Origin of the sequence: Streptomyces sp. NBC_01450 (assembly GCF_036227505.1) — a bacterium.
Taxonomy (GTDB): Bacteria; Actinomycetota; Actinomycetes; order Streptomycetales; family Streptomycetaceae; genus Streptomyces.
Window position 1 is genome coordinate 2,000,378 of the sequence record NZ_CP109480.1, and the last position, 113,871, is coordinate 2,114,248.

Sequence of the window (113,871 nt, forward strand, 5' to 3'; positions counted from 1 at the left end):
CGAGCCACCCTCCCGACCCGCTCACCTTCGAAACCGGTGACATCCTGCTGCTCTACACCGACGGCGTCATCGAAGCCCGCTCACCGTCGGGCGCCTTCTACCCGCTCCTCGATCGGGTCGCCTCCTTCCCGGCCTCCAGCCCCGACGCCCTGCTGCGCCACATCCACGCCGACCTCCTCGCACACGTCGGCGGCCACCCCGGCGACGACGCCGCCCTCCTGATCATCGAACGCACCGCCTCCCCCCACCCGCATCGACCGCACATCACCACCCGCCCCGTCGACGGCCACCACCGGCTCCACCCCCGTGGAACGCCCCCGTCGACGGACCGCTGACCTCACTCCCGGGCCATGGCGACCAGGGTCGGTCCGAGGCCGGAGCCGGGCCGTCCGCCCGGCGTGCGCCCTGGTGGAACGTGGCGGTTGCGCGGGGTGCGACCCGGCGGTTGCATACGACTGTGTCGTCGATGCCCGACGCCGCGCACAGCGACGGCCCGTCGAATCAGGCCCCCTCCCCGGACGGTGCCGCCGTTCGCGGGCCCTCGTCACCGTGTGGCCGCCGCCACCAGGGCCGGACTTCTATGACGTCCGTGGAGGAGCGATGGGTGTGGACGCGAGCGGACAGGTCGGCCACGGGAAACGGTGGGCGGCCAGGGCCGCGCTGCTCGCGGCGGCGCTGGCGGTGCTGCTGCCGCTCGGTTACGGAGGCGTGGACGGCGTACTGCTGCTCTTTGCCGCGCTCCTCGGCGTGGCGGTCACGGCGGCGGCGCTGTGGTGGGCGCTGACCCGGCGCGGCCCGCTCCGCTGGGTGGCGGCCGTGCTGGCGGCGGTCGCGCCCTGCGCCGTGCTCACCCTGTTCGCCGTGGCCGGGCTGCTCTGGGCCGTTCCCGTGTCCCTGGCGCTGTGGGCCATGGCCGTCTGGAGCGGCCGGTACGCCCTGCGGAGCGACCGGACACGCGCCCCGCGCCCGAAGGAACGCAGGGCACCGCCACCGCGGCGCCCCTTCCTCCTCATGAACCCGCACTCCGGCGGCGGCAAGGTGGCGAAGTTCGGACTGCGGGAGAAGGCGGAGCGGCTCGGCGCGCGGGTCGTGCTCCTCGACCCCGAGAAGCACCAGGACGTCACCGCGCTGGCCCGGGCCGCCGTCGCGGACGGCGCGGACCTGCTGGGCGTCGCCGGGGGTGACGGGACCCAGGCGCTGGTCGCGGCCGTCGCCGCCGAGCACGGTCTGCCGTTCCTGGTGGTCTCCGCCGGCACCCGTAATCACTTCGCGATGGATCTCGGCCTCGACCGCGACGACCCGGCGACCTGCCTGGACGCTCTCACCGACGGCGTGGAACTCCGCGTGGACCTGGGGTTCGCCGGCGGGCATCCGTTCGTCAACAACGCCTCCTTCGGCGCGTACGCGGCGGTCGTCCAGAGCCCCGCGTACCGCGACGACAAGATCGGCACCATCCTGGACCTCCTGCCCGACCTGCTCACCCGTCAGCGCGGGCCGCGACTGACCGCCCGCGCCGCCGACACGACGCTCGAGGCCCCGCAGGCCGTACTGGTGAGCAACAACCCGTACCGCACCAACGATCCGGCGGGCCTCGGCCGCCGCGAACGGCTCGACTCCGGGCTCCTGGGCGTCCTCGGCGTCACGGTGGACAGCGCGGCCGAGGCCGCCGCGCTCGTACTGGACCCCGCGCCGGACGGGCTCGCGGTCCTGACCACCCGTGAGGTGGTCATCGACGCCGACCGCGCGGAGATCGAGGCCGGCATCGACGGTGAGGCCCTGGTTCTGCCGGTACCGGTTCACTGCCGTGTCGAACCCGGCGCCCTGCGCGTCCGCGTCCCCAAGGAGCGGCCTGGTGTGCCCGAGGCCCAACCCCCCTTGGACTGGCGCCGGTTGGGCACGCTCGCGGCGACCATGGGGCGAACGGCGGTGGTACGACATCCTGGTCGCGCCGGGGACACGTAGACGAAGGTCACAATTACATATCGGACAGTTCGAGCTGCAATCTTCACACCAGGCACACAAATTGGCTAAGTTGGCGGCAGGACGCACGACTCCCTCCGGCGAACCTCGCCGGGTCGCGCGACCTCCGCCGAATCCGGTGCCCCCGTGGCAACCGGAACCGGGGACCCAACCGACCTTGGGGTGAATCGGCCCAACCGCCCGACCGGGCAAGGGCCGTAGGGCTGGCCTTCCGGAATCTTGCGCCCGAACCCGACAGCCGACTCGGTAGGCGGAGTACGGAAGGAGTACGGCTCCCATGGCGCCGGAACGAACGCCGCGCCCTGGAGGCACCAGCCTCCCTGGCATGCCCGACTCCGCACGCGCGGCGGCCCTCGACGGCGCGGACGGTCCGAGTCGCGAAGAGGTGCAGCAGCGCATCAGCTCCCTCTACGACCAGGCCGAGAACGCCGTCGGGTTCGTCAACGGGACCCGCGCGATGACCACGGGGAGCCGAGGCCGCGGCAACCCGGCGCCGGAAACCGCGCGTAGGCGCAGCGACCCCGCCCTCGACGACATCACCAAGACCTGGTTCGACGCGGCGCGCACACGGCTGGGTCCGTCCGCGCCGGCCAGGCTGCCGGCCGACCGGATGCCGGCCCCCCCGGCCGCGCGGCCCGCGAGCCCGGCGAGGCGTCCGGAGGACGGGGTCACCAACGGTGGGCGGGAGTTGACCGCCCGCCCCGTCCTGGAGCTGACCGCCGGACCTGCCGCCGAGGCGGCCGCCGGTCCCGTGGCCGAGTTGACGGCCAGAGCCGTCGCCGCGCTGCCGCCCGCGCCACAGCCTGTGCAGCAGGCCGCCGCGGCCCTGCTGCCCGCGTTGCCCGCCGGGCCCGGGCAGTCCTCGTTGAAGACGTCCAAGGAGAAGATCCAGCGGAAACTGGCGCTGGCCCGTGAGGTGGTGTCCAAGCACGCCGCACAGTGGAACCCGGGGCCCGCGGCGATCGAGTCGCGTCCGGCCGAGGTGGCCTGGCCCGCCCCGCAGGACCAGGCCGCCGAGGAGTGGCGGCATCAGCAGCCGGCCTCACTCGGCCCGGACATGTCCATCGGCGCGGGCACACCCCTGGCCACCGACATGTCCATGGGGGCGGGCATGCCTCCCGTCCGGACGATGTCCCCCGGCGCGAACACGCCCCTGACCGCGGGCATGCCTCCCCGCCCGGACACGTCCATCGGCGCAGGCATGCCCCTCGCCGCAGGGATGCCCATGGGGGCGGAGATGCCTCCCGTCCGAGAGATGTCCCCCGGCGCAGGCGTACCCCTGACCGCGGGTATACCCATGGCCGCAAGCATGCCTCCCGGCACGGACATGCCCTTCGCCGCAGGCATGCCTCCCGGCGCAGACATGTCCATCGCCGCAGGCATGCCCCCCGGCACAGGGATGCCCCTCGGCACGGGGATGCCCTTGGCCGCGGACATGTCCCTCGGCACAGGCGTACCCCTGGGCGCGGGCATGGCCGTAAGCACCGGTGCTTCCATCGGCGCGGTCGACATGGCCGGCCCCGTCGGCATGGTCGGCGCCTCGGAGTCGGGGTATGGCGGAAAGGCCGCCAAGGCCCTCGCCTTCGCTCGCGCGCAGATCGGCAAGCCGTGTGTCTGGGGCGCGACCGGACCGGACTCGTACGACTCCTCCAGCCTCACCCAGGCCGCCTGGAGGGCCGCCGGGGTCTCGCTCCCGCGCACCGTGCACGGGCAGGCGACCGCCGGCACGGCGATTCCCCTGACCGACATCCAGTTCGGCGACCTGATCTTCTTCCACGACAACGTCAGCCACGTCGGCTTCTACACCGGCAACGGCATGATGATCCACGCCCCCAGCCCGGGTGCCTCGATACGCGAAGAGTCGATCTTCTTCGCCGGACAGAAAGCGATCCACAGCGCGCTGCGCCCGGCGTGACGCGGTGCGGGCTCCGCCACCCGCATCGCCGAAGGCCGCGACACCCCGGAGTAGCCTCGCCGTACGCCGGTCACGAGAAGGCGTACACGGTCGGGAGAAGGGGACAGCACGATGTCGGTCCGGATCGAACGTCAGGGTTACGTCACCACGGTCGTCCTCTCCCGTCCCGCCGCCCGCAACGCCGTGGACGGGCCGACCGCCACCGAACTCGCCGACGCCTTCCGGGAGTTCGAGGCGGACGAGACGGCCCGGGTGGCGGTGCTCTGGGGCGAGGGCGGCACGTTCTGCGCCGGCGCGGACCTCAAGGCGATCGGCACCGAGTACGGCAACCGGGTCGAGCGGGACGGTGACGGGCCGATGGGTCCCACCCGGCTGCGGCTGTCCAAGCCCGTCATCGCGGCGGTCGCGGGGCACGCCGTCGCGGGCGGCCTGGAACTGGCGCTCTGGTGCGATCTGCGGGTCGCCGAGGAGGACGCCGTCTTCGGCGTCTTCTGCCGCCGCTGGGGCGTCCCGCTCATCGACGGCGGCACCGTTCGGCTCCCCCGCCTCATCGGCACCGGTCGCGCGATGGACCTGATCCTCACCGGCCGCGCGGTGCCGGCGACCGAGGCGTACGAGATGGGCCTCGCCAACCGGCTGGTCCCGACCGGCCGCGCCCGTGCCGAGGCCGAGGAACTCGCCGCGGCGATCGCCGATTTCCCCCAGTCCTGCCTGCGCAGCGACCGCGCGTCGGTCCTCGACCAGGAGGGGCTGGTCGAAGAGGCGGCGATGCGCGTCGAACTCCGTTACGGCATGGACGTGTTGGCCGAGGGCATGGAGGGCGCCGCTCGCTTCGCCTCGGGAGCCGGGCGGCACGGCTCGTTCACGGCGCAGTAGGGAGCGACGGCCTGTGCGGTGTCGCGGCTCCTCGGCGCGACCGGATCGGCCTCGGCCGAGACCCTGGTGACGGGTCGACAGGTGTGCCTGAATCGTGCGGGCCCGGTAACGGACGTACCTGTGAGTACGGCAGGATGAGGCCTCACCCCGGACGACGAACACACGTCCGGGCGTGATCGTGCATTCCCGGATTCGAGCAGGTGGCAAGTGACGACACAGCACATCCGGCCCGCGGGCCTTCCCCTCCGCCGCACGGGAGGCGGCCGGTGAAACACTCCCTCACACTGGACGACCTGATGATGGCCGGGATTCCCGTGGTGGCGGGTCTGCTGGCGGCGTTCCTGCTGCGCATCCTGCTGCGCTGGCTCGGCAAGCACGCCTCGCGCACCCGGTGGAGCGGTGACGACTTCATCGTCGACGCGCTGCGCACACTCGTCCCCTGGGGCGCGATCGCCGCCGGTGTCTCGGCGGCGGGCGCGGTGCTTCCGCTGACGGCTCCGGTCGGACGCAACGTCAACAAGGTCCTGACCGTCGTCCTCATCTTCGTCGCGACGCTGACCGCGGCCCGGGTCATCACCGGCCTCGTCCGCTCGCTGGCCCAGTCCCGGTCCGGGGTGGCGGGTTCGGCCACCATCTTCGTCAACATCACCCGGGTCGTGGTGCTGGCGATGGGCTTCCTCGTCATGCTGCAGACGCTGGGCATCTCCATAGCCCCGCTGCTCACGGCCCTGGGTGTGGGCGGTCTGGCGGTGGCGCTCGCCCTGCAGGACACCCTCGCCAACCTCTTCGCGGGCGTCCACATCCTCGCCTCGAAGACGGTCCAGCCCGGCGACTACATCCGCCTCAGCAGCGGTGAGGAGGGCTACGTCGTGGACATCAACTGGCGCAACACGACGGTCCGTCAGCTCTCCAACAACCTGGTCATCATCCCCAACGCCCAGCTCGCGGGCACCAACATGACCAACTTCAACCGCCCCGAGCAGCAGATGACCCTCATCGTCCAGGTCGGTGTCGGCTACGACAGCGACCTGGACCATGTCGAGCGTGTGACCACCGAGGTCGTCACCGAGACGATGACCGGGATCACCGGCGCCGTCCCGGACCACGAGCCCGCCGTACGCTTCCACACCTTCGGCGACTCCCGCATCAGCTTCAGCGTCATCCTCGGCGTGGGCGAGTTCAGCGACCAGTACCGGATCAAGCACGAGTTCATCAAACGCCTGCACAAGCGGTACCGGGACGAGGGCATCCGGATTCCGGCGCCCACCCGGACGGTGGCGCTGCAGCCGGGCGGGGCGGAGCTGCTGGAGGCGGGCATCCCGCACCAGCGCGAGGCCACGTCGGGGAGGTAGAACCGGGCGAAGCGAGTCCGCCCGGCTCCCCTGCCGTACGTCAGAGGGTGGCGGTCGAGTCGGGGTAGTGGCCGGGCTCGCGGTTACGGGGCGTGAGAAGGCCCGGGGGCACCGGGACGACCGTCCAGTCGGGGTGGCCCGGCATACGAGGCGTCTTCGTGCCGTACAGCCAGTCCCGCAGGAAGCCGGACAGGTCCTGCCCCGAGACCTCGGAGGCGATGGCGATGTAGTCCTCGGTGCTCGCGGAGGAGCCCCGGTGGCACTCCAGGAAGGTGCGCTCGATGCGACGGAACACGTCCTCGCCGACCAGCTCGCGCAGCGCGTACAGCACCAGGACGCCACCCAGGTAGCGCTGGTTGTCGAAGAGGTTCACGGCGTTCGGCGCCGCGACCGGCCCCGAGGTCCGCCGCCACAGGTCGCCCCTGGCGTACGTGTCCTTCATCCGGGCTTCCATGCTGGTCAGGCCGAGCGAGTCGGGCCAGCCGCGCTCGAAGCGGTACAGCAACCCGTAGAAGTCGGCGTGCCCCTCGTTCAGCCACAGGTCCGCCCAGCCGGCGGGACTGACGCTGTTGCCGAACCAGGAGTGGACCAGTTCGTGCATCAGGTGCGCGCCGATCTTCTGCTCCTCCTGGAGCAGGAAGGCCGGCTTGTAGAGCGTGAGGGTCTGGGTCTCCAGGCCCGTGAAGTCGAAGGCCTTCGGATCGTCGGAGTTGCACGGCAGCAGACCGTACGTCTCGAAGGGGAACACCCCGAGCCGCCGCTCCACCCACTCGACCAGGCCGGGAGTGAGGCTGAGCGCGGGTTCGAGGGCGGCGGCCCGCGCGGTCGGGACGACGTCCCGAAGGGGCAGCCCGTGCGGCCCCCGCCGGTCCTTCACCGTGTAGTCACCGACCGTGATCTGCACCAGCTCCGTGGCCATGGGGTGCCGCGAACGGTAGGTGTACGCGGTCCGGTCGCCATCCAGGTTCTCGGCGCGGACCAGGGTGCCGTTCGCGACGCCGCGCAGACCGCGCGGGACGGTGACGCGGAAGCTGAAGGCCGCCTTGTCCGTGGGGTGGTCGTTGCAGGGGAAGACGGTGTGCGCCGAGTTCGGCTGGGCGCAGACCGCGAATCCGTCGGGGGTGACGACCCAGCCGGTGTGCGCGAGCGTGCGGCTCGGGTCGGCGGAGTACTCGATGCGGACGGTCACCCGGGCGCGCTCCGGCAGGGGGCACGCCGGGGTGACCCGCAATTTTTCGCCTATCTGTTCGAATGTGGCCGTGCGGCCGCCGACCCGCACGGAACGGATGTCCAGACCGAGCGCGTCGAGCGAGAAGCGGGAGAGGTCCTGGGTCGCGCACAGAGTCAGGGTCGCGATGGCGTCGACCAGGCGGTTCGTCGCGTCGTACGAGAAGTCGAGGTGGTACGCGGTGACGCGGTAGCCGTCGTTGCCGAGGGCCGGGAACACGGCGTCGGGCTCGGGCAGGGTCTCCGCGCCGGGGGTGCCCCCACCCCGTAAGGCCGGGGTCTGGGCGGAGGCCGCCGAGGTCCCCGCGGTGAGCACCGCGGCCGTTCCGGTCAGGGCGGCCGCGGGGGCCGTCACTCTCGTGCGATATCTCATGGTTCGCTTTCGTTCGCGAGGACGAGCTGGTCCAGGTGGGCGTTCGTCCAGCAGGAGTGCGAGAGCCCGGAAGGCGGTTGCCTGCGGCGCGCCACTTCTTGTTCACGGCGATGGCGGACAGACCCCTGTCGAGTCGGGGTCGCTCACGAGATATCTTGATGTCGAGCAATGTTGCAGACGTGGAGCGGAGCACCCGGTGACTGACTCGACCATCATTTACACGCACACTGACGAGGCCCCGGCCCTGGCGACGTATTCGTTCCTGCCGGTGGTCCAGGCATACGCCTCGCAGGCGGGTGTCACTGTGGAGACCCGTGACATCTCGCTGGCCGGGCGCATCCTCGCGCTCTTCCCCGAGTTCCTCGAGGAGGGCCAGCGCGTTCCCGACGCCCTCGCCGAGCTCGGTGACCTGGCCAAGACGCCCGAGGCCAACATCATCAAGCTGCCGAACGTCTCGGCCTCGATCCCGCAGCTGAAGGCCGCGGTCGCCGAGCTCCAGGAGCAGGGCTACGCGCTTCCGGCCTACCCGGACGACCCGAAGTCGGACGAGGAGCGCGACATCCGCGCCCGTTACGACAAGGTCAAGGGCTCCGCCGTGAACCCGGTCCTGCGCGAGGGCAACTCCGACCGCCGCGCCCCCGCGTCGGTCAAGAACTACGCCAAGACCCACCCGCACCGCATGGGCGCCTGGACCCCCGAGTCCAAGACCAACGTCGCCACCATGGGCGCCGACGACTTCCGCTCCACCGAGAAGTCCGCGGTGATCTCCGAGGCGGGCTCGCTCCGCATCGAGCTGACGGGCGACGACGGCTCCACCACCGTGCTGCGCGAGTCCGTACCCGTCCTCGCGGGCGAGGTCGTCGACGCGTCCGTCATGCACGTCGCGCCGCTGCGCGAGTTCCTCACGGCGCAGATCGCCCGGGCCAAGGCCGAGGACGTGCTGTTCTCCGTGCACCTCAAGGCCACGATGATGAAGGTCTCCGACCCGATCGTCTTCGGCCACGTCGTACGCGCCTTCTTCCCCAAGACGTTCGCGAAGTACGGCGAGACGTTCGCCACCGCCGGGCTGACCCCGAACGACGGTCTGGGCGGCATCTTCAAGGGCCTCGAGGCGCTGCCCGAGGGCGCCGAGATCAAGGCGTCCTTCGACGCCGAGCTCGCCGAGGGCCCGGCCCTCGCGATGGTCGACTCGGACAAGGGCATCACCAACCTGCACGTCCCCTCCGACGTGATCGTCGACGCCTCCATGCCGGCGATGATCCGCACCTCCGGCCACATGTGGGGCCCGGACGGCCAGGAGGCCGACACCCTCGCCGTCCTCCCGGACAGCAGCTACTCCGGCGTCTACCAGGTCGTCATCGACGACTGCCGCGCCCACGGCGCCTTCGACCCGTCCACCATGGGCTCGGTGCCGAACGTCGGTCTGATGGCGCAGAAGGCCGAGGAGTACGGCAGCCACGACAAGACCTTCGAGATCCCCACCACCGGCACGGTCCGCCTCGTCGACCAGGCCGGCAACGTGGTCCTGGAGCAGGCCGTCGGCGCGGGCGACATCTTCCGCGCCTGCCAGACCAAGGACGACCCGATCAAGGACTGGGTGAAGCTGGCCGTCACCCGCGCCCGCGCCACCGGCGACCCGGCGGTGTTCTGGCTGGACGAGACCCGCGCCCACGACGCGCAGCTGATCGAGAAGATCAACGCGTACCTGCCGGAGCACGACACCGAGGGCCTGGACATCAAGATCCTCTCCCCGGTCGAGGCGACGAAGTTCTCCCTGGAGCGCATCCGCAAGGGCCTGAACACGATCTCGGTCACCGGCAACGTCCTGCGTGACTACCTGACCGACCTGTTCCCGATCCTGGAGCTGGGCACCAGCGCCAAGATGCTCTCCGTCGTTCCGCTGATGGCGGGCGGCGGCCTCTTCGAGACGGGTGCCGGCGGCTCCGCCCCGAAGCACGTCCAGCAGCTGGTCAAGGAGAACTACCTGCGCTGGGACAGCCTCGGCGAGTTCTTCGCCCTCGCGGCGAGCTTCGAGCACCTCGCGCAGACCACGGGCAACGCGCGCGCCCAGGTGCTCGCCGACACCCTCGACCGCGCGACGGCGACCTTCCTCAACGAGGACAAGTCGCCGACCCGTCGTGTCGGCGGCATCGACAACCGCGGCAGCCACTTCTACCTGGGCCTGTACTGGGCGCAGGAGTTGGCCAAGCAGACCGACGACGCGGACCTCGCCAAGGCGTTCGCCCCGCTCGCCGAGACGCTGACCGCGCAGGAGCGGACGATCGTCGACGAGCTGCTCGCGGTCCAGGGCAAGCCCGCCGACATCGGCGGCTACTACCAGCCCGACCCGGCCAAGGCCGCGACCGTCATGCGCCCCTCGGCCACCTGGAACGAGACGCTCGCGACCCTCGCCTGACACACCGTCGGCGCCCACGCGTCGCCACCGCACCGCCCCGGCCGGGCTCTCCGGCCGGGGCGGTCGCATGTCCGCCGCCGCCTCCGACGCCTTCGACGGCTCACCCGTTCGCGCGCAGGCAGGTGACACCGGCGGTCCACCTGGGTGATCAGCGGTGGCGGGCCGGAACACCCGCTCTTAGCTTCGGCCTATGACGAAACGACAGATGGCCTACCTCGCCTGCACCGCAGCCGTCACGGCGTCGGTGCTGGGTGCCGCCCCGTCGGCCGAGCACCGGACGGTGCACTGGGTCAAACCCGGCGGGTCGATCCAGCAGGCCGTGAATTCCGCACACTCGGGGGACACCGTCCTCCTCTCCCCCGGCACGTACCACGAGAGCGTCCGCGTCACGGTGTCGAACCTGACGCTGCGCGGCTACGGTGCCCGCTCCACCGTCATCGTGCCGGGCAAGGCCTCCGGCAGCTGCGCCAAGGCAGGCAACGGGATCTGCGTCACCGGAACGGACAAGAAGCGCGTCAAGGGCGTCACCGTCAGCTCACTGACCCTCAGAGGCTTCGCCAAGCACGGCCTGTGGGCGTCGGGCACCGACCGGCTGACGGTCCAGGGAGTGGTCGCCGAGAAGAACGGCCAGTGGGGCATCGCCCAGGAGCGCTCCGTACGCGGGGTGTTCCGCTACAACCTCGCCCAGAAGAACGGCGACGCCGGACTGTTCCTGTCCAACACGGTCAGCACCGAGGAGGGCGCCCGGGACTCCCTGGGGACGGTCGTCAGTCACAACCTTCTGGCCGGTAACCGGATCGGCGTCACGGTCCGACGGCTGCGGAACCTGACCGTCGATCACAACGAGGCGACCGGCAACTGCGCCGCGGTGTTCGTCGTGGGCGACGAGAACAAGCCGCATGTCGGGGCGCTGAGCGTGGTCCGCAACTACATCCACGCCAACAACAAGTTCTGTCCCAAGACCCCCCGGCTGCCCTTCCTGCAGGGCTCCGGAATCGTCCTCACCGGCGCCGAGAAGACGCTGGTGGCGGAGAACAGGGTCGAGGACAACGTGGGCAAATCCCCGCTGTCCGGCGGCATCGTTCTGTACAAGAGCTTCGTGGGCGCCGTCAACGAGCACAACGAGATCCGCAACAACGTGGCGCAGCGCAACGGCAAGGCCGACCTCGCCAACCGCGACCGCGCCAAGGGCAAGCGCAACACCTTCCACGACAACACCTGCGCGCACTCCGAGCCCGCCGGACTGTGCTGACCCCTCCTCCCCCCACCAGCACGACCCCAGAAGCGAGGCACGACAATGACCACTGTTGATCCGGCCCCCCCGGCCACGGTCGATCCGGCTCCCCCACCGCCCATGCGGCTGCGGGAGCTCGTCTTCGGAGCGGCCTGCGCCGCCGCCGTACGCGCGGCCGCCCGCCTCGGCGTGGCGGACGCCCTGGGCGACACGCCCACGAGCGTGGAGGACCTGGCGGCGGCGGTGAAGACCCAGCCGAAGACCCTGCGCCGGCTGCTGCGCGCGCTGTCCTGCCAGGGGGTCTTCACCGAACTCCCGGACGGTACCTTCACGCACACGGAGATGTCCCGGCTGCTGCGCGAGGACGACCCGCACAGCCTCCGCTACATCGCCCTGTGGTGCACCGAGCCGTGGACGTGGAACGTCTGGCCGAAGCTCGACGAGGCGGTGCGCTCCGGCCGGAACGTCTTCGAGGACGTGTACGAGCGGGAGTTCTTCGACTACCTCAACGAAGAGGCCCCGGAGTCGGCGTACGTGTTCAACCGGGCCATGACGACGTCCAGCGAGCAGTCGGCGCGGGACGTGGCGAACCTTCTCGATCTGCGCGGTGTGTCCTCGGTCGCGGACATCGGCGGCGGTCAGGGCCAGGTCCTGGTCAGCCTGCTGGAGAAGCACCCCGCGATGCACGGCACGCTGCTCGACCTGCCGGGAGTGGTGAGGAACGCCGATCCCCGGCTGCGCGAAGGCGGTTCACTGGCCGAACGGGTGCGCGTGGTGCCCGGGGACTGCCGTGAGGACATCCCGGTCCAGGCGGACGTGTACATCATCAAGAACATCCTGGAGTGGGACGACGACAGCACCCGCAGGGCGCTGGCGAACGTCCGCAAGGCGGCGCGGCCCGGTGCCCGCGTCGTCGTCATCGAGAACCTCGTGGACGACACCCCGTCGATGCGGTTCACCACGGCCATGGACCTGCTGCTGCTCCTCAATGTCGGCGGTGCGAAGCACACCCGGCAGAGCATGGTCGACCGGCTGACCGCCGCGGGGCTCGTCATCGACGAGTTCCGTCCGGTCAACCCGTATCTGCACGCCTTCGAGTGCACGATCCCGGGCTGATCCGGCCCCTCCCGGTCCACCGGGAAAAACCCGAGGCCGCCGGCTCCGCGTCTGTCGCGGGGTCGGCGGCCTCGGGTTGTGTCCGGGCGCTCGCCTCAGGAGCCGGCGTCCCGCTCCCAGCGGTAGAAGCACTGGGCCATGGCGTCCTTGGGGCTGCGCCACGTCTTCGGGTCGTAGGCGCTGACGTACGCCGACAGCTGCTCGCTGACGCTGCGGAACTCGGGGTGCCCGACCACCTTCGCGATGGCGGGTGACGGGTCCTGGTCGGCTTCGATGAGGTGCATGTACACATCACCGAACTGGAAGAGGCTGCGGCGCTTGACGCCGATCAGGTGCGGGAGTTCACCGCGGTCGGAGGCGGCGAACACATCGGCGATCGCCGGGGCCGAGTCGGGCGCCATGCGCGCGACGATCAGGGCGTGGTGCATCGGTTGTCCTTCCTGTGCTCCGGCGGTCAGCCGGGCATCGGCGCGTTCTGACGGTCGCGGGCGACCTTCTCGATCCGGTCCCGGATGAGCTCCATCTGGACGCGGGAGTTGCGGTTGATGTTGTCCGTCATCCAGGCGTCGTCGACCGGAGCCTCGGGCTTCATCGCGAAGTCCTGCACCCAGTGCATGTGGGTGCCCTGAGGGGTCTCCTTGTACTCCCACCGGATGTTCATGTGGTCGAAGGGGCCCGTCTCGACGCGGCGGGCGCGGACGGTCCGCTTGGCACGGTCCACGGTCCGCTCCGAGACCCAGCTCCAGACCTTGCCGTTCTCGTCCGGGTGCATGGTCAGGCGGAACTTCGTCGTGTCGCCGTCCCGGGAGAGCACCTCCAGGGACGCGTACTCGCTGAAGAGCTGCGGCCAGTTCTCGATGTCGTTGGTCATGTCCCAGACGAGGTCGAGAGGGGCGTCGATGGTGATGCTGTTCTCGGTGTGTCCTGCCACTTTCAGGCTCCAGACTTGAGGGTGTTGTTGACGAGGTCGAGGAACTCACGGGGGGTTTTGCAGCGCTCGGCGTCGGGGGGCAGCGGCTGGCTGTAACGGTTCTCCAGCTCACCGACGATGCCCAGCAGGCCGAGGGAGTCGAGGCCGAGGACGCCGAACGGGGCGTCCGACGACTTCTCGAGGTCCTCGGGTTCGACGGTGATTCCGGCCGCCTTCTTCATCAGGGAGGCCAGTTCGATGAGGGTCACTTCGGTGGTGATCATGGGTCTGTTCTCCTTCCCGCCCGGTCCTATCGGGCGGAGTCGCCGCCGCGGCGCACTACCAGCGCCGCGTTGGAGCCCATCAGTCCCCTGCTGAGGACCAGGGCCGTGTGCAGCTCGGCGGGGCGAGCGCTCGACATCACCAGGTCGAGGTCGTGGCAGATGTCGAACACGTTGGGGGTGGGGGGTACCTGGCCGCTCTCCATGGCGAGCACCGCGGCCGCGGTGTCCAGCACGGGTGCCCCGCAGTAGGCCCGCCCGATGCCCGTCTTGGGTGCCGTGACGGGGACGCGGGTGCCGTGCGCCCCCAGGGCGTCGGCGATGGCCAGGGCTTCGGCGCGGTCCGCCTCCGGAACACCCAGGGCGTCGGCGAACACGACGTCGATCTCCTCCGGAGCGCAGCCGGCCTCGTCGAGGGCGCCACGGATCGCGTGGGCGAGCCCCTCTCTGGACCGCTCCCAGCGGGAGGCGCCGGTGAACGTGGCCCCGTGACCGGCCACGGTGGCCCGGACGGCCGCCCCACGCTCGCGGGCGCGGGCCTCGTCCTCGACGACGAGCATGGCGCCCCCCTCCGCGGGAGCGAAGCCGCACGCTCCCGCGGTGAAGGGCCGATAGGCGCGACCGGGTTCCTCGGCTGTGCTGATCTCGGGGTATCCGAGCTGGCACACCATCGAGTACGGGGCGAGGGGCGCCTCCGCGGATCCGACGATCACCGCGCCGGTGCCGCGTCGTACACCCCGGGCGGCGAGCGCGATGGCGTCCAGGCCACCCGCCTCGTCGCTCGCGACCACTCCACAGGGCCCCTTGAAGCCGCCGCGGATGGAGATCTGGCCGGTGCTGGCGGCGTAGAACCAGGCGATGGACTGGTACGGGCCCACGTACCGGGATCCCTGGCCCCACAGCTTCTGGAGCTCCCGCTGCCCGAACTCGCCGCCGCCGGATCCGGCGGCGGTGATCACGCCGATGTCGTACGGGTCCGCGGGGTCACCTTGGCCGAGGCCGGCGTCGTCGAGGGCGAGTACGGTCGCGGCCATCGCGAAGTGGCTGAAGCGGTCCGTCTGGACGAGGAATCGCTCCTCGATGAGGGCCGCGGCGTCGAAGGACCGGACCTCGCCCGCGATACGGAGCGGCAGGTGCTCGCATCCCTCGCGGGTGATCCGGTCCAGGACGACGAGGCCTTCCCTGACGGACTTCCAGTACGCGTCGGCGCGCAGTCCGTTGGGCGCGATCACACCGATGCCGGTGATGGCCGCACGCCGGGGACGCTGAGTGCGCTGAGTGGTCATCGGTTCCTCCCACCCGGCCCGGTCAGGAGCACCGCGGACTGGAATCCGCCGAATCCGCTGCCCACGGAGAGCACGTTGTTCAGCTTCCGCGGGCGTGCGGTGCACGGCACGTAGTCCAGGTCGCACTCGGGGTCGGGAGTTTCGTAGTTCGCCGTGGGCGGCACGACTTGGTGCTTCAGGGCGAGGACGCAGGCGACGACCTCTATCGCACCGATCGCGCCCAGGGAGTGCCCCACCATGGATTTGATGGAGCTCATGGGCGTCTTGTAGGCGTGCTCGCCCAGGGACCGCTTGACCGCGGCGGTCTCGTGCCGGTCGTTCTGCCGGGTGCCCGAGCCGTGCGCGTTGACGTAGTCGATCAGGGTGGGGTCGAGGCGGGCCTGGCCGAGCGCGGTGTCGATCGCCCGGGCCATCTCCAGCCCCTCACTGGTCAGACCGGTCATGTGGTAGGCGTTGCCGTAGGTGGCGTAGCCGCTGATCTCGCAGTAGATGTGCGCGCCGCGGGCTCGGGCGTGCTCGTACTCCTCCAGGACCAATACCGCGGCGCCCTCGCCCATGACGAATCCGTTGCGGTTGGCGTCGAAGGGCCGGGAGGCGTGCTCGGGGTCGTCGTTGTTGGGTGAGGTGGCCTTGATGGCGTCGAAGCAGGCCATGGTGATCGGGGATATCGGCGAGTCCGACGCCCCGGCTATGCAGACGTCCGCCCGGCCCTCCTCGATGGTGTGGAAGGCGTAGCCCACCGCGTCGAGTCCGGAGGTGCAGCCGGTGGAGACGGTCTGCACCGGTCCCTGGGCACCGAACTGCTCTGCGACGACCGAGGCCAGCGTGCTGGGCGCGAACGCCAGGTGCAGCTGCGGGTCGGCCGCGCGGTGGTCCACGTCCCACCGCCGGCCTCCTTCGCTGACCTGGACGTAGTCGTGTTCCAGGCGGGTGGTGCCGCCGACGGCGCTGCCCAGGGAGACCGCGACCCGCCAGGGGTCCTCCCTGCCGGTGTCGAGTCCGGAGTCGCGTACGGCTTCTCCGGCCGCGACCACGGCGAACTGGATGTACCGGTCGGCGTGTTCGCTCAGCTCCGGGTCGAGGCCGTGTGTGAGCGGGTCGAAGTCACATTCGGCGGCTATCCGGGAGCGCAGACCCGCCGGGTCGAACAGCGAGATGCCGCGGGTCGCGGTGCGGCCATTGGACAGGAGGTCCCAGAACGCCGTCGCCCCGGTGCCGCCCGGAGCGACCACACCGATACCGGTGACGGCCACCCGCCGGGTCACTTTATGGCCCCACTTCGCTCGGACGGCCGTCCGTGGTCCGGCGCGGACAAGTCCGCTCCGGCAGTGGCGAACTCGGGGCCGGGCGCGGTGTCGTCGGTCACCTCCGTGTCGACGTGGCCGAGGCTCGGACGCGGGGCGAGCGGGCCCAGGTGGAAGACCATGCGGGCTTCCGTGTCGCCGACGTTGCGGAAGCGGTGCCGCATGTTGATCGGGATCAGCAGACCCTGATCGGGCTGCAGGGCGTGCGATTCGCCGTCCAGGTCCACCTCGAGTGCGCCGTTGACGACGAACACGAACTCCTCGGAGTACGGGTGGTAGTGCTCGCCGATGCGCTCGCCGGGCTGGATGATGGCCAGGCCCATGAAGCCGCTGGTGGATCCCGCCGTGGCGGGCGTGAGCATGGCCCGGATGTCGCCTCCGCGCCTGCGGTTGGGTTCCGTCTCGCTCAGGTCCACGATGCGTGGATGCTTCTTGAACATGCTTGATACCTCCGGGTGGGGCAGTGACGTCCGGGGAGGGAGGGCCGCGGACGGAGCCGCGGCCCTCCGTCAGGAATCCGCCGAGCGGTCGGTGACGGGCATCATGTCGACGTGCGAAAGGAGGCGGTTGATGTTGCGTTCCGTCTCCAGGGAGCCCTCGACGCCGATCGCGGCACCGTCGATGAGGCGCTCCAGCTCCGCGGCCTTCTTCGCGCCCTTGACACCGAGCGCGGCGACGGGGTCCGCGTCCAGCTCGCCCGTCACGTCGATGAGACGCACCACGATGTCGTCACGCTGGAAGACCGTGCTCCGGTACACCGGGCTCTTCGGGTCCTCCGCCGCGGCCTCGTCCTGGTGGGCGAGCAACCTGGCCAGCTCCATCCCGCAGCCTGGCTTGGCCGGGTAGTAGAGCGCGTGGCGGCGCAGGTCCTCGGGTGCCTTGCTGCCGGACGCCACGTGATGCACGGACGGCAGCGCGGCCCGGGTGAAGAAGACCCGCGCCGAGTCGGGGTCCCTCAGGTCCCGGTCCTGCTCCAGGTACGGGTTGATGGCCTCCTCGACCGCCCGTACCTCGGGCTGGCGGGCGACGTGACGCAGTGCCGCCATGAGGTCGCCCTCCACCTCCACCGCACGCACGACACGGTTGCCGTGCATGAAGAGTGAGGTACGCCGCAGCCGCGTGGTGTCGTCGACCTGGGGCTGGGGGGACTCGTACCCGGCGAGGATCTCCGCGACCTTCGACTCGGAACCCGGCTTCACGGTGAAGGTAAGGGCATGGCGTGCCACACCTTCGCCCACTCGGGCCTCGACCTGCAGATCCGTCGTCGACGCCTCGTTGCCGAGCGGCTGATCCGGGGTTGTCTCCCGAAGGATGCTGTAGCGCATCGAACGGGTGTCCCGGACGCAGTTGTGCATCGGCCGGACCGTCTGGACGTGCTCCTCGCTGTTCACCCAGGCGAGGAAGGGCGGGGCGCTCTCCCATTCGCTGGTGATGAGCCACTGCGAGGGGTTCTCGATCGACTGGCAGAGTTGGTCACTGAGATGTCCGGGGACGGACGCGACCTGATTGCGCATGTGCTCGTACGCGTCGAGGAACTGCTCCTGTGCTCCCTCGAACAGGTCGAGCAGCAGGATCACCCGAAGCCTGGAGCCGTCGAACGCCGATTGCGATATACGTCCCGAAGTTGTCATCCGGCACACCTCTTCTCTTCTTCACGGAAGGTCAGGAACGACCGCCGTGTCCCAAAGGCCGGGGTCGCCATGAGCCGATCGTTGACTCGCCCCCCGAGGCGCGCGAGCCCGCCGGTGCGGACGAGTGAACTGTGTGCCATCCGGGTGTCCGGAGCGCGCGATCCTCTCCGCACAGGGCATGGAAACTGATGGCCGTTCAAGGCGGTCGGCATCCCATCCCTGACTCACCTCGCAGGTGACGCTGGAGGCAATCAATGAACCGATCGGAAGAGGCCGGCGAGGTCGGTCAGCACACACCGGTGCTCATCGTCGGCGGCTCCCTGGTGGGCCTGTCCACCTCGCTGTTCCTGGGCCGGCTCGGAGTGCCGCACCTGCTCGTCGAACGCCACTCGGGCACCTCGATCCATCCGCGTGGGCGTGGCAACAACGTGCGCACGATGGAGCTGTTCCGAGTCGCCGAAGTGCAGCGACGCATCGAGGAGGCCGCTTCGGTCCTGGCGGACAACCACGGCATCATGCAGACCCCGACACTGGTGGGCGACGCCGGTGAATGGCTGTTCAAGGAGATCGACCCGGGCGGCGGACTGGCCCGCTTCAGCCCCAGTGCGTGGTGCCTGTGCAGCCAGAACGACCTGGAGCCGGTGCTGCTGAAGAGCGCCCGGGAACTCGGCGGAGACCTGCGTTTCTCCACCGAGCTGATGTCGTTCGAGCAGGATGCCCAGGGGATCACGGCGCGGCTCAAGAGCCGGGAGACGGGAGAACACAGCACCGTCCGCGCGGACTACCTGGTCGCGGCGGACGGTCCGCGCAGCCCGATCCGCGAGCGGCTCGCCATCGGGCAGAGCGGGCCGGGCGACCTGTTCCACAACGTGAGCGTCACGTTCACCTCCCGGGCTCTCGCGGACATCGTCGGTGACCGGCGCTTCATCGTCTGCTACCTGACCAACCCGGAGGCCGACGGGGCGCTCCTGCCGGTCGACAACGAGGAGCACTGGGTCTTCCACGCGCCCTGGCACCCCGAACACGGCGAAACCCTGGAGGAGTTCACCGACGAACGGTGCGCGGACCACATCCGACGCGCCGTGGGCGTACCCGATCTCGATGTGCGGATCACCGGCAGGGCCGCCTGGCACGCCGCCGAGCGGGTCGCCGAGCGCTACTCGGACGGCAGGGTGTTCCTGGCCGGCGACTCGGCCCACGAGATGTCCCCCACCGGCGCGTTCGGCTCCAACACCGGTATCCAGGACGCGCACAACCTCGCCTGGAAACTGGCCGCGGTGCTGGGCGGCTGGGCCGGGCCGGGACTGCTGAAGTCCTACGACGCCGAGCGCCGCCCGGTCGCGGAGGCGACCAGCGCCCGTGCCTCGTCGCGTTCGGTCGAGCACAGCCACCCCGGGTACATCCCCGCCCCGGGCGCCGCCGGCCCCGGCGGCAAGAAGGGCGGCATCCTCAACGTGGCGCTGGCCTATCGCTATCCGCGCGGCGCGGTCCTGGGCGCCGACCAGTCGGCGCCGATCGTCCCCGACGGCCTGCGCCTGACGGGCGAGCCCGGCAGCCGGGCGCCGCACATGTGGCTGACCCGCTCCGGCACCCGGGTCTCCACCCTCGACCTGTACGAGCGGTCCATGGTGCTCCTGACCTCGGCGGACAAGTGGCACAGCGCGGCCAAGGCCGTCGCCAAGCTTCTGTCCGTCCCGCTCGACGCGTACCGGATCGGCAGCGGCCCCGACGCGGAACTCTCTCCCGCCAGCGACACGGACTGGGCGGAGGTGCACGGCGTCACCGACGACGGAGCGGTGCTGGTCCGCCCCGACGGTTTCGTCGCCTGGCGCTCCGAAGGTCCGTCCGCGAGCCCCGAAACGGCACTGAGGGAGGCCCTCACGGCGATCCTGGACCGGAGCTGACGACTCCGTTCACACCGTGACCCCGACGTCCGCGTCGGCGAGCCGGTGCCCGTTCCGGGTGAGCCGAGGGTCTCACTCGGAACGGGTACCCGACGGCCGGACCTTCTGACCGCCGTCCAGCCATGCCCGCAGACCACGGTGTCCCCGGTACGTCAGCCTCGTGCCACCCAGTCCAGGACGACCTTCGAGAACTCCAGGGGCAGTTGCTCGGGGACAGGGACGTGACCGCCGGACAGGACGCGCGTCTCACAACCGAGCGCCGCGGCGATTTCCTCCAGGGCGGGCATGGCGTAGTGGTCCCCGGCCGCGCAGACCGCGAGCGTGCGCGCCGTGACGAGGGGCAGTCGCTGGTCCATCAGGGAGCGCCGCACCGCCTCGTGCCCCTCCTCCACCCGGTCCAGCACGGTCAGCGCGTCGACCATGAACCGGTTGAGAGCCGCCTCCTCGCCCTTCTCGTAGAAGCCGCGGCGCCGGTTCCACAGGTGAAGCAGGTGCGAGCCGTCGGGCTGGGGAACGACGTGGTCGACGGGCTCGCGCTCGCCCGCCGTACGCCGCTTCTCGTCGTCGATGAAGGGCGTGGCGGAGAGCAGGAGGCTCGCCACGCGGTCCTGATAGCGGGCCGCGAGCTCCACCGCGATCACGCCGCCCGTGTGGTGCCCGACGAGGTGGAAGCGCTCGAGTTCCAGCTCCTCGATCAGCGCGCCGGCGGCGTCGGCGAAGCGCTCGATGGAATGGGGCCCCGCGGGCTTCGCGGAGGCGCCGAAACCCAGGGTGTCCATGGCGATCGCCCGGTGCTCCGCACCGACCAGCGGCAGCACGTCGAGGTACTCGGTCCAGGAACGTGGGGTCTGGTGGAGCATCAGTACGGGCTCGCCCGTGCCGCATTCGACGTAGTGCAACTGCCCGAAGGGGCTGGACACATAGCCCTTGCGCAGAGGGTCCGTCATCAGTGGCCTGCCTTCGCTTCGGTGGGGAGGGAGAGGGCCGGGAGCACGGAGGAACCGATGGCCTCGATCAGTTGGGTGGGCGGGTCGTAGGAGCCGACATGCTGCAGGAACACCCCGGTGACCCCCAAGGCGTGGAGCGCGCTCAGCCGTTCGGCGATCCGCTCCGCGGTGCCGAACAGGCAGAACTCCTCGGCGAACCGCAGGGCCGCCTCGTCACTGATCCAGGCCGAGCAGATCTCGACCGCCGCGTCCCAGTCCTCCGCGTGCACGAGGTCGGGGTAGACGCCCGGGACCGCGGCGGGAACCTGGACGTCGATGCCCGCGAGGGCGAGGAAGGACGCGCCGCCGTTCTGCGCGATCGACGCGCAGATGGGCTTGATCCGCCGGGCCTCGGCCTCGACGTCGTCGGTCACCGCGCAGAACGCGGAGACGGTCAGCGGTATGCGGTCGGCGTCCCGGCCCGCCGCTTCGGCGCCTTCGCGTACGCGAGCGGTCGCACCCTGAAGGGTCCTCGGCGAGACCCCGCTGAGGAGGATCACACCGTCGGCGATCTCCCCGGCGAGCCGGAGGTTCTTCGGCCCGCTCGCGGCCAGATGCAGGGGCACTTCCGGCCGGGGGTCACGCAGTCGGGAGCGGACCTTGCCCTCGTGGCCGTCGAAGTCCCATTCCTCGCCGTCGAGCAGGGCCCGCAGCATGCCGAGGCCCTCGCGCATCGCCGCCGAGGTGGTCTGGCGCAGCCCGATGGGGCCGACGGAGCTGTTGCCCACGCCGAGTCCGAGGGTGAAACGGCCAGGTGCGAGTTCGGCGACGCTGCGCGCGGCGGAGGCGACCACGGCCGGGTGCCGGGTCGCCAGGTTGGTGACCGCCGTGCCGAGGCCGATCCGCTCGGTGCCCAGGGCGGCGGCCGTCAGCGTGGTGAACACGTCCCGCCACAGCAACTGGGAGTCGGGGAACCAGACGTCGTCGAAGCCGAGGCGCTCCGCTCGCCGTACGGTCTCGACGAGGTGGTCCGCCCGGTCACAGGGCGGAACGCGGACGCCGACCCGCAGCGGGGTCCGTCGCGCGCTCACGCCCGTGTCTCCCCTGCCAGGTCCAGGGCGACGTCCGTGATGAGATCCTCCTGGCCGCCGACCATGCCGCGCCGGCCGACCTCGACGAGGATGGTGCGCGTGTCGAGGCCGTGGCGGGCCGCCGCGGCCTCGGCGTGGCGCAGGAAGCTGGAGTACACGCCCGCGTAGCCGAGCGTCAGGGTCTCGCGGTCGACCCGCACCGGCCGGTCCTGGAGCGGTCGGACCAGGTCGTCGGCGGCGTCCATGAGTGGGAACAGGTCGCAGCCGTGTTCCCAGCCCATCAGGTCGGCGACGGCGACGAAGGCTTCGAGGGGGCAGTTGCCGGCGCCCGCGCCTTGTCCGGCCAGCGACGCGTCGACGCGGGTGACGCCGTTCTCGACGGCGACCACGCTGTTGGCGATGCCGAGGCCGAGGTTGTGGTGGGCGTGGATGCCCAGTTCGGTGGCCGGGTCGAGGATGTCGCGGTAGGCGCGGACGCGGTCGCGTACGCCGTCCATGGTGAGGCGGCCGCCGGAGTCGGTGACGTAGACGCAGTGGGCGCCGTAGGACTCCATGAGCTTGGCCTGGCGGGCGAGTTCGGCGGGTTCCGCCATGTGGGACATCATCAGGAATCCGGCGACGTCCATGCCCAGTTCGCGGGCGGCGGCGATGTGCTGGCCGGAGATGTCGGCCTCGGTGCAGTGGGTGGCGATGCGCACGGAGCGGATGCCCAGCGCGTGGGCCTGCTCGAGGTCGTGCAGCGTGCCGATGCCGGGGAGCAGCAGGGTGGTGGGGATGGCCTGGTGTACGGCGTCGGTGACCGCCTCGATCCACTCCCAGTCGGTGTGGGCGCCGACGCCGTAGGTGATGCTGGAGCCGGACAGGCCGTCGCCGTGCGCGACCTCGATGGCCCGCACGCCGGCCGTGTCGAGGGCGCCGGCGATGGTGCGGGCCTGTTCGACGGTGTAGCGGTGCCGGACGGCGTGCATGCCGTCCCGCAGGGTGACGTCCTGGACGTACAAGGGGGTCACTTGGCTGCCTCCGTGATGTGGTGGGCGGCCAGGCGTTCCGCGGTGCGCAGCGCGGCCGAGGTCATGATGTCGAGGTTGCCCGCGTAGGCCGGGAGGTAGTGGGCGGCGCCCTCGACCTCCAGGAACACCGACACCTTCACGGGTGCGGAGCCGGCAGGCACCAGTGCGCGCAGGGGATCGTCGGCGGCGATCCGGTCGAACTGCACCTTCTGCTTGAGGCGATAGCCCGGCACATACGCCTGAACGCGGCCCACCATGGCCTCGATGGACGCGGTGACGGCTTCCTCGTCGCACTCCGACACCAGGCAGTGCACGGTGTCCCGCATGATCAGCGGCGGTTCGGCGGGGTTGAGGACGATGATCGCCTTGCCCCGCCTCGCGCCGCCGACCTTCTCGATGGCCGACGCGGTGGTCTCGGTGAACTCGTCGATGTTGGCCCGGGTGCCGGGTCCGGCCGAGCGGGAGGCGATGGAGGCGACGATCTCCCCGTAGTGCACGGGGGTCACGGCCGATACGGCGGAGACGATCGGGATCGTGGCCTGTCCGCCGCAGGTCACCATGTTGAGGTTCGGGCTGTCGAGGTGGGCGTCGAGGTTGACCGGCGGGACGACATAGGGGCCGATGGCCGCCGGGGTGAGGTCGACCACGGTGCGTCCGAGGGCGCGCAGCACCTCGTCGTGGCGGCGGTGGGCCCCCGCGGACGTGGCGTCGAAGACGATCCGTACGTCGGCGAACTCGTCCAGTGCGACCAGGCCGTCGACGCCTTCGTGGGTGGTGGCGATCTTCATGCGGCGGGCGCGTGCCAGGCCGTCGGAGTCCGGATCGATACCGGCCATCGCGGCCATCTCCAGGCTTTCGGACAACCGCAGCACCTTGATCATGAGATCGGTGCCGATGTTGCCGGAGCCGATGACGGCGACCTTGGTTCGGGTGGTGTCGTTCACGGCCTGTCTCCCTTCGTCTGCTTCGCGAACTCGACCGTGACGCGGCCCAGTTGGCTGATGCGTGCCTCGAACCTGTCCCCGGGGGCAGCCACCGCCATCGGTCCCAGCGCCCCGGTCAGTACGACGTCCCCGGCCCGCAGCGGATCGCCCATCGCGGCGAGCGTCGAGGCGAGCCAGGCCGCGGCGTTGAGCGGGCCGCCCAGGCAGTCGGCGCCGGTTCCCTCGGAAACCGGCTCGCCGTCCCGGGTCATCGTCATCCGAACGCCGCGCAGGTCCAGGCCCATCAGCGGTACGGGGGTGGAGCCGAGGACGAACAGGCCGCTGGAGGCGTTGTCGGCGACGGTGTCGACGATGGTGATGTCCCAGTCGGCGATACGGCTGTCCACGATCTCCAGCGCGGGCAGCGCGAAGTCGGTGGCCCGCAGCACGTCCACCACCGTGCAGTCGCGGTGCGGCAGTTCGGCTCCGAGGACGAGGGCGACCTCGGCCTCCACCTTGGGCTGCAGCAGTCGCCCGGCCGCCACCCGGCCGCCGTCGGGGACCGTCATGTCCGCGAACAGCGTGCCGAAGTCCGGCTGGTCGACGCCGAGCTGGGTCTGCACGGCGGGCGAGGTCAGGCCGATCTTGCGGCCGACGATCCGCTGCCCGGCGGCCACGCCGCGCTCGACGTTCGTCCGCTGCACCGCGTACGCCGACCGTATGTCGCCTTCGGCGAGGAGAGAACGCACCGGCGGGCACGGGGAGTTCGTCCGTACGGCCGCATGGAGCACCTCGGCCGCCTTGAGCACCTCGGGAGCGGTCATCGGGCGCTCACCAGTGGGGCGTCGACGCCCACCGGCCCGAGGCCGGTCGCTCCGCCCGGGGTGCCCAGCGGCTCCGTACGGCCGGGCAGGGTCTCCTCGAAGAACCGCTTGTTGTCGGTGCGGAACTCGGGGGCGGCGAGCCGGTCCACGGTGATCGCCTGCTCGGGGCAGGCCGTCTCGCAGGCGCCGCAGTCGATGCATTCGGCCGGGTTGATGTAGAGCTTGCGCTCGCCCTCGTAGATGCAGTCGACCGGGCATTCCTCGACGCAGGAACGGTCCATGATGTCGACACAAGTCGCACCGATGACGTAGGCCATGTCAGTTCTCCTTCTCTGTGGAATGCCCGGGGAACAGCGCGGCGTCCGGGTCGATGACAGTGGCCGCGTTGTTCACGGCGGTGGCGGCCTCTCCGAAGCCGACGGAGATCAGGCGCACCTTGCCCGGGTAGTCGGTGATGTCCCCGGCGGCGAAGACGCGGGGCAGGTTGGTGGCCATGTGGGTGTCCACGGCGATCCGTCGTGCCGTGAGTGCCAGGCCCCAGTTCTGGAGCGGGCCGAGGTCGGCCATGAAGCCGAGAGCGGCGACCACCGTTTGTGCCGGGAGCAGTCGGGTGGCCTTCGTGGTGCGGTGGAGGACCTCCACCTGTTCGAGGTGCGCGGCGCCGTGCAGCGCGCTCACCTCGGCGCCGGTGATGATCTCGATGCCGAGGGCGCGGACCTTCTCCACGCTCGCTTGGTGGGCCCGGAACCGGTCGGTGCGGTGGACGAGCTTGACGGACCGGGCGACCGGGGCGAGGGTGGCGGCCCAGTCGAAGGCGCTGTCGCCGCCGCCGACGACCATGACGTCGTGGTCGGTGTGGTCGGCGGGGTCGGGGACGAAGTACACCTGGCCGCGGCCGAGGTACTCCTCACCCGCCGGGAGCGGCCGGGGCGTGAACGTCCCCACCCCGCCGGTGATCACCACCGCTCCGGCCCGGACCGTGACCCCCTGGTCGCTGCGGACCACCGGCCGGCCGTCGGGTCCGTGGGACAGTTCGACCGCCCGGTGGCCGAGGAGGTAGCGGGGGCCGTACGGCTCCGCCTGGGCGACCAGGCCGGCGACCAGGTCGCGGCCGCGTACCGCCGGGAACCCGGCGATGTCGAAGATGGGCTTCTCGGGGTACATCGCACTGATCTGGCCGCCGCACTGCGGCAGGACGTCCATGACCGCGACGCTCAGCCCGCGGAATCCGGCGTAGTAGGTGCCGTAGAGGCCGGCGGGACCGGCGCCGATGATCAGGATGTCCGTCTCGATCGCACCCGACTCGTCCGTGCTCGTCGGCACGTCGGAAAGAACACTCATGGTCGGCGAGCGTAGGAGCGGCCCGCGGTTCCACCACATGGTTTCGTTCCGGTGAGCAGGACACCTCGCTCACTCGTCCGGGTGCCGGGAACGTCGGCGTCCCGGGCGGTGCCGGCCGGTACGCGACACACCAGTTCCCGCGGCACAGCGGTACCGATGTCCACGAAATCGGCGACACGGATGTCACCGTGTCGCCGTGTCGCCGTGTCGCCGAGGGTCGTCGACTTCCAGCTCTTCTACCTCGACCAGAAACCGATCAAGAAGTCGCCGGACCCGGGGACCACTCTGCTGAAGGGCTGGTACCAGGAGCACACCAGGTGAGCTCGACCTGCCCTGTCACGCAGGGGGAGCCGTTGTCCTTGAGCACCGCGACGTCGAGCGCCACCCGCACACCCGCGTCGCAGGGCTCGGTCGTGCGCACGGTAGCGGTCCAGGTGAGCTTCTCCCCGGCCACGGCGGTCGCCCGGTTGCGCCAGCTCACCGACTCGAGGACCGCCCCGGGCCCCGCCCACCGAAGCGCGTACCGGCTGAGCGTCTCGCCGTGCAGGGTGGAATGCACGACCACGTCCGGGAAGCCCTCCGACGCGGCGAACTGGGCGTCGTAGTGGATGCGGTGGGAGTTCCACGACACGGCGCTGAACCGGAAGAGCTGCACCCTGCTGTGTGCGTACGCGTGCGGGGGGCAGACCTGCCCGGCGACGGGGACCACCGTCATGCGACGGCCCCCCTCTGCTCGTCCCGCTCGTCCCGCTTGTCGCCGTGTTCGTCCGCGACGCCGTCGAGTACGTCCAGGACGTCGAGGACGACGATCGTCTCGTCCACCGCCATCAGTTCGGCTCCGTCCTGGGAGGTGAAGCGGGTGGTGACGCCGAGCAGCACGAACTCGCCCGACCTGCCGCCGCGGTGGTCGGCCGAGGTCACCGTACGGGTGGCGGTGACCCGGGTGCCGGCGACCGGGGCCCTGCCCAGCCTGACCGACTGGCCGCCGTGCACCTGGCGCACCGCCAGGCCCTGGGTGCACGGCGACTCGCGGGTGGCCAGCCCGTCCGGGCGCAGTCCGTCCTCCGCCGGGCCGTCCTCCCAGCTGAGCGTTCCGGCGAGGAACAGGGCGGGGGCGACCACGGCCTCCCCCGCCGCCTCCTGGGCGCGGGCGGTGCGGATGAAGTCGACGTCGTTGAGGGCGGCGGCGTACCGGCAGAAGTCCTTCACGCCGAGTACTCCGCAGTCCTCGCTCTCCGACCGCCCGATCAGCTCCCGCGCCCGGGAGAGCACCTCCTGAAGGACCACGCTCACCGCAGTGACCTGCCGATTCCGAGGGCCGCGGCGCGCAGGGCGACGCCGTGTTTGGAGGGATTCATCCGATACGTGGGCGCGGTGATGGAGAGCGCGCCCACGAGGCTGCCCTGGGCGCCGAGGACCGGCACGGCCGTACTCGCGTACCCGAGGCGGATCTCCTCGACCTCGACCGCGACCCCCTCTTCCCGGATTCTCTCCAACTGGGCCCGCAGCCGCCCCGGTGAGGTGACCGTGTGCCGGGTGAAGGGCTTCAGTCCGTTCCTGACCACCTCGGTGAAGAGGGTGTCCGGGGAGAAGGCCAGGATCGCCTTGCCGGTGGCCGTGCAGTACAGCGGCCGCCGCCCCGCCACCCTGGTCTCCTCGTTGAGGCCGCGGTGCGGGAGGATCTTCTCCAGGTACACGACGTCGAGACTGTCGTGGATGGCGAAGTGGATGGTTTCCTGCGTGGCCAGCAGCAGGTCCTCCATGTACGGCTGGGCCACCTCGCGCAGGATCCGCTGCCGGTGCACGCGCTGGCCGATCTCGAACATGCGCAGTCCAAGACGGTAGTCGCAACCCGCTCGTTCCAGGAGCCCCCAGACGACGAGCTCCTGGGCGAGCCGGTGCACCGTGGCCTTGGCCACCCCCGTCCGGCGCACGAGTTCGGCCAGGGAGAGCGTGGCGTCCTCCGCACCGAACGCCTCCAGGATGGGCCTGACCTTGCCCAGCACCGAGTTCATCGGGTCGGGAACGGCGGCCGCGTTCCGGGGCGCGGACGCGATGTGCGTGGACGCGATGTGCGTGGACGCGATGTGCGTGGACGCGACGGGCGCGACGGCCTCGGTGCCGACACGGCCGACCGTGGTGACGGTCATGAGAAGAACCTCCCGGTCAATCCGTTGCCTTCAACAGAACTCGGTTCTTGGCTGATTTTGGTCCCCCAAAGGAACCATGAGTGCCTCGATCAGGCCATAGATGGAGGTGTAAATTCCGGATGACCGCCACCCGGGACCGCGGCGGGTTCAGGAAGCCTCGGCCAGGAACGCCAGGCTCAGCGGGTTGTACAGGTCTGCCTTCTCGTGCTGCGGCCAGTGCCCGCACTCGTTGAAGACCTCCAGGCGCGCTCCGGGGATCGCGGCGGCGATGGCCTCGGCCTCCGGAACGTCCCCGAGCGGGTTCTTGTTGCCCCAGACCACCAGGGTCGGGGCCTTGATCCTGGCCATACGGTCCGGCCGCAGCAGGTTCCGTTCGCGGGCCTCGACCTCCTGCAGGGCCAGCAGGTTGCGCAGGTTCCGCTGGAAATCGGGGCGGTGGTAGATCTCGTAGCGGACCTGCGTCAGCTCCTCGCCGAGCTCCTCGTCCCACTCGGCCCACAGCAGGCGCAGCCGCTCCCGGGTGTAGGAGATGTCGTCCTTGAGGGCGGCGTCACGGGTGGAGGTCTTCAGCCGCTCCATCACCTTGGGGTTGACCTTCGTACCGCCCATGCACAGCAGTTGGAGCGAGGCGACCCGGTCCGGGTACTGGCTTGCCGCCCAGGACGACACCCAGCCGCCCAGCGACTCACCGACCAGGTGCGCCCGCTCGGCGCCCACCGCGTCGAGGTACGCCATCAGGTGCTCGACGTAGGCGGGAATCTCGCCGGGGCGGTCGGGCTTGCCCGTGTAACCGTGACCGAGCATGTCGATGGCGTGGCAACGGTAGCGCTCGGCGTGCGCCGGGATGTTCCGGACGAACGCCTCCAGGTGGCCGGTCGTACCGTGCAGGAACACCACGTGCTCGCCGTCCTCGGGGCCGGCTTGCAGGGCGCGGGTGGTGAAGTCCCCGGTTTCGACGTAGGCGTGCCGGTAGTCGATGCCCGACAGTTCGGTCCAGATGCTCATGGCTGCCTCTCCTGAGGGTGTGCGGGGTCGAGTACGGCGACGGCCATGCCGGTGAGCCACTCGGGCATGGACTCGTACGCCAGTCGGCGTGCGGGTGTGTGGTCGAGCAGGGCCGCCATGAGCAGCCAGGTGCGCAGTTCCTGTGCTCCGTTGCCCGCCGTCTTCTCCAGTTCTTCGGTGGTGAACTCGGTGATGCGGTGCGCCTGTCCGCGTTCCAGCAGGGACAGGAACTCATGGTCGAACTCGGGGTTGATCGCGGCCTCGGCGGCACGGATGATCTCGCGGCGGCGGGCGTCGTAGTCCTGCCAGTTCTCCCGGCCGTTGAGCCAGGCGTCGACGATGAACTCCTCGTCGTCGCCGTGCGGATCACGCCAGTCCGGCCAGGGCAGGCGGTGGGAAAGCCCGCCGGAGCCGATGACGGCGACGCGGCGGTCTCCGGGAAACGCCAGCACCGTCTCGCGAATGGCGCGGCCCAGGTCCAGGCAGCGCTCCAGGTTCGGCAGGGGCGGCGCGAAGACGTTCACGACGAGCGGCACGATCTCCACGTCCAGCCCGTCCAGCAGGTACTGGATCGCGTGCGACTGGCCGTGGTCGATCTGCAGTCGGGCCGAGAACGCCGCATCGAAACATCCGCTCTCCACCAGGGAGTTCGCGATGTGTCGGGCGAGTGGCACGTCGACCGGCTGCGGCCCCTCGGGGGTCCCGGACTCGCCGCTGGCGACGCACTCGCCCACACCGATCGTGAAGCTGGGGATCAGATCCAGCCAGAAGCCTCTGAAGTGGTTGGAGCCGACGAGGATCACCGTGTCGGGGCGGGCGGCGGCGAGTTCGTCGCGTGCGGAGCGCAGCGCGTCGCGGAACCGTTCGGCACGGTCCTTGTGGAAGGTCTCCTGCCAGTGGGTGTTCATCAGCGTGCTGTGCGACGCGCCCACGCCCAGGACGATCTCGGTCATACGGGCTCCCCTTCCGGCGCCGCCGACTCCGCGGGCTCCGCGTGTGCGCGGGTGACGGTGTCGACGGCCGTACGAATCAGATGGCGCGTCAGCTTCTCCATGGCCCGTACGGAGACGGTGTTCATCCCCCGGGCGAAGTCGATCTCGAAGGGCGCCTCGGCCTCGCCGACCTTCGGCATGCCGACCCGCACGGTGGGGATGCCACGCCCGCGCAGGATGTTCGCGTCCGTTGCGCCGCTGTTGCCCCGGACGGCCTCGTGCTCGCGGCCCTCGAAGGCCTCCCAGCCGGCCGCCGCGCTGCGGAAGATCCAGCTGTCCGGGTCGGTCCGCGTCCCCGGGATGGCCAGGATCATCTCGACGTCGACGTCGAGGCCGGGGAGTTTGTCCCGCAGGCCCTCCAGGGCCGCGGTGAACTCACGCTTGGCCTGCATCGGCGTCGTGTCGGGGCTGATGCGCAGGTCCACCCTGAGGGTGCAGGCGGCCGGGGTGACGGCCGCCATGCGCGGCCAGCCGCCGCGTACGGAGGACACGATGCCCTGCGGTGCCACGGTCCCCCTGGTGTGGCGCTCGGCGTACTCGACGAACCACTCCTCCAGGTGCCGGGCGAGCTCACCGGCGCGGGCGATGGCGTTGTCGTACGGCAGCCGGTGACGGGAGCCGACGTAGGTGTGCCTGCCGTGGACGGTGACCTCGAACCAGACAAGGCCGACCTCGTCCCAGGAGACCGTCCAGCCGGGCTTGGCGATGACCGCGTAGTCCGTCCACACGCCCTGTTCGAGGAGGAACGAGCACCCGACGCCCTGACCGGTGTTGCGGCGCACGCCGCCCGGCCGGGCGTTGGTGGGCATGCCGCCCGCGCCGAACGCCGCGACCAGGTCGCCGGCGAGCGGGATGCCGGCCTGGGCGATGGCCTCCACGGCCATCATCACGCATGCGGCGTGGCCCTTCGGGTTCGACGCCCCGAGGCCTACGACCAGATCGTCGTAGACGGTGGCCCGCGGACGCATGTCGTCCCTCAACTCGGCGCCGATCCAAGGAAGATCCTCGCTCTCCTCGCCCACGGTCAGGGTGTCGATCGGCGCGTAGAGCATGAGGTCGGGGCCGCTGCCGTCGCCGTCGAGCCGGGCCCAGGCGTTGGCCTGCCGGTCGTCGAGCGGCTGGACGGCGGCGCGGCATCCCGAGGCCCGCAGGGTGTCCGCGATGTGGGTGGCGAGCGGTGCCTCGTCACCGGTCGGGCTCGGGATGTCCACGAGACCGATGATCAGCTCCCGCAGGCGGTCAGCGGTGACGTGCCGCCAGGCTTCGGCAACCCAGGCGCTCCGCCGTTCGTCCAGGCCGTCCAGGCCGGTCGGGTGGCCTGATCCCTGTGCGCTGCGAGAACCAAGCACGTACAACCTCCTTGACTTCATGTCAACCGGGCTGGTTTCAACCCGGCTGGTGTTGATCGCGGAAGACCTGACCGGGCGCTGCCTGTTCGGGCGGCGTGAACCAGGAATCCCGCTCCTTCCAGGAGGGGGAGGATTCAATGGTTGATCCTGTGGACCTGCGTCATAGTGGTGCGCTCGAAGCGCTTCTTGGCCAGGGGCAGCCCCACGGCGAGGGCTGCCCCTGCCAACATGGCGAGCAGCGTGCGGCGCATGGTCATACCTCCTTCTTGCTGGTGGATTCGACGCCGACCGCGGCCAGCTTCTTGGCGTACTCCTCCTCGCTGAGGTTCCGCCAGGCGGTCAGCGAGACGTCGGGGCGGTAGAGCTTCTCCGGGGGCGCGTCGGTGACATCGACCATCCAGGCGTCCTGGCCGGAGAACTGCCCGTGGAACAACCAGCGGATGGCGCCCAGGTACTTGGCGTAGAAACCGAGCGTTTTCCAACCCTCGGTGAAGTTGACCATGACGCCGACATAACGGTGACTGTCATCGTCGACCGGAACGTAGAACTCGTAGTGGATGAAGTTGGGGTAGGCGATGCGCAGCACGCCCGGCATGGACAAGGACGCGAAGCCGGGGAACTCCTGGGCCTCGATCGTCGGGTTGATCTTGTCGGCCTTGCCGGTGTTGCCGATGTTGAAGGTCTCCTTCGGCGGCTGCATCTTCCACCAGCGCTTGTTCGACCAGTGGCCGACGCCGGGGAAGTCGGCCTCCCAGTGCACCTCGTCCTGCACCCGGAAGATCCAGCGGCCCTTGGGCACGATCCGGGTGATGTTCCAGGTCGGCATCGGCTTGAACAGCCGCCACAGCGCCGTGCGGTGCAGGTACTTGGCGTGGCCCTCGTCGAAGCCGTTCTCGCAGGCGAAGCGCCAGTTGCCGCCGCGCGGCTCGATCCGGCCGCCCATCACGAAGGCGTTGTCGACGAGTTCCTCGGGAAGCTGCGAGTCGATGGGGTGGGGTTCCTCGTCGGCGAGGGGGATGTACACCCACACCATGCCGAGGCGCTCCTCGACCGCGTACGTCCGCACCTGGACCTTGCCGGTCAGCCGGCAACCGGGCCCGTCGGTGATGACCGCGGACAGATTGCCGGTGGGCAGGTCGAACGTCCAGCCGTGGTACGGGCAGCTGACCGTGCCGGGGAACTGCTGGTTGCCCTCGGACAACGGCACCCCGCGGTGCGGGCAGCGGTTGTGCAGGGCGTACACCTTGCCGCTGTCGCGGATCAACGTGATCTTCTCGCCACAGATCGTGAACGGGAGCGGTGCGCCGGTGATCTGGCTGGACCAGGTGACCGGGTACCAGTACCCGCGGAATCCGGCGCCCGCCGCGTCGTAGTGGGGCCACGACGCCCAGTCCTGCCGACCGGGCTGCCCCGCCTGACCGCGCTCGGACCGCTTCCCCCTCGTGGTGGCGAGCGAATCTTCACCCGTCGTCATCGTGCCTGACCTCCTGCTGCCGTCGGTGCATGGCCTTGAGCATCGGGTCGCGTGCCGCGTCGGCCTACGGAACCGTTCCGCTGAACAGACCGGTCGCCCGGCACCGGTGCGAGAGCAGGCGCACAGCCGGGTTCGTGAGAAAGGAGCGGGGCGAGGGGCCGTCGGTGGGGTGTCCCGCTGAGCGGATCGCCGCCCGTGCGCGTCCGTTCCGCCGTGTTCTAGGGTGCGCACCTTCCCGCCACCGCTTCACGCCGTTCCAGGGGTCCGCGCCATGCCGATGACCTGCGCGGAGCGGCGGTCACGGGCGAGCCGGGAATCCAGCCGTGAGCAACGGGCGATGAGCAGTGGGAATGGAGTGGAATCGTGAGTGGTGAGACATCACGTGCGCTGGTGCTGGAGAGTTTCGGCACGCTGCCCCGGCTGGTGACACGGCCCTTGCCGGAGCCTCGCCCCGGCCACACCCTCGTACGGATGCTGGCGGCGCAGGTGGGTCACCTCGATCTCAACGTCGTCGACGGCGCGTTCGGGATCCTCCCGGACCTCCCGGCGGTGCCCGGCACCACGGGCTGCGGAATCGTGCTGGCCTCGGACAGCCATCCGGAGGGCCGCCTGGTCAGGATCAACGGCAAGGGGCTGGGACTGCGCCGGGACGGCTGCTGGGCCGACCACGCGGTGGTGCCCGACGCCGCCGTGATCGCCGTTGCGGACGGTACGGATCCCGCCCTGGCGTGCAGCTTCTTCTCACCGGCCGGCACGGCCTGGGCGGCGGTCCACTCGGTCGCGGCCGTGCGACCGGGCGAGCGGGTCCTGGTCACCGGCGCGGCGGGCGCGGTCGGGTCCCTGACGGTGCAGGTCGCCGCGCGGGCCGGAGCCGAGGTGATCGGCGTCGTCGGCCGCCAGGCCAAGCTGGACCACGTTCCCGCTGTCGCGAAAGCGGTCCTGGCGACCGAGTTGTCCGCCGAGGCCGTGGGAGGGCCGGTCGACGCGGTCGTCGACACCGTGGGCGGCCCGGTACTGCGGGACGCCCTCGGTCTGGTACGCCCGCGGGGGCGTGTCGCCCTGGTCGGCTACACCGCGGGACGTGAGTTCAGCGTGGATCTGGCGGACTTCCTGCTGGCCGACGTGGCGTTGCTGCCCGTGAACCTGATGACGCGGGGCAAGGAGGTCGCCGCGGACGCTGAGCGGCTGCTGGCGGAGCTGGCGGCGGGCGAGCTGAACCTGCCGATCGAAGGCTACGGGCCCGACCGGCTGCCCGAGGCGACGGAGCGGCTGCGGACCGGGGAAGCGGTCGGGAGGGTGGTGCTCGACTTCTCCTGAGCGGGATCGGCCGAGGACGACCACGGCCTCGCCACTGACCCGGTACGGCCCGCTGAGCGGACCGCACCGCTTGGACCGGCGGCCGGCGGCCGGACACCATCCGCCCATGGATCTCATGGACATTCAGACGCCCCCGCAAGGCGCCTACGCGCAGGCGGACGGCGTCGAGTACCACTTCGTCGAGATGGGCGAGGGCAGCCCCACGATCTTCCTGCACGGGGGCGGCCCCGGATGCACCGGCTGGTCGGACTTCGGGCAGGTGGCTCCGCTGTTCGCCGCGGACCGCCGCTGCTTCCTGGTCGACATCCTGCAGTACGGCAGGTCGGCGAAGCCCGTGATCAAGGGCCCGATGTGGGACTACCACGCGGCCAAGACCGTGGCGCTGATGGACTCCCTCGGCATCGAGCGCGCCGACTTCGTCTGCAACTCGTGGGGCGGGACGATCGCGCTCAACCTGGCCGCCAAGTACCCCGAGCGCGTACGGTCGTTGATCATCACGGGCAGCATGCCGGTCTTCCACGGCCCGCTCGCCCCGCTGCCGGAGGGCGGCCGTCGTGGACGCAACGCCCGCGACGTGTACTACGGCGGTGACGGCCCGTCCTGGCAGAAGATGCGGGATCTGATGGCACGCCTGGAGTGGTACGACCCGGAGGCCGTGCCCGAGGGCACCGTGACGCTGCGCTACGAGCAGAGTCTCGACCCGGAGGAGACCGCGCTCGCCGGCGCGTCGGACAACCCGCGCGGGGACTGGCAGGACCTCTCCGCCGACCTCGGCCGGATCGAAGCCCCCACGCTCTTCCTGTGGGGGATGTACGACGCCTTCCTGACCCCGGACTATCCCCTGATGCTCGCCCGCATGATCCCCAACGGCAGTCTGCACGTGATGAGTCAGGTCTCCCATCACCCCCAGGAAGAACGGCCGCACGACTACTACACCATCGCCACGGGCTTCCTGAACCAGCTCCACGGCTGACGGACAACGGAGGACACGTGACCGCATCGATCCCGCGCGTCGTCGAGCTGACCAGCCCCTTCACCCGATTCGCCGGCCGCTTGCTGGTCGGGCTCGGCCACGAGGTGGTGCTGGTGGAACCCCCGGAAGGCGATGAGACCCGACGCGAGCTCGAGGGCGACGCCTTCGCCCACTGGCACGCGGGGAAGCGCTCGGTGACCCTCGATCCGGCGGCGTCGCCCGCCGGGCTGCGCCGCCTGCTGTCGGGCGCCGACGTCCTTCTCGACGGCACCCCTGACGGCATGGAGGCGGTCGCCGGGGGCCTCGACCACCTCGTCCACGTACGTGTCACCCCCTTCGGGCTGGTCGGTCCTCGAAGCGGCTGGCAGGGCACCGATCTGGTGGTCGCCGCGCTGGGCGGGATGCTCGCGCAGGTGGGCGACCCCGACGGCCCACCGCTGCACCTGCCACAGGACCAGGCGGAGCATCTCGCGGGCGTCAACGCGGCGATCGCCGTCCTGCTCGGTCTCAGGGCGCGGCGCCGGGGGCCGGGGCAGCTCATCGACGTCTCCGCCCAGGCCTGCGTCGCGGCGGCCCTGGAGGCGGGCGCCCTCGCCCACCTGCACGAGGACCGGGTACCGCCGCGGCCGGGGCGGGTGCACCCGCTGGTCCCGCACGGGCTGTTCCGCGCCGCCGACGGATACGTGGGCGGCGGGCTCGGAGGCAGCCCCCGTATGTGGGACGCGTTGCTGGCCTGGCTGTGCGAGGAGGGAGCGCAGGCGGACCTGGCGGAGCCCAGGTGGCAGGACCCGGTCGAGCGCAAGAAGCACCAGGACCATGTGTTCAAGGTCGTCCAGGACTTCGTGGGCACCTGGCCCAAGGCCGAGTTCGCCGAGCGGGCCCAGGCGAGGAAACTGCCCTGGGCGGCCGTCGACCTGCCGCCCGAGCTGCCGGACAATCCGCAGCTCGCCGCGCGGAAGTTCTTCACGAAGGCCGGGGACCGGACCGACCTCGGCTTCCCCTTCGCGTTCCCCGAGGGCCGCAGGGTCGCCTCGCTCACCGTGCCCGGGCGCGGTGCCGACCAGGCCCTGCTCGACGAGCGGCGCCCGGCGCCCCCTGTGGGTGACGGCGGCTCACCCGGTCTGCCCGCCCTGGACGGCGTACGCGTGCTGGACCTGACGTGGGTGCTGGCGGGCCCCTACTGCACGAAGGTCCTGGCCGACCACGGCGCGGACGTCATCAAGGTCGAGTCCGTCCGGCGCCCCGATCCCACCCGGTTCGCGCCCTTCATGCACCTCTCCCGGGGCGACCACACCGACCCGAACACCAACGGCTACTTCAACGAGGTCAACCGCAACAAGCGCGGCATCGCCCTCGACACACGGACCGAGGAGGGCGTCGCGGTGCTCCGCGAGCTGATCGCCTCCTGCGACGTCCTCGTGGAGAACTTCAGCGCCACGGTCATGACCAAGCTCGGCCTCGGCTACGACGAGCTGCGCGAGATCAACCCGGGCCTCGTCTACGTGAGCATGTCGGGCATGGGCCACACCGGCCCGCGGGCCGGCTGGGTGTCGTACGCGGACACTGTCTCGGCCAGTTCGGGACTGACCGGGCTGACCGGCTGGGGACCGGACGACGTGGTGGGCGTGATCTACGGTCACGGGGACATCGTCGCGGGACTTCAGGCGGCGCTGGCCACGGTCGCCGCACTCGAACACCGCACGGAGACCGGCCGCGGACAGCACATCGACCTGTCCCAACTCGAGGCGATCACGGCCCACATGGGGACGAGTCTGCTGACGTCGTCACGGTCGCCGATCGGCAACACGCACCCCCGATGGAGTCCGCAGGGGGTGTACCGGTGCCTCGGCGCGGACCGCTGGCTGGCCGTCAGCGTCCGCTCGGACGAGGAGTGGACCGCCTTGTGCGACGTGATCGGGCGTCCCGAACTGGGCGTGGACAACCGGCTGCGCACGGCGGACGGCCGCAGGCGGCAGAGAACCCTGGTCGACGGTGTGCTCGGCGAGTGGGCACGGAGCCTCCCCGCCGACATGGCCGCCGAGCTGCTTCAGGCACGGGGGATTCCGGCGGGGGCGGTACAGGACGGTCGCGATCTGGTCGAACACGAACCGCAGTTGAGGGCACGGGGATTCTACGTCCGCCGGGAGCACCCGGTCGCGGGTGCCTTCCTGCACGAGGGCGTGCCCATCCGGCTCACCGGCACACCAGGTTCCGTCCGCGGGCCCGCGCCCGTGCTCGGTGCCGACACCGACGAGGTGCTGCGTGAGGTGGCGGGCTTCACCCCTGACCGGCTGCGGCGCCTGCACGAGGGCGGAGTGCTGCGTTGAACGGCTTGACCGTGCCGGCACTGGTCGAGGCCGCGGGTGAGAAGTTCGGTGACCGGATCTTCCTGCGCGCAGGAGACACCACGCGGACCTACGCGCAGACCCGCGAGGCCGCGGCCACCATGGCCGGAGCGCTGGCCGCACTCGGCTGCCGGCCGGGCGACCGGATCGCGGCGCTGATGTCCAACCGGATCGAACTCGTCGACCTGATCCTCGGCTGCGCCTGGCTCGGTGCGGTGGTCGTGCCGTTGAACACCGCGCTGCGCGGCCGGTCGCTGCGGCACGTGCTGCAGACGGCCGGGCCCAAGTTCCTGTACGCCGAGCCGGAGTTGGCGAAGCACGCCGTCGCGGCCGGACATCGTGGGGTGGTCTGGGAGGTGGGCGGGCAGCACGCTCCGCTGCCGGGCAGGGCCGAGGCGATCGGCCCCGCCCCGGTCCGACCGCAGGACACGGCCGCCGTCCTCTTCACCTCGGGCACCACGGGGGCGGCGCGCGGTGTGCGCTGCCCTCAGGCCCAGTTCGTCCGGTGGGGCCGCAACGTGTCGGACGCTCTGCGCCTCACCCCCGACGACGTGCTGTTCACCTGCCTCCCACTGTTCCACACCAACGCTCTCAACACGCTCGCGCATGCCATGACGGTGGGCGCGAGCTGTGTCGTGGGCGGGCGGTTCTCCGCCTCGCACTACTGGTCGCAGGTCGCCGATGCCCGTGCCACGGCCGTCTATCTGCTGGGCGCGATGATCCCCATGCTGCTCGCGCAGCCGCCCGGCCCGCAGGACCGGGCACACCGGGCATGGCGCGGCCTGTCTCCGGCGACCCCGGAGCCGATGTGGAAGCCTTTCCGGGAGCGCTTCGGGGTCACCCTCGTCGACGGGTTCGGCTCCACGGAGACCAACCTCGTCATCGGCGCGACACCCGAGGAGTACCGGCCCGGCTACATCGGCACCGTACGCGCGGGCTTCTGCGCGCGGGTGGTCGACGAAGCCCTCGATCCCGTCGCCGACGGAACGCCCGGCGAACTCGTCGTACGCAGCCACCAGGAGTACGCCTTCTGCACCGGCTACCTGGGAGATCCCGAATCCGCGCCCGACTCCTGGCGCCGGACCGGCGACCGCGTGGTCCGCGAACCCGACGGCTGGTTCCGCTTCGTCGACCGCATCAAGGACGTCATCCGTCGTCGCGGCGAGAACATCTCCTCGTACGAGGTGGAGTCGGCCGTTCGCTCCCACCCGGCGGTCTTTCAGGCCGCCGCGTTCCCGGTGGCCTCGGAGTTGGCCGAGGACGAGGTCATGGTCGCGGTCGTCGTCCGGCCCGGCAGAGCGCTGGACGCGGCCGACCTCGCCCGGCACTGCGCGCGTGAGCTCCCGCCCTTCGCCGTGCCCCGGTACATCGAGACCGTCCTCGCCCTGCCGCTCACCGAGACGGGCAAGGTACGCAAGGCGGAGCTGCGGGAACGGGGCGTCACCCCGGGCACGTGGGACCGCAGCGCCGAGCGGCTGTGACGCTCCATTCCGGCCATCAACTACCGGAAGATTCAAGGATGTTGACGACACCAGGCCTGACTGGGATGGTCTAGACCTAGCACTGTGGGGAGTGTTCGGCGCTTCTCCGGCCGACAGAGCGACACAGCCGGGCCGGACAGCGATGGCAACCGCCGCTGCCGTGAGGGCCTGTACCGAGTCCGCCGCTTCGCTCCGAGGCACGGCGGCTCCGACCGCGGGCGACGACGAACCTTCCCCGCGTTCACGCCGGATCAAAGGAGTGACGTCCACGATGTCCATCCCCCACCTCAGACCGTTCTCCCCCAGACACCTCGTCCGCGCCCGCCTCACGGTCGGCACCGTCCTGGCCGCTGTCGTCGCCACGCTGTTCACCGTCGCACCCGCCCAGGCAGCGGACGGCCAGATCACCGGTTTGGCCGGAAAGTGCGTCGACGTGGCGGGGGCGAGCAGCGCCAACGGCACCGCCGTTCAGCTCTACGACTGCAACGGCACCAACGCCCAGACATGGTCCAACCCTGGTGACGGAACCCTGCGCGCGCTCGGCAAGTGCCTCGACATCGTCGACCGCGGCACCGCCGACGGCGCGGCGGTCCAGCTGTGGGACTGCGCCGGCAGCGCCAACCAGCAGTGGGTGGTCACCGCGGCCCACGACATCGTCAACCCGGCCGCGAACAAGTGCCTGGACGTGCGTGACAACAACAGCGCCAACGGCACGCGCCTGCAGATATGGACCTGCGCCGGCACCGCGAACCAGAAATGGAACGCTCCCGCCGGCGGCGGTGGCAGTTCCCCGTCGGGCTTCGTGGTGACCGAGGCGCAGTTCAACCAGATGTTCCCGAACCGGAATTCCTTCTACACCTACAGCGGGCTCACCGCGGCCCTCAGCGCCTACCCCGGTTTCGCGAACACCGGCAGCGACACCGTGAAGAAGCAGGAGGCCGCCGCCTTCCTCGCCAACGTCAGCCACGAGACCGGTGGACTGGTGTACGTCGTCGAGCAGAACACCGCCAACTACCCGACCTACTGCGACTGGAGCCGGCCCTACGGCTGCCCGGCGGGCCAGTCCGCCTACTACGGTCGCGGGCCCATCCAGCTCAGCTGGAACTTCAACTACAAGGCCGCCGGCGACGCGCTCGGCATCGACCTGCTCGACAACCCGTGGCTGGTGCAGAACGACGCGTCCGTGGCCTGGAAGACAGGCCTGTGGTACTGGAACACCCAGACCGGCCCCGGAACCATGACCCCCCACAACGCCATGGTCAACAGCGCCGGCTTCGGGCAGACCATCCGCTCCATCAACGGCTCCCTGGAATGCGACGGAAGGAACCCGGCCCAGGTGCAGAGCCGCGTCGACGCCTACCAGCGTTTCACCGCCCTTCTCGGCGTCAGCCCCGGCGCCAACCTGTACTGCTGACGCGAGCCCCCGCAGGACAGTCGCGGTGTGCGCGGACACGGGCGATACGGTCCGCGCACACCGCTTCCATGACGTGCGTCTCTCTACCGGACGGCCCCCGACAGCGTGTGCTTGGCCAGGCGGCCTTCCTGCATCACCAGCACCACGTTCGCCGGGTCGCCGAGAACATCGATGTCGGCGAGCGGATCACCGTCGCACACGATGAGGTCGGCGGTCTTTCCGGGCTCAACGGTACCGAGGGTCTCGTCGAGCCCCAGCAGCTGAGCGGCGTTCAGCGTCCCGGCGCGTATGACGTCCAGCGGTGACAGGCCCAGTTTCACCATGTGGCCGAGTTCTTGGAGGTTCTGGGCGTGCGGGACGGCCCCCGCGTCGGTACCGAGGGCCACTTTCACTCCGCGCCGGACCGCCTCGCTCAGCCGCTCCATGGCGGCATCGGCCATCCGCATCTTCTTCTCGTAGGCCGCGGCGGTGTAGCGATCCCGCCCCATATGGAAGGTCGACAGAGTCGGCACCACGAACGCGCCCTTCTCCAGCATGAGATCGATGCCCTCGTCGTCGACGAGATAGCCGTGTTCGATGCTGGACACGCCGCCGCGCAGCGCGTTCTTGATGCCCTGCGCGCCCTGTGCGTGCGCGGCGACCGGCCGACCGCGATGGCGACGTGTCTCGTCCACGACCGCCGCGATCTCCTCGACGGTCAGGCCCTCGTCCTCGGGCTGGTCGCTCGGGCTGTTCACGCCCCCGGTCGCGCAGATCTTGATGACGTCGGCACCGTCGTGGAGCAACCGCCTCGTCGCCAGCCGAACCTGGACGGGGTCGTCCGCCAGTTCGCCGAAGGGTTCAGGAAGGGCGGCCGAGGGGTCGAACCCGCTCGGCAGGCTGAAGTCGGCGTGTCCGCCGGTGTGACTCATCAGCCTCACCGCGACGTGCAGTCGGGGCCCCTCGATCAGGCCCTGCGCCACCGCGTCCCGGTAGCCGGCATCGATGCCGCCGAGGTCCCGCGCCGTCGTGATCCCGGCATGCAACGTCTCGCGCATGCGCCGCGCCCGTTCGAAGACGGTGACCGTCGGCCGGTTGGTCAGCAGTCTCCCCCTGAAATCGGCGTTGCTGTCCATGAGGAAATGCACGTGGCAGTCGAAGAAACCCGGCAGCAGCGTGCGTCCACCGAGATCGATGACCGTCGCGGCGTCGACCTCCGGCTTGGAGCACTCCGGACCGACATAGGTGAACGTGCCGTCCTCCACCACCACGGCCACCGACTCGACGGGGGCGGCACCGGTTCCGTCGATCAGGCGAGCGTTGGTGAACACGGTGGGGCCCGGCGGTCGATGTGCGAGATTCTCGGTCATTTCCCACTCCTGTCCCGCGAGAGGCGCGGCATCAGAATTTCCTGTCCGACGAGTCGGATCACGCGTTCAGGCCGCCCTGGGCGAACAGCCGGTCTCTCGAAGGACTTCTTCGAGGGATGCCTCATCGGCCGCCGTCCTCCGCCTCGCCCGCGAAGACCGGAGGCCGAAGCGCGGCCCAGGGGCGCTCTGCCTCCAGTTGTGCCGCCACGGAGACCAGCAGGTCCTCCCGCCCGTAGGCCGCCGCCAGCTGGATCCCGATGGGCTCGCCGGACTCGGTCAGGGTGGCGGGAACCGCGATGGCGGGCTGACCGGTCGTGTTGAACGGCGCGGTGAAGGTGAGAACGTCCACCGACCTCTGCGGGCCGTCGGCTTCCTGCCACGGCCAGCCCACCGGTTTCGGCGGGGTGGCGAACACCGGGCTCAGCAGCAGGTCGAATTCCCGCCACCAGTCGGCCATGCCGGCGCGTAGCCTCTCCTGCCAGGCAAAGGCGTCGGCGAGCTCCAGCCCGGTGATCTCCCGCCCGCGCCGCAGCCAGAACCGGGTGACGACGTCGAGGTCGTCAGGACCCGGCCGCTCACCCAGTTCCGCGCTCAACGCCTCGACGGTCTGCACCACCGTGACACTGAGTGCGTCGAAGAACGCCTTCAGGCACATGGGGTCCAGCATCGGCTCGGGATGGGCATGCTCGACCTCGTGTCCGAGCCGCTCGAGTATCCGGGCGGTGTCCAGCACGGCCTCCCGTACGCAGGGCGTGACCTGCGGCGCATGGGCGGGGGCATGGGCGAGGACACCGATCCGGAGCCGTCCCGGATCACGACCGACCAGAGCGGCCAGGCCACCCGCCGGAAGGGGGGCGGGCCCGCCCCGGTCTCCCGGCGCGCCACCGCTCACCGCGTCGAGCACCGCGGCGGTGTCGCGTACCGTCCGGGTGACCACCGCGGGGACACTGTGTCCCCATCTGCTGGGCCTGCCCGGGCCCGCGCTGATCCGCCCCAGGCTCGGTTTCAGGCCGACCAGGTGACAGAACGCGGCCGGCATCCGGATCGAACCGCCACCGTCGCCCCCCTGCGCCACGGGCACCATGCCCGCGGCGACCGAAGCCGACGCGCCGCCCGACGAACCACCGGACGTCACATCCGTGCGCCAGGGATTGCGAGTGACCCCGTGGACGCTGCTCTCACTGACCGAGAGCAGGCCGAACTCCGGAGTCGAGGTCTGGCCGACGACAACGAAGCCGGCCTGCCTGAGCCGTCGGATGACGACGGCATCCTCCCTGGCGACGCGGCCGTGCCTGGCCACCCACGCGGACCCGAGGTTCGACGGGTCGCCCTTGCTGTCGTTGAGCGCTTTCACCAGCGTGGGCACTCCCGCGAAGGGGGCGTCCCCGCGGATCCGCCCCGCCTCGTCGAGCGCCTGTTCGTACCGCCGGTGGGTGATGGCGTGGATCCGCGGATCGGTCGCTTCGATGCGCTCGATGGCGGCCTCGACCAGCTCTCGCGGTGACGCCTCACCCCGCCGGACCAGTTCCGCCTGGGCCACCGCGTCCATGGTGACCGGCACCCTCATACGCGCGTCTCCTCGTCTGCGGGGAAGTGACAGGCCACGGCATGTCCCGCCCGCACGGTGGACAGTCCCGGAGTCTCCACCCGGCAACGGGTTTCGGCCTTGGGACACCGTGCCGCGAACGCGCACCCCTGGCCTTGTGCCTGCTGGTCGCGCGATGCCTCGTCCGCCTGGCGCACCGCGCCCGCTTCGGGCCGGTCACGTGGATCGGGCGACGGAACGGCTTCGAGCAGCGCCCTGGTGTACCAGTGCGCCGGCGAGGCGAACAGTGCTTCCGCCTCCGCGATCTCCACGACACGGCCCGCGTACATCACCACGACCCGATCAGAGATGGCCTGGACCACCGCGAGGTCATGGGAGATGAAGACGTAGGTCAACTCCTCCGCCCGCTGGATCCCGAGCAGCAGATCCAGTACCTGTGCCTGCACGGAGACGTCCAGCGCCGAGGTGGGCTCGTCCAGGACCACGACCTCGGGCCGCGCCGCGATCGCGCGTGCGATGGCGATGCGCTGCTTCTGGCCGCCGGAGAATTCGTGCGGCAGCCGACCCGCGGCTTCCGGCGGCAGGCCGACCTCCGCCAGTACCTCGTCGATCCGCTGACGCGCCTCGTCACCGGTCACGCCGCTCGTGGCCAGTGGCTCGCGCACCGAAGTCGCCACCCGCAGCTTCGGGTTGAGCGAACCCGCCGGGTGCTGGAACACCATCTGTATGGCCCGCCGGAAGGACTTCAACCGCTTGCCCCGGAGCTTGCCGTAGTCGGCTCCGTCCATCTCCAGCCGGCCCGAGGTGGGCCGGTCCAGCCGGACCAGCATCTTGGCGAGGGTGCTCTTGCCCGAACCGGACTCGCCGACGACACCCAGCACCTCTCCCCTGTTGACGCGCAAGGAGACGTCCCGGACCGCGTGCACGGCATGGCCCCGTGAGCGGAAACTGCGGCTCAACCCGTCCACCGCGAAAAGCGCGGAGCCGTCCGGACCGGCGTTCCCATCGGCACCGGCTCTCCTGCCCGGACCGGCTTTCCCGTCCGGACCGGCTTTCCCGTCCGGACCGGCTTTCCCGTCCGGACCGGCTTCCCCCTCCGGCGCGTCCGCCGGTCGGTGCCGGATGCGACTGCCCACCTTGGGCACCGCGCCGAGCAGCATCTTCGTGTACTGCGAGGCCGGACGCAGAAGCACCTCCTCCGCGGCGCCGGTCTCGACGATCTCGCCGTCCCGCATGACCGCGACCCGGTCCGCGGTCTGTGCGATCACCCCGATGTCGTGCGAGATCAGCAGGATCGCGACACCGAACTCGTCGCGGATCGTCCTGAGCAGCCGCAGGATCTCCGCCTGCACCGTGACGTCCAGCGCCGTCGTCGGTTCGTCGGCCAGGAGCAGCCGTGGTTCGCCCGCCAGCGCGAGCGCCATCGCCACACGCTGCCGCAGTCCACCGGAGAGCTGGTGCGGGTACTGGCGTACCCTGCGTTCCGGATCCGGCACGCGCACCCGGCTCAGCAGATCGAGCACCGCCCGCTGCCGCGCCTCACCCTTCAGACCACGGTGCCGTGTCACCACCTCACCGATCTGCCGGCCGATCCGCATGCTCGGGTCCAGCGCTCCCATCGCGTCCTGGAAGACCATCGCGACGTCGCCACCGCGCAAGCGCGTGAGCGCCTTGTCGTCCGCGGCCGCCAGGTCGGTGCCGCACACCTCGAACAGATCGGCGGACACCCGCGCCTGTTTCGGCAACAGTCCGAGGCAGGCCATCGCCACGGAGGTCTTCCCGCTCCCGCTCTCTCCGATCAGACCGACGATCTCCCCGGCCCGGACCGTCAGGTCGATCCCACGGACGCTGGGCGGCGCCATGCCGAACCGGACGCTGAAATCACGAAATCGCAGTACGGCTTCCGCGCGCCGCTCGTCGTCCTTCTGTGTTTTCCCCGTGCCATCCACGGCAGCGACGTTCATCACCGCTCCGTCGCGATCCAGGCGTTCTTGAGGAACATCCGGGTACCGGACGCTTCGGTCCTGAACCCCGCGACCTTGCTGGACCACACGTCGTACTCGGTGGGTGCGGCATAGGGGACGAGGATGTACGCCCGCTGTGCCACGTACTTGTTCAGTTCCTGGTACATCCGGCTGCGGTCCTGGTCGCTGCCCGCCTTCTCGATGGCGTCCGACATCCGCTGCCACAGCTCCGGGTCGTCGACCTTCGTCGACTTCGCCTTCTTCTCGAACCACAGGCTCAGGTACTGACTGGCGTCGGCGTTGAGGGAGGACGTCAGCTGGATCATGTCGGCGTTCCAGTCGCCGGACAGCAGGTTGCTGATCAGTTGCTCGAAGGGGACCTGGGCGATGTCCACCGTCACGCCGATCTTCGACAGCTGCTCCTTGATGAGCTGTGCGGTGGCGAGCTTGTCCGGCCGGTTGGACCGTATCGCCAGCTTGAGTTTCACGGCTTTCGCCCCCGACTGGGCAAGGAGCTGCTTCGCCTTGGCCGGGTCGTACTCGGTGTTGGGCAGGTCACCCTTCTGGCCGGACAGCACCGGGTCCCCTGGCGGGATGATCCCGGAGGCGACACCGGCCCCCTGTGACCCGATGCTGATCAGCTGCTTCCTGTCGATGCCGAGACTGATCGCCTGCCGCACCTTCTCGTTCGCCAGCGGCCCGTCCAGGGTGTTCAGGCCCAGCCAGTAGGCGCCGACGTCGTATTCGTCGCCCACGGTGAACTTGCGCTGTTTGAGCGAGGCCGCGTTCTTGGGCAGGCCGACCTGGATGGTGTCGACGGTCCCCGACTGCAGGGCCTGCACCCTGGTGGACTCATCGGGTATGACCCGGTAGTCGATCTCATTGATGTACGGCTTCGACTTGTCCCAGTAACCGCCGAACCGAACGGTCTTGATGAGGGAGCCTTCCCGGAACTGTGACAGCTTGTACGGCCCCGTCCCGTTCTCCTTCGTCTTGAGGTCGTTGGCCGGGTGGGACCGCACCCACTGCTCGCTGACGATGCCGGCGCTCCAGGGTTGGGCGAGCAGGTGCAGCAGGGACGACTGCGGCTGGGCCAGCTTCACCACGACCTTGTCGTCGCTCGGAGCGGTCACGTCCTTGAACTTGTAGAGCGACGCGTACGGCGAGTGCACCGCGGGATCGACGATCCGTTTGAGGCTGAACGCCACGTCACTGGCCTTCAGCACCCGCCCGTCGTGGAACGTGACATTGTGGCGCAGCGTGAACTCGTAGCTCGTCGGCGCCGTCTGCTTCCACGAGGTCGCCAGTGCCGGCCGCAGGGAACTGCCGTCGCTTCCGAGGGAGAGGAGGCCCTCGTAGAACTGTGCGGCCATGCGCTTCGCGTCGAGCGCCTGGGCCAGGGCGGGGTCGAGCCCGCTCAGTGGCTGACTCTCGTCACCGACGACGAGGGTGCCGCCGCGGTGCGGCGCGCCGCCTCCCGTACCGGACTGCGCTTGGCCGCCGCCTCCGCAACCCGTGAGCGCCATCGACGCGGCGGTGATCGCCGCCACAGTGAACGCCAGTCTCCCGACCGGCTTGAGTGATGTCATGGTGAGGCCTCTTTCTTTCCGTGCCCTGGAGAAGGAACAGTTGATCGCTGCCGCTGTTTACGGCACGGGTCAGACGACGGAACGGCGTGAAACCGCGAAGCCCTCGCCTATGAGTCCCCATCCGACGGAGGACAACAGCAGGGCCCCGCCGGCGCCGAGGACGAGCCACGGGGAGTCCGTCAGGTAGTTCTGCGCCTCGGCGACCATCCGGCCCCAACTGGGGGTCGGCGGCTGAACTCCCAGGCCGAGGTAACTGAGCGCCGACTCCAGCAGGATGACGATGGCCGCCGAGTTGGCGAGCTGAACCATCATCAGAGGGAGGACGTTGGGGAGCAGATGCTTCAGGACGATCACGGAGGACCGGACTCCGGAGATCCGCGCGGAGAGCACGAATTCCAGCTCCCGGACCTCGAGGCACCGCGCCCGGACTATGCGTGCGAAGTGCGGTAGCGACACCAACGAGAGCACCGCGATCAGGGTCGTCATCGAGGGCGAGAAGACGGTCACCGCCGCGAGTCCGAGCAGCAGCGACGGAAACGACAGCAGCAGGTCGACCCCGCCCATCAGCAGGGTGTCCAGCCATCGACCGCCCACACCGGCCGCGAACCCGACGGCCGAACCGGCCACCAGTGCCAGCAGCGAACCCGCCAGCGCGATCGACAGCGAGGTGCGCCCGGCGACGCACAGCCGGACGAAATAGTCCCGCCCCAGATCGTCCGTGCCGAGCCAGTGGGTCCCGTCAGGAGGGGAGAAGGGCGCTCCGGCCACCTCGTTCGCGGAGAACGGCCGGATCAGGGGCGCCACGTACGCCATGGCGAACAGCGCGACCAGGATGCCGAGACCGAAAGCGACCCCGACGCCCGGCCAGTAGCGCCGCAGCCTGGAGCGAGGTGCGGATCCGTCGGCCGTGGATTCCTTTGGGCTCGGGTCGGCAGGCGCGTCCGAGAGAACCGGTGACTGACTCATCGCGCGTCACCCACCTTGGGATCGATCATCCGGTGGAGCAGGTCCACCACGAGGTTCATCACGATGTAGGTCAGTCCGAGCAGCAGGATGCACGCCTGTGTCACCGCGTAGTCCTTCTGCAGCAGCGAGTTCACGGTGAGCTGGCCGATGCCCGGGATCGCGAAGACGTTCTCGATCAGGAGGGAGTTGCCGACCAGGCCCGCCAGTTGGAGCCCGGCCACCGTGACCACCGGACCCGACGCGTTCCGCAGTCCGTGCCGGAGCGTCGACTCCCATCGCGTCGCCCCGGTCGCCAGAGCGGTACGCATGTAGTCCTGTTCGTAGACCTCGATCATCGAGGTGCGCATGAACCGGCACAGGGTCGATCCGAGCGGCAGTCCCAGAGCGAGCGCGGGCAGCACCACACTTTGCAGGTTCCGCACCGGATCGTCGGAGATGGTCACGAACCCGACGGCCGGCCACCTCGGGGCGACGAACGACGCCAGCAGTACCAGGCAGAGACCGAAGACGAACACGGGAGTCGCCAGTCCGAGAAAGGCCGACCCACGGGCCAGCCGATCGAAGAGCCGGCCCTGTCGAAGGGCCGCGAACGCGCCGGCCGGCACGCCCCACAGGACCGACACCACCGTGGCGGCCAGAGCGAGCTCCAGGGTGTTCGGCAGTCGTTCCTTGATGAGCTCGATGACCGGCAGACCGTTGTAGACCGACAGTCCGAAGTCACCGTGGAGCAGCCTGCCGAGCCACAGCAGGTACTGCTCGGTCACCGGATGGTTCAGTCCGAGATCCTCCGCCAGCCGTGCCCGGGTCGCCGCGTCGGAGTACGGCCCGGCCAAGACCTCCGCCGGATTGCCCGGAAGCAGCCGGACGAGTCCGAAGGCGACGACCGACAACACGAACAGGACGGCCAGCCCACGAAGGACCCGTCGAGCGAGGAAGGGTATCAGCGGCGGCAGGCTCGTCGCCCACCTCACCAGGCCCGCGGCCACCAGGGGCCGACTGGGCGGGCCCAGCCCGGAAACATGCTGCATCCCAGGGCCTCCCGTCGGGATGGGTACTGAGTGCGGTCCCGCTCGGGACACGTACTGAGTACGGCGGATAGTGAGCGGTACCTTGCCCATTCGGAAACGGAGGGCGAAGCCACTCGTCCCGCTCAGCGGACCCCGGTGCGCCAGGACAGCGCGACACTCCGGCTCTTCGCCGAACAGCGGGAGGCGTTCGGCCGTACACGGACCGCGTAGGCCGGATCGTGGCGGCTGAGCAGGTAGTCGAATCCGTGCTGCAAGAACACGGATTCGCAGTAGCCTCCGTCGTACGCCATCGCGCACACCGTGTGGTCCCCAACTGGTCCCCGCCAAAGGAGTGCTGTTCTGCCATCAGGGAGCCGTACTCGTAAGAAGACAGCGAGGGCGACGGCCGCCGCAAGCAAGGCGAACAGGTGGGGGCACCGGCTGATCCGCGAGAGCGCGTCAGCAGCCGTGTCTGACAATCGGTTGGGACGGCCGCTAAGTGGTCGGCTCCGGAAATCCTTCGGGGGTTGACTTCGAGGCCCGATTCTGTGTCGGTTCGTTAGAGGTCTGGGGCGGCGAGGTCGGGCTGGCAGGCACCGTCGAGGCGTCCTCGGGGTACCGGTGAACGTTCCTCGGCACCAGCCATCCCCGGGTCACCGTCATGTCAGCGTGGAGGTGGTCGGCGACCGTTGGCCTCCTGTCGAGATTCCGGGGCCTGGCTTGATCGCGTCAAGGTGGCGGAATACCAGCGGTACGCTGCTTGGCTGTCCGCCGTTGTCGATCAACAAGGAGGCCCTATGCCTACCATCCGTCGTCCCCGTGTGCTGCGTTCCGGCGATCTCGTGGTCGTCACCGCGCCCTCGGGCCGGCTTGAGCCCGGTGAGGAGCCGCTGCTCGCTCGCGGTGTGGCGATATTGGAGCGGATGGGTTTCCGCGTGCGGGTCAGCCCGATGGTCGACCCCGCGCGGAGCCGCTGGTGGGCGGCGGGCGCTCCGGCGGAGCAGGCTGCCGAGCTCAATGCGCTGCTCCGGGATCCGGAGGTGCGGGCCATCGTCGCGCACACCGGTGGCCAGGCGACCATTGGTTATCTCGATTTGATCGATCTGGATGCGGTCCGGGCCGACCCGAAGCCGATCCTCGGCTACAGCGACATCTCGCTGCTGCACATGGCGTTGTACGCCAAGACCGGCCTCGTCGGCTTCCACGCCGACATCGCCACCCACGGTTTCGGCAGCGATTGGTACACATTGGGCGACGAGGCCCGTCGGTCCGAACTCGTCGACCTCTACGCCCGTGTGCTTACCAAGGCCGAGGCGCCGGGCGTGCTGCCGGCAAGGGGGACTTGGGAAACCTGGCAGCCGGGCCGCGCGCAGGGACCACTGGTCGGCGGCTTGCTGAACCGCCTGGTCCAGTTGCAGGCGACACCATTCGCACTGGCCGCCGAACGGTTCGACGGCGCCGTCTTGTTCTGGGAAGAGGTACGGCGGCCGGTCACGCGGATCTGGTGCGACCTGCATACCTTGCGGTTGTCCGGTGTGCTGGACCGGATCGCGGGCATGGTGGTCGGCATCCCGAGTGAGGTCACGCCCTACGAGGGCGGCGGAGACCAGGTCGGTCTGCGCGACGTTGTGCTCGACGTCCTGGCGCAGCGTGACATCCCCGTCCTCGCCCAGGTCGACTTCGGCCACACCTCGCCGAACCTGCCGCTGCCCCTCGGCGTCCGCGCGGACGTGGACGCGGACAACCGGATCCTGTCCCTGCTCGAGTCGGCGGTCGCGGAACGCTGAGTTCTGTTGGATCCTGGCACGGATTTCGGCGGGCTGCGGCCCGTCGTGATCCGCTTCTCCCGATCGGCCCGTCTGCCATGCCCGTTGCCCCGGCCTGCCCGATAGTCCTGACCGCCACCGAACGTGAGCGGTTGAAGAGGATGGCTTACGGGCACAAGATTGAGCACCGGCTGCGGAAACGCGCACAGGTCATCCTGCCTGCGGCACAGGGACGATCCAACGCGCGCATCGCCCACGAGACGGGCCTGCACTTGGACACGGTCCGCGTCTGGCGCGGCCGCTTCGCCCGCGGCGGGCTGCGGGCCCTGGCCGACCGCAAACGCTCCGGACGTCCCGCCCTGTTCACTCCCGTGCAGGTCGCCGAGGCCAAGGCGCTGGCCTGCCATCTTCCCGCCGAGACCGGCATACCGCTGTCGCGCTGGTCGTGTCCGGCACTAGTGTGATGCGCCAGAAATGCTGAGGGTTAGTTCTCCTTTGTTTCCTGGTTGTTGGTTCCGACCTTGGTGAGGTAGCCGGCGAGGGAGTTGAGGATTTCGTCGGCGGTCTTGGTCCAGGTGAAGGGCCGCGGGTTCTCGTTCCAGGTGTCGATCCATGCGGCGATGTCGTCCTCCAGGGCCTTCACGGAGGTGTGGACGCCCCGGCGGATGAGCTTGTCGGTCAACAGGCCGAACCACCGCTCGACCTGGTTCATCCAGGAGGAGCCGGTCGGGGTGAAGTGGACATGGAAGCGGGGGTGCTTGCCCAGCCACGTCTTGATCTCGGCGGTGTTGTGGGTGGCGTAGTTGTCACAGACCAGATGGACATCGAGTCCAGGGGGCACGGCCTTGTCGATCGTGACCAGGAACTTCTTGAACTCGATGGCCCGGTGGCGGCGGTGCAGCTCCGATATGACGGTGCCGTCGGCGATGTTGAAAGCCGCGAACAGGCTGGTAATGCCATGCCGGTAGTAGTCATGAGTACGCCGCTCGGGCATGCCCGGCATCATCGGCAGCACGGGCTGGGACCGGTCCAGGGCCTGGGTGAGTAGCCGGGGAGGATTTCACTCCCCGGCTCTCTCAGAACCGTGCGTAAACCTCTCGGCTTACACGGCTCCCATCATCCAGTCGTACACGGTCACGGCTTGACGAGTTTCCAGTGAACGAAGAGCCCGGGGAACCGCCTGGCATGACGGCTCAGGGCCTCTCGCGCTCTCGCTCGCTTCCGCTTGAACCGCTTGTACTTGCGGACGAGCCACCGCACCAGATAGTCGTTGATGCGGTTGAGGGTGGAGAGCAACGCAGACGGGTGAAATCGCCCAAAGTAGTTGATCCAGCCCCGCACGACCGGGTTGATCTCCCGGGCGAGCTCCTCCAGGGTCGTGTCACTACGCAGGTGCAGCCGCCAATGGCGAATCTGCATCCGGATTTGCTTGGCGGCCTCGTCGCTGACGGCCGGATTGAAGCCGAAGAAGTAATCTCCGCGCTTCGTCCGGAGCCGTCGCACGCGAAACCCGTACCCCAGGAACGTGAACGAGGTGTGCTCGGCCGAGCCACGCCTGTTCCTGTCCTTGCAGTACACGATGCGGGTCTTGTCCGGATGCAACTCCAGACCACCGCACTCGGCCAGCCGCCCGCCGATGGCCTGACGCACCTGGTGCGCCTGGGCCTCGTTGCGGCAGTGGACCACCACGTCGTCGCAGTACCGCTCGAACCGGACGCCGGGGTACTCCCGGGCCATCCACGTATCGAACGCGTAGTGCATGAAGAGGTTGGACAACACGGGTGAAACCGCCGAGCCCTGTGGGCTGCCGCGGTCCCGGGCTTGCAGGCTGCCGTCCGGCCTCTGCAGCGGGGCTTTGAGCCATCGCTCCACATACAGCAGGACCCACCGCAAGTCGGTGTGGTGCGCGACCGCCTTGAGGACGAGATCATGATCGAGGTTGTCGAAGAAGCCCCGGATGTCCAGATCGATCACCCAGTCCGTCCTCCAACACCGTTCCCGGCATGCCGCGACCGCATCCAGCGCACTGCGGCGGGGCCGGTAGCCGTAGGAGTCCGGGTGGAACCCAGGTTCCACCAGTGGCTCCAGCACCATGGCCACCACCGTCTGCGCGATTCTGTCCGCGACCGTGGGCACGCCGAGGACCCTGACTCCGCGTCCTCCTGGCTTGTCGATCTCCACCATCTTGACCGGCGGCGGGAAGTAGCAGCCCGACGACATGCGATTCCACAGCTTGTAGAGGTTGCCCTTCAGGTCTGCCTCGAACTGCTCGATCGACTCGCCGTCGACGCCCGCCGCACCCTTGTTGGCCTTGACCCTCAAGTACGCCTCGAACACCAGGTGTTTCGAGATCTCAAACGACTTCGATCCGCTCGTCTGGCTCATCCCGGGCACTCCGGTTGGCCACCAAGCAGACCCGGACGATCCGTCCCCTTCGCTCCATCCGCATTACCGGACTTCGCCGCTACTACGAGACGGTCCGCCCCCGTGCCCCGCATCGGTACTCGGCCCCTCGCGGTTTTGTCCGCTTGGAGTTCTCCCTCTCGCCGCCGGCCCACCGGGCCGACTGCAATATCGGGGCGACAGGTTCCCACGTTCCGCGCAAGAGCCCGGGCCAGGCTCGCGCCGCCTCCATGCCGGACGCCGTCCGGGCAGTCAACAGGCTTCCCCCAGACTTGTCCCGGAGCCCAGATCATGCCCCGGTTTCGACGCCAATGAGAAAGATTACGACACGTCATCAGCGGTTCGCTCACGCTCGCCTTCCTGACCCATACCTGACGCGATCACTGCCGCGCCTTTTCCGCAGCGCTCACCACGACCGGCACTTAACCGACGCAGCCTGCGGTGGTTTGGAACCTCCCCCTGTAGGGCGACTCCGGAGGACCTACCTCCATCTCCTGCACAGCACCGCTTCCAGAAGCTGTTACATCAACGCCTCCTTCAGCGTTCGTGGCACACGATCTGCGACTTCTCATCCACGCACAGCACCACCGCCTTCTCGGGCGGGTGGTGGTACAGGCCGACGACGTCGACGACCTTCGCGACGAACTGCGGGTCGGTGGAAAGCTTGAAGGAGTCCTGGAGGTGCGGCTTGAGGTCGAACCGCTTCCAGATCCGTCCGATGGTGGATTTCGACAGGCCCGTGCGCTGGGCCATCGAGGCCCGTGACCAGTGCGTGTCCTTGCCCGGAGTGGACTCCAAGGTCGCCACGATGACGTCCTCGACCTGATCGAGCAGGATTGAGGGCGGCCGGCCCACCCGGGGCTCGTCGGACAGGCCGTCGAGGCGTTTGGCGATAAACCGGGCCCGCCAGCGTTCCACCGTCGACTCGTCAACACCGAGGTCGATCGCGGCCTGCCGGTTCGTTCCGCCCTCCGCGCAGCGCAGCACGATCCTTGCGCGCAACGCCAGATACTGGGCGGTCTTCGCCCGCCTCACCCACCGGGTGAGCTGATCCCGCTCAGCCTCACTCAGGACCAGGTCAGCCTTCGGCCGACCGATACGAGCCGCATCCTCAAGCCCGGCCAGCCGCTCAGCAGCGAACTTCCCGCGCCACTTCCTCACCGTCGACACCGTCACGCCGACCTCTGCCGCCACACGCGCATTCGGCGCACCACCCGCGCACGCCAGAACGATGCGCGCCCGCTCCACAAAACGCGGCGCCACCACCCCACTTACCCAACGGGACAACTCCGCGCGCTCCTCAGCGGACAGAGTGACTTCAACAGCACGAGGACCCGGTGACATGAAAACAGGCTAACGACTTAGCCCCGAAATTTCTGGCGCATCACACAAGTGCCGCGGCAGGCAACGTTCGCCCGTCAAGGAGCGGCGTCCGGTGCGTGCTCTCGGCGTGCCGGCCGGAAGTCCTCGTACTGGACGTACTTGGGCTTTCGGCCGGTGCGGCGAGAGGGCGTGCCGGGCGTCGCGACGGGGCGAACGTTGCCTGTCGCGGCACTAGCCGCCGAGCTGACCGCGCGCGGGATCACCGACAGCATCTCCGCTTCCACGGTGCGCCGCTGGCTGCGCGAGGACGCGATCAAGCCCTGGCAGTACCGGTCCTGGATCTTCATCCGAGACCCGGACTTCCGCGCCAAGACACAACGCGTCCTGGACCTGTACGCCCGCACCTTCGAGGGCGTCGCGCTGGGTGAGGACGAGTACGTCGTCTCCAGCGATGAGAAGACCTCTGTCCAGGCCCGCTGCCGTTGCCATCCCACCCTGCCCCCGGGCCGGGCCCGGGCGATGCGCGTCAACCACGAGTACGGCCGCGGCGGAGCCCTGGCCTACCTGGCCGCCTATGACGTCCACCGAGCGAAGATCATCGGCCGCTGCGAGCCCAAGACCGGCATCGTGCCCTCCATGACCCTGGTCGAGCGGGTCATGACCCAAGAGCCCTACGCCAGCGCAAGACGCGTCTTCTGGGTCGTCGACAACGGTTCCTCGCACCGCGGCAAGAAGGCCTCCGACCGGCTCGCCGCCCGATTTCCCAACGCCGTCATGGTCCACACCCCCGTCCACGTCTCCTGGACGAACCAGATAGAGATCTTCTTCTCCGTCGTACAACGCAAGGTCGTCACACCGAACGACTTCACTGACCTTGATCAGGTCAGGAACCGGCTCCGAGCGTTCGAAGACCGCTACAACGCCACGGCACAGCCGTTCCAGTGGAAGTTCACCACCACCGACCTGGACGGTCTGCTGGCCAGACTAGATCGGCACACACTCGCCGACCAACAAGAATCCTCCGTCGCCCCGGCCGCATGATCAACCCCCGAAGGATTTCCGGAGCCGACCACTAAGTTCCGCCGCGTTCGACGGACGATGGCGAGAGATGCTCGGACTCTCTGTCTGGATACCAAGCCCTGCAGGCGGGCAGGCACGCCCCGATCGGGCCCCAGGAGATTGACTTGATCACGAAGGGTGGTGACCCGGCCGTCACGACACCCGCGACGCTTGCGGTCTGTCCCACCGTGTGAAGGGAGACCAGCGTGGACAGTGAGGCGCTCACTTCGGCGGTGCGGAGGCTGCTGGACGAACCGCCTGCGGATCCAGAGTTGGAGGTCTCAGGCGTCGAGCAGGCCGCAGACGCGGTCCGTCTCCTCGACCGAGGACTGCGTGGCGGGTTGGGCGCCTACCGCAGCATGGCGGCGGGCGCGCAGCAGGGCGCCGAGTCGCTATCGTCCGACCCCCTGCAGGTGCTCTCCGAGTTCGTGCAGAACGCCAACGACGCACGGACCCGGCAACTGCGCGTGAAGACAGAGTTGGACACCCTCGCGACCGCACTCCATGTGAAGACCGACGATCTGCTGAAGGCGTCTCCACATCTCGCGCCATGGCGGCCTGCCGTGGGGATCGCCCCGCAGCTCACCGACGCCGAACTGGTCACACTGGCGATGTTGCAGGCCATGCTCGGCTTCACACCTCTGAGGCCAGGTGGCTCCGCCACGCCCATTCCCACCTGCTGTCGTGTGAGGGCTCAGGACATAGTTGACGTGATGTTCTCGGGACACCCTTAGCGGATTCTGATGGGGTTTCAGATGCTTCGCGTGTGACTCTGGAGGCGGAGAGCCAGCAGCAGGGCGACTGGTTGGAAAGCCAAGATCCACGCGCCAAAACTCTGAGCGTGCCAAGACGGCGTGTTCTACGTTGACCGACATGAGCGCCTTGGGCCGGGCCTATCGCTATGTCGGGCCACACCATGTGATCGCTGCCGTCCAGTCAGCGGACAGTGGTACCACGATCCGCACAGCCGCGGACTTCGCGGACTGGGTGGCAGCCCGGACCGCCGAGGAACTGGACGAGCCCTTCACCTTCGTCGTCGGCACGGACGGCCCTCTGCGGCTAGCCCCACGCCGCAGCGAACACGTCGCCTGCGCGAGCGGCGATCGGGTGCTAAGCGCTGGCGAAATCAGCTTCTACACCGAGGCCGGACGCTGGACGGTGAACGAGATCAGCAACCAGTCGACCGGCTACTGCCCGGATGTTGCCTCATGGTCGGCTGTCGCACAGGCACTGGATCAAGCCGGCCTCGACCACCCGGACTGCTTCACACACTCAGTGGTCTTCCGCCGGTGTCCCACCTGCCAGGAGCACAACATCGTGCGAGAAGGCCACTTCGTCTGCGTCTTCTGCGACGCAGACCTACCCCGGCGATGGAACGTCGATTCGAACGCGGACGACCCAGACGGACCCTGATCTCGTCCACCACAGCGCAGGCTGCCACCAGCTCGGCCGACCGACTTCGGACCTCGACTGCCCGGCCATGTCCAGTAAGTCTTGAGCCTGTCAAGGATCTGATGAGTCAGAAACGTCAACTGAGTCTTGAGACCTCACACCACACGCGATCACCTCATGGCGGGAGGTGACCTGGCAGGAGGTAGAACCAGCAGGGCGGCGACCGGCGCGCTCATCTGCTCCGCGCCCGCGGTCACTGGCGTTCCGGTACGTCCTCGCGATGGCCGGAGTGCTCGGCATCGGCGCCGACATCCGGCACTGGACCCCGGAGCAACGTACGGAGGCGGCCAGTCGGCCGCACTCAGGTGAGGTGTCACCTGGGTGCGGCCGAGCCGAATCAGCAGGTGGCGTTCAGACCGGCCCAGTTGGCGCGGTCGTTGTAGCCGCCGTCGCCGGCGTCGCCGACCACCAGGTCGAGCACCCGGACGCCCGTCAGATCGATGTCGACCTGACGGATGTCGTCGCGGGTCAGCACACCGCTGTCGAACAGCACCCGGCCGTCACCGATCACCTGGAAGGCCGACGTGCCGCCCTCCGGGCCGACGTTGCGCACCGCATCGTCGATGCCGACGGTCGCGGTCAGCCGGCTGCACTGGTCGCCGAGGTAGTAGCGGATCGTGGAGGGCGAGGCGACCCCGATACCGGTCGGGTAGACCTGGCCGAGCATGCTGATCGGCGACCAGCCACCGACGCTCTGGTCGACCGTCGGGCTCATCCACCCGCTGGTGGCGCTGATCCACTTGTGGTGCGACAGTACGACGTCGCCGTCCGGCGCCGCCGGTGCGACAACTACCGCCGTGGTCGTCTCCTGCCGCAGCCGTCTCTTGCCGATCACCTCGTACGACGTGCTGGCGGTCAGCGCGGCGCTTCCCGGCGCGGCAGTGGCCGGCAGGGCCACCGTGAAGGCCAAGGTCACCGAGCGGTTGGAGCCCAGCAGCTTCGGCGCCTTGCCGAGCGGACGGGCCGTCCAGCCGTCGGGCACCGTCAACTCGACCCGCGGCGCGAAGACCGGCTGCGCACCGTCGTTACGGACGGTGACCTCGACCCGGGCCTGGTCGCCGCCGGCGACGAGCGGGGCGGTGCCGGCCGGCACCGCGTCGCCGCCGACCTGCGTCACCTGCGGCAGGCCGGCGACGACGTGCGGAACACCGGGCTTGCCCGTTGCCGGTCGGACCCGGAACAGGGCCGCGCCGTGGGCGGGGACGGCGGCACTGATGGTGCCGGCGCTCTCGGTGACCTGGTCGGTCCAGGCGTTCTTCAGGGTGAACCGGTGGCCTGACAGCCCGACCGACGACGCCTTCGTGGTGAGGGTCGCCGGGCTGTCGCCCCGGTTCAGCAGCACCACGGCACGGTCACCGTTGGCAAGACGCTTCACCCAGGTCTCCGTCGTACCGGCGGGCCCGACGCGGACGGCCTGGACACCGGCGGAGTCCTGGTTGATCGCGACGACGTCGCGGTCCTCGAGAATGTCGAGCGAGGTCTTGCTGAGCTTGCGGATGTCGCTGCCGATCATCAGCGGCGCGGCCGCCACCGACCAGAGCGTCATCTGGGTACGGAACTCCTCGTCGGTCATCCCCAGCTCAGGTCCGAGGTAGTCCGGGTCGTTGAAGTGCCCCGGTCCGGCGGCCTCGGGGTGCCGCGCGTTCGCGTCGTAGTTCCGCAGCACGTCCTTGTACTTGATCTCGCCGACGAAACCCACATCCGTGTACGTCCGCCATGACTGCGCGATCGCCGGTGCATAGGTCCAGGAGTGCGTCGACTGCTGCTCCTCGGGGTAGTTGCCCCAGTCCGGGGAGGTCACCGGGTTGCAGAGGTTGAAGATCATGGGGCGCTTGCTGGCGTTGTTCCGCAACGCCTGCGCGAACTCGGTGTAGACGGTCTTCGGGTCGAGGTTCGCGGCGATCCCGCAGAGGTAGTCCGCCTTGACCGCGTCGAACTTCCAGGCGGCGAACTGGTCCGCGTCGCGCTGGTAGTAGCCGTGGCTGCCGAGGCCGCACTTGCCCGGGATGTACGGGCCGGCGTCGGTGTAGATGCCGGCCTTCAGGCCCTTGGAGTGGATGTAGTCGACCAGCGGCTTCAGCCCGTTCGGAAACTGGTCGGGGTTGGGCACCAGGTCGCCGGCCGAGCTGCGCGGGGTCGGCGCCGCCCAGTTGCCGTCGATCCAGACGTACTGGTAGCCGGCGTCGCGCAGGCCGCTGCTGACCAGGTAGTCGGCTACTGACTTGACCTCGGCCTCGGTCGGATCGCCACCCAGCGCGTAGTAGGTGTTCCAGCCCATGTACGGCGTCGGGCTCAGCGCCTGCTGAGGTGCCGGCGCCGTGACGGCGCCAGTGCCGGCCGCCGGGCCGGCGTGGGCTTGTGCCGGCACGACCAGCAAGCCGGTCAGGAGGGCGAGGAGGACGGTGAGATGTCGTTTCACATCGGGACCTTCGCTGTCCGATCGATCAGGCGTGCCGACCCGTCCTGGTCGTGAGTCCGAGGCGCCGCTCCCTCGCGGAGGGTGCGGCGGTCGGTCTTCGGACCAGGCAATGCCTGTGCGCCTGCTGTTTGTTTCCAGGATCTTGCAGCGGTTACCGACGGGCGTCAATAATAATTCCTAAATTAGGAGTTACCAGCAGGGCCTCGCCGGGTACCCCAACTTCCCCCTGTCGGGCAGCGTGTGATCCTGTATCAGGTGTGACATCTGAGGAGATGCGCGAGGTCCGTCCCCGCTTGTCCGATTTCGGCGTCTTATGGTCTGGATGTGCGTCGGGACCGGGACCTCGAGTACCTCAACGCCGCCGATCTGCGTGAACGGACCGCCCGGGGCGCCAAGGCTGTCGCGCAGCTGGTGTTCACCGAAACCCTGATGAGCACCTCGCTCGGCGTGGGCTACGTGTGCCTGGTACGGCTGGACGAGTACTACCGCTTCATCACCTCCGGCAACCAGGCGCTGCGACTCGAGCTGTTCGAGTCGAACGTGCGCGACCACGCGGGGTCGACCGCGGTGAACAACGCCATCGGCCAGACCCTCAAGTCCGGTACCGGGGAGGACTTCTGGTGATTCAACAACGGCGTCACCGTCGTCGCCGATGCCGCCCAGATCGCCAGCAAGAAGATCGTCATCAAGGAACCGCAGATCGTCAACGGACTGCAGACCAGCCACGAGATCTACAGCTACATCCAAAACGGCGGCCGGCACCGCGACCGCTCGCTCCTGGTCAAGATCGTGGTCGCGCCTGAATCCGGGACTGCCCGCGATCGCATCATCCGGGCCACCAACAGCCAGACCCAGCTGCCGGCCGGTGCGCTACGGGCCACCGAATCCATCCAGAAGGACATCGAGGAGAGCCTCACCCACGCCGGCGGCTACTACGAACGCCGCGCTGGTTACTACCGCAACCTCGGCTTCCCGCTCGACCGGGTCGTCAGCATGGCCCGCATGGCAAAAGAGTTCACCGCCTTCGCCCTGCGAGAACCACACACCGCGCTACGCCACTCCGACGCCCTGCTCCTGGACGACCAGCACTACGCCCAGATCTTCTCCATCCGCCAGGACCTGGACATCTACCGCCTCTGCCTCGACGTCCACACACGACTGCGCGGCTTCCTCACCCCATGCGCCGATGACCGACCGCTCCTGGGCGAAACCCTCGAGAACTGGCACCTCGCCCGCACCAAGGCCCTGGCCGAGCAGACCGTCGCCGGCTGAGAGCCGGAGCCGGGTGCCTGCGCGGTACTTGCGACCGCCCAGGCACATCTCATGCGCCGGTTACTCCGTCGATCTGCTCGCGAATGAGATCAGCATGACCGTTGTGACGTGCGTATTCCTCGATCATGTGCACCATGATCCAGCGCAGGGAGACCCCCTGATCGCCGACGAGACCCGCTTCCTGTTCGGACAGGCGACCGGAACCGTCCAGCGATGCGTCGGCGATCAGCTCACGGCCTCGGGCGACCTCTGCTTGCCAGGCAGCCCTCGCCTCGTCGAGCCCTCGGTCCGGCCGGAGCGCATAGCCGTCGACGTTGTTCTCCCCGAAGACTGGCGGCACATCCTGACCTGCGAATACACGCTGGAACCAGTTGCGTTCCACCTCAGCCACGTGCTGAACGAGACCGAGCAGCGTCATCGACGAGGGTGACACTGCGGCAAGCCGTAATTGATCATCCCTGAGGCCCGAACACTTCAAGGCAAGAGTTGCACGGTGAAAGTCCAGCCATGCCTCCAGCATGGCGCGCTCGTCAGCATGCGCGGGTGGGATAGTCCGTCCATCCGGTGTCGTATTCATCGGCACACCATGGCAGCAACAGCCCTGTCCTACGACCACCTTCGCTGGCGACGAACACGCGACTAGGGCGTGTTTCGAAAGTAGCGTCGTCCGCCCGGAGGGCGGGGCCCGCGGCGTCTGGTGCGGTGCATCGCAAGGCGGAGGGTCGTCCGCGTACTGGGCGTACGCGGGCGATCCCGACAACGCGGCGAGGCGCCGTGCCAGGCGTCGCGGGCCAGACGGGACTTTCGAAACACGCCCTAGCGACAGCCGCCACCGAGCGGTGTCCCCCTGGGATCATGTCGACGAGGTTCGCAACGCCCAAGGTGGCCTACCCAATCAATTCGCAGCCATCAACAGGAAGCTGGTCCATCCTGGGACGAGTGGCGTCACGCGAGACCTTCTCGGTCGCCGACCTGGGGCGGGCCAGAAGAATGCTGGACTTCTCCGAGCAGTTCGTCCCCAGAATCAAGTGAGTGGACCATTGTAGTGGCGCATGATGCATACGTGCGGCAGCTGATCGCACGGGCGAAGGACGGCACCATCCCGCCGCAGGAGGTGAAGCAGATCGCCCAAGCCGTCACCGAGTGCCAGGCCGGCCGGGAGCTCTACCAGCGGCTGTACGCGGTGGCCCGTGCGGGCGGCCCGGCCTACGAGCCGCTGATCGCCACGTATCTGATCTACCCCCAGGATCCCGAGGTCTCGGCGCTCGCCGTGCAGGTGCTCACAGCGCACTGGAGAGTGGGAGCGAAGTACAGGAAGCAGATCCTCGAGTTGCTGGGATCCCCCGAGTGGGACCTGGATGACGACGTGTTCATGGCCGCGGTCTCGGGGGCTGGGTGGATCCTGCACGACGGGTTCGACGCCGAACTTCTCCGCGCCCTGCTGAAGCTCGCTGCGGAAGGCCGCGGTGAGTACAACGACGATCTTATGCAGGGTCTCGCGGTGGAGGCGATCGCCCGCGCGCTGGGCGCCAGCCACGCCGAGTTGACCAGACTGCCCGAGGGAGTCACCCGTGCGGAGTGGTCGCAGGGCTTGCTGAGAGCCGCACGTGACCGACTGCACGAGGCGGCGCGTCAGCCCTGAATCCGCTGACACCTCAGCACGCAATGCGTATACATGATCTTTACGACGATCTGGATGCGCAGGAGCGAGGCCGGATGTGGACACAGAAGGAGTTCATGCTCGGTTTCGTAGGTGATGTCGGAGATCTGGCCAAGTTGGGACCCTTTCGCACGACGAGCAGGGCAACACCACCAAGCGCTACGACCCCACCGGCACCGCGCAGAGCCTCAGCTGGGACATCGAAGGAGAACTCACCCGCCTCACCGAAGACACCAAGACCACCGACTACCTCTACGACGCAGGCGGCGACCTCCTGATCCGCCGCGGCCCCGACCAGACCGTCCTCTACCTGGCCGGCCAGGAACTCCGCTACGACACCACCGCCAAGAAGTTCACCGCCGAGCGCTACTACTCGGCCGGTGACGTCACGGCGGTGCGCACCGAGTCCGGCCTGAGCTGGATGGTCGACGACCACCACGGAACAGCTTCGATGGCCGTCGACGCCACCACCCAGGCCATCACCCGTCGCTACACGAAGCCCTTCGGCGAAACCGCGGCGCGACGCCTCCGGCCTGGCCCGACGACAAGGGCTTCCTCGGCAAACCCACCGACGCCGACACCGGCCTCACCCACATCGGCGCCCGCGAGTACGACCCGGCCACCGGACGCTTTCTCTCCGTCGGCCCCGTCCTCGCCCCCGACGACCACGAGTCCCTCAACACGGCTACGCCTACGCCAACAACACCCCCGTCCCCCTGGCCGACCCCACCGGACTCCGCCCCGACGGCATGTGTGGCGGTGCCTCGAGTTCCTGCAACGGTGGTACCGAGACCTGGACCAAGAGCAGGAACGGCTGGGACTGGTCGTACACGAAGACCTACACGGTGCCCGTGTACCTCGGCGGCTTCCGCCCCGTCAGCGGGGTCTTCACCATCACCGTCAAGAACGATGGCGGGAAGATCTCTCACATGGTCACCTACAAGAAGGGCCCCGAGCCCAAGCCCGACCTGAAGAAGGGGAAGGACCTGTTCTCCGAGATGGAGAGCTTCATGTACGACGAACTGACACACAACGCACGGTCCGACGAGGTGAAGACGATCCAAGGGCTGCTGCGACCGGGGGCGCGACATGTTCGAAGCCCTGTCCCTGTGGGGCTCCAAGGTCTGTCCCAAGGTCTGCGAGCGGGACCACAAGCCCAAGCTGGACAATGAGTTCAACCTCTCCAAGGAGAGCTACTTCATCGACGATCCGGGCACTGACTACAAGGTCTTCTACGACATGTGGTCGAACGTCCACTACGGCTACGTCGGCCGGGTCGCCGGCTTCGACGCCAGGACGCTCATCAAAGGGGCCTCCGTCTTCGACCCCATCCTCGTCGGACAGGACGACGCTGGGGACGACATGACGATGCGGGCCGGAATCGACCTCTTCGAGCAGCACGGCCTCGACCTGACCAGGGAACAGTTCCACGCCGCGGTGATCAACACGATCGAGCAGATGTACGCGAAGGGATCAAACCAGGTGAAGAAGTCACCAGGGGATCGGCCCGGCCCGTCCGTCTAGGGCCGGGCCGATCCCTGCTGGTCAGGACTTGCTGAGTAGGTGGATACAGTGACGAACCGTGCGGCCGAGGTGTGTGACCGAGCCGACGACGGTTGAAGGGACGTATGGGGAACCGACGGCTGCATGGATGTCTCGGCATCCTGATGGGGCTGGCTCTCGCGGCGCTCACGGCCACGCTTCTGGGCAGGGCGTTGAGCGCCTGCGACGCGGGAGTGAGCAACGCGGCCAACAGCACCTTCCTGCTCTTCCTCTTCACCCCATGCCTATGGGCCGTCCTGCTCATGGGCTGGGTGGTGGTGGGGGCCCTCCTCGGGAACCGCCCTCTTCTCCACGCCCTCGCCCTCGCGGTGACGCTCCTCGCCGTTTCCTGGTGCGCCCTCTCGCTCTTCTGGAGCGGCACCACCTACGACTGCCCCAGCGGCGTACCCCCATGGTGGCCGAGCTTCCTCCCGGCCCCGGGGCTCTGAGGCGCACGACAGCCTGCGGATGCGCGCGGGCGGCGGAGATATCGTCCTCGACAGCCGGGCCGTACCGTGACCGCGCCCTACCCCGCGCGGCTGCCCATGTCCCTACGACAGGACCCCAGTGGCCGGTAACCGGCGGACACCGGGGCGCGCGATCACTGCGGGGACCCAGCGGTCCCGCGGCGGGCGGCCAGAAATCCACGGCGGTACTGAAGTGCCCTGACCCGGCATGCGCACGAACTCCAGGACGCGGCGGTCCTCCGCGCGCACCTGGTCGTCGAGGAACCGTCGCAGCTGATCCGAGAGCTGCCGCACCACGGCCTGCGCGGGCTCGGCGGCCTCCAGCCAGTCCCGGGGCATGCGCCGCATCCTGGGGTCGGGCTCACCAATGGACTCCATCGCCTCGACCTCAACCAGCAGCGTCTTGAGTTCGTCCTGACGAATCGGTGCGCCGGTCCCCAACTGTTCCCAAGAACGGTCAAGGGCCGGTTTCGGATACCTCCGAAACCGGCCCTGACCTGCGACTGTCTCCAGTCGGGACGACAGGATTTGAACCTGCGACCCCTTGACCCCCAGTCAAGTGCGCTACCAAGCTGCGCCACGTCCCGATGCGTTCACCCGCGGTGTTCCGCGTGATCGTGCAGGTAAACCCTACCGCACGTGAGGGGGCGGGCCCGCACACGCGCTGGGGGCGGCCCCTCACGGTGACGCCGATGGGACCGGCCGCTCGGAGAGCGGCCGGTCGGCTACATCTTGCCGTCGGCGAGCTTCCACTCCCGGTGCAGTGTGCCCAGGGGGATGGGGTGCTGGATGACGGGGGTGCCGAAGACGGCCAGCTGGATCTGCAGGGTGCCACTCAGGTCGAGGCCGCCGTAGAGGGCCCAGGAACCACTCGCCGCGACGTCGGACCTCGCGTCGGAGGCGACCGGGGTGGTCGCGGTGACCGTGCCCGCGGCCTCACCGCGCAGGTACGGGGCCAGGTCGGCGGTGACGCCCACCGTGCCGTACAGACCGACGGTGGCCTGTGCGCCGAGGGCCGCCTTCACGCTTCCGCCGGTCGTGACGGACGTACGGACCGGAGAGCTTTCCATGTGGGATTCGTTGACCGGCGTCCAGCCGGCCGCCGTACCGAAGGTGCCGCCCACCTTGAAGTCACCCTTGAGGTCCTGCTCGACGTCGACGGTGACGCTGCCGTCGCCGCTGATCTCGAAGTAGCAGGTCAGGTCGAGGTTCACGACGACGGGGATGGGGCCGACCTGGAGGACGGGGTCGGCGTGCAGCTTCGCGAACGGCAGCCGGACCGGCTTGGCGGAGGCCGCGGCGCGCCCCTTGAGCGCCCACTGCGAGGTCCAGTCGCCGGAGACGCCGAGGTGGGCCATCCCCGGACCGGAAGCGGTGGAAGCGGTGGAAGCCGTGGAACCGGCTGGGGCGCCGCCCCCGTAGGAGAAGTCCACCTCGGGCTTGACCTGGACGAAGCCGGACACGGACGCCGCCGCCGAGGCCGGTGCGCCCTCCGCAGTGGCGACCTTCGTCGCGACATCGACCCGCAGGCTGCCGAGCGGGACCTTCGTCCCCTCGGGACCGGAGTGGATGTCTCCCGCCTTCGCCCAGGAGACCTTCACGTCGGGCAGCAGTCGCTCGACGTCGAAGGAGGCGGGGTCGACCGGGACGGTGCCCTTCGCGTCGTCGTCGCCCAGCAGCGTGTCCAGGGTCGTCGGCGCGGTCTGGACCTCGGTGCCGTCGGCCGTCTCACCGATCACCTTGGTGACCTTGGCGAGGAGTCCGTCCGGGGCGCCGGGCGCGGGGGCACTGGCGATGACGTCCCCGACGGCGGTGCGGCCCGGCGTCGCGCTGCCTCCGGGGGTCGGGGTGCCGTCCGGGGACGGCGACGAAGTCTCTTTGCTGACACTTGATATGACGGCCCGTCGGGTGTGTCTGTCGTACGACTTCACCTTGAGCGAGGTCTTGTGGGCCTTACCGCCGGCCGTACCGGGCCGGGCGACGGCGGTCGAGGTGGCCGCCGCGGCGGGGGCTGCGGCGACGGCGAGCGGTTGGCCGCTGTTCGCGGCAGCCGTCGCGGACGCGCCGGCGTCCGGGGTCCGTTCGGCGGCGGAGCTCTGGCCGGGGTCTGCGGAGCAGCCGGCGGCCAGGAAGAGGGCGGAGGCGGCGAGCGCGGGCACGAGGGCACGCGAGGGCCGCTTGCGGATGCGCAAGATCAGTCCTGAGGGGGGTGGGGGTGGCATGGGATTACCAGCGAGTAACTAGATGCGAGCATGCCATGAAGACGTGAAGCCCGCTTCACCTCTCCACCCCCTCCAGGGTGATGTGTGCCACGATCACGCGTCGAGAGCGGCCAATAACCCCACCAACTCACCCGCGTGGCACTCCACTTGACGCATCATCACGCGTTGGGGTCGAACGGGATGCCGGCCGGCTTCGCCTTCTCCAGGTGGTAGTTGAAGTTGCCGTCCTTGAGGCCGAAGACGGCGCTGCCGAAGTCGTAGGCGCTCAGCTTGTCGCGCAGACCGGCGGGGTAGCCCTCCCAGCCGACCAGGTCGGGGAACTGCCACCCGTGGTAGTGGTTCTCCGGCGGCTCGTCGTTGCTGTTCGCGGGACGGAGGCAGTGCGTGCTCAGACCGTCCTTGTGGTAAACGACCTTGGGGTGCGTGCCGTCCCAACGGATCTGGTCACGGCCGTAGATGTTGAAGTTGCCGTGGGCGGAGGTGGAGACGTACTGGGCCTGGTTGTTCTGCACCCACACGACGACATGCTCCCAGTCGTTGCGGTGCCCGCCGAGACCGCTGCCGAGCACGGCCTGGTCCTTCTCGAAGTAGAGGCCGTACATGATGGCGCACCAGCCGTTGTTGCACTTCTCGCGCGAATAGCCGTTGGTGTTGTCGAGATCCGAGGCGTCGTGGCACTGGCCGTTGAGTGCGCCGGACGGGTTGAGGCCGGGGTTGATCGTCCCGTCGGGACCGATGGCGGGGGTGGGGTAGCAGCCGTCCGTGTCGTAGTCGAAGGCCGGCTGGAACGTCTGCTCCAGTCCGTCCGCGTTGGCGGGCAGGGCCTGGGGCGGGGCGGCGAGGGCGCTGCCGGGGAAGGCTACGACCAGGGCGACCGCGCTGCCGAGGATGAGCGAGATCCTGCGGATGCGCGAGCTTCTCTTCACTGCGTCCTCCTGATCGACCGTGATGTGGGGGCAGGTCGGGCACACCCCGGTCGAATTGGCATGCCCAGATCACCATTCCCCCTCTCGACGACAACGCAAGCGTCAGGTGGTGTCGGAATGATGAAGGGCCAACCAACTGATATGGAGGCGGAGTTGGGCGCGACTCCCCGCCCCGCCGCCGGTGCGCGGAGGTGCGGGGGCGCGGAGGAGCGGAGGCGCGGAGGCGCGGAGGAGCGGAGGCACGGGGCGCGGAAGTGCGGAAGTGCAGAAGTCGTGTCGCGTGTACGACGCCGTCATCCGGCGACTGTCCGACGGCCTCCCGGCGACTGCCGCACGGGATCTCAGGGCCCGGCAAGTACCCCCGGGCGAGCACCTCTTCGGCCGCGGCATCCGTTGTGACTACGCTTCGAAACCCTGTCCCGCCACCTGGCCCCCTCGCGAATCCGGCCGTTGAGCTGCGCTTCCCGCCCAAGTCGGCCTCACCCAGCGGGTGTTCCTCGGCGGTGACCCGCGACTACGGCTACGACCCGGACGTCCGGGTCACCCACACGCCGAGCGCCGTCGCGCCCCCGAGTTCACTTCTTCGGAGCCGACGAGGGCAGGCGCTTGAGCCGGCGCGTGGCGAGTGGGCAGGCGAGCGTCGCGGCCAGGATTCCCGCCAGGGCGGTGACGCTGTGCTCGTGGTCGGGAAGCCACTGACTGGCGGGTTCGAGGACCAGGGCCCGCACGATCGCGAAGGCCGCGAAGGCCGCGGCGGTCGCGAAGAAGCCTCCGGCCGACTCCTTGGTCCACCGGACTCTCTCCGACGCGGCGACCGCGGACCCCACCCCAGGGGTGGCGCGGATGGGGCGGCCACCCTCCCGTCCTGCCGGTCACCGATCGGGCACGACAAGACGCACGATCAGCGGCACGACCGGCAGCACGGCCAGAAGCACAGGAACCTCACGGATCAGAGGCAGGCCGCCCGGGCGGACATGTGGTCGATGCGGAAGTGCGGCGACCGCGCGAGCGGCCGCCTCCGCAGGGTGGCCACACGGGCGCCCTCATCCGCGGGTCTCGGGGCCCCAGTACTCCGGGCCGACCCCCCGCCAGTCGATGAGGGGGGACACGGCCGCGGTCACGGGGTCCACATCGAGACCCGCGCGACGCAGGAATTCGGAAAGGTCCTCCAGGTTGTAGGCCAACCCGAGGTTCTCGCCGTGCACTCGGACTCGGCGGCCACCGGTGTCACTCGGCGGAGCCACGATGACAGGCAACGGTTCGGACATGGATCCAGCCTCGCCTCTCCGGTCCCGGCCTGCATCCCGGCCCTGGGAATGTGGGTACGTCATACCCGAATTCAATCACGTGTTCGATTTCCGGCGCACGGCCACCCGTCACTGGGCGTCGGGAGCCTTGATGATCTTGCCGTTCTCGTCGATCGTGTGGGTGCTCCAGTAGGTGTCCCACTTGTCGCCGACATGCTGGGGGACCTTTCCTTCGGGATAGCGGACGTACCCCTTCGGTGGCTCCTCACCGTTGGACACGCAGTCGCTGCCGGTGCTCCCCACGGCCATGACCGGGTACTGGCCACCGCCGCAACTCGCATCCTCGGAGGAGCAGCCGGTCAGTATCGCGACGGTCGCGCAGGCCAGCGCAAGGCTCAGGACGGACCGCACCGGGCCCCTGTTGACCACGGACGACGGGCGGTGAACTCGGCTTGTCATACGCACGGCTGACTCCCTCTGGACGGCTTGTGGGACCAGCCTGCGCGAGGCGAGGGAATCGATCATGAGTACGCGTACTCGGACGCGGTGGGTCGTCATACCCGATTCCGCATGGGCATGACCGCCCCCGCCCGGTAGCGCCGCCCCGCGGCCGGACCCGCGGCCGGACTCACGGCGTCAGGCGCGCGTACGCCAGCCGTGGTCGACCGGTCCCAGGCCCGAGCCCAGGGCGAATCCCGCCGCGATCGCGCCCGTGACGTACTCCTTCGCCAGCCGTACCGCCTCCGGCACCGCCCGCCCCTGCGCCAGGCCCACCGCGATGGCCGAGGCCAGGGTGCAGCCGGTGCCGTGCGTATGGCGGTTGTCGTGGCGCGGGGCCCGGAACCAGTGCTGTTCGGTGCCGTCGGTCAGCAGGTCGACGGCCTCGCCGGGCAGGTGGCCGCCCTTCACCAGGACCCAGCGGGGCCCGTACGACAGCAGTTGCTCCGCGGCCCGGGACATGTCCTGCTCACCGGTGGCCTTGATCCCGGTCAGCTCGGCGGTCTCGTCGAGATTCGGGGTGGCCACCGTCGCCAGCGGCAGCAGGGCGGTCCGTACGGCGTCCAGCGCGTCGTCCGCCAGCAGCCGGTCGCCGTGCTTGGAGACGCTCACCGGATCCACCACCACGGGCGCGCCGACGTCCGAGAGCAGTTCGGCCACGGTCTCGACGAGCAGCGGGGAGGCGAGCATGCCGGTCTTCACGGCCTGTACACCGATGTCGTCCACGACGCTGCGGTACTGCGCGCGCACCGCCTCGGCGGGAAGCTCCCAGGCTCCTTGTACGCCGAGGGAGTTCTGCGCGGTGACGGCGGTGAGCACGCTCATCCCGTGCGCGCCCAGCGCGAGCATGGTCTTCAGGTCGGCCTGGATGCCGGCGCCGCCCCCGGAGTCCGATCCGGCGATGGTCAGGACCCGGGGAGGGGCGGTGGGCGTGTTCGCGAGCATGGTGGGTGTCACTCCGTACGAAGGGGGTGAGAGGGGGCGGGGTCAGCGGCGCAGGCGCAGGGGGGCGTAGACCAGCAGGGCCGCGACGAACGCCACCCCGTAGGCGAGGTCGGCGCCGTGCAGGGCATGCGCGACCGGGCCGACGTACAGGCTGGTGCTCATGAACGGCACCGCCGCGGCGAAGGCGGCGGCGAACGCCACGAGCGCGGGCCACCACGGCTGCGGGCGGGCGCTCTCGACGGCCAGGTCCACGGGGCCACGGCCGCGGGCCCTGGCCCGGGCGCGCCAGTCGACGGCGACGATCGCGACGAACCCGGGAATCCAGTAGCCGACGAACAGCAGGACGTTCTGGAAGCGGGCCGTGGTGTCGGCCGCGTGCATCCACAGCACGAGCGGGAAGCCGAGGACGGCGGCCAGCGCGGCGGCGGCCGGGCGCGGCAGCCGTACGCCCATGGTCTGCAGGGCGAGGGAGCCGCTGTAGTCGTTCATGGCGTTGCTGCTCAGCGCGGCGAGCGCCACGGCGAGCAGACCGAACGCGCCGAGGGCGCCGCCGCCGAGCAGGGTGTCGACGCCGCGGGCGGTCTGGTCGGTGAAGACGGCCGCGCCCCACAGTCCCAGCGCCTGGACGGCCACGAAGGACACGCTGATGCCGGCCAGGGTGTACCAGAACATGCGCGGGCGGGACGCCGTGGGCGGCAGGTAGCGGCTGAAGTCGCTCGCGTACGGCGCCCACGACAGTGCCAGGCTGAGGGCGATCGTGCAGGTCAGGACGAAGGCACCGGCCTGGTCGGCGCCGTGCGCGGTGGCGGTGGGGGCGGTGTGGGCGCCGCTCAGGAGCTTCACGGTCAGGGCCACGAACGCGGCGCCGAGGGCGAAGGTCATCACGGTCTGGAGCCGGTGGATCACCTCGTAGCCGAGGACGCCGAGCGCCCCCTGCACCGCCATCATGACGAGCACGCCCAGCCAGAACGGCCAGCCGCACAACTGGGCCAGCGCGTCCCCGCCGAAGAGGCCGATCAACGCGTCCCAGGCGATGGACGACAGCCACTGCAGGGCACCGGGGACGACCACGGCCCGGCCGAACGCGAGCCGGGCGAGCGGCAGCTGTCCGGCGCCGGTCCGGCTCCCCCAGGTGCCGAGGTACGCGGTCGGTACCGCCCCCAGGAGGGTGCCCAGCACGACGGCGGCGAGCGCGGTGGAGAAGTCCAGGCCGAGCGCGATGCCGACGGTGCCGGTGAACACGCCGGTCATGGTCAGGTTGGGGGCGAACCACACGGTGAACAGACGGCCCGGGCCGCCGTAGCGGTGGTCCTCCGGGACCGGGGCGATTCCGCGCGCCTCGACATGCAGATCCCCGGGGGCGGTGGGCATCCGCCCGTCGAAAACGCCCTGCGGGCCTCCGACGGCCACCTCGCCGCGAGCGTTACGGGCATACGGCAACGACATGAGACATCCCTCCGCCAGTCCTAACTGGTTCAGGTTCGACGGGTGTGATCTCAGCCCTCGTGCGGGGCACCCCGTGTCCGGTTCGGCGGTCAGGATAGCCCGGGCGACGCGTACGCCGCAGTGGGGAGGGGTCCGCGCTGCCCGTACGGCCCCGCGCCCTACGCGCCGGCGCTCGGCTCCACGCCCTCGTAGGCCGCCGTCAGCAGCGCCGGCACACCGTCCACGGTGAGCTCGGGGTCGTAGACGACGCTGCGGGGCTGGACGACGGGGTCGCGTCCGGTGCGCTTGGCGCCATGCTCGGTGAGGCCCCAGACCGGGGTCACGACCTGGACATCCCGCTCGACTTCTCGTGCGACACCCAGCCCGCGCGGATCGTCTTCCGGATCCGAGGCCCCACACGATCTCCACCCGGTGCGAGATCCTTCGGCCCCTTGAGCGGTCGACGGTGTGGCGGCCCGTGACCCGGGCCCGGCAGAACCTGGACTGGCGCGCTGTGCGGGGGGCTCGCTGACGGCTCCTGGACGCAGTACGGTGCCCGACCCCGGGTCGGGGTCGGGCACCGCGAGTGGTCGGTCAGCAGGTGGCCGAGGCCGGCAGGCCGCCGTACTGGTCGCCCTTGAGGTAGACGGCGCTCACATAGCCCTCGGCCAATCGCACCCAGACGTCGTTGACGTAACCGTTGTCGCGGATGGTCTCGCCGTGGGTCCAGCAGGAGGCGCCGCGCGGCTGCCCGGCGGTGACGTGCCCGGCGATGCCGGTGGTGGTCGAGGGCCCGTAGCGGACGTTGACGTTCACGTACGGTGTGACGGCGTAGGGCAGTCCCGCCGCCGCGGCCTGCGCCCCGGCCGCGCCGGTCAGCAGCAGTCCGGTGGCCAGCGCGGCGACCCCCGCCGTGGCGAACGCCTTGGTCCTCATCCTCATGGTCATGCTGTCCTTCCCCGTGGTGGAGTCCGGGTGTGTTCCCGGGCCGGACCGTGCGGCCCGACTCGGTCACTCCCAGGCCCACCATGCAGGCCCGACGCCCGGGGCGGAACATCTTTCGACGACACTCGAAACGTCCAAGCGGTCCTGGTATGTCGATGAACGCGTGAACACCGACGGCCACCGGATGCTCTCGACGGTCCTGCCGCACAATGGGGCGATGATCGACGGTACTTCGCCGACAGCAGCCCCACCTCCACCCGGGTTGATCGAGGACGACGAGCTGGCCGGCCATTCCGTGGTGGCCAACAGCACCAAGAACCGCGAACGGGTCCTGGCAGGCGACAGCTACGCCCGCGAACTCGGCTTCTCCCCCGCCGAGTTCCTGAACGAACACGGCCCCGCCCCGTCGTGGCTGGACCTGTGCAGCGGAGAGGGACTCGCCCTCCGCGAGGCCGCGCGGCAACTGCCCCGGGCCGTCATCACGGGCGTGGACCTGGTCGGCCCGCTGCGGCGGACCGCGCTGCCCGACGGCCTCGAACTCATCACCGCCGACCTCGGCCGGTGGTCGCCGGACCGCCGCTACGACCTCATCACCTGCGTCCACGGGCTGCACTACATCGGCGACCGGCTCGCCCTGCTGGAGCGGGCCGCCTCCTGGCTCACCGGCACCGGTCTGCTGGTCGCCCATCTCGATCCCTCGACGCTGCGGCGCCCCGACGGAAGCGACGCCTCCCGCCCGGTCCTGACAGCGCTGCGGGCCGCCGGCTTCCACTACTCGGCCCGCCATCACCGCCTCAGTCTGCGGGGCGGCCGCCCCGTCACCCTGCCCTTCGCCTACCTCGGCGCCGACCCGCACGCCGGCCCCAACTACACCGGTCAGCCGGCCGTCGCCTCGTACTACCGCTGAGCCCGGGACGACCCCCGAGAACGGTCAAGAGGCTGTATCGGTATGTCCGATACAGCCTCTGACTCGCGACTTCACAAGGAGCCGGGCGACATCAGTGCCGGGCATGCGCCCGTCAGCGCCTTTGCCGCATACCTCTCAGGCATTGGGGTCGAACGAGATTCCCGCGGGCATGGAATGGGCGAGGGCGTACTCGAAATCCCCGTCCTTGATCTTGATCGTGGCTTCGCCGAAATCCGCGTTCATGAGTTTGTCCCGGAAACCGTCGGGATATCCGTTCCACCCGACGAGGCGAGGAAAGAACCAGCCGCCAGTGGCGTTCTCCGGAGGCTCGTCGTTGGTGTTGGCGAACCGGAAGTCATGAGTGGAAACGCCGTCCTTGTGATACACGATCTTGGGATGGGTGCCGTCGAAGCGCACCGACGAACTGGACGCCACCTGGTAACTGGAGTGCTGGGACACCGAGACGTACTGGACCTGGTTGTTGTTGATCCACACCACGACGTGCTCCCAGTCGTGGGTGTGCCCGATGGCCGCGGGCCCGAGCGTGGCCTGGTCCTTCTCGAAGTAGCTGGCGTACACGACGGCGCACCAGCCGTTGTTGCACTTCTCGCGTGAATACGTGTTGGCGTTTGCCAGTTGCGCGCTGTCGTGGCAATGGCCGTTGACGTCACCGCCCAGCCGCAGCCCGGGGTTGATGGTGCCGTCGGCGCCGATGGCCGCCGTGGCGTAGCAGCCGTCCGTGTCGTAGTCGTAGGCGGGCGAGAAGGTCTGCTCAAGGCCGTCGGCGTTCTGCGGCAAGAGCTGCAGAACGTCGGCGTTCGCCTCGGCGGGGAGTGCCATGACCAGTGTCAGCGCACCGAGCGCGCCCAGGAGAGCGGACCGGCGCGTCCTGCTCGGACGCTTCGGACGGGAGTCCGCTTCTCCGGAATTCGTGGCCGGTGTCTGCGTACCGCGCATACCAACTCCTCAAGAAACACAAAGAAAAGGAATCTCTCCTGGGCCATCAGGTCATTCGCGATCCGTGTGACGGCGCATCAAATTATCCCGGGGCGGCGTACGGCGCAAGGTATCTTCGCGAAGGACAATTGCGGGACAGGGGAATTCGGGACATTCCATTGGGTCTCGTGAAGTGCACGGAAATTCCGACGCGCCGTCACCGAGGGAAGGACCGGGGCTGCCGACGCCGGTGCCCCGCTGTCGGGGACGGTACCGACGGTCAGGTCACCGGAGACCGGTAACGCATTGGTCCCCGACTGGCCGCCGACTGGCCCCCAGGAATGATCGAAGGGCGGTTCCGGATTACTCCGAAACCGCCCCTGACCTGCGACTCGTTCGAGTCGGGACGACAGGATTTGAACCTGCGACCCCTTGACCCCCAGTCAAGTGCGCTACCAAGCTGCGCCACGTCCCGATGCGTTCACCCGCGGTGTTCCGCGTGATCGTGCGAACAGAACTTTACCCCACGTCGGAGGCTGCTCCGGAGGGGGCGCGGGGCGCGAGACAATAGGGGCATGAGCGCAGCATCCGGAGGTCGGCGGGACGACGGGCGGGATCGGGACACGGCGGGGCGGGCGCGGAACGCCCGGCCGCGGGACGGGCTGGGGCGGCCGCTGCCCTACGGCACCGATGGCGTGGAGCGGCAGCCGGAAGGGGTCGTCCGCAGCCCGGAGGAGACGGTCACGGAGGCGCAGGCGCTGTTGGACGCGGGAAAGCCGTTCCATGCCCACGAGGTCTTCGAGGACGCCTGGAAGTCGGGCCCCGAGGGTGAGCGCACGCTCTGGCGGGGGCTGGCGCAGCTCGCGGTGGGGCTCACGCACGCGGCCCGTGGGAACACGACGGGCGGTGCCCGGCTGTTGCGGCGCGGGGCCGGGGCGGTCGAGGAGTGGGCGGCGGGGGCGGGCGGGCGGGACCGTCCGCATGAGCTGGACCTCGTTGAACTCGCCTCCTGGGCACGGGAGCTGGCGACGGTCGTGGAGCGTGAGGGCGCCGCGATCAGCGCGGTGGCGTGGGCACCCCGGCTGCGGGGGCGCCGGGACTGACGGCTGCGGGGGCGCCGGGACTGACAGGTGCGGTGCCGCCGATCGGCGCGCGGTGCGTGCGGCGTCACCCGGGTGCGGTGCGTGCGCTGTCAGTGGCGTGCGGCAGACTCGGGGTGTGCGAAAGATTCATGTCATCGGCATCGGCGCGGGCGACCCCGACCAGCTCACCTTGCAGGCGGTCAAGGCGCTGAGGAGCACGGACGTGTTCTTCATCCTGGACAAGGGCGAGGTGAAGTCGGACCTCGTCCGGCTGCGCCGTGACATCCTCGACGCACACATACCGCAGGGGTCCTACCGCCTGGTCGAGGCGCGCGACCCGGATCGCGACCGGGCCGCCGGGGGCGCCGCCTACTCCCCCGCCGTCGGGGACTGGCGCAGTGCCCGCGCCGACATCTACCAGCGGCTGATCGCCGAGGAGCTGGGCGAGGACGAGAGCGGCGCGTTCCTGGTGTGGGGGGATCCCGCGCTGTACGACAGCACGCTCGGGATCCTGGAGGAGATCCTGGAGCGGGGCGCGGTGGCGTTCACGTACGAGGTCGTGCCCGGCATCAGCAGCGTCTCCGCGCTCGTCGCCCGGCACCGGACCGGGCTGAACCGGGTGGCCCGTCCCGTTCAGATCACCACGGGACGACGGCTCGCGGAGGGGTTCCCGGAGGGTGTCGACGACGTGGTCGTCATGCTCGACGCCCACCAGACCTTCCGGCAGTACGCCGACGAGGACATCGACATCTACTGGGGCGCCTACATCGGTACGCCGGACGAGATCCTGGCCTCCGGTCCGATAGCCGAGACGGCCCCACGCATCGAGCGGCTGCGGGCCGAGGCGCGCGAACGCAAGGGCTGGATCATGGACACATATCTGCTGCGCAGGCACCCGCGCGGGTAGGGGGATCGGCCGGACGGGTCGCTCCATACGCCAACAGAGTGCGCCGGCGCGCCGTGTTCCGTCATCCAGGGCCGAGATCCAGCAGGGCCAGGGCCGACGGCACGTCCGGCGCGGTGGTCACGTCCGCCGGGAGCGGAGGGCGGCGTACGACCACCACGGGGAGAGCGAGATCGCGTGCGGCCGTCAGTTTGGCTGCTGTCGCCTCTGCGCCGCTGTCCTTGGTCACCAGCACGTCGATGCGGTGCGCGCGCAGCAGGGACTTCTCGTCGTCCGGTGTGAAGGGGCCCCGGGTCAGCAGTACTTCCATGTCCTGGGGCATCGGCGGCTCGGGGGGCTCCACCGTACGCACGAGGAAGTGGAGCTCGGGGAGGTGGGCGAAGGCCGCGAGACCCAGGCGGCCCGTGGTGAGGAAGACACGACGGCCCAGGGACGGGAGGAGCGCGGCGGCTTCGGGGAGGGAGGCGGCCCAGTGCCAGCGGTCGTCGGGGCCGGGGGTCCAGCCGGGACGGCGCAGCACCACGGCCGGGACTCCGGTGGCCGCGGCGGCGCGCGCCGCGTTCGCCGTGATGGCCGCGGCGAAGGGGTGCGTGGCGTCGACCACGGCGTCCACGTGGTGCTCGCGCAGCCACCGCGTCAGCCCGTCCGCCCCGCCGAAGCCCCCGATGCGGACGTCCCCGTCGAGCGTCCCCGGCCGGGAGACACGCCCCGCCAGGGACGTCGTCACGCGGACACCGGGGCGCGCCGCCAGTTCGGCGGCGAGTCGGCGTGCCTCGGTGGTGCCGCCGAGGACCAGGACGTGGGAGGGCATGCCGTCGAGCCTACGAGGTGGTCAGCGCAGCAGGAGCTGCGCCCCGCCCACCACCGTCGCCGCGATGACCAGCCGCTCGAACAGGAGCTGGTTGATGCGGTGCACGGCCCATTTGCCGAGGAACGCCCCCGGCACGACGAAGATCGCGAGCGCCGCGTCCAGGAGCAGCGAATGCCAGTCGATGAGACCGAGGCCGACGCTGAAGGGCACCTTGGAGACGTTCACGATCAGGAAGAAGAAGGCCGAGGTGCCCAGGAAGCCGAGTTTGCGGAAGCCGGCCGACAGGAGGTACATCGACATCACCGGGCCGCCCGCGTTGGCGACCATCGTGGTGAAGCCGCCGAGGACGCCGTACGAGCCGGCCTTGACCCGGCCGGCCCGGGTCGACACCGAGTCGGGCTCCTCGTCCTGGGCGGCGGCCCGGCGGCGCCACATCGTCACCGCCGCCATCAGCAGCAGGATCGCGCCGATGGAGGTCCGTACGATCGCGTCGTCGGCCCACACCAGGAACAGCGTGCCGAACACGACGCCCGCGGCGACCGCCGGGAACAGCCGCCACAGCGTGGGCCAGTGCGCGTGCCGCCGGTAGGTGAGCACGGCGAGCACGTCCCCGACGATGAGGAGGGGCAGGAGTACGCCGGTCGAGGCGCGGGCGGGCAGCACGGCGGCGAAGATCGCCAGGCTGACCGTGTTGGCGCCGCTCACGGCGGTCTTCGAGAAGCCGACGAGCAGGGCCGCGGCGGCGAGCGCGGCGAACTCCCAGATGGATATGTGCCAGAGCGTCATTGTGTTCATGCGGGAACCGATGCTAGGCGCACGCATCTCCTCACGTAAGGACCGTCTCGCCAGGTGACCCCTGCACGGCGGGTGAACCCGTGGGTCAGGAGTGTTCGGCCCGCGCCGCGAGCCGCCGTGTCCGGCGCCGACACGACTGGCGGCGAGGGCGCCGGCGCCGCTGGTGGGATCGGGCCGGTCGACGGGGGTGCGGGGCCCGGAGAATGCCCCCGCACCGCCCAACTCCCGTGGCAGACTGCTCGAACATCGACACGAGCGTGAGCAGAGGAGTGCCGCATGACCGCGACCGGGCCTTCCGCCCAGCGGATCGACACCAGCAGGCCGCACCCGGCACGGATGTACGACTGGTTCCTCGGCGGAAAGGACAACTATCCGGTCGACGAGGAGCTCGGGCGAAGAATCATGGCCACGGACCCGAGTGCCCCCCTCTCGGCCCGCAGCAACCGCTGGTTCATGCAGCGCGCCACCCGCTGGCTGGTCCGGGAGACGGGCGTCCGCCAGTTCCTCGACATCGGCACCGGCATCCCCACCGAGCCGAACCTCCACCAGATCGCCCAGGCCGCCGTCCCGGAGGCGCGGGTCGTCTACGTGGACAACGACCCGATCGTCCTCGCTCACGCCGAGGCCCTGCTGCGCGGCACCCCCGAGGGCGTGACGGAGTACGTCCAGGCCGACGCGCGGGAACCGGAGAAGATACTCGAGCAGGCCGCCCGCGTTCTCGACTTCGACCAGCCCGTCGCGCTGTCGCTCATCGCCCTGATGCACTTCATCGCCGAGGAGGACGGCGCGTACGACCTGGTGGACACCCTGGTCGACGCGCTGGCGCCGGGCAGTTGCCTGGTCCTGTCCGCGCTGACCGGCGACTACGACCCGGTGAAGGTCGCGACCGGTATAGCGGCGTACGCGGCGGGCGGTGTGACGCTGGTGGCCCGCTCGCACACCGAGGTCGGCCGCTTCTTCCGGGGGCTCGAGCTCGTCGACCCCGGAGTGGTGTCGGTGTCGGAGTGGCATCCCGAACTCGCGCTGAACAAGGACGAGGTCGGCGACGCGCCGGTCCCGCTGTACGGCGCGGTCGGTTTCAAGTCCCCTCGCTCCTGAGGAACTCGGCCGTCGCGCCGAGGTCCCGTTCGGCGTAGCCCGCTCGGCGAGGTCCTGGATCAAGTCCAGGTCCTCGCCGACGAGTTGGAGCAGCGGCCGCCCCCTCAGCCAACGAGCCCGCACCTCCCGGTAAACCGGCGATGACCTTCAGCTTGTACCGTGCGGGCGGTGGCGACCGGGGTAGCGGGAGGCGGCTGTGGGAGCGGATCACCGTGTGGGGGATGTCCTGTTGGTCTCGTGCCCGTACACGGACGCACGGGTCACCCGTCTCACCCGGCGGGAAGTGGTCGTCGAGTGGCCGTGGTGGGAGGTGGACCCGGAGTGCGACTGGATCGAGTGGAACGGCCAGGTGGCCCTGGCCGGCGATCCGGCCTCGTACGACTGGGACTTGGAGCTGTTCCGCACCGACCCGCCGCCGCCGCACCTCGAGGTCGGCGCGGTGTGCCAGGTCGGCATCCCTCCCACGGTGGTGCATGTGATGAGCGTCGAACGGATGGATCCACCGCTGGAGACAGGACGTCTCCCTCGCCTGGGAACGCAGGTCATGGTGCTGCGCGCGGGACAGTCGCACGATCCCGACCTGGAGTGGCAGGGCTACGAGATCGCTCCCGACGACGGGATCCCGATCGCCCTGGACCTGCTGTTCCGTCCGTACGCCTGCCTTGTGGCAGGTGACGAGGTCGCGGATGCCGCGGGGCGCGCCTGGCGGTTCGACGCGCCATGGGACTGGCACCCGTTCGACGGTCAGGAGCCGTCGGAACCCACCTGGCCGCTCAGTCTCCTGACCCGCGACGGCCGCGCCGACGACACTGCGGCGACCGTCGTGGCGCGGGCGACGCGCAGCGGTTCGCACGAGCACGAGCTCGCCCGCCGGGTGGAACTGACCCAGGCCAGACCCACCCGCCTCGTCGTCGTACGGGACCCTGCCCGGCAGCCGAACCACTGACCGCCGAACGCTCCAACATCCCTTTTGCCCCGAGGGGTTCCGCCGGTTCGCGCGTAAACAGAAACGACGCTGCCGGCGACACCTGAGAATCAAGGAGCAGGGGACGACATGAGATTCCTGGAGCGTGAGCGCGCGGCCCTCGCCAAACTGCTGCCCGGCCTCGACGAGAGTCTGAGGACCGTACCGCTGATGACACTTGAGGGGCCGAAAAGCCCCGGCATCGGGCTGTTCCGGGAGGCGGGCGGGCCGGGTCTGCTGGCCCCGACCGCCCTCCAGGGCCGGGGCGCCACCGCGCTGGAGACCCTGCGGGTGCAGCGCGCGCTCGGCAGTCGTTCGCCCTCGCTCGCGGTGGCGACGACGATGCACCACTTCTCGATGGCCACGCTGGTCGGGCTGAGCGACTCCGGCGAGGGGCTGGAGTGGATGCTCGTCCAGGGCGTCGCGTCCGAGAACCAGCTGATGGCGTCCGGCTTCGCCGAAGGACGCAGCGGCGCCGGCATCCTGTCGCCCTCCATGTCCGCCACGGTGACGCCCGAAGGGGTGCGGATCACCGGCGTGAAACGGCCGTGCAGCCTCGCCCGTTCCATGGATCTGCTCACCGCGAGCGTGATGGTGCCGTGCGAGGAGGGCGAGGGAGAGGAACTGGCCGTGGCGCTGGTTCCCGCCGAGAGCGAGGGGCTGAGCGTCAGCGGCTTCTGGTCGAGCACCTTCCTGGCGGGCGCCGAGAGCGACCAGGTGACGCTGGACAACGTCCTGGTCGCGCCGGAGCTCCTGGTGCGCACGGCCTCGCCCGCCGGGGCCCGTCTGGACGCGGTACAGACCGCCGGTCTGGTCTGGTTCGAGCTGCTGATGACCGGCAGCTACCTCGGCGCCGCGAGCGCCCTCGTCGAACGGGTGCTGCTCAACGACCGGGTGCCCGACACCGAGCGGGTCCGGCTGCTGGTGGAGATCGAGGGCGCGACGGCGGCCGTCGAGGGCCTCGCCCGCCGGGTGGACGCGGACATGCCCGACGAGTCCGCGCTCGCCGACTCGCTCTACGCGCGCTACACCGTGCAGGACGCCCTCGCCCGGATCGTGCCCCGGTCCGTCGAACTGCTCGGCGGGCTCAACTTCATGACCTCGGACGAGGTCGGATATCTCGCCGCCTGTACCAACGGCCTCGCCCTGCACCCCCCGTCGCGCTCGCGGATGACCGGCCCACTGTCCGCGTACCTCGCCAACGAGCCGCTGACCATCGCGTAACCCCAGCCGGCGCGAGCGCCCCGAAGGGGGCGCGTGGAACGGCGCGACCAGCCACAGACCACCCGCAGTCGCCGCCGAACAACAAGAACCGAGCTCATAGGCGCCCCGCACGCCCACAACCCCAGCACCCGAACACCCACCCGCCCGGACACCCGCCCGCCCGTCCGGCAGGACCTACGCTCACTCGACCGAGGGGATCACCGCCATGCCTCTGTCCCGGCCCCGGCCCAGCGCTCCGCCCAGCCCGCAATCGCCCGCGAAACGCCCCACGATTCTGCTCACCGGCGGCGCCGGAGTACTCGGCAGAGCCCTGATCGAGGAGCTGTCGCCGGACTTCAGAATCGTCTGCCTGCGCCATCGCACGCCGGTGAACGACCACCGGGTCCGCGAGGTCCGCGCCGATCTGCTGGAACCCGGACTCGGCCTGACCCGGGCGGACTTCACCCAGCTCATCGCCGAAGTGGACCTGGTGGTGCACTCCGCCGCCGCGACCAACTGGAAGGCGGAGCCGGACCAGATCCGGCGGGCCAACCTCGACGGCACGATCGCGATGCTCGACCTCGCCGCTCGCGCCGAGGCCCCGTTCTTCCACATGAGCACGGCCTTCGTCGCCAACCCGCTGGCTCCGGAGGAGCAGGAGCGCTTCCCCGGCGCCGCCGCGTACCTCGCCTCCAAGACGGCGGCCGAACAGGTCGTGCGCGACGCCCCGGTGCCCGGCGTGATCATGCGCCCGTCGGTGGTCATGGGTGACTCCGTCACCGGTCGGATCGCCGGGATGCAGGGGCTGACCCGGGCGCTGGGCGCCATCGTGAAGGGGCAGGTGCCGGTGCTGCCGGGAGCGCCGGACGCACGGATCGACATGGTGCCCCAGGACATCGTCGCGCGTGCCGTGGGCGATCTGGTGCGGGCCGGTGTCACGGGCGGCGAGTACTGGCTGACGGCCGGCACGGAGGCGTTGCTGCAGCGTGAAGTGGTCGACACCTGCCTGGAGTTCGCCGACCAGTGGGGACCGCGTCCGCATCCGCCCCGGCTCATCCCGCTGGAGTCGGTGCACCGGCTGCTGCTGCCGCTGATCGAGGGCCCCACGTTCCCGGAGTCGCTGCGCCGCCGCTTCCAGACGTACGCGGAACTGCTGCTGGTCTTCCAGCGGGCCCTCCCCTTCGAATCGTCGCTGGGGTCGCCGCACTGCGGCACGGCCCTCTCGAAGGACGACCTCCGGCGGGCCCTGGTCCGCAATCTGGCCGCCTGGTCCACCGGGCGTGGCGGCATGCGCACCCGCCTGCGTCCGGGGCCCGCGCAGGACACGGCGGCGAGGAGCCAGCCCTCGCAGGCCACGCACACCCAGGAACTGGCGTCATGACCGCGGCCCCCGCCGTGGCGCCGGTCACCGGATCCGTGGCTCCGGTCACCGGATCCATGTCCCCGGTCACCGATCCCGCCACGGACCGTGCGCACATCGCCCGGCTCTACCGCGAGCACCTCTCCTCCGGCCGCTCGGTCCTCGGCACGGTGCTCGGCGGCATGCTGGAGACGGCGTCCGACGGCGCGTGGGTGTTCACCGAGGACGGCCGCCGCTACCTCGACTTCGGCGGTTACGGGGTCTTCATCCTCGGCCACCGGCACCCTCACGTGACCGCGGCCGTGCACCGCCAGGTGGACACCCATCCGCTGGCCGGGCGGGTCTTCCTGGAGCCCGTCGCGGCCCTCGCCGCCGAGGCACTGGCCGCACGGACCCCACCGGGCCTCGACCACGTCCACTTCGTGAACTCCGGCGCGGAGGCCACCGAGGCCGGTCTGAAACTGGCCCGGGCGCACGGCCACACCGCCCTCGTCTCCACCCTCGGCGGGTACCACGGCAAGACCCTGGGCGCGCTGACCGCCACCGCCAACCCGAAGTACCAGCAGCCCTTCCGGCCGCTGCTGCCCGACAGCACGGCCGTCCCGTACGGGGACGCCGCCGCGCTGGACGCCACGCTCGCCGAACTCGGCCGCCGGGCCTGCGTGATCGTCGAGCCGGTGCAGGGCGAGGGCGGCGTACGGATTCCACCGCCGGACTATCTGGCGGAGGTGAGCCGGCTGTGCCGGACGTACGGGGCCTTCCTGATCCTCGACGAGATCCAGACGGGCCTGGGGCGGCTGGGCTCGTGGTGGGGCATGGACGCCGAGGGCGGCTCGCCCCCGCAGCCCGACGTACTGCTCGTCGGCAAGGGTCTCAGCGGCGGTGTCGTGCCCGTCGCCGCGATGGTCGCGACCCCGGCGGCCTACGCGCCGTTCTCCCGCGACCCCTATCTGCACACCTCCACCTTCGCGGCCTCCCCGATCGCCTGCGCCGCCGCGCTCGCCGCGGTCGAGGCCCTGGAGAGTGAGGAGGTCGTCCCGCGCGCCAGGGCCCTGGGCGAGCGGCTGCTCGCGGACGTCCGGGCCGCCTGCGCCCCGTACACCGGTGGCCTGGTGCGCGAGGTCCGTGGGCGGGGGCTGCTGATCGGCCTGGAGTTCGCCGAGGAGCAGGCCGTCGGCGAACTGATCCTCGAACTGGTCGGGCGCGGCGTCCTCGTGAACCACTCCCTCAACGCCACCCGGGTGCTGCGGCTGACGCCGCCCGCGATCGTCGGCGAGGAGGAGGTGCGGCTGTTCCTCACCGCGCTGACCGAGGCGTTGCGCGTCGTCGCGCCCCGCATCGGCTGACCCGTCCGCTATCGCCGACCCGTCCCTACCGTGGAAAGGCAACACCTCCCATGCGTCACGTGACCGTACGGCTGACCGCCCACGACGTCGACCCCGAGACCGCCTACCAGCGGATCAGTGACTTCCGCCGGTATCCCGAAGTCACCGAGACCGTCCGCGAGGTCGTGGTCCATCCGCCCCATGACGACGGCACGGTGGTGTCGGACTGGACCGTGCGCTTCAGGAACGGTCTGATGCGCTGGTCGGAGCGGGACGCGTTCTTCCCGAAGACACGGACCATCGGTTTCACCCAGCTCACGGGCGACTTCGAGCTGTTCGAGGGCACATGGCGGTGCGCGTCGGGCGAGGACGGTACGGCGGTAACCTTCGACGCCGTCTTCGACCTGGGCATCCCGACCCTGGCGGAACTCCTCGACCCGGTCGCCGACTCGACGCTGCGCAGCAATATCGAGCGGATCCTGCGCGGGCTGCTCGGCAGGGTCACCCCCACCACCCCGGCCCAACTCGCCGACAGCGTCGCCTCCGCGCATGGCTGACGTCACTCTCGTGCCCCCTCGGCCCCGTCCCTACGGCCCGTCCGCCGCCGGCTGGGACACCCTGCGGGACGAGCCCGGCCCCGACACGGTCCGCTGTCTCGGTCTCTACGCCAAGCTGACGGCCGGCGTCACGGTCGTCACGGCGCTGGACGGGGCGGGCCCGACCGGGATGACGGTCTCCGCGCTGACCTCCCTGTCGGCGCGGCCGCCGCTGGTCCTCGCGTGTCTGCGGGGCAGTTCCCGCACGTTGACCACCCTGCGTGAGCAAGGCGCCTTTGCTGTCAATGTGTTGACGGATGATCAGAGATCGGTCGCCGAACTCTTCGCCGACTCCTCCGTGCCGCCCGCCAGGCGGTTCGACGGCAGCCCGGTGCGCCGGGTGCTCGGCCTGCCGGTACTCGTCGAAGCGCTCGCGTGGTCGGTGTGCCTGGTCGAGGACGTACGACCGTACGGGGATCACCACGCCGTCGTCGGACGGGTGATGGCGGTGGAGGTGAACGGCGGACGGCCGCTGCTCTGGCACGACCGAGCGTTCCACGCGCTGCCCGCGGCAACCACCGACTGAGCCCACCAGAAGTCAGGACGGAGGCTCGGCCGGGGCTTTTCCCCGGCCGGGCCTCCCCGTGTTCACGACCATTCCGCACTCAGCACCGAGGCCAAGGAGGCCCCATGTCCCTGCCCCGCATTCCCGGCGTGAACTCCGAGAGCGCCGCGACCGAACTGCTCAGGACGCCCGAGCGGCTGGCCGGCAACGCCCAGTCCGCCGCGCACCGGCTGGTCGCCGGACTCGACGGCGACCCCGAGACGGACGACTGGGGCCTGCCCCCGACGCCGGAGCGTCCGCACCCGGTCGTCCTCGTGCACGGCACGCTGGGCGACCGGGAGTCCGTCTGGCGCAAGCTCGCGCCCGCGCTGCGCACGGCCGGGCACCGCATCTTCCGCCTCAACTACGGTGAACTGCCCACGCTCCCCCGTCTGTACGGTCTCGGTGACATGCGCAAGTCCTCCAAGGAGCTCGCGGACTTCGTGGACCGGGTGCTGGTGGACACCAAGGCGTCGAAGGTGGACCTCGTGGGCCACTCGCAGGGCGGGATGCTCCCGCACTACTACCTCAAGTACCTCGGCGGGGCCGGGAAGGTGCGCCGGGTCGTCGGTATCGCGCCCAGCAACCACGGGGTCGAGGTGGCGGGCCTGACGAAGCTGGTCCGCCAGGTCCCGGGCGTTCAGGCCGTCGTGGAGGACAAGGTGCTCTTCCGGATCAGCCCGGCCTTCACCCAGCTGCTGCACGACTCGGAGTTCGTGGGTGAGCTGGTGGCTCCGGGCGACACGGTGGACGGGGTCGACTACACCGTCATCTGGTCGACCCGGGACGAGCTGGTCCAGCCTCCCGAGGCCCAACAGCTGAAGCCCGCCAGGCCGGAACACCCGGTCACCAACACCTGCCTCCAACTCCTCGCCCCGCAGAACCGGACCACCCACCTGGCCATGCCGTACGACCCGATCGTGGTGCGGGAGACGCTCAAGGCGCTGGCCGACTGAGTCCCGAACGACGAAGAACCCGTACGACGGCACAGCGGACGAAAGGGAGGGGGTGGTGCGGGCCCCGGTCGGCCCGCACCACCCCCTCCTTCGTGGTCGGCTCAGAACGCCGTGCAGCGGCCCTTCTCACCGGGCCAGAAGCAGACCTGGCCGATGACGCCGAAGCCCGCGACGCCGTCCGGGGTGATCTTGTCGAATCGGGGTGTGGGGATCTGCAGTCCGTTGATCCCGTCGCCGGCCAGCGGCCCGCTCGTCACGGTGCGCTCGGGCACGGGGCTGCCCTGCTTGAGGTCACCCTTGAAGTAGAGGCTGCCGACCTCACCCGTGTTCCAGGTGCCCACGCCGTTGCCCTCCACGGAGAAGGTCGGCGGGAACACACCGAATCTTCCGGTGCCGTTGACGCCGAAGACGATGTCGGTCAGCTGCGGCGCCGCCCCGCTGGGCGAGCGGCAGTCCAGGTACCCGATGTGCCCGGTCACCTCGGCCTCCTTGACCCGCACACTGAGCGGCGGACTGAAGTTCACCTCGGCGTCGAGGCGGCACACGAGGTCGGGGACCGGTGCGGCCCGTACCCCGGCCGGTTCGGCCTGGGCCGCGGGGGCGGCCAGGGCCGTCCCCGCGAGGAGCGCGGCGGCCAGCACCGGCCTCCGGCCGAGCCGGGACAGCCGGGACACCTTCGCTTTCGCCTTCACTGAGAACGTCATGGTGTCTGGTTCCTTTCCTTCACGCCGTGGCCGTGGTGCCACGGAGAACTTCGCTCGCGGAGCCGAGATGCTCGGCGAGGTCGCGGTACGACTCCAGGACGCCCGTCTCGACGTACGGGATCTCCCGCTCGACGCAGAACTGCTTGACGAGGGGATAGGCGCGGCGCAGCGCCGCCCTGGGCATGCCGGGGAAGAGGTGGTGCTCGATCTGGTAGTTGAGGCCGCCGTAGAAGAAGTCGCCGATGTAGCCGGTGGGCAGGGTGCGCGAGGTGAGGACCTGGCGCTCCAGCCAGCTCCACTCCTTGCCCACCCGGGTCGGCAGGCCCTTGTGGTTGACGGCGAAGGCGAGGCCGAGCAGATAGCCGAGGAGGACCTGGTGGACGGCCAGGAAGAGCAGGACGGACGGCCAGGGCAGGAGCACGAAGAGCGCGCCGAAGAACAGCACCGCGTGCAGCACCATCAGACCGCCCTCGAGGAGGGGCTTGCGCAGGGCCCTGCGGCGCAGGGCGATGACGCCGGCGATACGCAGCACCAGGGCCTCCAGGCCCAGCAGTGGGAAGAACAGGTAGCGCTGGTTGGCGGCGAGGAAACGGGCGAATCCCTTGCGGTCCTGGGCTTGTTCGGGCGCGAAGATGGCCACGCGGCGCAGGATGTCGGGGTCGAGTTCCAGGTGGTTGGGGTGGTTGTGGTGCCGGTTGTGGTGCTGCACCCACCAGCCGAAGCAGACCCCGAGCATCAGGTTGCCGTGGACCAGGCCGAGGGCCTGGATGAACTTCCGGGACCGGGTGATCTGACGGTGTCCCGCGTCGTGCACGAGGAAGGCGAGCTGCTCGTGCCAGACGGCGAGCCAGAGCGCGGCCAGGACCACCTTCCACCAGGTGCCGCCGGAGAAGGCCAGCGCGGCCCAGCCGAGGGCGTTCATCAGCCAGACCACCGCGATCCCGGTCACGTACTGGCCCGTGCGGGGCCGCATGAGCCCGGCGGCCTGGACGCGCCGGGTCAGTTCGCGGAAGTCCTCGTCCGAGGCCGGCTCATGCGGTGAGGAGTTGAGTGCCGGGCTGTCGGTCATCGGTGTGCCACCGACCCTTTCGTTGTTGGACGTCGGCGATGCGGGCGGGTGTGCGCGGCCTGTTCACGAAGTCAGGCCCATGTCGGCGAGGCGCGCTTCCTGGGTGACACGCGACCATTCCGCGGCGGCGAGCATCCGTTCCTCGGGGGTGGTGTCGACCAGGCGGCGCCCCGGCCACAGCTCGTAGTCGCCGGGGATGTCGCGGTGCTGGTCCAGCCCCTGCTGGTAGAGCTGTTCGCGGCGGAAGGTCATCTGCTGCACCGGGAGCTCGGACCACAACCGCATCCCGCGCCGGACCAGTTCACCGATCCGCTCCAGATCCTCGGGGTGCTGCCGGACATGGCGGCGGACGATCGTGGTGCCCACGGACAGATGCCGGATCTCGTCGATGCCCGCGGCGCGTTCGATCTCGGCGGCGGGCGGGTCGAAGGGCCGCCATTTGCGCTCGCTCAGCTCGGCGGTGGGCGCGAGGACTCCTTCGACCAGGACGGTGAGGGTGATCACGCCGCCGATGTAGTCGCGTTCCTTCTCCATGACGGCCAGCCCGAACTCCTCCAGGGGATTCAGGACGGCGTCCCGGTGGACCCCGGCGAGCGACTCCATGGTGGCTTCCAACTCGTGCAGTGGTACGCCCAGTTCGAGCAGGTGGCCGCGGAACGCGTAGGCATGGCGGGCCTCGTCCATCAGCTGGGAGGTGTAGAAGTCCATCCCGGCGAGGTCGGGGGCGTACGCGACGAGGAAGGCGATGGCGCGGGCCGCCTTCTCCTCCGCCATCGAGCGGAAGGCGAGCTCCTGCATGACGGCCTGGCGCAGCGGCCCGTCCACCATCATGTGGGCCGGCACCGGTACGTCCGGGGAGCGGCCCAGGGGATCGCCGCCGAGGGTGCCTTCCGGCACGGCCCGGAACCAGTAGCCGAGGTCGCAGCCCTCCGGTGTCAGCTCGGTGCGCAGCGCGCCTTCCAGGAGACCTGGGGCGCGGTGCCGGTCGGCCTCCGCCGGGAACTTCTCGATGGATGTGGTCATTTCAGCCTTTCTGAATCACGGAAGGACGGCCGGGGCCCGGGAGCGGGTCAGACCGACTTGGTGAGGCGCATCAGCTGCCAGACGGCGCCGGGGCTCACCCGGCCCTGGAAGGCCAGGTACTCCGGTTCGATGAGCTGCGGGCGCCATTTGAGCTTGAAGGACTCCTGGGCGGCCGCCGGATAGACGGCGCGCCCCTTGGCCGCCAGCACCTCCACGCAGCGGTGCAGGAAGGTGCTGGTCGGGCCGGGCGCGGCCGTGTCCGGACCGAGCTGGACGAACGGGGTGAAGCCGAGGTGCAGCCAGCCGCAGCCCTCGTCCTGGAACTGGCGCAGAGCGGTGGCGAACAGCAGCTCCACCGTGCCGGGCGGCGCGTCCGGAAGCCGCCGCGTGAGGTCGTACAGCCAGCCGGCGTGTTCGCCGAAGACCGGTGAGTACGACACATAGCCGACCGTCCGTCCCTCGTGGACGGCGGTGAACAGGCGCCGGTGCGGTGCGCCGGGGCCGCCGCGCTCGCCGATCAGGAACTCGAGCTCCTTGACGTGCCGGCCCTTGGCGCGCAGCCAGGCGGCGTCCACCGCGTCGAGGGCCGCGGTGACGTCCTCGCCGTCCCGCTCCCCGGCGGGCACCTCGGCGACCGAAACCCCTTCTCTGCGGGCCCGGTTGACCATGTTGCGCACCTTGACCATGCGCTGGCCGCCGAGGCTGTACCCGTCGAGCGCGATACTGAAGGAGGCGCCGAACTGGTTGACGACGAAGCCGTGTCCGGCGTGCAGTTCGGCCTGCGGGCGGGAGAGCTGGACGGCGGCGACCCGGCGTCGCTCGCTGCCGGCCCGGGCGAGCAGCGCGATCAGCAGGCTCGACTGGTCCCGCACCGCGCATACCGGTCCGCCCAGTTGGAACAGATGCCGTCGGCCGGCTTCCCGGTACGGGACGAATCCGTCGACACCGTCCGTACGGAAGCGGTGGTTGCCGCTGTTCATCGCGAGGAAGGCGCTGCTGTGGCTGCCGTACCTGCGCAGCATCTCGTACGCCTCCGTGTCGGCCGGAGCCTGCGCGGCGCTCACCGCACCGCCGCCTCGTGCCAGGGGACGGTGGCGAAGTCCCGCAGCGGGCCCTGGACGGCGGGGTGCGGAACCGGCTCGAAGGACACGGTGAACGACTTGGCGAAGTTCCCGAACAGCGCCCGGTCCCCGAAGAGATGGATGGGCAGCACCAGCAGCGCCCACTCCCAGCCGTACGCCAGGACCCAGGCGCCGAGGACCGCGCCCTGCACGCTCAGGCTGTGCATGGTGTTGTAGAGCACGTAGTAGACGCGGGAGACCCGCTGGTCGGGGCTGCGGTGGTAGGCGAGCGCGCCCGGCAGATAGCCGATGACGTCGACGTAGGCGAACAGGACGGCGGCGACCCACCAGCGCACCTCGGCCAGGTGCGCGAGGAAGAATCCTGCCGCCACCAGGAGTCCGAGCAGGTATTCGAGGCGCAGCAGCCGGTAGGTGGTGGGGGTCTGGCAGAGGTTGTGGCCGTCCACGGTCACCGCCCGCCGGCCGGGCTCGTCCCGTCGTCCGAGGTCGCCCCGCTGTCCGGAATCGTCGCGGTGACCAGGATCATGCTGTCCGTCTCGACCCCCGAGAACGCGGCCAGATGCGGGGCGAACCGCTCGACGGCGTACGGCAGGGCCAGCAGGTCCGCGACCCGCACCTGCCAGCCGTAGCCGCCCCACCAGCGCTCCGCGTCCGCGAGGTGCCACACCCACGGGGTCCCCGAGCCGGACAGGGCTTCCAGCCAGGGCTTCACGAAGGGCGAGTCGGCGGTGTCCGCGTTGAGGCACTCGGCGCCGAGGCTGCTGCCCGGCGCGGAGAGCGCGCTCACCGTGCCGATCAGGCGCTCCACCGCCTCCGGGGCCAGGTAGAAGAGCAGCCCCTCGCACAGCCAGGCGGCCGGCCGGCCGGGGTCGAACCCTGCGGCGAGCAGCGCGCCGCGCCAGTCGCCGAGCAGGTCGGCGGCGACCGTGGTGCGCCGGGCGGAGTCCGGCGTACGTCCCTCGACGACCCGTTCCTTGAAGGTCTGTACGGCCGGCAGATCGACCTCGAAGACATGGGTTCCGGCGGGCCAGTCGAGCCGGAAGGCCCGGGTGTCGAGCCCCGCTCCCAGCAGGACGACCTGCGCGCGCCCCTCCCGGGTCGTGGCGAGCAGATGGTCGTCGAAGAAGCGGGTGCGCACGGCCAGCCAGTCGGGCAGCACCCGCTGCAGAACGCCGGCTCCCGGCGGGGCGCCGGCCGCCCCGGCCGCGTCCAGGAACTCGCCCGCGAGCCGGTCGTCGAAGAGGGCGTCCGTCCGCGCGGACTCCTGGGCCCGCATGCGGACGGTCCACAGGGCCGTCTCCGAGACCCCGTCCAGGGCGCCGGGAGCCGCTTCGCGCTGAGCGTCGTGTTGCTGCATGGGCATGGGTGATTCCTTTGTGCGTACGGTTGACATGGGCTGTGGATGTGGGGCCGCCGACGGTGGATCGGGGGGCGGGGGTGGGTCAGCGGGGTGCGCGGCGGCGGTCGAGGAACAGGGCCGCGGCGCCCAGCGCCATCAGGCCGCGCGAGGGTGACCAGGGCCGCTGTCCGCCCATGGAGGAGGGCGTGTGCGGCTCGTGGAGCTGGAGCGCGAACTGACGGTTGGCCGCGTCGGAGAGCAGCCCGCGCCACTGTTCGGGGGCGGACGCGGCGGCCGAGAGCAGGTCCATCGTGTTGCGGGCGACCTGGTCCACGGAGAAGTACTCGCGGATCAGGGCCAGGATGATCCCGCGCGCCTCCGCCTTGAAGACCTCCGCGAGAGCGATGTCCGGCGCGAGGCAGCGCACAGAACCCTCCAGGTTCGCGAAGGACTTGCCGAGCAGGGAGATGGCGGGCGCCGAGCCGATGCCCCGCCGGGTCGCCTTCTCCAGGACGGTGGTCAGGGACACCCCGAAGTTGATGTCCTCCAGGGAGGCGGTGGCGACCTTGGGGACCAGCGCGGCCATGTCGGCGGCGAACGCGGGCAGGTTCGACCAGGCGGTGACCCGGCCCATGTCCGCCCACGCGTGGGCGAGGCCGTGGCCGTCGTTCTGGGCGATGGCCATGAGCAGCGGAAGCAGTTGGAGGCTGGTGCGCCGGTCGAGGCGGCCGACCATGCCCCAGTCGATGAGGGTGGCCGGGCCGCCGGGCAGCGCGAAGACGTTGCCCGCGTGCGGGTCGGCGTGGAACATCCGGTCGACGAAGTACCCGCGGTACATGAACCGCAGCAGGTCCTTGCCGATGTCCGTGCGCTCGCGGTCGCTGAACGAGCGGCGGTCGAGATGGCGTACGGAGGTGCCGGGCGCCAGCGACTGGATCAGCACCTTGGGGGTGGCGTGGACGACCCGGGGCACGGACAGTGACGGATAGCGGCGGATGTTCTCGCGGGCCTCGTCCATGTTGCGGGCCTCGCCGGTGAAGTCCAGCTCGGGTTCCATCGCGTCGAAGATGGAGCCGAGCATCGCCTCGACGTCGATGACCTCGTTGAAGCGGGGTGCGGTGCGGGCGACGATCCGGGACGCCTTGCGCATCAGGGCCATGTCCGCGCGGACGGTGTCCCGGATGCCGGGCCGCTGGATCTTCACCACGGCGGGCCGGCCGCCGGGCAGGGTCACCCGGTAGACCTGGGCCAGCGAGGCCGCCCCGAGCGGGCGGACCGTCTCGATGTCGTCGAAGCGGCGTTTCCAGTCCGTTCCCAACTCCTCCTGGAGCACGGGCTCGAAGAGGGCGAAGGGCTGGACGTCGACCTGGTCGTGGAGGTTCTGCAGTTCGCCGATCATGGCGGCGGGCACCATGTCGGGCCGGGTGGAGAGGATCTGGCCGAGCTTGACGTAGAACGGGCCGAGGCTCTCCAGGGCGTGCCGCACCGCCTTCGCACGGCGTGCCCCGTCCACGGAGGTGGTCCCGTCCCCGGCGGAGGCCTCGGCTTCCGCCGGGGAGTTCGGATCCTGCCGGGACCGCCGGCGCTCCCGCGTCACCTGGCCGACCTCGTCGGCGACGAGGCTTCCCAGCACCTTCACAACCAGCCGGAGCCGACTGCCGAGCATGGCACCCATGTGTCACAACCTCCTGTGCCTGACGAGTTCCGTCGGTCATCCGTGCGATCGCCCACGCACGTGGGTCATGCGGCGCGATCACTCACCCGGGGTGAGGCGGTACGCGCCCGGTGAGCCCCGGATCAGTGGCGGCTCAGCCGCTCTTCCTCGCCGCCGGTGCCCGCCCAGCGCCCGTCATGGCGCCGGCCACCCCCTGGACGCCCTCCAGCACGTTCACCAGGGAGGCGACGAGCTCGGAGAGCTGGGCGATCTGCCGGGGCAGCGCGGCCAGGCCCTCCGCCATGTCGGCCGCTCCCGAGACGGCCGAGGCCGCCCCGCCGGCGACGTGTCCGAGGGCGCCCAGCGGATTGGCACCGCCGAGGGCACCGAGCGGGTTCGCGCCGCCGCCCGCGAGGGCCGCGAGCGGATTGGGCGCTCCGCCGGCCAGTGCGGCCAGCGGGTTGGCGGCGCCGATGCCGGCCGCGGCGTTGGCCGCGTTGGCGAGTGCGGCCACGGGGTTGGCCACGCCGCCGAGGGCGGACAGCGCGCTGACCGTCCGCAGCACATCGCCGGGGAGTCCGTTCAGCGCCTGATACGGATTTCCCGGGGTGAGCCAGTCCGTGGAATGCGAATCATCACCCTTCCGGTCGAGAATTTCGTCGAATGCCTTCTTGGTGCTGTCGGCGATATCGCCGATGAAATCCTTGATGGTGTCCTGGGTGTTATTCTTGCTCACGGTCACTACCCTTTCCATCTCATCCGCACTCCCGGAATTCGGGAGCCGTTTTCGTCCCCGCGCCCGGCGTGCGCCGGGCACGGAAGGAAGGCGGAAATCCGTTATGCCGCTGCGCCGTCGAGCGCCCTGGCGCAGAGCAGCCGCAACCGAGCCCGCCCCCGGGTGAACGCGCCTTCGGCCGCCTTGACCGAGATCTGGTGCATGCGGGCGAATTCCAGCGTGGAGATCCCATGGGCGCGGGCGAGGACCACCTGCCGCTCCCGGCCCCGCAGGAGGTGGACCTGACCGAGCAGCCAGCGCCCGAAGTCCTGGTCGCACACGCCTTCATCCGGCAGCTCGGGCCCGCCCACGTCCGCCGCTCGGCGCAACAGCCGCCGCCTCCGCTCCAGTTCGCGGTAGTGGTCCACGCAAAGACGCAGGGCGACCGAGGTCAGAAAGGGACCGATCCGGTCCCGGTCGAGGTTGCCGTGGGCGGCCGCTCTGAGCATCGCTTCCTGAACGCAGTCCTCCGCGTCCTGAGCATTCGGCAGCCGGCGGCGGACCAGCCTCATCAGGCGCTCCCGGTGACTGGCGATCACATCCCAGGAGAACTCCCGCCGCACCTCTTCCTGGGGTTCGTGGCTTGCTCGATCATTCGGTCGATCGACGATTCCGCGCTCATCTAAGTGGTCTAGCAATTCCCTGTGATCCATGACCCCGAGATTGATTTCTTGGTGCGAATCGAAATATTCGCACGGCCTATCCCCCACCCGTCGCGAAGGTTCTTTTCCGAGTCAACACACCAACAAACCAAAGAGAATGTGTACCACTCATCCGCATGGAAAACGGAGGATCATGTTCCGGCGCACCCCGTACCGTGCTACACATTTCACACATACACCTGCGGCACCTCACGCCTGCGGAAACGTCACGCCATAAGCGGGGCCGCACCAAAAGGGCGCCGAAATCACATCCGCCTCAGCGGCGCGCGGGGCGATCGCGCCAAAATCCCCGGCCGCGGACGGACACCCGAAGGCCGGCCCCGAACCACGGTGAGGGCCTGGGGACGGGCCAGGCCGCCCCGAGGGGCCGCCGCCACCCCCGGAGTCGTCGCGGTAGTCTGGCTCGTTCTCGCCGCCGGGCCCGACACCCTCGCCCCTCGGCGACCTCCCGCCAAGGGGCAGCCAGGTGGACCGAACCCGGTTGACGATCCCGCGATAAAGAAGGTCATCGGACCGCCCTGGTATCGGTGACCCCGGGACACCCCCGGTATCGGTGGCCCCGGGACAACCCCGGATCATTGATACCCCAGGGGGTAAACTGAGCAGCACGACCCGAGGAGGACCCACCCCATGGCCATGTCCGTCGACGAGGAAGCCAGTACCGCGATCCTCAACCGCCTGCGCCGCGCCCAGGGGCAGCTCGCCGGTGTCATCGCCATGATCGAGGCGGGCCGCGACTGCAAGGACGTGGTCACCCAGCTCGCCGCCGTCTCCCGCGCCCTCGACCGCGCCGGATTCAAGATCGTCGCCAGCGGGATGCGCCAGTGCATGGCGGCGGCCGACGGCGAGACACCCCCGATGTCCGAGGCCGAACTCGAGAAGCTCTTCCTCGCCCTCGCCTGATCCGGGACGGTCCGACGACATACCGCAGCGACGTGGGTCACCCGGCGGGTGACCCACGTCGCTGCTGTTGCCGGGGAGGCGTCAGACGGTGTCGATCGGATCGGTCAGCTGGTCGTGACGGCGGTGTCGTCGACGACGAAGCTGGTCTGGAGCGAGGAGTCCTCGACGCCGCTGAACTTCAGGGCGACGGTGGTACCGGCGAACGAGGACAGGTCGAAGGTCTTCTGTGTGTACCCCGTGGCCTTGTTGAGGTTGGAGTACGTCGCCAGCGTGGTGGTGCCGGCGGTGACCGTCAGCTTGTCGTACGCGGTGCTGGTGGTCGTCTCGGCGCTGTCGATGTGCAGGTAGAAGGTGAAGCTGGCCTTGCAGCCTGACGGGATCGTCACCGACTGGGAGAGCGTGTCGGTGTGCGTCGAGCCGTAGCCGTCCAGCCAGGCCTTGTACGAACCGGCGTGCGCCGCCTGGCTGCTGGAGTTGGTGATGACACCGCTGGTCGCGGTCCAGGTGGTGTTGCCCGACTCGAAGCCGGGGTTGCCGAGCAGCTGGGTCGAGGTGCAGGTGCCGCCGCCTCCGGAGGAGCTGACGGTCCAGGTGAAGGACGCCGTTCCGGTGGCCCCGGTGCTGTCCGTGACGGTGACCGTGCTGCTGTACGTCCCGGCGGTGGTCGGCGTCCCGGTGATCGCTCCCGTGGAGCTGCTGATCGACAGGCCGGTGGGCAGCCCGGTCGCGGCGTAGCTCAGGGAGCCGGTGTTGGTGCTGCTGGCCGAGATCTGCAGGCTCACCGCGGTGCCGACGGTGGAGGACTGGCTGCCCGGGTTGGTGACGGTCACCCCGCTCGACGGCGGCGTGACATGGCTGCCGACGTTGATGCCCGCGAAGGCGTTCGCCACACCCGCGTACTGGGTGGAGCTCGCGCCGTACAGGGCGGTGGCCGCGTTCAGGGCGGCGGTGCGGGCCCCGGCGTAGTTGGTGCTGGACGTCATGTACGTCGTCAGCGCCTTGTACCAGATCTGCAGGGCGGCGGCCCGGCCGATGCCCGCGACGGCGACCCCGTCGGAGGTCGGGCTGTTGTACGTGACGCCGTTGATGGTCTTGGTACCGCTGCCCTCGGAGAGCAGGTAGAACATGTGGTTCGCCGGGCCCGAGGAGTAGTGCACGTCCAGGTTGCCGACACCGGAGTACCAACTGTCGGCGGAGCCGCCGTCCTTGTCGGGCTCGTCCATGTAACGCAGCGGCGTGCCGTCGCCGTTGATGTCGATCTTCTCGCCGATGAGGTAGTCGCCGACGTCGCTGGAGTTGCCCGCGTAGAACTCCACGCCGGTGCCGAAGATGTCGGACGTGGCCTCGTTGAGGCCGCCGGACTCACCGGTGTAGTCCAGGCCCGCGGTGTTGGAGGTGACGCCGTGGCTCATCTCGTGGCCCGCGACGTCGAGCGAGGTGAGCGCGTGAGTGCTGCCCGAGCCGTCGCCATAGGTCATGCAGAAGCAGTCGTCGTCCCAGAAGGCGTTGACGTACGCCGTGCTGTAGTGGACGCGCGAGTAGGCGGCGACGCCGTCGTTCTTGATGCCGCTGCGGCCGAAGGTGTTCTTGTAGAAGTCCCAGGTCTCCTGGGCGCCGTAGGCGGCGTCCGCGCCGGCGGTCTGGGTGTTCGAGCCGGATCCGGTGCCCCACGTGTCGTCGGCGTCGGTCATCAACGTACCCGTGCCCGACGTGCCGTTGTTGAGGCTGTACGTCTTGTGACCGCCGCGCGTGGTGTCGTACAGCTGGTACGTCGAACCGGACAGCGTGGTGTTCAGCGTGACCGTGCCGCTGTACTGGGTGTTGCCCGTGCCGGTCTTGATGCCCTGGTAGCGGTAGAGCTCCTGGCCGCTGGTGGCGTCGGTGATGACGTGCAGCTGGCTCGGGGTGCCGTCGTCCTGGAGGCCGCCGATCACGGTCTCCCAGGCAAGTTTCGGGGTGCCGCTGCCGGCCCAGATCACCTTGCGGGCGCTGTCCGTGGTGGGCTTCTCGGCGGCCAGGGACTTGGCTGCCTTCAGCGCCTTGCTCGCGGCGGCGGACTTGGTGAAGGTCGCGGTGGTGGAGGCGACCTTGATGGTCCGCTTGTTGTTGAAGGTGCTGCTCACCGTGCCGGCGGCGAGAGAGGCCGGCGGGGTGTGGATGATCACGTCGCCGCCCAGCACCGGCAGGCCGGCGTAGGTGCGCTCGTAGCGGGTGTGGAGCGTGCCGTCCTGGTCCTTGACGACGTCCTTGACGACCAGCTTCTCCTTGGCCCCGAGGCCCAGGGTGCCGGCGGTCGCCGTGGTCTGCTGCGCCGCGCTCTTCAGCAGTGCCGAGTGCTGGGCCGGGGTGAGCTTGGCCTCCAGGCCTCCGGTGCGCAGCGGACTGGGGTGGGGGGCGGCAGGCTTGGCGGCGGCGGGGACCGTCTGTATGCCGACGGCCAGGAACGCGGCGGTGACCGCCAGCGCTCCGGCTGCGGCCGCCTGACGGGGAATTCGTCTCACTCGTACTCCTACTGCTGCGGCCGCGCGTCGACGGCCGGTGACAGACCCGGGCAGACGGGATGTGCTGACCGGGACGAGCTGAGCAGTGCGGTGCGGGGCCCCTGCGCAGACCGTGTGAGGCCTGTCCGGCAGGTGAGGAAGAAGAATGGCAGCTTGACCAAGACATGTCATGCAGACCGGGGGCAATCGAGGGTTAACCCTCGACGACGTACACGTGGGGCGCGCGTACGACGTTCACGCGGGGCGCGGGCGAAGTGGTGTCACTCGAATGGCGGCACCCGGTGGACAGGCACAGGATGGGGTGGAGGGGGCGTGCGCGGCCGGATGGGAGTGAGCCGTCAGGATGGAGGTCAAGACGGCCGAAAAGCCTGAAGAGCGGCGCGATTTCCCGCGCGGCCACCTCTGGGTCGTCCACCTCACCGGCCTCGATCTCACCGGAGGCATGGCGGCGGAGTACGCGAAGGCGGAACGGGGATAACCCCAAAGAGCACGGCATCGCGCCGAACCGTGCCCCCGGGGTCGGCATCCCTCCCTGGTAGTACGACCGGGTCTCACGCCTGCTCCTCAGGGAGAGGGGCGGGTGCCCCGTGAGCACGACGCGCGTGAGCGCGGCGGCGTGGAAGCTGGTCGTACGAATCCGAGGAGGCCACCATGAACCGCCAGATCCGCATTCGCCCCAGCCGCCGCCCCACCACCGAGCGCGACGTGACGATCGACCGCAGGACACCGTCGGGTCGCCTGCTGCCCTACTGATACGACGGCTGCCCCACTGATCCCGTCGGCCGGCGTATCCGTTCCGCCGCGCGCACGTTGTGGGTGATGACAATGGCCACCAGACACCACGGCGAACACCGCGCGCGGATCCGGAAGGGTTGAAAGTATGATCACCCAATGTCTGACATGACCGAGACCACGCCGGGCTGGCTGACGCCCGACGAACTCGAAAGCGCGCGCGCACGCATGCCGATCCTGTACGTCGAGGCCGTGCCGGTCCGCGTCGACGACAACGGCGAAGTCACCAGCATCGGACTGCTGCTGCGCATAGGGCCGGACGGGACGGTCAGCCGCACCGTCGTCTCGGGCCGGGTACTGCACCACGAGCGGGTCAGGGACGCCCTCCTGCGTCATCTGGAGAAGGACCTCGGCCCGGTGGCGCTCCCCCGCATCCCGACCTCCCTACAGCCCTTCACCGTCGCCGAGTACTTCCCCACGGTGGGCGTCACACCGTTCCACGACCCCCGCCAGCACGCGGTCTCCCTCGCCTACATCGTCCCGGTGACCGGTGACTGCCGCCCCCGGCAGGACGCCCTCGACCTGGTCTGGTTCACCCCTGAGGAGGCCTCGTCACCCGCGGTCCTGGACGAGATGCCGGGCGGCCACGGAGCCCTTCTCAAGCAGGCCCTGGCCCATGTGGGCCGGCTGTCCTGACCTCAGGCCTCCGCTAGAGTCGGCGCGGTCCCCCGTCAGACGGGCTGTCGCGGGGCGGTCCTGCGCTGGGGGATGACGGGCACGATGCGGTTCGAGCGAGTGCGGCTGGCCGGGTACGAGGTCCAGGAGGTCCTGGGCCGGGGCGGGTTCGCCACGGTGTACCGGGCGCGGCAGCTGGCCGTGGGCCGCGAGGTGGCTCTCAAGGTGGACAGCAGGGTGCTCGAATCGCCCCGCGACCGGCAGCGGTTCATGCGCGAGGTCACCGCCGCCGGGCAGTTGTCCGGGCATCCGCACGTGGTCCCGGTGTACGACGCCGGGGTACTCGGCGACAACCGCCCGTACATGGTGCTCGAACTGTGCCCGGGCGGCTCCTTGGGTGATCGTCTGCACCTCCAGGGCCCCCTGTCCGTCAAGGAGGCCCGCGACATCGGCGTGGGCATAGCCGACGCGGTGGCCGCGGCGCACTCCGCCGGGGTGCTGCACCGGGACATCAAACCCGGCAACATCATGATCAACCGGTACGGCGGTGTCGCCCTCGCCGACTTCGGCCTGGCGGCCATGCCCCGGCCGGACCGGGAACTGTCGGTCACCCGGGAGGCGTTGACCCCGGCGTACGCCCCGCCCGAGGCCTTCCATCTGGCCGAACCGACCCCGGCGGGCGATGTGTACTCGCTCGCCGCCACGGTCTACGCCCTGCTGCGGGGCCGCCCGCCGCACTTCCCCGAGGACGGCACCCAGCTCAGTCTCGCGGAACTCATCGTGCGGCACACCTGGCCCTACCCCGACCTGCCCGGAGTACCGACGGCCCTCAACGAGGCGCTCGGGCAGGCCCTGGTGGCGGACCCGGCGCGCCGGCTGTCCGATGCCGGGGCACTGCGTGACGCGCTCGCCGCCGTCGACGTGGACAGCCCGGACCGGGTCGGCTTCGGCCCCGTACCCGGCCGGACCACCACCGTGCCCGCGCACCGGGACACCCCACCGCCGCCCGAACCCGGTCCGCCGGGCACGACCACCGTGCCGAGGCCGCCGGATCCGAAGAGGAAGGGGCGGCGGCGCCAACTGATCGCCGCGGTGGCCGCGGTGGCGGTCTCGGTGAGCGTGTCGGTCACCCTGATCACCTACCAGGACCGAGGGTCCGACATCCCCAAGTCCCCCTCGACCGCGTCCCGACCGTCCGTCACCCCGTCCGCCGTGACCGCGGGGTTCGGCGGGGTGTCGACCACCACCCGGGACTGCCCCGCCGTCGCGGTCGACGGCGCGGACGGCCGGTGCGTCGCGACCCCCGAGTGCTGGAGCGGCATCACCGACGTCTCGGGCACGATCACCGTCAGCCTCGCGGACTGCCGCGTGAAGCACGTGTGGGAGACCTTCGCCATCGCCCCGCTTCCCAAGGACGGCACGACGAACAACGCCCGGGACCTGATCAAGCACCCCACCGTCCAGGCGCTGTGCTCACGCAAGGTCATGCTGAAGTCCAGGACGGCCACCGGACGGGCCGTCACAAGCCGGTGGAGCACGGACATCCTGCCGCCGACCGCCCAGCAGTGGGCCGACGGACTCCGGGTCTTCCGCTGTGTCGCCCACGCGGCCACGGAGGACGGGGAGATCACCGACAGCCACTTCGGGTAGCGGCCGCGGACGAGCCGATGCCGGGTCACGTCGACGACGTGACCCGGCATCGGCCTCGGAGCGCTGTCGCCCCCGCCCGCTAGACGGTCACCGGCTGGAGCTTGGCGCTGAAGTGCCGCAGGATCGGGGACTGTTCCACGATCCGGTAGCCGTGCACGGAGTCCGCGTTCTTGGCGATGGTCTCCAGGGTTCTGCCGACGTGGTCGTAGTGGCTGCGGGTGTAGACGCGACGCGGCAGCGCCAGCCTCACCAGCTCGTACGGGGGACTCTTCACCGGGTTCCCGTCCTCGTCCTCCTCACCGAGGTACAGCGAGCCCAGTTCGGCCGACCGGATGCCGCCCTCCAGGTAGAGCCGGCAGGCGAGGGCGTGGCCGGGGTACTGGTGGGGCGGTATGTGGGGCAGCAGCCGGCCGGCGTTGAGGTAGATGGCGTGCAGACCGGGTGGCTCGAGGATGTCCACGCCGGCGGCGCGGACCCGCTGGGCCAGGTGGTCGGCGATCTCCGCCCGCTCCGCGAGGTAGGAAGGTTCGGTCACCTCCTGCAGACCCTGGGCGATCATGTCGAGGTCGCGTCCGGCCAGACCCCCGTAGGTGGGGAACCCCTCGGTGGCGATGAGGAGGAGTTGGCACTTCTGGGCGAGTTCCGGATCGTTCAGTCCGATGAAGCCGCCGATGTGGACGATGCCGTCCTTCTTGGCGCTCATCACACAGCCGTCGGCCAGACGGAACGCCTCTTCGGCGACCTGACGCGGGGTGCGGTCCTTGTACGCCGCCTCGTGCCGGGTGACCAGCCAGGCGTTCTCGGCGAACCGGGCGGCGTCCAGGATCAGGGGGACGCCGTGCCGACGGCAGAGTTCGGAGGTCCGCTTCAGGTTCTCCATGGAGACGGGCTGACCGCCGCCGCCGTTGTTGGTGATGGTCATGACCACCGCGGCGACCCGCGAGCCGGTCGTCTCGGTCAGCCCCCGCTCCAGGGCCTCGAGGTCGATGTTCCCCTTGAAGGGTTCCAGGCTGTCCAGGTCCCGTGCCTCGGCGCAGGGCAGGTCGCGGGCCACACAGCCCGCCAGCTCCACGTTGGCACGGGTGGTGTCGAAGTGCGTGTTGGACAGGACGGTGTCGCCGGGCTTGAGGAGGTTGGAGAACAGAAGTCGCTCCGCCGCGCGCCCTTGGTGGGCCGGCAGGATGTGGCTGTAGCCGGTCAGTTCCGTCACCGTGTCGCGGAATCGGTAGAAGGAGCGCGAGCCCGCGTAGGACTCGTCACCGGCCATGCCCACGGCGAGCTGCGCCGCGGACAGCGCACCGGTCCCCGAGTCGCTCAGCAGATCGATGGTCACCTCTTCCGCACGCAGATCGAACAGGTTGTAGTGGACTCGTTCGACTGCCGCCTTGCGCTGCTGGGGGGTGGTGAGCGGGATAGGTTCGACGACCTTGATCCGGTACGGCTCCATCCTGATTTCTGCGCCTGCCTTTCCGTTTCCTACTGAGTGGAGGGTCTCGCGCGGCTCGGTGCCCGCCGTGCGATGGGGGAAGAACGTCTGATGGGGCGACTGGGCCCGCACCGGCGGTCGTACCTGGTACGCCTCCGAGGAGATGTACGCGGTCACGCGCGGCGGTCGGCCATGCTCGTGGACCAGCGCCAGATAGGCGATGAGCCCCACGCCGTCGTGCAGCAGTCGCGAGGTGACGGTGGCCAGCGACCGGTCGAGCGCCGTGGTGTCCATGCCGTGTCGGCGCAGCACGGCCACCGCTCGCGCGTAGGCCTCCCCGTCGTGCCGGACATAGTCCCTGACCGGCACGTGGAGGGTGAAGCCGCTCGGCAGACCGGTCACTGACTCCGTGAAGGAGTGGCAGGAGAGCACGGGGCGCCCCTCCAGCCGTACGCCTTCCGCGGCACCGGGGTGTTGCGCCGAGCTGTCTAGCCCCGCCGCGACCCGCAGGAACTCCCGTACGGTCTCGGGCCGGGGGCCGGGGTCCGTGCGGGACAGCTCACCGGCGTCGGCGGCGGCCAGGTTGCGATGGGTGACGTAGACCTTGACCCGGGGTGTCTCCCAGTCCCCGAGGTCGAGGGCGAGGAACGGATAGCCGTCGGCCCGGGGCAGTGCGGCGAACGCCTGCCGGTGGCCGAGCCTGTCCAGTGCCTCACGGACCGTCTCGGCGGCCCGATCCGCCCCGGACGCCGCCGGGTTGAGATAGACCTTGACCTTGGGGACTCCGCCGGGCCGCAACTCCAGGGCCAGCCAGAGCGCCAGCGGGCCCTCGGGGACCGGTGGGAAGAACAGGTCCTCCAGCCGGTCGAGTTGGTCGGTGGCGAAGCCCCAGCGCTCCGCCATGTCCCGGACCACACGCAGTCCGGCGCGGCCGTTCTCCGCCAGGCCTTCGGCGCCGTACCCCGGTTCCAGCAGCACGCGCAGGGTCGGGGGCGCGTCCGGCACGAAGGCGAGGGAGTACTCCACCGGCGTGTGGTCGTCGGACAGGAAACTCGGGTAGGACGGCGGTTCGCCCAACGGACGCTCCGCCACGGGACCGAGACAGTCGGTCAGGACACGCGCGTAGATCTCGCTGTCGGACGGTTCGAGACCCATGGCTTGGCACAGCCGGAGTAACTGGTCGGACACGTAACCGCCGAGCGGTTGCGTCGCCGAGACCGGTCCACCCCCTGTGCGGGAGGTGATCATCGGCCCACCGCGCGGGTGGGCCCGGGGAGGAGGGCAAAAAGATACCCGCCCGTACGGGCGGGTATCTCGCCATCCGGCGTGGGTGGTGCGACGGGTATGACGCGGAGGTCGAAGCGCCCCCGGTAGGTCTGTCGTCGGGGACGGAGCGTGGCTGCGAAGTGCTGTGCTGAAGTGGCGTCAGTGGTCGAGGGCTCCACGACACCTCCTTAACTTGTGATCAACACGATTGCCGCGCTCTTCCCTACCCCTCCGGTTGAATATTGATGCAGTGCAAGAATGTTGGTGGCTGTTGCGTAGCTCACGCTTTCCACCAGGACAGGAACGAACTCCACAGCCCGCCACGATCGTGCCGGCCCTGCGCGCCTCCTTGGTCGCCGCGCGCCGAGGTCTCCGGACGCTGCTGCGAGTCGGGCTGCCGGGTGGCCCGTACGGGGGTGAAGCGGGCCGGAAGCGCGGCCAGCGCCCGGTTGAAGGGGCCGGGACGCCAGGTCAGACTGTCCTCGGGCACCGCCAGTTCGACATCGGGCAGCCGGTTGAAGAGGTTCTCGATGGCCGTCACGGTGATGAGCCGGGCGGGGTCCTTGGCCGGGCAGGCATGCGGTCCCGCGCTCCACGCCAGGTGGGAGCGGTTGCTGGAGGCATGACGGGACGCCGCGAGCGCCGGGTCGGTGTTGGCGGCCGCGAAACTGACCAGCACCAGGTCGCCCGCAGCCAGCTTCTGTCCCCCGAACTCCATGTCGGCCGCCGGGTAGTGCGGCGCGTAGTTCGCCATGGGCGGGTTCTTCCACAGCGTGGTGTCGATGGCCTCGTCGATCAACCCGCCCGCCGCGTAACGGTCGTTGGTCAGCAGCAGGTGCAGGGTGTTGGAGATGAGGTTGCGCAGCGGCTCCGCGCCCGCGCCCAGGAGCAGGACGAGTTGGTGAGCCATCTCCTCGTTGGTCAGGCGCGCCTGATGCTGCATCAGCCAGGAGGTGACGTCGTCGCCGGGCCGGGTCCGCTTGAGGGCCACCAGCTCGCCCACGGCCTGACCGAGCACCTCGTTCGCCTTCTCGGCGTTCACACCGTCGAAAATGCCGGATATACCGAAGAGGACCCGGTCGCCGATCTCCGCGGGGCAGCCGAAGAGTTCGTTGAACACGAAAAGCGGCAGCAGCTTGGCGTAGTCGTTGAGCAGATCGGCCGAACCACGGGTGTGGAACTGGGCGATGAGGTAATTGGAGACCCGCTCGGCACTCTGGCTCAGCCAATGCGAATCGACCCGCGCGAAACTGTCCGTGATCGCCTGCCGCAGCCGCATGTGGTCGGCCCCGTCACTGAACATGGCGTTGGGCCGGTACGCCAGAAGCGGAAGCACCGGACTGTCCGGACTGATCACACCTTCGTTGAAATCCCGCCAGCGGCGCGAGTCCTTCCGGAAGGCACCCGCGTTCTGGAGCAACTGGAGCGCCACCGAGTAATCCGTGACCAGGGTCGCCTCGACGCCGGGGGCGAGTTCCACCGGAGCGGTCGGCCCGTAGTGACGCATGTACTCGTAATAGGCTTGCGGATCGGCCGCGAACTCCGACCCGTGCAACGGCACCGGCTCACCCGTGGCATGAGCCGGGCAGCCGGGTGGTGGCACAGGGACGGTGGATTCAGTGTTCATGCTTGCTCCTAGCGGGCACGGTCCTGCAAATAGTGAACGAGGGTGATCAGGGCGCTTGCTGATGAATTCTCGTCGCGAGCGTCGCAGGTGACGACCGGAGTGTCGGGGAGCAGATCCAGCGCCTCGCGCAGCGCCTCTTCGCCACGAAGCGGCGTACCGTCGAAGTGGTTCACGGCAATGGCGTAGGCGAGTCCGTACTGCTCGATCAGGTCGATGACGGCGAAGGAGTCCGCCAGCCGCTCGGGGTCGACCAGCACGAGCGCCCCGAGAGCGCCGCGCGCCATGTCCTCCCACATCTGCACGAACCGCTGCTGGCCCGGCGTACCGAACAGGTACAGCACGACGTGATCACTGATCGTGAGGCGCCCGAAGTCCATGGCCACCGTGGTGGTGGTCTTGCCGCGGACGCCCTTGAGGTCGTCGATGTCCTCGCCGGCCTGCGTCATCGTCTCCTCCGTGGTCAGCGGAGGAATCTCGGACATGGTCCCGACGAAGGTGGTCTTGCCCACCGCGAAGTGCCCGACGATCAGGATCTTCACGGCGGTCTGTGCCGCTCCGCCGCGGACGTAGGCCTTCTCATCCAAAACGGGCCCGGAGACCATCCAGCACCTCCTGAAGAATCTGCTCGTCGACCAGGCGGGCGCGCGCGACCGGTGCGCGCGTGATGAGGTATCCGCCTTCGGCGAGGGCATTGAGAAGGATCTTCACCACACCCATGGGCAGGCGCAGGTGTCCCGCGATCTCGGCGACCGAGAGGTAGCCGCCGGAGCACATCTCCAGCAGGCTCTGCTCCTCGGGGGAGAGCCGGGCCGGCCGCTGCTGGTGGTCGGCCGCCGCCGTGACCAGCGTGATCAGGGAGAACTGGTCCCCGTCGGGAAGGTCGCGGCCATTGGTGATGACGTACGGCCGCACTAACTCCGCGGCCTCGGGCTCCTGCCGCTCGGAATCGGTCACTGGCGTGCGCCGATGTTCTCGCGCGGCGGAGTCGTCAGCGCCTTGCCGAGCTGGCCGACGAGCTGCTGCATGCGGAAGGTGATCTCCCCCATCTCGACGTTGGGAGAGGCCGAGACCGCGAGGTACGCGCCGTCACCGGCGGAGATCAGGAAGACCCAGCCACCGTCGAACTCGACGAGCGTCTGCCGCCACTTCAGATCGGACCCGTCGCAGAAGAACCCGATCGAGCGGCTCAGCGACTGCACACCGCTCATCGCGGCGGCGACGGTGTCCGCGTGGTCCCTGCCGACCCCCTTCGAGGAGGCCATCAAGAGCCCGTCGGCGGAGACCAGGACCGCGTGCAGAGCCCCGGGAATCTCCAGGACGCCGTCAAGCATCCATGACAGATCGTTGTTCACGAAACCTCATGCCCTTCGCTGCTTGCGTCATGTGCGTTGCTCGTGCGGCCCGCGGGCTCCGGGTGCGCGGCTCGACCGGACTGCGTGCCGCGCTGGAAGGCACCCATGATCGAGGCGGTCTCCTCTTCGGAGCGCGTCGGGGTACCCGTGGTCATGGGGGTGCCCGTGGTCATGGGGGTGCCCGTGGTTTCGGAACTCGGCGGCACGATGGCCATGGCCCGCCTGCGGCGGCGCTTCGGAAGACCGTCGGCGGTCGTGGACACGGCCGCTGTGGGTTCCGGGCCGCTCGGGTTCAGCGAGGGAACAGTGCTCACAGTCTGTGCTCGCTCCTTTGGTTCCGGCATGCTGGTGAGCAGCTCGTCCGGCAGCAGCACCACCGCTCGCACACCCCCGTAGGGAGAGGTCGAGTCGACGGACACCGTGAAGCCGTAGCGCTCACAGAGCACACCGATCACCGCGAAGCCGAACTGCGGAGGATTACCGAGCCCCGAGACACCCGAGGCCCGCTCACTCGAAAGGAGTTTCGCCGCTCGGGCTTTTTCCTCCTCGTTCATGCCGACACCGGCATCGTCGACGACGATGCAGATGCCCTTGGGCACGGCACGGACATTGATCTCGACACTGGTTTCCGGTGCCGAGTAACTGGTGGCGTTGTCGAGCAGTTCGGCAAGGGCCAGCGCCACCGGTTCGACGGCCCGGTTGGTGACCGCGAAATCGACCTGCGAAAGAATCTCGACGCGCTGGAAATGCCGGATCCTGCCCTGCGCGCTGCGGACCACGTCGTAGACCGACGCGACGTCACGCTGCCGTCCGAGCCAGCCTTCGCAGAGCACCGCGATGGACTGGGCGCGCCGCCCGAACTGCGAGTTCATGTGGTCGATCTCCAGGAGATCCTGGAGAATCACCGACTCGCCATACTTGCTCTGCAGTTTGGAAATGGCCAGCTGCTGTTCGGCGGCGAGACCCTGAAGCGTCCGCATCGCCGATTTGAGCGCGGTTCTCGTTGCTTCTTCGGCTTGCTCCTGAGCTTTCTTCACCGAGGCCGAATATTGATTCTCAAGCTCAGCGTAGTGATCTCTGAGCCCTTGATTTTCCTGCCTTAAACTCCGCGCAGACCGCTTCCCACGAATAATGGCGGTAGCTGCAAGCGGAGTACCAGCGATAAGAGCCCAGAGAGCCGGGTCCTGCATGTATTGCGTCATAAGACTCTCTTCAAGCGAATGACAGCCAGCTACTGAATTCCGTCAGCGCGGCGGGCCGACAGCCCACTGCGCAGGGTTTACCGTCCGGGCCGCACAGTTGGCCAGAAGAGTGGTTTTGTGCCCGTAGCCCGCTCGGCAAGTGCGGCGATCGTATCATCGCCCCAAGTCATGACGGACCGTCAATATGAGGAGTACTTGCGAACATTGACGGGTGGTCAGTTCAACAGTGGACAGTTCCCGCCAGTTCCCCTGAGGCGATATCCGATAAGGGGGCTCTGCGGCTTTCGTCAATCAGTGCCCGGAGTGGTCATCGGGCAGCGGGCCCCGCCGAGTGGGCGCGGGGTAACCCGCGCCCACCGGGCTCGCGTTCAGCGCAGGTCGGCCGGCTCCTGGCTGTCGTCGAGGAAACCGCCGGACTGGTGTTGCCACAGCTTCGCGTAGGCGCCCTCCGCCGCGAGCAGTTCCTGATGCGTGCCCTGCTCGAGGATCCGTCCGCGGTCGAGGACGACGAGCCGGTCCATGGTGGCGACCGTGCTCAGTCGGTGCGCCACGACGAGCGCCGTCCGCCCCTCCATGAGTCGCCACAGCGCCTCCTGGACGAGGATCTCGCTCTCGGAGTCCAGCGCGCTGGTCGCCTCGTCGAGCAGCAGGATCGGTGCGTCGCGCAGGATCGCCCTGGCGAGTGCGACCCGCTGGCGCTGGCCACCGGACAGTTTGACCCCGCGCTCGCCCACCATGGTGTCGAAGCCGTCCGGCAGCGCGTCGGCGAACTCCGTGACATGCGCCGCCTCGGCCGCGCGGCGGATCTCCGCCTCGGTGGCCTCCGGCCGGGCGAAGGCGATGTTGTCCCGCAGCGTGCGGTGGAACATCGCCGGGTCCTGCGGTACGTAGGCCATCTGGCTGCGCAGGTCGGCCTGGCGCAGTCTGCTGATGTCCTGCCCTCCGATCAGGATGCGGCCCGAGTCGATGTCCGTCATCCGCAGCAGCAGCCGGGCGAGCGTGGTCTTGCCCCCGCCGGACCGGCCGACGAGACCGATCTTCGCCCCGCTGGGCACCGCCAGGTCGAGTCCCTCGAAGAGCGGCTGCGCGCCCGCGTGGGCGAACGTCACCTGCTCGAAACGGACGTCGGCGGCCCGGGACAGCAGCGACTCCGGCACCTTCGGGTCGAGCACGGTCGGCGGCTTCAGCAGCAGTTCGGTGAACTGCGCGGCCTCCGTCAGCGAGCTCTCCAGACGACGGTAGATCTGGTTGAACTCGAACATGATCCGCGTCGCGTTGCTGTAGTACGTGAAGGCGACCACGACCGCCTCGACGCCGTGACTGCCGCCGCCGAGCGCGACCGCGAGCAGCAGGCCCAGCGCGTTGGTCAGCACGGACATCGGTGCGACCAGGGTGTCGATGCGCAGGTTGCCGTAGTCCCACGACCTCAGCATGAGCCGCCGCGAGACCGCGACACGGGACCGGTGCTCGGCGGCCTCGCGCTCCTCGGCGGCGAACGCCCGGACCGTGTCCATGTTCATCAGGCTGTCGGCGACATGGCCCGACACCCGGGCGATCGCCTCCTCGCGCTGATCGACGAGCGCCTGGCGGCGGCGGATGAGGGGCAGCACGCACAGCGCCGTCAGCGCGATCATCGCCAGGAGTCCGACGACGAGCAGCGGTTCGTAGCGCCACAGCACCACCGCCCCGAACACCAGCGGCACGAAGCTGCCCATGACCTGGAACGTCATCGTGTCGACGAACTCCTCGAAGCGGGAGGCGAAGCTCAGCACCCGCTTCGTCAGTGACCCGGCGAAGTTGTCGTGGAAGAACGCGGCGTCCTTGGCGAACAGTTCGTCCATGCCGATGACGTACAACTGCTCGATGCCGAGGGCGTCGAGGCGGTTCAGGCAGTGCAGGCCGAGGCGCCACAGTATCTCCGCGAGCAGCAGGACACCGGCGAAGCCGAGGACGTACGGCAGCGTCGAGCCGATGGAGATGCCGGCGTCACCGGCGATCCGGCCGACGAGCTTCGCGACGATCAGCGGCGCGATGTAGTTGATGCCGATGTTGCCGAGCGCCGGCAGCAGCATCGCGGGGGCCGTCAGCCGTCGGAGCCGGGCCAACTCCCGTCCGTAATAACGAAGGGCGAGGAGTACCGAGCCTTTGCCCGGTGTGCCCTCGCGCGATTCAGGCGTTCCCATCCCAACCCTGTGTTGTCGTGCGGCAGCCTGCCGCGTGCTTCTCCGGGGAGATTCCGTTGCCTCGGTGGCCGTGTGGAGCTTCGGTTTCGGGTGAGTGCGCTCGCTCGGGTCGTCCTCCGGCAGCCGGGGTACGACGACGGGCCCCGCGCGGCCGCGGCGACACCCATGCGCGAGTACGGCGGGCCAGGAATCGCAGTGTCCCGCGACGCCGCCCGCGCAGTCCAAGCGTTTTTCTCGGCCAACGGTGCACGTCGCACGCCTGCGCGACCTGGCCGAACAGGCGTGCCCTCGATGCGCCCGAGTCCCTGTTTCCGCGCGCTCGCGCGGCGCACCATGTCGTGTTCAGGACGCTGTTCCCAGGACACGAAAAAGGCCGTCTCCTCGTCACCGAGAAGACGGCCTCCGACCTGCTGTGAAGCTGGTCGGGACGACAGGATTTGAACCTGCGACCCCTTGACCCCCAGTCAAGTGCGCTACCAAGCTGCGCCACGTCCCGTTGCCCGCCTGACCTGGGGTTTCCCCTGGCCGAACGTGCACGGAAACAATACCGCACTCGAGCCGATGGTCGCGCATCGGTTTATCCGGGGCCGACGGGAGCCGGGGGCCGCAAGGGAAGGCCCGGAGCCGATGCTTGACCTGAAGCTTGCTTGAGGTTGCACGATCGTCGGCATGACGATCATCGAGGCGGCACGACACCACCGGTACCAGGACCTGCCCCACCTGATGGGGCTGATGACCGGCGACGAGAAGCACGGCCCCGCGGCGACGTCCACGCTGGACGCCCTGTGGGTGCTCTACGACCGGGTGCTACGGGTCGGGCCCGAGCGGGTGGACGATCCGGAGCGCGACCGGTTCCTGCTCTCCAAGGGGCACGGGCCGATGGCGTACTACGCGGTGCTGGCGGCCAAGGGCTTCGTGCCCTTGGAGTGGCTGCCGGACTTCGGCTCGTACGACTCACCGCTCGGGCACCACCCGGACCGGGTGCTGGTACCCGGCGCCGAGATCGGCAGCGGCTCACTGGGGCACGGGCTGCCGATCGCGGTCGGCACCGCGCTGGGCCTGCGCGCACAGGGGCTGGACGAGCCGCGCGTGTGGGTGCTGATCGGCGACGCGGAGCTGGACGAGGGCAGCAACCACGAGGCGATCGCGTACGCCGGGCCGGCCCGTCTCGACCGGCTGCACACCGTAGTGATCGACAACTCCTCCGCCAGTCATGCCAGGCCCGGCGGTATCGCCGCCCGGTTCGAGGCCGCGGGCTGGTCCGCCCTGACCGTCGACGGCCGTGACCACGAGGCGCTGTACGCCGCCTTCACCGCACCCCACCCGGGTCGCCCGCACGTGGTCGTCGCCCGGGTCGAGCCGAAGTCCGCCTGAGGCACCCGAGGCGCATGAGGCGCCTGTGCCGTGCGAGGCACCTGCGCTACTCGACGCTCCCCCCTTCTCTCGCTCTCGTCCCGTACGCCCCCTGAAAGGACCCCCTTCCATGGACACGATGCGTGATCGTTTCGCCCCTGTCGTGACGCGGCTGCTCGACGAGGACCCGCGGGTCGCGGTCGTTCTCGCCGAGATCGGCAAGGACGGCTTCACGGACGCCCGGCGCAGGCATCCGGATCGGGTGATCAACGTCGGGATCCGCGAGCAGCTCCTGGTCGGGGCGGGCGCGGGCCTGGCCCTGACCGGCCTGCGGCCCGTCGTGCACACCTTCGCCAGCTTCCTCGTCGAGCGGCCGTTCGAGCAGGTCAAGCTGGACCTCGGACATCAGGACGTGGGCGCGGTGCTGGTGAGCGCGGCCGCGTCCTTCGACTGGCCCGCCGGAGGCTTCACCCACATGGCACCCGGTGACGTGGCCCTGCTCGACACGCTGGACGGCTGGACCGTGCATGTTCCCGGCCATCCGGACGAGGCCGAGAAGCTGCTGCGGCACGCGGTCGCCGCCGGGGAGGACAAGGTGTACGTGCGGTTGTCCGTGCAGTCCAACGCGCAGGGCCTGCCGGTCGACGGGGCCCGCTTCCGTACCGTGCGCGAAGGGCGCGCAGGGGTCGTCGTCGCCGTCGGACCGATGCTCGACTCCGTGGTCGCCGCCACGGAGGGGCTCGACGTCACCGTCCTGTACGCGACCACCGTGCGGCCCTTCGACGGGGCGGCCCTGCGCCGTGCCACAGCGGCGGCAGGCACCGACGTCGTCCTCGTCGAGCCGTATCTGGCCGGTACGTCCACGGCCGTCGCGGGCGACGCGCTCGCCGAGGTGTCCCACCGTGTCCTCGGCCTCGGCGTCGGCCGGCGTGAGCTGCGCCGGTACGGAACCATCGACGAACACCTGGCGGCGCACGGCCTCGACGCGGCGTCCCTGCGGGAGCGGATCGGCGGCTTCCTGAGCGCTTCGGGCCGGCCGCGCCCCTGAATCCGCCCCCGCGCTCCCCCGCGCTCCCTCGCGCGGACACGCGTGTCAGCCGGCCGTCGGAAGTCCCAGCTCCGGGTAGGCGTCCAGCAGCCGGGGCGGAGCCGCCTGGCGCCAGGAGTCGGCCAGGATGTCGCGGAGCTCGTCGCCGTCCTCCAGGGCGGCGAGCCGGACCCGGACCCAGGCGAAACCCGCCTCGTGGTCGGCGATCCAGAACTTCCCGGGCTCGGCCAGGACGAGTTCGTCGCGCTCCTCCTTGGGGCAGCGCACCGCGATGGAGGTCTCCTCTTCGGGCAGCGTGGCGAACATCTTCCCCGCGACCCGGAAGGTGGGCATGCTCCAGGCGATCTTCTCCGTGGTGTCCGGCAGGGAGAGGGCGATACGACGTACGGCTTCGGCATCCGGCATGAGTCGCACCGTAGCCAATGGCACTGACAGTCACTCGCCTCCGGGGGTCCGCGCTCCCAGCCGCTTGTAGAAGATCGTCGTCGGGCGCGGCTCGCCCGCCGGCGTCGCCGCGTAGTCGGGGATCGCCCCGAGCCGGGTCCAGCCCGCGGAGCGGTAGAGGGACTCGGCGGGGCTGTCGGTCTCGGTGTCCAGGTGCAGGAGGGTGATTCCGGCGGTGGCGGCGGCGTGCTCGGCGGCGGTCAGGAGTTCCCGGCCGAGGCCCTGCCCGCGGCCGTCGCGGTGCACCATCAGCTTCACCAGCTCGGCGCGGTGGCGGCTGTTGGGTCTGTCCGGGAAGGCGAGGCTCACGGTGCCCAGGATCCGGTCGGCGGTGTGCGCCACCCACACGGCGAGGCGCCCTGCCGACACCGCGTCCACGCGCTCCTCCCACCAGGCGACGGCCGCCGCCCGCTCCAACGGGGCGAGGAACCCGATCGAGGCCCCGCCCTCCACGGTGTCGGCCAGCAGCTCGGCCAACTCCCCCGCCGAGGCGCGAAGGCGCTCGGCGTCCAGCCGGGAGACGGTGATCACGGCAGCACCACCACCAGCGCGTACCGTACGTCCACGGGGCCGGGACACCGGAAGCGTGTGGGCCCCCAGACCCGCAGCCGCAGACAGTCCCCGGCGTCGAGCCGGTGTTCGACGTTCTGCGCGGTCACCTCCAGCGTTCCGTCGAGGACCCAGATGTGCTGCTCCAGGCCGGGCACGGGAGGCCGGTCGTAGGCGATGTCGGCCCCCGACCCGAGGCGCCCCTCGACCAGTTCGCCGCGCAGCCCCGCGTGCGGCGGGGACACCGATCGTCGTACGAATCCGGAGGCTTCGTCGGTCCAGACCGTCTGGTCGGCCGCCCGCATCACCGGGACGGGTTCCACCTCGACCTCGCTGAGCAGCTGCGACATGGTGCGTCCGTACACGGCGCACAACCGGTTCAGGAGCGAGGCCGTGGGGCTGATCTCGGCCCGCTCGGCGCGGGACAGCGTGGAGCGACTGACCCCACTGCGCTCCGCCAACTCCCCCAGGGACCAGCCGCGTTCGGACCGCAGCTCGGCCAGCCGGGCCCCGAGCCGGACATCCACGAGGTCAAGCTCCCCATCGTTTCTCATATTCGGGATGTTATCCCAGATGTGGGACATCCCAGAGGTGAAACGGACGGCAGGAGTCCCTCCGAGCACTCCCCTCAGTCGACCGTCGCGGCCTGGGCCAGCGCCTCCAGCACCGGACGGATCAGCGGATGCCCCTCCGCGCCCCGGCGTACGGCCGCGAAGACCCGGCGCGTGGGCGCGACACCGTCGACCGGGCGGACCAGCA

General features: G+C 69.8%; 104 protein-coding genes, 3 tRNA genes, 7 pseudogenes and 2 riboswitches (2 of these 116 only partly in view). Of the genes and pseudogenes, 43 read left to right on the forward strand and 71 right to left on the reverse strand.

Annotated features, from left to right (window positions below; genetic code table 11):
• The 5 genes from OG568_RS09215 to OG568_RS09235 all read left to right on the forward strand — a co-directional run.
• Nucleotides 1-335 carry the 3' portion of a PP2C family protein-serine/threonine phosphatase gene (locus tag OG568_RS09215; RefSeq protein ID WP_329536311.1) on the forward strand. The gene continues 877 nt to the left of window position 1, outside the view, so 335 of the gene's 1,212 nt are visible here — the last part of the coding sequence; its start codon lies off the left edge, out of view; the stop codon is at nt 333-335.
• Nucleotides 336-600: 265 nt separating this feature from the next.
• Nucleotides 601-1,962 (forward strand): diacylglycerol/lipid kinase family protein, encoded by a 1,362-nt coding sequence (locus OG568_RS09220; protein ID WP_329531063.1) that lies wholly within the window; start codon nt 601-603, stop codon nt 1,960-1,962.
• Between the two features lie 115 nt (nt 1,963-2,077).
• A riboswitch (cyclic di-AMP (ydaO/yuaA leader) is annotated at nt 2,078-2,249 on the forward strand.
• 56 nt (nt 2,250-2,305) lie between these two features.
• Nucleotides 2,306-3,895: a C40 family peptidase gene (locus OG568_RS09225; protein WP_329531064.1), complete on the forward strand. Its 1,590-nt coding sequence runs from the start codon at nt 2,306-2,308 to the stop codon at nt 3,893-3,895.
• Nucleotides 3,896-4,006: 111 nt separating this feature from the next.
• On the forward strand, nt 4,007-4,771 hold the full coding sequence (locus OG568_RS09230) for a crotonase/enoyl-CoA hydratase family protein (RefSeq protein ID WP_329531065.1): 765 nt from the start codon (nt 4,007-4,009) through the stop codon (nt 4,769-4,771).
• A 266-nt stretch (nt 4,772-5,037) separates the two neighbouring features.
• On the forward strand, nt 5,038-6,123 hold the full coding sequence (locus OG568_RS09235) for a mechanosensitive ion channel family protein (protein ID WP_266588539.1): 1,086 nt from the start codon (nt 5,038-5,040) through the stop codon (nt 6,121-6,123).
• Between the two features lie 40 nt (nt 6,124-6,163).
• On the opposite strand, the gene OG568_RS09240 is transcribed toward OG568_RS09235, so the two are convergent.
• Nucleotides 6,164-7,723, reverse strand: coding sequence for a M1 family metallopeptidase (locus OG568_RS09240; RefSeq protein ID WP_329531066.1), 1,560 nt, complete (start codon nt 7,721-7,723; stop codon nt 6,164-6,166).
• Between the two features lie 196 nt (nt 7,724-7,919).
• On the opposite strand from OG568_RS09240, the gene OG568_RS09245 reads away from it, so the two are divergent.
• The 3 genes from OG568_RS09245 (at nt 7,920) to OG568_RS09255 (ending at nt 12,489) form a co-directional block, all read left to right on the forward strand.
• Nucleotides 7,920-10,139, forward strand: a complete 2,220-nt coding sequence (locus tag OG568_RS09245) for an NADP-dependent isocitrate dehydrogenase (RefSeq protein WP_329531067.1) — start codon at nt 7,920-7,922, stop codon at nt 10,137-10,139.
• Between the two features lie 190 nt (nt 10,140-10,329).
• The gene (locus OG568_RS09250; RefSeq protein WP_329531068.1) at nt 10,330-11,391 is read left to right on the forward strand and encodes a right-handed parallel beta-helix repeat-containing protein; all 1,062 of its coding nucleotides are present in this window, start codon (nt 10,330-10,332) and stop codon (nt 11,389-11,391) included.
• Between the two features lie 45 nt (nt 11,392-11,436).
• Complete coding sequence (locus tag OG568_RS09255) at nt 11,437-12,489, forward strand: methyltransferase (protein WP_329531069.1); 1,053 nt, start codon at nt 11,437-11,439, stop codon at nt 12,487-12,489.
• 95 nt (nt 12,490-12,584) lie between these two features.
• Here the strand turns inward: OG568_RS09255 and OG568_RS09260 are convergent, their stop codons facing one another.
• The 7 genes from OG568_RS09260 to OG568_RS09290 all read right to left on the reverse strand — a co-directional run bounded on the left by OG568_RS09260 (nt 12,585) and on the right by OG568_RS09290 (nt 17,901).
• The gene (locus OG568_RS09260; protein ID WP_266427152.1) at nt 12,585-12,917 is read right to left on the reverse strand and encodes a TcmI family type II polyketide cyclase; all 333 of its coding nucleotides are present in this window, start codon (nt 12,915-12,917) and stop codon (nt 12,585-12,587) included.
• Nucleotides 12,918-12,943: 26 nt separating this feature from the next.
• Nucleotides 12,944-13,420, reverse strand: coding sequence for an SRPBCC family protein (locus OG568_RS09265; protein ID WP_329531070.1), 477 nt, complete (start codon nt 13,418-13,420; stop codon nt 12,944-12,946).
• Between the two features lie 2 nt (nt 13,421-13,422).
• Nucleotides 13,423-13,683: a phosphopantetheine-binding protein gene (locus tag OG568_RS09270; RefSeq protein WP_329531071.1), complete on the reverse strand. Its 261-nt coding sequence runs from the start codon at nt 13,681-13,683 to the stop codon at nt 13,423-13,425.
• A 26-nt stretch (nt 13,684-13,709) separates the two neighbouring features.
• Nucleotides 13,710-14,966: a ketosynthase chain-length factor gene (locus OG568_RS09275; RefSeq protein ID WP_329531072.1), complete on the reverse strand. Its 1,257-nt coding sequence runs from the start codon at nt 14,964-14,966 to the stop codon at nt 13,710-13,712.
• Complete coding sequence (locus tag OG568_RS09280) at nt 14,963-16,231, reverse strand: beta-ketoacyl-[acyl-carrier-protein] synthase family protein (protein ID WP_329531073.1); 1,269 nt, start codon at nt 16,229-16,231, stop codon at nt 14,963-14,965. Before OG568_RS09280 ends, OG568_RS09275 begins: the two co-directional genes overlap by 4 nt.
• Entirely contained in the window at nt 16,228-16,710 is a 483-nt protein-coding gene (locus tag OG568_RS09285) for a cupin domain-containing protein (protein WP_266427165.1), read from the reverse strand. Before OG568_RS09285 ends, OG568_RS09280 begins: the two co-directional genes overlap by 4 nt.
• A gap of 69 nt (nt 16,711-16,779) precedes the next feature.
• Complete coding sequence (locus tag OG568_RS09290) at nt 16,780-17,901, reverse strand: SchA/CurD-like domain-containing protein (protein ID WP_266427166.1); 1,122 nt, start codon at nt 17,899-17,901, stop codon at nt 16,780-16,782.
• Between the two features lie 254 nt (nt 17,902-18,155).
• Here OG568_RS09290 and OG568_RS09295 point away from each other — a divergent pair, with 254 nt between their 5' ends.
• Complete coding sequence (locus OG568_RS09295) at nt 18,156-19,805, forward strand: FAD-dependent oxidoreductase (RefSeq protein WP_329531074.1); 1,650 nt, start codon at nt 18,156-18,158, stop codon at nt 19,803-19,805.
• Nucleotides 19,806-19,957: 152 nt separating this feature from the next.
• Here the strand turns inward: OG568_RS09295 and OG568_RS09300 are convergent, their stop codons facing one another.
• The 14 genes from OG568_RS09300 to OG568_RS09365 form a co-directional block, all read right to left on the reverse strand.
• Entirely contained in the window at nt 19,958-20,752 is a 795-nt protein-coding gene (locus OG568_RS09300; protein ID WP_329531075.1) for an alpha/beta fold hydrolase, read from the reverse strand.
• Nucleotides 20,752-21,822: an LLM class flavin-dependent oxidoreductase gene (locus OG568_RS09305; protein ID WP_329531076.1), complete on the reverse strand. Its 1,071-nt coding sequence runs from the start codon at nt 21,820-21,822 to the stop codon at nt 20,752-20,754. Before OG568_RS09305 ends, OG568_RS09300 begins: the two co-directional genes overlap by 1 nt.
• On the reverse strand, nt 21,819-22,832 hold the full coding sequence (dmpG, locus tag OG568_RS09310) for a 4-hydroxy-2-oxovalerate aldolase (protein WP_329531077.1): 1,014 nt from the start codon (nt 22,830-22,832) through the stop codon (nt 21,819-21,821). Before dmpG ends, OG568_RS09305 begins: the two co-directional genes overlap by 4 nt.
• Nucleotides 22,829-23,776 (reverse strand): acetaldehyde dehydrogenase (acetylating), encoded by a 948-nt coding sequence (locus tag OG568_RS09315; RefSeq protein ID WP_329531078.1) that lies wholly within the window; start codon nt 23,774-23,776, stop codon nt 22,829-22,831. Before OG568_RS09315 ends, dmpG begins: the two co-directional genes overlap by 4 nt.
• Complete coding sequence (locus OG568_RS09320; protein WP_329531079.1) at nt 23,773-24,579, reverse strand: 2-keto-4-pentenoate hydratase; 807 nt, start codon at nt 24,577-24,579, stop codon at nt 23,773-23,775. The genes OG568_RS09315 and OG568_RS09320 overlap by 4 nt, the downstream gene beginning before the upstream one ends.
• The gene (fdxA, locus tag OG568_RS09325; protein ID WP_329531080.1) at nt 24,576-24,896 is read right to left on the reverse strand and encodes a ferredoxin; all 321 of its coding nucleotides are present in this window, start codon (nt 24,894-24,896) and stop codon (nt 24,576-24,578) included. The genes OG568_RS09320 and fdxA overlap by 4 nt, the downstream gene beginning before the upstream one ends.
• 1 nt (nt 24,897) lies before the next feature.
• Nucleotides 24,898-25,920 carry an NAD(P)/FAD-dependent oxidoreductase gene (locus OG568_RS09330; RefSeq protein WP_329531081.1) on the reverse strand — a complete coding sequence of 341 codons (1,023 nt, stop codon included), beginning with the start codon at nt 25,918-25,920 and terminating at the stop codon, nt 24,898-24,900.
• A 256-nt stretch (nt 25,921-26,176) separates the two neighbouring features.
• Complete coding sequence (locus tag OG568_RS09335; protein WP_329531082.1) at nt 26,177-26,635, reverse strand: acyl dehydratase; 459 nt, start codon at nt 26,633-26,635, stop codon at nt 26,177-26,179.
• Nucleotides 26,632-27,213 (reverse strand): FAS1-like dehydratase domain-containing protein, encoded by a 582-nt coding sequence (locus tag OG568_RS09340; protein WP_329531083.1) that lies wholly within the window; start codon nt 27,211-27,213, stop codon nt 26,632-26,634. The genes OG568_RS09335 and OG568_RS09340 overlap by 4 nt, the downstream gene beginning before the upstream one ends.
• Nucleotides 27,210-28,070, reverse strand: coding sequence for an IclR family transcriptional regulator (locus tag OG568_RS09345; protein WP_329531084.1), 861 nt, complete (start codon nt 28,068-28,070; stop codon nt 27,210-27,212). The genes OG568_RS09340 and OG568_RS09345 overlap by 4 nt, the downstream gene beginning before the upstream one ends.
• A 147-nt stretch (nt 28,071-28,217) precedes the next feature.
• On the reverse strand, nt 28,218-29,075 hold the full coding sequence (locus OG568_RS09350) for an alpha/beta fold hydrolase (protein ID WP_329531085.1): 858 nt from the start codon (nt 29,073-29,075) through the stop codon (nt 28,218-28,220).
• Nucleotides 29,072-30,028, reverse strand: a complete 957-nt coding sequence (locus tag OG568_RS09355) for a catechol 1,2-dioxygenase (RefSeq protein ID WP_329531086.1) — start codon at nt 30,026-30,028, stop codon at nt 29,072-29,074. The genes OG568_RS09350 and OG568_RS09355 overlap by 4 nt, the downstream gene beginning before the upstream one ends.
• Entirely contained in the window at nt 30,025-31,416 is a 1,392-nt protein-coding gene (locus tag OG568_RS09360; RefSeq protein ID WP_329531087.1) for a M20 family metallopeptidase, read from the reverse strand. The genes OG568_RS09355 and OG568_RS09360 overlap by 4 nt, the downstream gene beginning before the upstream one ends.
• Nucleotides 31,417-31,669: 253 nt before the next feature.
• A complete protein-coding gene (locus tag OG568_RS09365) occupies nt 31,670-32,890 on the reverse strand; it encodes an aromatic ring-hydroxylating oxygenase subunit alpha (RefSeq protein ID WP_329531088.1) in 1,221 nt (406 codons plus the stop codon).
• Between the two features lie 363 nt (nt 32,891-33,253).
• Here OG568_RS09365 and OG568_RS09370 point away from each other — a divergent pair, with 363 nt between their 5' ends.
• The 5 genes from OG568_RS09370 (at nt 33,254) to OG568_RS09390 (ending at nt 40,420) form a co-directional block, all read left to right on the forward strand.
• Complete coding sequence (locus tag OG568_RS09370; RefSeq protein ID WP_329531089.1) at nt 33,254-34,207, forward strand: quinone oxidoreductase family protein; 954 nt, start codon at nt 33,254-33,256, stop codon at nt 34,205-34,207.
• 106 nt (nt 34,208-34,313) lie between these two features.
• Nucleotides 34,314-35,180: an alpha/beta fold hydrolase gene (locus tag OG568_RS09375; RefSeq protein ID WP_329531090.1), complete on the forward strand. Its 867-nt coding sequence runs from the start codon at nt 34,314-34,316 to the stop codon at nt 35,178-35,180.
• Between the two features lie 17 nt (nt 35,181-35,197).
• Complete coding sequence (locus OG568_RS09380) at nt 35,198-37,507, forward strand: CaiB/BaiF CoA-transferase family protein (RefSeq protein WP_329531091.1); 2,310 nt, start codon at nt 35,198-35,200, stop codon at nt 37,505-37,507.
• Nucleotides 37,504-39,006 (forward strand): AMP-binding protein, encoded by a 1,503-nt coding sequence (locus OG568_RS09385; protein ID WP_329531092.1) that lies wholly within the window; start codon nt 37,504-37,506, stop codon nt 39,004-39,006. The genes OG568_RS09380 and OG568_RS09385 overlap by 4 nt, the downstream gene beginning before the upstream one ends.
• 271 nt (nt 39,007-39,277) lie before the next feature.
• Nucleotides 39,278-40,420 (forward strand): glycoside hydrolase family 19 protein, encoded by a 1,143-nt coding sequence (locus tag OG568_RS09390; RefSeq protein ID WP_329531093.1) that lies wholly within the window; start codon nt 39,278-39,280, stop codon nt 40,418-40,420.
• 83 nt (nt 40,421-40,503) lie between these two features.
• On the opposite strand, the gene OG568_RS09395 is transcribed toward OG568_RS09390, so the two are convergent.
• From OG568_RS09395 to OG568_RS09425, 7 genes are all read right to left on the reverse strand, one after another.
• Complete coding sequence (locus tag OG568_RS09395) at nt 40,504-41,769, reverse strand: metal-dependent hydrolase family protein (RefSeq protein ID WP_329531094.1); 1,266 nt, start codon at nt 41,767-41,769, stop codon at nt 40,504-40,506.
• A 121-nt stretch (nt 41,770-41,890) separates the two neighbouring features.
• Nucleotides 41,891-43,336 (reverse strand): amidase, encoded by a 1,446-nt coding sequence (locus tag OG568_RS09400; protein WP_329531095.1) that lies wholly within the window; start codon nt 43,334-43,336, stop codon nt 41,891-41,893.
• Nucleotides 43,333-45,279: an ABC transporter ATP-binding protein gene (locus OG568_RS09405; protein WP_329531096.1), complete on the reverse strand. Its 1,947-nt coding sequence runs from the start codon at nt 45,277-45,279 to the stop codon at nt 43,333-43,335. Before OG568_RS09405 ends, OG568_RS09400 begins: the two co-directional genes overlap by 4 nt.
• Nucleotides 45,279-46,868, reverse strand: coding sequence for an ABC transporter substrate-binding protein (locus tag OG568_RS09410; RefSeq protein ID WP_329531097.1), 1,590 nt, complete (start codon nt 46,866-46,868; stop codon nt 45,279-45,281). The genes OG568_RS09405 and OG568_RS09410 overlap by 1 nt, the downstream gene beginning before the upstream one ends.
• 69 nt (nt 46,869-46,937) lie before the next feature.
• Nucleotides 46,938-47,834: an ABC transporter permease gene (locus OG568_RS09415; RefSeq protein ID WP_329531098.1), complete on the reverse strand. Its 897-nt coding sequence runs from the start codon at nt 47,832-47,834 to the stop codon at nt 46,938-46,940.
• Complete coding sequence (locus OG568_RS09420) at nt 47,831-48,862, reverse strand: ABC transporter permease (RefSeq protein ID WP_266631025.1); 1,032 nt, start codon at nt 48,860-48,862, stop codon at nt 47,831-47,833. The genes OG568_RS09415 and OG568_RS09420 overlap by 4 nt, the downstream gene beginning before the upstream one ends.
• A 122-nt stretch (nt 48,863-48,984) precedes the next feature.
• Nucleotides 48,985-49,152: a hypothetical protein gene (locus OG568_RS09425; protein ID WP_329531099.1), complete on the reverse strand. Its 168-nt coding sequence runs from the start codon at nt 49,150-49,152 to the stop codon at nt 48,985-48,987.
• A 510-nt stretch (nt 49,153-49,662) separates the two neighbouring features.
• Between OG568_RS09425 and OG568_RS09430 the strand changes: the two genes are divergently transcribed.
• Both OG568_RS09430 and OG568_RS09435 read left to right on the forward strand, forming a co-directional pair.
• Nucleotides 49,663-50,628 (forward strand): S66 peptidase family protein, encoded by a 966-nt coding sequence (locus tag OG568_RS09430; RefSeq protein ID WP_329531100.1) that lies wholly within the window; start codon nt 49,663-49,665, stop codon nt 50,626-50,628.
• A 140-nt stretch (nt 50,629-50,768) separates the two neighbouring features.
• On the forward strand, nt 50,769-51,071 hold the full coding sequence (locus OG568_RS09435) for a helix-turn-helix domain-containing protein (RefSeq protein WP_329536312.1): 303 nt from the start codon (nt 50,769-50,771) through the stop codon (nt 51,069-51,071).
• 20 nt (nt 51,072-51,091) lie between these two features.
• Here the strand turns inward: OG568_RS09435 and OG568_RS09440 are convergent.
• The 3 genes and pseudogenes from OG568_RS09440 to OG568_RS09450 form a co-directional block, all read right to left on the reverse strand.
• Nucleotides 51,092-51,646 (reverse strand): annotated as a pseudogene (locus OG568_RS09440) (IS630 family transposase); the annotation flags it as partial.
• Between the two features lie 95 nt (nt 51,647-51,741).
• Nucleotides 51,742-52,992, reverse strand: coding sequence for a group II intron reverse transcriptase/maturase (gene ltrA, locus OG568_RS09445; RefSeq protein ID WP_329531101.1), 1,251 nt, complete (start codon nt 52,990-52,992; stop codon nt 51,742-51,744).
• Between the two features lie 555 nt (nt 52,993-53,547).
• Nucleotides 53,548-54,276 (reverse strand): IS630 family transposase, encoded by a 729-nt coding sequence (locus OG568_RS09450; protein WP_329531102.1) that lies wholly within the window; start codon nt 54,274-54,276, stop codon nt 53,548-53,550.
• Nucleotides 54,277-54,549: 273 nt separating this feature from the next.
• On the opposite strand from OG568_RS09450, the gene OG568_RS09455 reads away from it, so the two are divergent.
• The 3 genes and pseudogenes from OG568_RS09455 (at nt 54,550) to OG568_RS09465 (ending at nt 56,805) form a co-directional block, all read left to right on the forward strand.
• The gene (locus OG568_RS09455) at nt 54,550-55,374 is read left to right on the forward strand and encodes an IS630 family transposase (protein ID WP_329531103.1); all 825 of its coding nucleotides are present in this window, start codon (nt 54,550-54,552) and stop codon (nt 55,372-55,374) included.
• Nucleotides 55,375-55,859: 485 nt separating this feature from the next.
• A pseudogene (locus tag OG568_RS09460) lies at nt 55,860-56,071 on the forward strand (IS982 family transposase); the annotation flags it as partial.
• A 194-nt stretch (nt 56,072-56,265) separates the two neighbouring features.
• Nucleotides 56,266-56,805, forward strand: a complete 540-nt coding sequence (locus OG568_RS09465; RefSeq protein WP_329531104.1) for a hypothetical protein — start codon at nt 56,266-56,268, stop codon at nt 56,803-56,805.
• A gap of 376 nt (nt 56,806-57,181) precedes the next feature.
• Here OG568_RS09465 and OG568_RS09470 read toward each other — a convergent pair whose 3' ends face one another.
• The gene (locus tag OG568_RS09470) at nt 57,182-59,263 is read right to left on the reverse strand and encodes an NPCBM/NEW2 domain-containing protein (protein WP_329531105.1); all 2,082 of its coding nucleotides are present in this window, start codon (nt 59,261-59,263) and stop codon (nt 57,182-57,184) included.
• Between the two features lie 324 nt (nt 59,264-59,587).
• Between OG568_RS09470 and OG568_RS09475 the strand changes: the two genes are divergently transcribed.
• Nucleotides 59,588-59,887 (forward strand): hypothetical protein, encoded by a 300-nt coding sequence (locus tag OG568_RS09475; protein ID WP_329531106.1) that lies wholly within the window; start codon nt 59,588-59,590, stop codon nt 59,885-59,887.
• 12 nt (nt 59,888-59,899) lie between these two features.
• Nucleotides 59,900-60,535 (forward strand): annotated as a pseudogene (locus OG568_RS09480) (AIPR family protein); the annotation flags it as partial.
• Nucleotides 60,536-60,584: 49 nt separating this feature from the next.
• Here the strand turns inward: OG568_RS09480 and OG568_RS09485 are convergent.
• Nucleotides 60,585-61,112: a DinB family protein gene (locus tag OG568_RS09485; protein WP_329531107.1), complete on the reverse strand. Its 528-nt coding sequence runs from the start codon at nt 61,110-61,112 to the stop codon at nt 60,585-60,587.
• Between OG568_RS09485 and OG568_RS61395 the strand changes: the two are divergent.
• From OG568_RS61395 to OG568_RS09500, 5 genes and pseudogenes are all read left to right on the forward strand, one after another.
• Nucleotides 61,054-61,437, forward strand: a pseudogene (locus OG568_RS61395) (hypothetical protein); the annotation flags it as partial. The gene OG568_RS09485 and the pseudogene OG568_RS61395 sit on opposite strands and share 59 nt — an antisense overlap.
• Nucleotides 61,438-61,598: 161 nt before the next feature.
• Nucleotides 61,599-62,177, forward strand: coding sequence for a hypothetical protein (locus tag OG568_RS09490; protein WP_329531108.1), 579 nt, complete (start codon nt 61,599-61,601; stop codon nt 62,175-62,177).
• Between the two features lie 148 nt (nt 62,178-62,325).
• Nucleotides 62,326-63,014: pseudogene (locus tag OG568_RS61400) on the forward strand (RHS repeat-associated core domain-containing protein); the annotation flags it as partial.
• A 270-nt stretch (nt 63,015-63,284) separates the two neighbouring features.
• Nucleotides 63,285-63,719 carry a polymorphic toxin type 44 domain-containing protein gene (locus tag OG568_RS09495; RefSeq protein ID WP_329531109.1) on the forward strand — a complete coding sequence of 145 codons (435 nt, stop codon included), beginning with the start codon at nt 63,285-63,287 and terminating at the stop codon, nt 63,717-63,719.
• Nucleotides 63,720-63,823: 104 nt separating this feature from the next.
• Nucleotides 63,824-64,186, forward strand: a complete 363-nt coding sequence (locus OG568_RS09500; RefSeq protein ID WP_329531110.1) for a hypothetical protein — start codon at nt 63,824-63,826, stop codon at nt 64,184-64,186.
• A 102-nt stretch (nt 64,187-64,288) separates the two neighbouring features.
• Here OG568_RS09500 and OG568_RS09505 read toward each other — a convergent pair whose 3' ends face one another.
• The 11 genes and pseudogenes from OG568_RS09505 to OG568_RS09555 all read right to left on the reverse strand — a co-directional run bounded on the left by OG568_RS09505 (nt 64,289) and on the right by OG568_RS09555 (nt 72,409).
• Nucleotides 64,289-64,645: a DUF3375 family protein gene (locus tag OG568_RS09505; RefSeq protein ID WP_329531111.1), complete on the reverse strand. Its 357-nt coding sequence runs from the start codon at nt 64,643-64,645 to the stop codon at nt 64,289-64,291.
• 72 nt (nt 64,646-64,717) lie between these two features.
• A tRNA-Pro gene (locus tag OG568_RS09510) sits at nt 64,718-64,791 on the reverse strand.
• Nucleotides 64,792-64,929: 138 nt separating this feature from the next.
• Nucleotides 64,930-66,390, reverse strand: coding sequence for a hypothetical protein (locus tag OG568_RS09515; protein WP_329536313.1), 1,461 nt, complete (start codon nt 66,388-66,390; stop codon nt 64,930-64,932).
• 194 nt (nt 66,391-66,584) lie between these two features.
• A complete protein-coding gene (locus OG568_RS09520) occupies nt 66,585-67,352 on the reverse strand; it encodes an NPP1 family protein (protein WP_329531112.1) in 768 nt (255 codons plus the stop codon).
• A 575-nt stretch (nt 67,353-67,927) separates the two neighbouring features.
• The gene (locus OG568_RS09525; protein WP_329531113.1) at nt 67,928-68,179 is read right to left on the reverse strand and encodes a hypothetical protein; all 252 of its coding nucleotides are present in this window, start codon (nt 68,177-68,179) and stop codon (nt 67,928-67,930) included.
• A gap of 216 nt (nt 68,180-68,395) precedes the next feature.
• On the reverse strand, nt 68,396-68,620 hold the full coding sequence (locus tag OG568_RS09530; RefSeq protein WP_075030296.1) for a hypothetical protein: 225 nt from the start codon (nt 68,618-68,620) through the stop codon (nt 68,396-68,398).
• Between the two features lie 108 nt (nt 68,621-68,728).
• The gene (locus OG568_RS09535; RefSeq protein WP_266588462.1) at nt 68,729-69,058 is read right to left on the reverse strand and encodes an SCO0607 family lipoprotein; all 330 of its coding nucleotides are present in this window, start codon (nt 69,056-69,058) and stop codon (nt 68,729-68,731) included.
• Between the two features lie 177 nt (nt 69,059-69,235).
• Entirely contained in the window at nt 69,236-70,042 is an 807-nt protein-coding gene (gene thiD, locus OG568_RS09540; protein WP_329361548.1) for a bifunctional hydroxymethylpyrimidine kinase/phosphomethylpyrimidine kinase, read from the reverse strand.
• Nucleotides 70,043-70,084: 42 nt separating this feature from the next.
• Nucleotides 70,085-71,488 (reverse strand): purine-cytosine permease family protein, encoded by a 1,404-nt coding sequence (locus tag OG568_RS09545; protein ID WP_329531114.1) that lies wholly within the window; start codon nt 71,486-71,488, stop codon nt 70,085-70,087.
• Nucleotides 71,478-71,572: riboswitch (TPP riboswitch) on the reverse strand. (Overlaps the previous gene by 11 nt.)
• A 77-nt stretch (nt 71,573-71,649) precedes the next feature.
• Nucleotides 71,650-71,811, reverse strand: a pseudogene (locus OG568_RS09550) (maleylacetate reductase); the annotation flags it as partial.
• 250 nt (nt 71,812-72,061) lie between these two features.
• A complete protein-coding gene (locus OG568_RS09555; RefSeq protein ID WP_329531115.1) occupies nt 72,062-72,409 on the reverse strand; it encodes an SH3 domain-containing protein in 348 nt (115 codons plus the stop codon).
• Between the two features lie 166 nt (nt 72,410-72,575).
• Here OG568_RS09555 and OG568_RS09560 point away from each other — a divergent pair, with 166 nt between their 5' ends.
• Nucleotides 72,576-73,319: a class I SAM-dependent methyltransferase gene (locus OG568_RS09560; RefSeq protein ID WP_329531116.1), complete on the forward strand. Its 744-nt coding sequence runs from the start codon at nt 72,576-72,578 to the stop codon at nt 73,317-73,319.
• Between the two features lie 135 nt (nt 73,320-73,454).
• Here OG568_RS09560 and OG568_RS09565 read toward each other — a convergent pair whose 3' ends face one another.
• Nucleotides 73,455-74,159, reverse strand: a complete 705-nt coding sequence (locus tag OG568_RS09565; protein WP_329536314.1) for an NPP1 family protein — start codon at nt 74,157-74,159, stop codon at nt 73,455-73,457.
• Between the two features lie 497 nt (nt 74,160-74,656).
• Nucleotides 74,657-74,730 (reverse strand) — tRNA-Pro (locus OG568_RS09570).
• A gap of 100 nt (nt 74,731-74,830) precedes the next feature.
• Between OG568_RS09570 and OG568_RS09575 the strand changes: the two genes are divergently transcribed.
• Both OG568_RS09575 and cobF read left to right on the forward strand, forming a co-directional pair.
• Nucleotides 74,831-75,358, forward strand: a complete 528-nt coding sequence (locus OG568_RS09575) for a DUF309 domain-containing protein (RefSeq protein WP_329531117.1) — start codon at nt 74,831-74,833, stop codon at nt 75,356-75,358.
• Between the two features lie 115 nt (nt 75,359-75,473).
• Nucleotides 75,474-76,244, forward strand: a complete 771-nt coding sequence (gene cobF, locus OG568_RS09580; RefSeq protein WP_329531118.1) for a precorrin-6A synthase (deacetylating) — start codon at nt 75,474-75,476, stop codon at nt 76,242-76,244.
• 61 nt (nt 76,245-76,305) lie between these two features.
• Here the strand turns inward: cobF and OG568_RS09585 are convergent, their stop codons facing one another.
• Both OG568_RS09585 and OG568_RS09590 read right to left on the reverse strand, forming a co-directional pair.
• The gene (locus OG568_RS09585) at nt 76,306-77,052 is read right to left on the reverse strand and encodes a cobalt-precorrin-6A reductase (RefSeq protein WP_266427321.1); all 747 of its coding nucleotides are present in this window, start codon (nt 77,050-77,052) and stop codon (nt 76,306-76,308) included.
• A 21-nt stretch (nt 77,053-77,073) separates the two neighbouring features.
• Nucleotides 77,074-77,847 (reverse strand): sulfite exporter TauE/SafE family protein, encoded by a 774-nt coding sequence (locus OG568_RS09590; protein ID WP_266588451.1) that lies wholly within the window; start codon nt 77,845-77,847, stop codon nt 77,074-77,076.
• A 276-nt stretch (nt 77,848-78,123) separates the two neighbouring features.
• On the opposite strand from OG568_RS09590, the gene OG568_RS09595 reads away from it, so the two are divergent.
• From OG568_RS09595 to OG568_RS09630, 8 genes are all read left to right on the forward strand, one after another.
• Nucleotides 78,124-78,945: an SAM-dependent methyltransferase gene (locus OG568_RS09595; protein WP_329531119.1), complete on the forward strand. Its 822-nt coding sequence runs from the start codon at nt 78,124-78,126 to the stop codon at nt 78,943-78,945.
• A 214-nt stretch (nt 78,946-79,159) separates the two neighbouring features.
• The gene (locus tag OG568_RS09600; RefSeq protein ID WP_329531120.1) at nt 79,160-79,891 is read left to right on the forward strand and encodes a hypothetical protein; all 732 of its coding nucleotides are present in this window, start codon (nt 79,160-79,162) and stop codon (nt 79,889-79,891) included.
• Nucleotides 79,892-79,999: 108 nt separating this feature from the next.
• Entirely contained in the window at nt 80,000-81,133 is a 1,134-nt protein-coding gene (locus tag OG568_RS09605) for an acyl-CoA dehydrogenase family protein (protein ID WP_329531121.1), read from the forward strand.
• 205 nt (nt 81,134-81,338) lie between these two features.
• Nucleotides 81,339-82,493: an SDR family oxidoreductase gene (locus OG568_RS09610; protein WP_329531122.1), complete on the forward strand. Its 1,155-nt coding sequence runs from the start codon at nt 81,339-81,341 to the stop codon at nt 82,491-82,493.
• Complete coding sequence (locus tag OG568_RS09615; RefSeq protein ID WP_443077598.1) at nt 82,490-83,818, forward strand: aspartate aminotransferase family protein; 1,329 nt, start codon at nt 82,490-82,492, stop codon at nt 83,816-83,818. The genes OG568_RS09610 and OG568_RS09615 overlap by 4 nt, the downstream gene beginning before the upstream one ends.
• A 50-nt stretch (nt 83,819-83,868) precedes the next feature.
• Entirely contained in the window at nt 83,869-84,354 is a 486-nt protein-coding gene (locus OG568_RS09620) for a type II toxin-antitoxin system RatA family toxin (RefSeq protein ID WP_266588441.1), read from the forward strand.
• Entirely contained in the window at nt 84,347-84,919 is a 573-nt protein-coding gene (locus tag OG568_RS09625; protein WP_329531123.1) for a flavin reductase family protein, read from the forward strand. Before OG568_RS09620 ends, OG568_RS09625 begins: the two co-directional genes overlap by 8 nt.
• A 104-nt stretch (nt 84,920-85,023) precedes the next feature.
• Nucleotides 85,024-85,893, forward strand: coding sequence for an esterase/lipase family protein (locus tag OG568_RS09630; protein WP_329531124.1), 870 nt, complete (start codon nt 85,024-85,026; stop codon nt 85,891-85,893).
• A 101-nt stretch (nt 85,894-85,994) separates the two neighbouring features.
• Here OG568_RS09630 and OG568_RS09635 read toward each other — a convergent pair whose 3' ends face one another.
• From OG568_RS09635 to OG568_RS09675, 9 genes are all read right to left on the reverse strand, one after another.
• Complete coding sequence (locus OG568_RS09635) at nt 85,995-86,597, reverse strand: hypothetical protein (RefSeq protein WP_266427345.1); 603 nt, start codon at nt 86,595-86,597, stop codon at nt 85,995-85,997.
• 19 nt (nt 86,598-86,616) lie between these two features.
• Entirely contained in the window at nt 86,617-87,666 is a 1,050-nt protein-coding gene (locus OG568_RS09640; protein WP_266588433.1) for a fatty acid desaturase family protein, read from the reverse strand.
• 63 nt (nt 87,667-87,729) lie between these two features.
• Nucleotides 87,730-88,689, reverse strand: coding sequence for a VlmB-like protein (locus OG568_RS09645; protein ID WP_329531125.1), 960 nt, complete (start codon nt 88,687-88,689; stop codon nt 87,730-87,732).
• Between the two features lie 47 nt (nt 88,690-88,736).
• Entirely contained in the window at nt 88,737-89,753 is a 1,017-nt protein-coding gene (locus tag OG568_RS09650; RefSeq protein ID WP_329531126.1) for a DUF2156 domain-containing protein, read from the reverse strand.
• A complete protein-coding gene (locus OG568_RS09655) occupies nt 89,750-90,217 on the reverse strand; it encodes a hypothetical protein (RefSeq protein ID WP_266588429.1) in 468 nt (155 codons plus the stop codon). The genes OG568_RS09650 and OG568_RS09655 overlap by 4 nt, the downstream gene beginning before the upstream one ends.
• A gap of 2 nt (nt 90,218-90,219) precedes the next feature.
• Complete coding sequence (locus tag OG568_RS09660) at nt 90,220-91,134, reverse strand: SAM-dependent methyltransferase (RefSeq protein WP_329531127.1); 915 nt, start codon at nt 91,132-91,134, stop codon at nt 90,220-90,222.
• 79 nt (nt 91,135-91,213) lie between these two features.
• The gene (locus tag OG568_RS09665) at nt 91,214-92,785 is read right to left on the reverse strand and encodes an ABC1 kinase family protein (protein ID WP_329531128.1); all 1,572 of its coding nucleotides are present in this window, start codon (nt 92,783-92,785) and stop codon (nt 91,214-91,216) included.
• A 133-nt stretch (nt 92,786-92,918) separates the two neighbouring features.
• Complete coding sequence (locus OG568_RS09670; protein WP_329531129.1) at nt 92,919-93,500, reverse strand: hypothetical protein; 582 nt, start codon at nt 93,498-93,500, stop codon at nt 92,919-92,921.
• Between the two features lie 101 nt (nt 93,501-93,601).
• Entirely contained in the window at nt 93,602-94,102 is a 501-nt protein-coding gene (locus OG568_RS09675) for an RNA polymerase sigma factor (protein ID WP_266427362.1), read from the reverse strand.
• A 735-nt stretch (nt 94,103-94,837) separates the two neighbouring features.
• Between OG568_RS09675 and OG568_RS09680 the strand changes: the two genes are divergently transcribed.
• Nucleotides 94,838-95,104: a metal-sensitive transcriptional regulator gene (locus OG568_RS09680; RefSeq protein WP_067362692.1), complete on the forward strand. Its 267-nt coding sequence runs from the start codon at nt 94,838-94,840 to the stop codon at nt 95,102-95,104.
• 104 nt (nt 95,105-95,208) lie between these two features.
• Here OG568_RS09680 and OG568_RS09685 read toward each other — a convergent pair whose 3' ends face one another.
• Complete coding sequence (locus OG568_RS09685; protein ID WP_329531130.1) at nt 95,209-97,605, reverse strand: M4 family metallopeptidase; 2,397 nt, start codon at nt 97,603-97,605, stop codon at nt 95,209-95,211.
• A gap of 343 nt (nt 97,606-97,948) precedes the next feature.
• Between OG568_RS09685 and OG568_RS09690 the strand changes: the two are divergent.
• From OG568_RS09690 to OG568_RS09700, 3 genes and pseudogenes are all read left to right on the forward strand, one after another.
• Nucleotides 97,949-98,035: pseudogene (locus OG568_RS09690) on the forward strand (cupin); the annotation flags it as partial.
• Nucleotides 98,036-98,505: 470 nt separating this feature from the next.
• On the forward strand, nt 98,506-99,033 hold the full coding sequence (locus OG568_RS09695) for an NUDIX hydrolase family protein (RefSeq protein WP_179436803.1): 528 nt from the start codon (nt 98,506-98,508) through the stop codon (nt 99,031-99,033).
• An 84-nt stretch (nt 99,034-99,117) separates the two neighbouring features.
• Nucleotides 99,118-100,662, forward strand: coding sequence for a serine/threonine-protein kinase (locus OG568_RS09700; protein WP_329531131.1), 1,545 nt, complete (start codon nt 99,118-99,120; stop codon nt 100,660-100,662).
• Nucleotides 100,663-100,741: 79 nt separating this feature from the next.
• Here the strand turns inward: OG568_RS09700 and OG568_RS09705 are convergent, their stop codons facing one another.
• The 8 genes from OG568_RS09705 to OG568_RS09740 form a co-directional block, all read right to left on the reverse strand.
• Entirely contained in the window at nt 100,742-103,243 is a 2,502-nt protein-coding gene (locus tag OG568_RS09705) for a tryptophanase (protein WP_329531132.1), read from the reverse strand.
• Nucleotides 103,244-103,634: 391 nt separating this feature from the next.
• Entirely contained in the window at nt 103,635-104,981 is a 1,347-nt protein-coding gene (locus OG568_RS09710; protein WP_329531133.1) for a cytochrome P450, read from the reverse strand.
• An 8-nt stretch (nt 104,982-104,989) separates the two neighbouring features.
• Nucleotides 104,990-105,583, reverse strand: a complete 594-nt coding sequence (locus OG568_RS09715; RefSeq protein WP_266427373.1) for a GTP-binding protein — start codon at nt 105,581-105,583, stop codon at nt 104,990-104,992.
• A complete protein-coding gene (locus tag OG568_RS09720; protein WP_054232691.1) occupies nt 105,558-105,935 on the reverse strand; it encodes a DUF742 domain-containing protein in 378 nt (125 codons plus the stop codon). The genes OG568_RS09715 and OG568_RS09720 overlap by 26 nt, the downstream gene beginning before the upstream one ends.
• Nucleotides 105,932-106,333 (reverse strand): roadblock/LC7 domain-containing protein, encoded by a 402-nt coding sequence (locus tag OG568_RS09725; RefSeq protein WP_101402195.1) that lies wholly within the window; start codon nt 106,331-106,333, stop codon nt 105,932-105,934. Before OG568_RS09725 ends, OG568_RS09720 begins: the two co-directional genes overlap by 4 nt.
• Nucleotides 106,330-107,535: a sensor histidine kinase gene (locus tag OG568_RS09730; RefSeq protein WP_329531134.1), complete on the reverse strand. Its 1,206-nt coding sequence runs from the start codon at nt 107,533-107,535 to the stop codon at nt 106,330-106,332. Before OG568_RS09730 ends, OG568_RS09725 begins: the two co-directional genes overlap by 4 nt.
• Before the next feature lie 368 nt (nt 107,536-107,903).
• Entirely contained in the window at nt 107,904-109,718 is a 1,815-nt protein-coding gene (locus OG568_RS09735) for an ABC transporter ATP-binding protein (RefSeq protein ID WP_329531135.1), read from the reverse strand.
• Nucleotides 109,719-110,137: 419 nt separating this feature from the next.
• Nucleotides 110,138-110,214: transfer RNA gene (locus OG568_RS09740), tRNA-Pro, on the reverse strand.
• Between the two features lie 173 nt (nt 110,215-110,387).
• Between OG568_RS09740 and OG568_RS09745 the strand changes: the two genes are divergently transcribed.
• Nucleotides 110,388-111,092: a transketolase gene (locus tag OG568_RS09745; RefSeq protein WP_266588414.1), complete on the forward strand. Its 705-nt coding sequence runs from the start codon at nt 110,388-110,390 to the stop codon at nt 111,090-111,092.
• Nucleotides 111,093-111,201: 109 nt separating this feature from the next.
• On the forward strand, nt 111,202-112,119 hold the full coding sequence (locus OG568_RS09750) for a transketolase family protein (RefSeq protein ID WP_329531136.1): 918 nt from the start codon (nt 111,202-111,204) through the stop codon (nt 112,117-112,119).
• A 45-nt stretch (nt 112,120-112,164) separates the two neighbouring features.
• Here OG568_RS09750 and OG568_RS09755 read toward each other — a convergent pair whose 3' ends face one another.
• The 4 genes from OG568_RS09755 to OG568_RS09770 all read right to left on the reverse strand — a co-directional run.
• Nucleotides 112,165-112,524 carry an MmcQ/YjbR family DNA-binding protein gene (locus OG568_RS09755; RefSeq protein WP_329531137.1) on the reverse strand — a complete coding sequence of 120 codons (360 nt, stop codon included), beginning with the start codon at nt 112,522-112,524 and terminating at the stop codon, nt 112,165-112,167.
• 30 nt (nt 112,525-112,554) lie between these two features.
• The gene (locus tag OG568_RS09760) at nt 112,555-113,091 is read right to left on the reverse strand and encodes a GNAT family N-acetyltransferase (RefSeq protein WP_329536316.1); all 537 of its coding nucleotides are present in this window, start codon (nt 113,089-113,091) and stop codon (nt 112,555-112,557) included.
• On the reverse strand, nt 113,091-113,666 hold the full coding sequence (locus OG568_RS09765) for a helix-turn-helix domain-containing protein (protein WP_329531138.1): 576 nt from the start codon (nt 113,664-113,666) through the stop codon (nt 113,091-113,093). The genes OG568_RS09760 and OG568_RS09765 overlap by 1 nt, the downstream gene beginning before the upstream one ends.
• 74 nt (nt 113,667-113,740) lie before the next feature.
• On the reverse strand, nt 113,741-113,871 hold the 3' end of the coding sequence (locus tag OG568_RS09770; RefSeq protein WP_266427412.1) for a LysR family transcriptional regulator. Its footprint extends 775 nt past the window's final position; the window shows 131 of its 906 coding nt (coding positions 776-906); its start codon lies off the right edge, out of view; it ends in the stop codon at nt 113,741-113,743.

Excerpts from the sequence above, each read along its gene's own strand:
- OG568_RS09390 (WP_329531093.1), top strand. The coding sequence starts at position 39,278 with ATGTCCATCCCCCACCTCAGACCGTTCTCCCCCAGACACCTCGTCCGC.
- OG568_RS09225 (WP_329531064.1), top strand. The coding sequence starts at position 2,306 with ATGCCCGACTCCGCACGCGCGGCGGCCCTCGACGGCGCGGACGGTCCG.
- OG568_RS09500 (WP_329531110.1), top strand. The coding sequence starts at position 63,824 with ATGGGGAACCGACGGCTGCATGGATGTCTCGGCATCCTGATGGGGCTG.
- OG568_RS09255 (WP_329531069.1), top strand. The coding sequence starts at position 11,437 with ATGACCACTGTTGATCCGGCCCCCCCGGCCACGGTCGATCCGGCTCCC.
- OG568_RS09565 (WP_329536314.1), bottom strand. The coding sequence starts at position 74,159 with ATGGCACTCCCCGCCGAGGCGAACGCCGACGTTCTGCAGCTCTTGCCG.
- OG568_RS09730 (WP_329531134.1), bottom strand. The coding sequence starts at position 107,535 with ATGACGCAATACATGCAGGACCCGGCTCTCTGGGCTCTTATCGCTGGT.
- OG568_RS09435 (WP_329536312.1), top strand. The coding sequence starts at position 50,769 with ATGGCTTACGGGCACAAGATTGAGCACCGGCTGCGGAAACGCGCACAG.
- thiD (WP_329361548.1), bottom strand. The coding sequence starts at position 70,042 with ATGCTCGCGAACACGCCCACCGCCCCTCCCCGGGTCCTGACCATCGCC.
- OG568_RS09555 (WP_329531115.1), bottom strand. The coding sequence starts at position 72,409 with ATGAGGATGAGGACCAAGGCGTTCGCCACGGCGGGGGTCGCCGCGCTG.
- OG568_RS09295 (WP_329531074.1), top strand. The coding sequence starts at position 18,156 with ATGAACCGATCGGAAGAGGCCGGCGAGGTCGGTCAGCACACACCGGTG.
- OG568_RS09710 (WP_329531133.1), bottom strand. The coding sequence starts at position 104,981 with ATGAACACTGAATCCACCGTCCCTGTGCCACCACCCGGCTGCCCGGCT.
- OG568_RS09425 (WP_329531099.1), bottom strand. The coding sequence starts at position 49,152 with ATGGCGTACGACGGAGGCTACTGCGAATCCGTGTTCTTGCAGCACGGA.
- OG568_RS09410 (WP_329531097.1), bottom strand. The coding sequence starts at position 46,868 with ATGACATCACTCAAGCCGGTCGGGAGACTGGCGTTCACTGTGGCGGCG.
- OG568_RS09285 (WP_266427165.1), bottom strand. The coding sequence starts at position 16,710 with ATGTTCAAGAAGCATCCACGCATCGTGGACCTGAGCGAGACGGAACCC.
- OG568_RS09420 (WP_266631025.1), bottom strand. The coding sequence starts at position 48,862 with ATGCAGCATGTTTCCGGGCTGGGCCCGCCCAGTCGGCCCCTGGTGGCC.
- OG568_RS09495 (WP_329531109.1), top strand. The coding sequence starts at position 63,285 with ATGTTCGAAGCCCTGTCCCTGTGGGGCTCCAAGGTCTGTCCCAAGGTC.
- OG568_RS09545 (WP_329531114.1), bottom strand. The coding sequence starts at position 71,488 with ATGTCGTTGCCGTATGCCCGTAACGCTCGCGGCGAGGTGGCCGTCGGA.
- OG568_RS09640 (WP_266588433.1), bottom strand. The coding sequence starts at position 87,666 with ATGACCGACAGCCCGGCACTCAACTCCTCACCGCATGAGCCGGCCTCG.
- OG568_RS09605 (WP_329531121.1), top strand. The coding sequence starts at position 80,000 with ATGAGATTCCTGGAGCGTGAGCGCGCGGCCCTCGCCAAACTGCTGCCC.
- OG568_RS09745 (WP_266588414.1), top strand. The coding sequence starts at position 110,388 with ATGACGATCATCGAGGCGGCACGACACCACCGGTACCAGGACCTGCCC.
- OG568_RS09300 (WP_329531075.1), bottom strand. The coding sequence starts at position 20,752 with ATGACGGACCCTCTGCGCAAGGGCTATGTGTCCAGCCCCTTCGGGCAG.
- OG568_RS09320 (WP_329531079.1), bottom strand. The coding sequence starts at position 24,579 with ATGACCGCTCCCGAGGTGCTCAAGGCGGCCGAGGTGCTCCATGCGGCC.
- OG568_RS09590 (WP_266588451.1), bottom strand. The coding sequence starts at position 77,847 with ATGAACACAATGACGCTCTGGCACATATCCATCTGGGAGTTCGCCGCG.
- OG568_RS09535 (WP_266588462.1), bottom strand. The coding sequence starts at position 69,058 with ATGACAAGCCGAGTTCACCGCCCGTCGTCCGTGGTCAACAGGGGCCCG.
- OG568_RS09595 (WP_329531119.1), top strand. The coding sequence starts at position 78,124 with ATGACCGCGACCGGGCCTTCCGCCCAGCGGATCGACACCAGCAGGCCG.
- OG568_RS09335 (WP_329531082.1), bottom strand. The coding sequence starts at position 26,635 with ATGACGGTGGTCCCCGTCGCCGGGCAGGTCTGCCCCCCGCACGCGTAC.
- OG568_RS09645 (WP_329531125.1), bottom strand. The coding sequence starts at position 88,689 with ATGACCACATCCATCGAGAAGTTCCCGGCGGAGGCCGACCGGCACCGC.
- OG568_RS09665 (WP_329531128.1), bottom strand. The coding sequence starts at position 92,785 with ATGGGTGCCATGCTCGGCAGTCGGCTCCGGCTGGTTGTGAAGGTGCTG.
- OG568_RS09750 (WP_329531136.1), top strand. The coding sequence starts at position 111,202 with ATGGACACGATGCGTGATCGTTTCGCCCCTGTCGTGACGCGGCTGCTC.
- OG568_RS09485 (WP_329531107.1), bottom strand. The coding sequence starts at position 61,112 with ATGAATACGACACCGGATGGACGGACTATCCCACCCGCGCATGCTGAC.
- OG568_RS09465 (WP_329531104.1), top strand. The coding sequence starts at position 56,266 with ATGAGCGCCTTGGGCCGGGCCTATCGCTATGTCGGGCCACACCATGTG.
- OG568_RS09350 (WP_329531085.1), bottom strand. The coding sequence starts at position 29,075 with ATGAGCATCTGGACCGAACTGTCGGGCATCGACTACCGGCACGCCTAC.
- OG568_RS09575 (WP_329531117.1), top strand. The coding sequence starts at position 74,831 with ATGAGCGCAGCATCCGGAGGTCGGCGGGACGACGGGCGGGATCGGGAC.
- OG568_RS09250 (WP_329531068.1), top strand. The coding sequence starts at position 10,330 with ATGACGAAACGACAGATGGCCTACCTCGCCTGCACCGCAGCCGTCACG.
- OG568_RS09355 (WP_329531086.1), bottom strand. The coding sequence starts at position 30,028 with ATGACCGAGATCGTCCTGGGCGTGGGCGCGTCGCACAGCACGCTGATG.
- OG568_RS09765 (WP_329531138.1), bottom strand. The coding sequence starts at position 113,666 with ATGAGAAACGATGGGGAGCTTGACCTCGTGGATGTCCGGCTCGGGGCC.
- OG568_RS09755 (WP_329531137.1), bottom strand. The coding sequence starts at position 112,524 with ATGCCGGATGCCGAAGCCGTACGTCGTATCGCCCTCTCCCTGCCGGAC.
- OG568_RS09695 (WP_179436803.1), top strand. The coding sequence starts at position 98,506 with ATGACCGAGACCACGCCGGGCTGGCTGACGCCCGACGAACTCGAAAGC.
- OG568_RS09415 (WP_329531098.1), bottom strand. The coding sequence starts at position 47,834 with ATGAGTCAGTCACCGGTTCTCTCGGACGCGCCTGCCGACCCGAGCCCA.
- OG568_RS09330 (WP_329531081.1), bottom strand. The coding sequence starts at position 25,920 with ATGAGTGTTCTTTCCGACGTGCCGACGAGCACGGACGAGTCGGGTGCG.
- OG568_RS09705 (WP_329531132.1), bottom strand. The coding sequence starts at position 103,243 with ATGGGTCTCGAACCGTCCGACAGCGAGATCTACGCGCGTGTCCTGACC.
- OG568_RS09660 (WP_329531127.1), bottom strand. The coding sequence starts at position 91,134 with ATGCCCATGCAGCAACACGACGCTCAGCGCGAAGCGGCTCCCGGCGCC.
- OG568_RS09610 (WP_329531122.1), top strand. The coding sequence starts at position 81,339 with ATGCCTCTGTCCCGGCCCCGGCCCAGCGCTCCGCCCAGCCCGCAATCG.
- OG568_RS09715 (WP_266427373.1), bottom strand. The coding sequence starts at position 105,583 with ATGGTCTCCGGGCCCGTTTTGGATGAGAAGGCCTACGTCCGCGGCGGA.
- OG568_RS09735 (WP_329531135.1), bottom strand. The coding sequence starts at position 109,718 with ATGGGAACGCCTGAATCGCGCGAGGGCACACCGGGCAAAGGCTCGGTA.
- OG568_RS09615 (WP_443077598.1), top strand. The coding sequence starts at position 82,490 with ATGACCGCGGCCCCCGCCGTGGCGCCGGTCACCGGATCCGTGGCTCCG.
- fdxA (WP_329531080.1), bottom strand. The coding sequence starts at position 24,896 with ATGGCCTACGTCATCGGTGCGACTTGTGTCGACATCATGGACCGTTCC.
- OG568_RS09290 (WP_266427166.1), bottom strand. The coding sequence starts at position 17,901 with ATGACAACTTCGGGACGTATATCGCAATCGGCGTTCGACGGCTCCAGG.
- OG568_RS09365 (WP_329531088.1), bottom strand. The coding sequence starts at position 32,890 with ATGACGACGGGTGAAGATTCGCTCGCCACCACGAGGGGGAAGCGGTCC.
- OG568_RS09405 (WP_329531096.1), bottom strand. The coding sequence starts at position 45,279 with ATGAACGTCGCTGCCGTGGATGGCACGGGGAAAACACAGAAGGACGAC.
- OG568_RS09635 (WP_266427345.1), bottom strand. The coding sequence starts at position 86,597 with ATGACGTTCTCAGTGAAGGCGAAAGCGAAGGTGTCCCGGCTGTCCCGG.
- OG568_RS09630 (WP_329531124.1), top strand. The coding sequence starts at position 85,024 with ATGTCCCTGCCCCGCATTCCCGGCGTGAACTCCGAGAGCGCCGCGACC.
- ltrA (WP_329531101.1), bottom strand. The coding sequence starts at position 52,992 with ATGAGCCAGACGAGCGGATCGAAGTCGTTTGAGATCTCGAAACACCTG.
- OG568_RS09625 (WP_329531123.1), top strand. The coding sequence starts at position 84,347 with ATGGCTGACGTCACTCTCGTGCCCCCTCGGCCCCGTCCCTACGGCCCG.
- OG568_RS09620 (WP_266588441.1), top strand. The coding sequence starts at position 83,869 with ATGCGTCACGTGACCGTACGGCTGACCGCCCACGACGTCGACCCCGAG.
- OG568_RS09700 (WP_329531131.1), top strand. The coding sequence starts at position 99,118 with ATGCGGTTCGAGCGAGTGCGGCTGGCCGGGTACGAGGTCCAGGAGGTC.
- OG568_RS09395 (WP_329531094.1), bottom strand. The coding sequence starts at position 41,769 with ATGACCGAGAATCTCGCACATCGACCGCCGGGCCCCACCGTGTTCACC.
- OG568_RS09270 (WP_329531071.1), bottom strand. The coding sequence starts at position 13,683 with ATGATCACCACCGAAGTGACCCTCATCGAACTGGCCTCCCTGATGAAG.
- OG568_RS09400 (WP_329531095.1), bottom strand. The coding sequence starts at position 43,336 with ATGAGGGTGCCGGTCACCATGGACGCGGTGGCCCAGGCGGAACTGGTC.
- OG568_RS09260 (WP_266427152.1), bottom strand. The coding sequence starts at position 12,917 with ATGCACCACGCCCTGATCGTCGCGCGCATGGCGCCCGACTCGGCCCCG.
- OG568_RS09680 (WP_067362692.1), top strand. The coding sequence starts at position 94,838 with ATGTCCGTCGACGAGGAAGCCAGTACCGCGATCCTCAACCGCCTGCGC.
- OG568_RS09585 (WP_266427321.1), bottom strand. The coding sequence starts at position 77,052 with ATGCCCTCCCACGTCCTGGTCCTCGGCGGCACCACCGAGGCACGCCGA.
- OG568_RS09530 (WP_075030296.1), bottom strand. The coding sequence starts at position 68,620 with ATGTCCGAACCGTTGCCTGTCATCGTGGCTCCGCCGAGTGACACCGGT.
- OG568_RS09230 (WP_329531065.1), top strand. The coding sequence starts at position 4,007 with ATGTCGGTCCGGATCGAACGTCAGGGTTACGTCACCACGGTCGTCCTC.
- OG568_RS09345 (WP_329531084.1), bottom strand. The coding sequence starts at position 28,070 with ATGACCGTCACCACGGTCGGCCGTGTCGGCACCGAGGCCGTCGCGCCC.
- OG568_RS09375 (WP_329531090.1), top strand. The coding sequence starts at position 34,314 with ATGGATCTCATGGACATTCAGACGCCCCCGCAAGGCGCCTACGCGCAG.
- OG568_RS09240 (WP_329531066.1), bottom strand. The coding sequence starts at position 7,723 with ATGAGATATCGCACGAGAGTGACGGCCCCCGCGGCCGCCCTGACCGGA.
- OG568_RS09220 (WP_329531063.1), top strand. The coding sequence starts at position 601 with ATGGGTGTGGACGCGAGCGGACAGGTCGGCCACGGGAAACGGTGGGCG.
- OG568_RS09275 (WP_329531072.1), bottom strand. The coding sequence starts at position 14,966 with ATGACCACTCAGCGCACTCAGCGTCCCCGGCGTGCGGCCATCACCGGC.